This window comes from Bacillota bacterium (assembly GCA_023511485.1).
In the GTDB taxonomy this organism is placed as follows: Bacteria; Actinomycetota; Aquicultoria; order Aquicultorales; family Aquicultoraceae; genus CADDYS01.
Genome location: JAIMBH010000005.1, coordinates 1 through 88,739 on the forward strand (window position 1 = coordinate 1; position 88,739 = coordinate 88,739).

The following is an 88,739-nucleotide window of genomic DNA, read 5'->3' on the forward strand; positions in this document are numbered from 1 at the left end:
CCCATCCCTGTCCCTTTGGGATAGAAACTCTTGAAGTTCGTAGAGTTTTAAGACTTCCTCTCCACGAGGCAGAAGCCAGGGGATTTGCTCCTTGGGTGGGGGGATGTAGAGGACGCCGTCTCGTTCAACCTGGGGCAGGATGGAGAGTTTGCCTCCGTCTTTGACAAGGAAGCCGGGGCTGCCGTTGTGCTCTACCAGGTCAACCAGCCCCTCAAACAGGGCGGTATAAACAGGCTCGGTGTCTGTGCTGGCAGTGTGTATGTTTGGCGCTTCAGCTTCCCCTCGGCGGTATTTGTTGACCAGCTCCCGATAGCCGTCTATGTCTTCCTTCTTCAGCTTAAAGCGGGGCTTGATCTCATAGCTTAGATACGCCTCCGCCTTTGCCCTCTCCATTCGGGCAAGCTTCTTCAAAATAGGCTCAAGTCTTTGGGGAAGCTCGGTCTTGTCCATACTGGGAGGAATGAGGCTCAGTTCGTATTTGATGATGTCCTTGGCGGAGGCAATAAGGCTTTCAAAATCCTCTTTGCGGTGGTCCTTGAAATAATCGTTAAGGTCAAGCCCTGTGGGAAGCTGGATGACCCTTGCCCGCTCCCCGATAAGTCCTCCAATCCTGAGAGCCCCCTCCTCTCCGGCCTTGTCTCCGTCAAGGCAGAGATAGACCGCCTCGCATCGGGAGAACTTTGGTAGGTATTCGGGCTTGAAATTGGATGATCCGAGGATGGCAACGGCGGGATAGCCCGCTTGAACAGCGGAGAGGCAGTCGGGTATCCCCTCGGCGATATATACCGTTTTGCTGGATAGGGCGTCCTCGTTGTAGAGGTAGCGCATCTCTCCCGGAAGGTGCAGATATTTAGGCTCCTGACCGTCAAGGCTTCTGCCTGAGAGATGAACCACCCTGCCTCGCTTGAGGTTAGGGAAGATGACCCGGTGATAGAAATAATCCCTGACCGCTCCTTCTGCCGTTTTTTTAAGAATCCCTGCCTTGAGGCAAAGGTCTAACGGGAATTTCCGCTTATCTATTAGATGCTCCCGCAAGCCTCCATTGGCATAACCTATCTGAAAGCGGGAGATGATCTCCTCGGTAAAGCCCCGCTCCTTGATGAGGTAACTTTTGACCTCCGGGGTAAGGCTCTGGTGGTAAAACATAGCGGTCTCAGTGAGGATGTCATCAATCGTGCGAGTTTCCTTGATGCGTTCCCTGTCTTCTGAGGTTATAGAGGTGAGGGAAATTCCGACCTGACTGGCAAGTTCAGACAAAGCCTCCATAAAGGGCTTATTCTCGTAGAGCTCAAGAAACCGGAAAACATCCCCTCCTATGCCACACCCAAAGCAGTGAAAATACTGACCCTTCGGATTAACGGAAAAACTTGGGGTCTTCTCCTCATGAAAAGGACAAAGGGCTTTATGGTGGCGATCAAGGGCGATACGCTGACCGATAACCTGCATGATGTCGGTCTGTTCTCTCACCCTTTCAATCAAATCCTTAAAATCAAAATCTTTCATCGCTGGGCGGCTCCTTTCCATCATCCCTTGCCCGTTACCCTGTCCACGGTGAACTTATCCTCACCAAGTTGACGGATCATCAAGCCAGTGAAGACCTGGGCGATGTGTTCCCCAACCTCTGTAGAAACATCAATAGCAACTTGTGGCTTTTTCCTACCATCCGAGCTCCCGGGGGAGACACAGTAAGCGGCGCTGATCCTGACCTTAGGCTGACCAAAGGTGCACTCAGCGGCAATGATGGCAAGGGCAAGCTGGGTCTCTATGATTTCCCTGTCTAATCCTTCAGGAAATTTGAATCGGCAAACGGCTGGCATTTCTCGTCCTCCTTATTTGAGCCAAAATTTCTTTCATCACAGGGCATACATACGGAATGTTTTGGAAAAGTGTCGGAGGGTCATTTCAGATAGTCCTCAAGCCCTTCTTTCATAAAGATTGTTCTGATACGCTTTAACTCGTCGTATATGGTGCTTCGGGGGGTCTTGAGATACTCGCTTGCCTCTTTGACAGTAAGCCCCTTCTCGCCAAGCAAAAGGCAGAGCTCTTTTTGTTTGGGGGTAAGCTTCTGGAGAACCTTTGAGAGGTCTATTTTTAGCTGGATTTCCAAGAATCGATTGGGAATGGCATCGCTGATAGTCTGCTCATCAATCTTGTCAATTAGGGCTGGAGAGTCCTCATCGTCTCCTAAAGGCTCATCAAGGGAGACCGTGAGGTGGGCAATCTTTCTTTTGTCCGATTCCCTTTCTCGGACAAGGTCGGTGAGTTTGTTTCGGATGATCCGCCCCATAAAGGTTTTTTGAGACGCCTCCTGTCTGGGGTCGTAATCATCCTTGGCAAAGAACCAGTGAGTAAGGCATTCCTGTAACAGGTCGTCAAAGTCTTCCCGTTCCAGGCATCTCCACTTTCCTTGAAATTCGTTGACCAACTTCTTGGCAACCGCAATCTCCCAATCCTGAAAGAGTCCTCTGTAATTTTGACCCATTGAGACACCTCGCCATTGCGTTTTTGAGGCGTCTCAAATGAGCCTTAATGAAATGATACGAACCCGGAGACCTCGGATAAATCACGGAGGGCTCACGGAGGTTGGGGCAATAGTTGCCTCCGACAGATTGAAAGACTATTCCGTATGTATGCGGCAGGAGGAAAACCTGCCGTGTTCAAAAAGGTTGAAGTTTCATACACAGAGAGAGCAGATGACGGAGAAAGACTAAAGAGGATTACCGAAATCCTTGCGGAAGGGGTCTATGCCTATCTCAAAACGAGTGGGCTCTTGCGGGAAGATATAGAGCGGACAGAGAGGATAAAAAGGCTTCTGGAGAAGGCAAAAGAGGTGGGTAATCAGGCAGAGGAAGAAATTGAGGGAGAAGATTCTTGAAAAATACCTTGATTTCTGAAAAGAATATCTATATAATTATGGATGTATGATGAACCCGTTACTACGGAGGAGAATCCATGAGAAAGACAACGATTGAACTCACCGAGGAACAGTATTTTTACCTTCAGGAGAAGGTGCTGGAGCTCAAGAAGAAAAACGAAAGCGTGTCTATGGCATCTCTGATCAGAGATTTGATTGAAAAAGACAGGCAGGCTTCCACGAAAAAAGGGAAGGCTGGAAAATGAAGAAGTGCGGCTTTGTTATCCGGGTGAGCACGGACAGGCAGGCAAAGAATAAGGAAGGCTCCCTCAAAAACCAGCTTCAAAGACTACGGGCTCATGTGGAATATAAAAATGTGGCCTGCGGGGAGCAGTGGGTTGAGGTTGAGAGGTATATCCTCAAGGCAGTATCCGGCAAAGACTCCTTCCGAAGCAAAGAATTTGCAAGGCTCTTTGAAGATATCCGAATAGGAAAAATCAATACTGTTATCTGCACTGCCCTGGATAGGATCAGTCGGTCCGTCAAGGACTTTCTCAACTTCTTTGAAATCTTAAACAAATACAATGTGGAGTTTGTCTGTCTCAAGCAGAACTACGATACCACCTCCTCCCAGGGAAAGCTCTTTATAACCATCATGATGGCATTGGCGGAGTTTGAGAGGGAGCAGACATCGGAGAGAAACAAAGACGCAACTATGGCAAGGGCGGAAAGGGGGCTGTGGAACGGCGGGCAACTCCTGGGATATGATTTAGACCCCAATAGGAAGGGATACCTTATCCCCAACGAGAAAGAAAAGGCACTTGTCAACTTCGCCTATGATACCTACCTGCAATGCGGCTCAATCCTTGAGACCGCAAAGATAATGAACAAACACGGCTACAGGACGAAGGAATACACCTCACGGAGAGACAAATTTCACCCTGCCGAGGAGTTTTGCTACTCCTCTGTCCAGCACATATTGACAAACTATGCCTATATAGGAAAGAAGGAGATCAACAAGAAGAAAAGGACTGAGGATCAGGAAAAGCTCCCGGAGAGTGAGCGGTATCGGATTGTGGATGCCGTCTGGGAGCCGATTGTAGATGAGGAAAAGTTTTATAGCGTGCAGGCTCTCCTAAAGAAAAACTGCGTCTCGAAACACAACGAGGCAAAGCCTGTCAAACATAACTACATCCTAAACGGTGGGCTTCTCTGGTGCGGGAAGTGCGGGAAGGAGATGGAGGGGCGCTCTGGAACCGGGGCCAGGGGTGTGAGGTATTATTACTACATCTGCAAGAACAAAGAATGCAAGTTCAAGGTGCCTGCCGCTGAAATCGAGGGAGTTGTCCTAAAAAGGATTAGAGAGCTCTCCACCAAAAAAGACATCATGGAGAGCATCATTAAATCCACCAACGAAAAATTGCAGAAGGAACTCCCGGAGTTGAAAGAGCAAAAAACACTCCTCCAGAAGGAGCTTACGGAGATCAAGAATTTTGCCGATGGCATTATGAATAAGTGGGCATCCCTGGCAAGCGAGGACAGCAGTCTTTTCCTCAAAGACAAGCTGGATCAGTTAGGCAAAAGAAGAAAAGAGATTGAGACTGGCATCCAGGCATTAGAAGAGATGATCGAGGAAATAGAAAAGGAGTCCGTCACTCAAGAATTAGTGATGCTTGCCTTGAATAAATTTACGGATGTCTTTGATCACATCCGGCCTTATCAACAGAAGGAACTCTTGAGCCTCGTCCTCCATAAGGCCATCCTTGCCCCGGACAGCATAAAAATAGCCCTATACGGGCGTCCACCCGAAATAGGGCTACTTTCTTTATGTGAATCTGAGATACGCTCTCAGACACCAATCTGGCTCCCCGGGCAGGATTCGAACCTGCAACCCTCCGGTTACAATTGCCTCCGAATTTCTTCGGAGATTGGACTATATCATCTTCCGGCATTGATCTTGTATCAACCCACCAGCCGGAAGTCGGGCGCTTCCCCTAATGCATTCCAAGCATTAGAGTACTCCCTTGCGGGATAGTCTCTGCACCTTCCTCAATCCATAGATTGAGGCTTGGCTCAGGATTGCCTTACACCTTGCGGTAATCAGGTTCCCCTGAATTCACCCGATTTTTCAACCACAGTTACCTGTGGAAGCTGCAACTTTACTTTACAGCCGGATGCTCTACCGTTGAGCTACCGAGGAATAGTCAATTTTCATGTCAGTGCACCAAACGCGCACTTTTAGCATTATAGAGGATATTTTTGAAACTTTCAAGCACACCCTCGACACTTCTCACCAGCTAAATCTGGGTGCTTGGAAGCCTCCCAACCTATTTTTAAATCCTCAAAACAAGTTATTAAACTGGCTGAAAGCTTCGTGTATAATATGTGGAGCAGACTATTGGATTGACAAGAGTTAGCAGAGAAAAATCAATGCGCTTTAAGTTATCAAAATACCGCAGAATAATTCAAGCGTTCTTCTTGGTGCTCTTTCTAATATTATTGGTGATCGCGGCAAGGCCGATTACCTTACCGTTTCCGGCACAGCTCTTTCTCTCCTCTGACCCGCTGATCGCTCTGACTGCAGTTCTAGCCGGCCTGCCACTGGTAACAGCCCTATTGTATTCCTTAATCACGCTTATCGTAACCTTCCTTTTCGGCCGAATCTTCTGCGGATACGCATGCCCAATGGGCACGTTTATAGACCTTTTCTCCCCGCTTGCCAAGCTTCTTAATATAGACCAGAAAGCGTTCAGAAAGCTTAAGACCGTGCCTTTAGCCATGCTAGCAATAGTTCTTATAATGAGTGCTTTGAAAGTTAACATCCTGATGATTCTTGACCCGATATCGCTTCTTACCCGAACAATGACAGTTACGGTCTTCCCCGCACTTAATTTTATAATTACGAAAGCAAGCATCGGATTATATAAATCCGATGCACTGGCCAGTGGGGTTGATAGCACAATGAAAGCACTGAACGGAGTGCTTGTCTACAGCAACGGAAAGTCTTTGGATTCGTCACAATGGATAATACTTATTTTTATCTCTGTTGTTAGCTTAAATGTGTTGGGCAAAAGGTTTTGGTGCCGGTACTTGTGCCCGCTTGGAGGCCTGCTTGGCCTCATCGGAAGAATACCGCTATATAGACGGAAGGTCGAAGCCGATGCCTGCGCTGGGTGCTTGGATTGCGCTACGGTCTGCGAGATGGATGCTGTTGCAGGCGATGGAGATGCAACTGACACCGCAAGCTGTGTCCTGTGCTTAAAATGCAGAGACGAGTGTCCGCAGGATGCGATATCCTGGGGATTAAAGCCCGAACTTGTGATGGAGATGCCGTCACGAAGGTTGGCCCTTGCAGCAATAGGTACAAGCATTGCCACAGCTTACCTAGTCCCTCTTAAGGCCGCGGCAGCAGAAGCAAAACAGACTTTAATTAGGCCCCCCGGCGTATCAAACGAAGATGAGTTCTTAAATAAGTGTGTACGGTGCGGAGAATGCCTTAAGGCATGCCCAACTAACGTGCTTCAACCATCGCTGCTTCAATACGGACTCGAAGCGCTGTGGACCCCACACCTGGACTTTAGCCGGGGCTCCTGCGACTGGTCATGTAACGCATGTGGAAGAGTATGCCCAACCGGTGCGATACAAAACCTCACGCTTAAAGAAAAACAAAAATTCGTCATTGGAAGGGCCGAGATAGACCGCAGCAGGTGCTACCCATGGATAGCCGGGCACGGCTGTAAGGTTTGCTACGACCTGTGCCCGCTCCCGGAAAAGGCAGTTATCTTAAAAGATACAGGACGATACGATAATAGCGGTATACGGATCGTTCTTCCATATATGGTAAGGGACAAATGTATCGGCTGCGGAATATGTGAGAGCGAGTGCCCCGTGCCTAAGAAGAAGGCAGTCTATGTCTTTCACCCAAGTGTAAAAAATCCCTATCCAAATAATAAGATGATGGAATTACACGTTAATATGCAAAAATCCTAAGAATTATTGTGGGTAAGCAACGAGGGTAAACATGTTTGATACTATATAGATCCCTCTACCCTCAACCTACTCCAAATAATCCCTCAGCTTTGCGCTGCGGTTTGGATGGCGAAGCTTACTAAGCGTCTTGGATTCGATTTGTCTAATGCGCTCACGCGTCACGCCAAATACCCGGCCTACTTCCTCAAGCGTCCTTGGGTGGCCATCGATCAGACCAAAGCGAAGCTCGATAACCCTGCGTTCGCGCTCGGATAGCGTATCGAGAACTTCCTGCAGCTGCTCCTGGAGCAGTGAAAATGATGCTGCATCCGCTGGCACTTCGGCCTCTTGATCCTCGATGAAGTCGCCAAGCTGGCTGTCCTCTTCTTCGCCGATCGGCGTTTCAAGGGATACCGGCTCCTGCGAGATCTTCAGTATCTCACGGACCTTCTCGGGTGTGAGACCCATTTCCTCTGCTATTTCCTCAGGAGTGGGTTCGCGCCCAAGTTCCTGCAGGAGCTGCCTTTGAATCCTTATCAATTTATTGATAGTCTCGACCATATGGACAGGGATACGGATAGTTCTTGCCTGGTCGGCAATTGCACGGGTAATCGCCTGGCGAATCCACCAGGTTGCATATGTGCTGAATTTATATCCTTTCCGATAATCAAATTTCTCAACGGCGCGGATAAGGCCAAGATTGCCCTCCTGGATTAGGTCAAGAAAAAGCATTCCCCGACCGACGTATCTTTTCGCGATGCTGACAACCAGTCTTAAGTTTGCTTCAACAAGCTTTTTCTTAGCAGCCATTCCGTCGCGCTCAATTCTACGAAGCTTTCTTATCTCCTCTCGCGAGAGCTTTGCTTCTTCTTTTTCGAGCTTGGCCGCTGCTTTTTCACCAGCTTCTATCCTCTTAGCCAGTTCGACTTCTTCCTCGGCTGTAAGAAGCGGTACTTTACCGATCTCCTTCAGGTACATGCGCACCGGATCATTGGTTGGTGCCTTAACGGACAAGTCTATATTCCTGATCTCTTCCTCAGTAACTTCCTCTTCCTCTTCAGGCACAACCCCTACTTCTTCGCTATTAAGATCAACATCCAACCCATCCTCGACTGTGCCGTCATCGCTTGTATCAATGATCTCAACACCAATATTAAATAGGTAGGTATAGATGTTATCTATTTGTTCACTGGTAAGATCAAGCGATTCGAGAGCGCTGCCTATTTCATCGGATGTTAGGACGCCCTTTTCCTGCCCCATCGAGACCAGTTGCTTAACCTCTGAAATTTCAAGCTCGTTAATGCGGGTATTCAAACTCGACTTTCCTCCATTCAAACTACGGTTCCCTCTTGACGAAGATCCCGCCTTTTTGCTTCAAGAGTTATTAATTCCTCAAATAATGCATCGTAATGCGTTTTATTTTCTTGAGACGTAAATGATTGAAGTTCAGCCTTCAATCTATTAATTTGACGTCTATAGTGAAAATCCTTGAGCGTTATCAAAATATCCTTAAAATATTTTGGTAAATTCTCTTCTTCATACTCAGGCTCGGCCAGCAGCAATTCCGTTGCTTTTGAAGCCAGTCGCCTGTCAAGATTATCCAGCACGCCCGCATCAAATGTACCCGCCCCCAGGTCCTTTAAAACTGTAAAAAGCTGGGCGTGAGCTGGAAAAACAAAGTAGCTCTCATCCATGTCTGCCGGTATTATCTTTCTTATCTCGGGATATTTTATTGCTAAGTGAAGGAATGATTGTTCCGTCTTTTCCTGCGGATCTAGCGCTGCTGCCCGTGCTTCACCTCGAATTACGGAAGTTTTCTTGTATATAGCGTTATACTTAACTGTAAGAGCATCTTCGCTAAGGCCAAGCCGTTGCGCTACTCTGCTAAGGTACTCTTTCTGTGTTGCTGGATTATCCAGCGTTGCTATTAGTTTAAAACAAGCCAGCGCGGCCTGCTCTTTTTGCCGAACCTCAATGATATTATACTTATTGATCTCTCTAGTCAAGTAAAAATCAAAGAATGGCTCGGCAGATTTTACAAGCTCGTGGAACGGTTGGCCGCCTCTCAAAGCTATAAAATCTGCAGGATCAAGGCCCTGCGGCAGCACAATTACTCTTACATCCAACCCCGAAGAGCTTTTCCGTTCCAAATCCTTTAACGCCTCCATTTTGGGGAGCCTGAATTCCGAAAGGTAAGATCCAGCGCTCTCAGCAGCTTTTATTCCTGCACTATCGGCATCAAATACCAGGACTACTCGCTCAGCAAACCTCTTTAAAAGCTCGATATGCTCAGCTGTAAAAGCGGTTCCAAGTGTGGCTACCACGTTATTTATCCCCGCTTGCGCCAGCGCTATGACATCGGTATATCCCTCAACAACTATAACGGTGCCCTTTCGAACTATGTCATTTTTTGCTAGGTGAAGCCCGTAAAGTACCGCGCTTTTGTGGTAAACTGGGGTTTCTGGCGAGTTGAGATATTTAGGCTCTTCAGCGCCCAAAACCCGACCACCAAAAGCAATTATTCTTCCCCTTGTATCGGCAATGGGGAAGATAAGCCTACCACGAAAGCGATCATAATAGCCCTTCGAGCCTTTAATAATAAGGCCCGCCTCAAGAAGCTCTTCCTTTGAGAAACCCTTTTTTGTAAGGTATCTATCAAGAGAGCTCCAAGTTTGAGGAGCTAAACCAAGCCCATATCTAGATACAATATCGTCATTTAAGCCTCTATTCTTTAAATACGTTCGCCCGCGTTCTCCTTCATGTGTTTCATGTAAAATATATTGGTAAAAACGCTGTGCTAAGCGATTTGCCTCCATAATCCGGTTAATTTTAGAAGTTTCCTTTTTCTTTGTGGACTCGTAATTTATTTTGTAGCCAATGCGGTCCGCAAGGGTCTCAACAGCTTCAGTAAAATCGAGATGTTCAACCTTCATTATAAACGAGAAAACATTTCCCCCTTCGCCGCAGCCAAAGCAATGATAGAGCTGCATGGCTGGATCAACCTTAAATGAAGGGGTCTTTTCCTGGTGAAATGGACAAATCCCCCAGAAAAGCTTGCCCTTTTTCTTTAAAGCAACGTATTCAGATACGACATCAACAAGATCGCTGTGCTCTCGCACAATACTTATATCTTCTTCTTTTATCCGACCCTTATAATTAGAATTAGCCATTGTTCACCGATTCACCGATTCACCGATTCACAGCTTTTCATACCATCCAAACCTGAGGAACGAAATATTCCTCGAATGCTTTGATTGCGTAACGATCAGTCATACCGGCTACGTAGTCGCACACCTTAATTGGAAGCTCCTCCTCCCCTGATGGCTGAAAATCAGGCGGGAGGAGTTCGGGCTTTTCTAAGAACAGGAAAAAAAGGCTTCTTATTACGTTTTTAGCCTTGTCGTTCTCTGACTTTGCGGCCGAGCCTAAGTAAACATGCTCAAATAGAAACTCTCTTAGCTCTAGCATCGCATTCATAAACTCCGGACTCATCTCTATAGTAGCCTTCCCCCTGCTATATTCGACCAAGTTGCAGACCATGTTGTTGATGCGAAGTCCATGATGCTTTCCCAAAATGCTGGTGAGCCTGGCCGGAATATCCTCAACGCTTAAAATGCCCGCCCTTATCGCATCGTCTATGTCGTGATTTATATAAGCAATTCGATCCGCGATTTTTACCACTCTGCCTTCCAATGTTTCCGGATCGCATTCACCGGTGTGATTAAGTATGCCATCCCGTACTTCCCAGGTAAGATTGAGGCCCTTGCCGTCGTACTCGATGACATCAACAACCCGCAAACTCTGCTCGTTGTGATGGAAATGCCCCGGTGCTCCCCGGTATCCGCTATCTCTCAGCTCCCTGAAAATTTCATCTATCGCCTTCTCACCGACATGGCCAAACGGGGTATGGCCTAGGTCATGTCCCAGAGCGATAGCCTCAGTTAAATCCTCGTTCAAACGAAGTGCCCTTGCTATAGTTCTCGATATCTGGCTTACCTCAAGGGTATGTGTGAGACGTGTCCGATAATGGTCCCCTTCTGGAGCCAAAAATACCTGGGTCTTGTTGATAAGCCGCCTGAACGCTTTTGAGTGGATTATGCGGTCGCGATCGCGCTGGTAACAGGTACGCAAAGGACACGGTTCAATAGGTTTTTCCCGGCCTTTAGTATCAACACTTCGTTTTGCATTTTGTGCAAGCTGCTCCTTTTCCTGCTGCTCATATAATTGTCTTGGCGTCGCTTTATCCTGTTTCATATAGTTTTCTCGTTCCTCGAAAAAGTTTCCCAGTTATCAGCCTATTACTTACATTCCTCGACTAGCCGTATCCCGACAACGCGGGCACTTTTTATTGCCTCCACATCCTTGTCTGCGGGCTTTTGAGCGCAAACACCGTGGTGGCCAATAGTTTCTGACACCGAAGAATCGGATACCACCGTCATCCCATGAACCATCATAATATCGTGCAGAGCCCTTATTGTTGTTTCCTGGCCCCCGAAACGCGATGACCCGACTGTAACGGCTGCACCCACCTTACCGGCGAAGGCTTTCCTTTTCCTATAAGCCCTGCTCTTATCAAAAATTGCCTTTAATTGGGCCGACACAGTACCGAAGTATACGGGGCTCCCGAGCACTATCGCATCGGCCCGCGCTAACTTATCAAAAGCCTCCTCAAGCAAGGTATCTTCGTAGCAGCTCTCGTTACAGGGTGAGCTGCACGCATCGCAATAAGGCTTCTCCTGCCCCTCCAATATATTCATGGAGTGCAGCAGCTCTGTCTTAGCCCCGACTTTCTCAGCCGATTTTAAGACCTCCTTTAATAAGAAAGCCGTATTCCCATCCTCGTTAGGACTTCCGTTAATAGCAACCACAAATATTTCTTTCATAACATCACCTCAAAATCCCAGTGCTTAGGGTCAGAATCCAGAAGGAATATCGGAAATTCAAAGGCCCGTCAATATACCAAGATACCATTTTACACTTTATCGTATAATTGTATTCTGCAAATAACCATTTTTTTCCTGCTATTGGCAAAATTATTTCTAAGGAATATTTAAGGCACTTGCCGTTTTCTTTTCCAGTCCCTTGCTTCAGGTTTTTATCAAGAAGCCCTTCACTAAGCCTCTCACCTGTGCTATCGTAAAAAAGCATATTTTTCTGGATGCGGAGTAAGGTATGGCGACTTTTGATTTTCACGCACACGTTTATGCTGCGGATATCGCCGAGAAGCTTATCAGCAGGATGGAGGAAATTTATGGCGTTAAGCGCGCGCATAACGCTGTAGTCGAGGATGTTTTAGAATCGGCAGCAGCCGCAGGAATTGATAGAATAGTAGTACTATCTGTGGCCAACCGCCCGGAGCATATTCGCTTTAATGATTGGTATGCCGAGCTGGGGAAAAAATATGACAATATAATACCGTTCGGATCCATCCATATTGAAAACGATCCTTCTGAACTCGACCGCTTCCCAAAGCTAGGACTAAAAGGTATAAAAATACAGCCAAACGCCCAAAAATTCTATCCGGATGACGTACGCATGTTTCCGATATATGAGCGAGCAAGTAAACTCGGTCTGATCGTTTCTTTTCACTGCGGCGATGAACAGGGCGGCGTTAAAGGGGTTTTCAGCCACCCTAAAAACTTTGTGAAAATCGTGCGCTCCTTTCCTGATTTAAAGATTGTGCTCAATCACTTCGGCGGCTATATGCAGTGGGAACATATCGACCCGCTGATAGGTTTTGAAAATGTATATTTCGATACAGCCTTTTTACCGAGGATGATTGACGATGCCCTCTTTATATCTTTGGCTGAGAGGATCGGTTTTGACCATATTATTTTTGGAACGGATTTTCCTTTTAAGGACCATAAAGCTGAACGTGAATACATAGAACATCTCTTTGGCAACGATTTAGCCCGCAAATTTATGAGCGGCAACCCCTCTCGGCTCCTAGGTCTTTAAGCATTCTCTTGTTTTATAAGCTAAAAATATTTTACCAGTATATCCACTAATTAGCCTCTCGTAGACTATGCCAATGGTCTTTCTTTCTGGGTAAGAATAGGTCAGGTCTGTTGTTGATATCTTTAACCAAACCACACCTACCGGGAGGCTAACGTGAAGTATGACATAATTTTTATCCATGCACCCAGCATATTTGATTTCAGGGAAAAGCCTATCCTATCGGGGCCAATTAGCGATGTAGTTCCCTCGACAACTATGTTTGAGATGTATCCCGTAGGATTCGTAACTCTCTCGGATTATCTTGAAAAAAAGGGTTTTAGAACACGAATTGCCAACATAGCAATAAGAATGCTAACTCAACCTAAATTTAACGTAGAGAGATTCATTCAATCCCTTGATGCAAACATTTTTGGGTTTGACCTTCACTGGCTCATGCATGCTCAGGGCTCGGTAGAGCTGGCAAAGCTGGTTAAAAAGCATCATCCCAATACACCGATTATCTTTGGCGGCCTCTCATCAACCTACTTCCATGAGGAGCTTATCCGCTATCCGCAGGTGGATATGGTCATGAAGGGTGACTCAACAGAAGAGCCGATGAGGATTCTTCTTGATATCCTAAAGAAAGGCGGGGGCGGCGATCTGTCTCAGGTTCCAAACCTGACATGGAAGGACAGAGCCGGGGTGATTCATTCCCAGCCGATAACATATGTTCCGGAAAGACTCACCGACTCGCACATAAACTATGCAAGAGTTATTAAATCTGCCATTAGAAATAGGGATATAAGAAGTTATCTTCCTTTTAAAGATTTCTTAAGATACCCTATAGTTGCATTGCTTACGTGTAGGGGCTGCTCTAATAATTGCTCCATTTGCGGTGGCTCAAGGTTTGCATATACTAAGTTTTACAACCGGCCAAATATCGCCATGATGGACCCAGAGAGGCTGGCGTTTGATATTGCCGACGCGGCAAGTTATTTTGCTGGACCGGTGGTCCTTGTAGGCGACCTTCAGGCTGGGGGACTGGAGTACGTAGACAGGTTCCTGGACACACTATCCCGCTATAAATTTAAAAACATGGTTGTATTTGAGTTCTGGGACCTTCCGCCAAAGGAATTTTACGAAAAGGTTTCAAAATCTTTAAGCAACTGGAGCTTTGAGATATCGTGCGAATCTCAAGACCCGATAATTCGCAGGAAGTTTGGTAAGGCAAACTACACTAACGAAGAGCTTAAGCAAGCTATCAACGACGGATTGAATGCCGGAGCAAAGAGAGCGGATGTCTACTTGTTTATGGGTATTCCCTTTCAAACTAGAGAATCAATACTTGAGATACCCGAATTTGCCGAGTATCTCTACGATAGTTTGGATGTCGAAGCTAACCGGCTAGTATTTCTTGCAGCCCCTCTAGCCCCATATGTTGACCCGGGAAGCCTCGCCTTTGAGAGACCATCACACTATGGATACAGAATAGTAAGAAGGACGCTTGCTGAGCATATAGAAGGTATGGTTGCTCCGTCATGGAAGTACGGATTGAACTACGAAAGCGACTATATAGATAGAGACAGTTTCGTGAAGGCAACCTATGAGTGCGCACTTAGGTTAAACGAGATTAAAAGAGCAAAAGGCGCGATAAGCAAAAGTAATGCCGAGCACGTAGAAAGAAATATTATTGAGGCCGTTTATATCATGGATAAAATAGATGAGATATACAATTCAAGACTCTCTCCGCAAGAAAAAGAAGTTAAATACTTCGAGCTAAAAAACGAGATGGCCTCACATTCGATGTCTACTGTTTGCGAAAAGAGAGAGCTTGAATGGAGCGTGCCCGCACTAAGGAAGTTTAAGATTAGAGGCCTAATTAAAGCTATGCTATTAAAATAGTGTTCATGGTCTTAAAGTATCTAAAGTACCAATACTGCAAGGTGCCAAAGTTGAAGAAAAAAGGCATTGGTGCTTTGGCGCCTCCAAATTTTGGCGCCTTCTAAGCCTAAAACACACCAAAGATTTCTCTGCCTGCACCTATCGCATCGAGGCGTAATTGGTATGCCAGAGATATCTCTGCGTGGGCAGAGAAACCACATCTCTTGCATGGGTTTTTTTCAGGTGTGCGATTTTTAAGATAGCAGCCTTGGATATACGTTCCGTCGGGATCGATATCTGCAACCATCCATGGTTCGCAAGACCAATTGTTTGCCTTTAGGGCCTCCAGGCACGATACCGAATTCACTAAAGGATAACCCTGCCTTTTTAGGCTTATGAGCTCATCTAAAACTGCAGCCCGCTTCTCCCAAGGGAGCCAGAGGTCTTCGCTTTCCGGATATGGGTAGAAGAATTGAATCGTTATACCCCTTACTAGGGGTTCTAATAGCCTAACCAGATTGGTAACCTCAAAATAGTTTAAACGGTTGATAGTGATATGTGCAAATACTTTAGGGTGTCTTGACCTTTTTATATTTTCGATGGCACAGTCAAATGAGTTACTACGCAACTTATCGTGCGTCTTCTTTAACCCATCGATACTTACCCAGACTATGTCCGGCTTTATATCTATGGGAAGTGTACCGTTAGTCGTAACCCCAACGCTGAAGAAATACCGCCTCGCCCGGTCAATGACATCTGATATGTTACGGGCACCATCTCTCCATAGCAGAGGCTCGCCCCCTTCAAAAACTACTATCCGCACGCCCTGTTGGTACAGCTCAGGCAGAAACCGCCTTATCTGGGCCCATTTAAGATCCGGCATCGTCTTGCGCCAGTAAGGGCACTGTGCGCACCTTAAAGTACACCTGTGCGTCAGCTTTATGCCTGCAAGAAGCGGTCGCTTAGCACCAAAATACCGTGCTCCAGCGAAGTAATGGACAAGGTATGCCCCGCGTGATAGCCTCTCTGCAGCCCCAAGCTTCTCCACCTGCCCCACCTCTTTCAAGCACGGCAAAACAGATATAACTTATTATTTACCCAGATAAGTAAGACAATCACGCAGATAAACGATACATTCTGTAAGAACCGATATAAGTAAGATTGCTGTCAGAACAGTCTATTTCCGTAACGAATAAAGACTGCCGCCAATGAAATAAATTGAATTGCCCGATACCACCGGCGAGGAAATGCCCCCATCTTTTGCTTCTGCTACTTTAAATTCCCACTTCCGCCGCCCGGTTTGCGCATCCAGCGCATAGAACCTATCGGAGCCAAAGTAAACCGTCCCAGTAGTTACTGCCGGTGACGAGTCGTAACCTACAGGCGATTTACTCTCAAACGCCCATTTCAGAACACCGGTCTTTGCGTCGATAGCGCAAAGACGCCCGTTCCAGCTGCTGCAGTAAACAACGCCGTTGTTAACCGCTGGTGCGGATGTAACCTCGCTTCCCATATCGAATTTCCAGTGCCGTTTCCCCTTCTTTGCACCAACAGCATATAGGTAGTGATCCCAGCTTCCAAAATAGACTATCCCATCGGAGATAACGGGAGAATCAACAATTCCACCTGTTTTAATCGACCAAACTTTAAAACCAGATTTAAGGTCTAGCGCGTATAGACGTTTATCTGTCCCGCCAAAATAAACTTTGCCGTCGTAGACAGCTGGGGACGAGTAGATCGGTTTTGTGGTTTCAAAAGACCACTTTAACTGGCCTGTTTTAGCATCAACTGCATAAAAACGGTTGTCTGCACATCCAAAATAAATCGTCCCATCTGCCGCTGCAGGCTTCGAGCTTACTTCGTGTCCTATCTTGTAATACCAGAGCCCCTTGCTGGTCTTAGCGTCTATAGCATAGATGCCGTCAAAGCTTCCTATATAGATAACACCGTTATAAATGGTAGGTGTAGTAATGGCCAGCGACTCGTTCTTAATCTTCCATTTTTCCTTACCATCCCTGGCATCTATAGCATAAAGACCATCCGGACCCCGCAAGTAGATCACTCCGTCAGCAATACCAGGCGAGTAGTTGAGCCAGCCAAGTGACTTATAACTAGACACCGATATGCTAGCTTTCCACTTTACCCTACTTGGTTTTGCTTTGGGTTCTTTGGGTTTGCCGAATATGCCACAACCTGAAGCAAAAAGCATTAGGACAAGAAAGAGTGATATTATCCTGTGAGTAATTTTCATGTTTAAATAATATTGAATATCCAATAGGGGGTAAAGAGATATCTCTTTACCCCCTTAGCTTACTATTGCCTGCTATGTCTTACTTCGTTGAGACCTTAGCCTCACCGAGAACGGCCTGTGCTGCTGCAAGCCTTGCAAGCGGAACCCTATACGGCGAACAGCTTACATAGGTTAGGCCGATCTCATGGAACTTTTTAACCGAGTCGGGATCTCCGCCATGCTCGCCGCAAACACCTAGCTTAATATTCGGATTGGTCTTGCGTCCGTTCTCACAGCCCATGGCAACAAGTTTGGCGACACCGTCATCTATTGTCTCAAACGGGTTTTTCAGAAGGATCTTTCTGTCAAGATACCTCGGCAGGAACTTCGCCTCAATATCGTCGCGGCTAAACCCAAACGTCATTTGGGTAAGGTCATTCGTTCCGAACGAGAAGAAATCAGCAACGCTTGCAATCTCGTCGGCGGTTATGGCAGCACGCGGAATCTCGATCATAGTGCCAATCTTGTAGTCCACACTTACGCCACAGTTTGCAATGGTCTCAGATATTACATCCTCCGCTTCGCGTCGCAGTGTGCTCAGCTCGTTGACAACCGATACCAATGGAATCATAATTTCGACTTTTGGATCGCCACCCTCTTTCTTTAACTGGCAAGCTGCCTCCATAATTGCGCGAACTTGCATCTTATATATTTCAGGATGGGTAATGCCCAGGCGGCAGCCACGCAGACCTAGCATCGGGTTCATTTCAGCCATTTTCTCAACGCTCTCAAGCAGCTCTCTCTTTGGCGCTATATCCTGCTCAGAAGCACCAGTACATTCCATCTTAGCAACTTCTACCCTTAAATCGGACGCATTCGGCAGGAACTCGTGAAGCGGCGGGTCAAGAAGCCTTATGGTTACCGGTAGGCCATCCATGGCTTTAAATATGCCGTAGAAATCCGACTTCTGGACCTCGAGTAGTTTTGCGAGTGCCTCATCCTCTTCCTCTTTGCTTTTAGCTAGAATCATCTTCTGTACTATAGGCAGGCGCTCTCCAAGGAACATGTGCTCAGTACGGCATAGTCCAATACCTTCAGCGCCAAACTGGCGAGCCTTCTCGGCATCTTCCGGCGTATCGGCATTCGTGCGGACACCCAGCGTCCTTATCTCATCAGCCCATCCAAGGATCAACTCGAACTCTTTACTGGGCTTCGGAGGAACAAGGGCTACCTCACCAAGTACAACTCGACCAGTTGTTCCATCTATTGAGATAATATCTCCCTCTTTCACCTGAGTACCATTAACTGAGAATACCTTATTCTTGGCATCAATTTTAATCGCGTCGGCACCGCATACACAGGGTTTGCCCATACCGCGGGCAACCACTGCCGCGTGGCTGGTTTTACCGCCGTGGCTGGTCAGAATACCCTGCGCTGCAATCATTCCGTGTAGGTCATCCGGTGTCGTTTCCCAACGAGTCAGTATAACTTTTTCGCCCCTGCTGCCCATTTCCTCAGCAGTATCGGCATCAAAAACAACTTTGCCAACCGCCGCGCCTGGCGATGCGTTAAGTCCTTTGGTCAAGACATCGACTTTGGCCTTTGGATCAAATTGCGGGTGGAGAAGCTGGTCGAGCTGGTCGGGATCGATCCTTTGAACGGCTTCTTCTTTAGTTATCAGACCCTCTTCTACCATATCAGCCGCAATCTTTAGCGCTGCGGCTGCAGTCCTCTTTCCAATTCTCGTCTGGAGCATCCACAGTTTGCCCTGCTCGATGGTAAACTCGGTATCGTTCATGTCCCTGTAGTGCTCTTCAAGTTTGCGCAGGATACCAAAAAGCTCTTCAGCTAACTCCGGCATCTCGTTTTTTAAGTTCATGAGCGGCTGCGTTACGCGAATTCCTGCAACGACATCCTCGCCCTGGGCATTTACCAGGTAGTCGCCATAAGGCACATTTTCACCAGTTGCGGCATCGCGGCTAAAAGCAACACCGGTTGCAGAGGTATTTCCTTTGTTTCCAAACACCATGGTCTGAATATTTACCGCCGTGCCCAAATCATCGGGTATCTTGTAAAGCCTTCTATAATCAACGGCCCTCTTATTACCCCAGCTCTTAAAGACTGCCTCAATTGCAAGTAGGAGCTGCTCTTTCGGATCGGTCGGAAACTCACGGCCTGCATGCTCTTTGACTATTCCCTTGAATGTATTGACAAGCTCTTTTAAATTATCGGCCGTTAAATCGGTATCGAACCTGGCTCCTACTTTCTCTTTGAGCTCGTTGATGGCCTCTTCAAATAGCTCGCCTTCGACTCGTAAAACGACTTTTCCAAACATCTGGATAAAGCGGCGGTACGAGTCATAAGCAAATCTCTCATCGTTGGTTTGCTTGGCCAGCCCCTGTACGGAGTCATCGTTTAAGCCCAGATTCAAAACGGTATCCATCATGCCCGGCATAGAAAATGGTGCTCCGGAACGAACTGAGACCAGAAGTGGATCCTCTGGATCACCTAGCTTCTTGCCCATTTTTTCTTGCAGCTTAGCTAGATGTGCATCTACTTCATCAAGCAGACCATCCGGGAATCGGCCCGTCCGGTAGTACTCGTTGCAGGCTCCGGTGGTGATGGTAAAGCCTGGAGGTACCGGCAGTCCTAGGCGGGTCATCTCAGCGAGGTTTGCACCTTTGCCGCCGAGGACGTACTTCATATCCGCCGATCCCTCTTCGAAATCGTAGACATACTTGGTCTTCCCTGGCATTTCTTATTCCCTCCGTAAAATATTTGTCAAAAGGTATTTCTTATATTTGAAACAGCCTGCGGCTGATATCTCACACATTATCTCTAAGCTTTGCTCATAGTACAGGGCTTTAGCCCTGCTATATAGTAGCCCCTTCGACTTCGCTCAGGGTGGGCTCAAAAGGGCTGCACTACATGTTATAAACCCTGTTTTATAAACCCTGGTTCCTGAATCCCGATCCCTAGGTTCTAAACCGGTTGAGTTACCTGCGAAAAATCAGCAATCCTTAAGAATATTTCATAACAATAGTTCAGTAGCCTAATCCGGTTGTTTCTTAAGGCCTCATCTTCTACCATGACCAGGACTTCATCGAAGAACTTATCTACTGGACTTTTCAAGCGAGCTAGTATGTCGATAGCTAGGGTATAGTTGCCATCAGCTTTTTCCAGGCCTTTATCTACTCTAACCACAGCATCGTAAAGCTCTTTCTCCGCTTCTTCTTGGAGAAGACTTGGGCTTACCTCTACGCCTAACTCAGGCTTGGCAAGATTCTTACATCTCGTAAAGGCAACCAGCAAATCAGACATTTCTGGGCTTGCTAATTTTTCAGCTACCGCCTGAGCTCTTCTTCTGATATCAACTATATCATCTATTGGCAATGTACCTACAGCCTCTACCGCATCAACTGGAAGATTCTGTGCCAACAGATATGCACGTAGACGGCCTCTGACAAAGTCCTCAACCAGTCTGCGCGTAGCCGCAATATCAAATTCAACGCCCTGCTCTTTGTAAAGCATTAGCGCACGGTCTATGAGCGAATATACGGGTATATTCATATCATTTTCAAGAATAATTGACACGATACCGTATGCCTGCCTGCGAAGGGCATAGGGGTCTTCAGAGCCAGTCGGTATAAGACCTGCCGCTATGATTCCTGTAATGGAGTCGATTTTATCAGCAATGCTTACGATTTGACCTATAAGCGTCTGGGGTAGGATATCTCCCGCTGAACGCGGCAGATAATGTTCGAAGATAGCAACCGCAACTTGTTCAGGTTCGCCGGATACCCTGGCATACTCCATTCCCATGACGCCCTGCAACGTGGGAAACTCCCCAACCATCTCAGTTAAGAGGTCAGCCTTACAAAGAAAAGAAGCTCTTTTAGCAAGCTCTTTGTCTTCTTTAGTTAGCCCAAGTCTTTCGGCGATATACCCTGCAAGTTCAACAAGTCTCTCTGTCTTTTGGAAAACAGTACCGAGTTTTGCCTGGAAAGTTACCCCTTTTAACTTATCAACAAAAGATGCAAGAGGCCTGGAGCTATCGGTTTCGAAGAAGAACTTTGCATCCGAAAGCCTTGCTTGGATTACTCTCTCGTGGCCTTTGCGAATGAGGTTTGCATATTCAGGATTGCCGTTATGTATCACAATAAAGTTTGGCAGTAATTTTCCCTGCATATCTTCAACCGGAAAGTACCTCTGGTGTGCTTCCATTGCGGTTACAAGGACTTCTCGAGGAAGTGCAACAAACTCGTTCGAGAAACTTCCGCGGACCGCATGAGGAAATTCAACTAACTCGAGCACTTCATCGAACGTGTGCTTATGGATAACAGGCCGACCCCCGGTATCTTTTACAACACGCTCAATCTCTTCTTTCATAATATCTGCGCGCTTCTGCGGATCTACAATTACTTTATTGTTATAAAGAACTTCAAAATAATCGCATGGAGCATTTATGGTAAGCGGATTTTTAGCCAATTGGCGGTGCCCCATGCTCTCCCTTCCTGAGAAGATATTACCTATCTTAAACGAGACAACGTCGTGCCCGAAGAGTGCAACAACCCAGCGAATGGGACGCACAAAGCGAATGTCACCGCCTCCCCAGCGCATAGCCTTAGGAAACGAAAGCGAAAGTATAAGCTCAGGCAGGATAGTTGCCAATATATCGGAGGTCTGACGTCCTTCTTCTTCTTTTACAGCAAATACATATTCGCCACCGTCAACCACTCTTGTTTCCAGGCTCTCAACAGCAACTCCCTGGGATTTTGCAAACCCGATTGCGGCTTTGGTAGGTTCTCCTTCAGGAGTATAAGCCACTTTCTTGGCTGGTCCTTTTATCTCATGAACCGTTTTTGCCTGCCTCTCGTCAAGGTTTCCAACCATCAAGGCAAGCCTTCTTGGAGCCCCGTACGTGCTTATGACGTCATATTCAAGCCTGTATCTATCAAAAAGTAGCTGTGCCCTCTCGGCAAGCTGGTTTTGGCCGATCACAACCGATGCAGCCGGTATCTCTTCGGTCCCTATCTCTAAAAGCAAGTCTCTTTTACTCACTAAGTATCACCGACTTTTTCAAAAGCGGAAAGCCCAGCTCTTCCCTGTGCGTTAAATATGCATGGGCCACAAGACGGGCCATATCCCGTACTCTACCTATAAATCTTGTCCGCTCGGTTACGCTAAGCGCGCCCCGCGCGTCAAGAAGGTTAAACGTATGCGAGCACTTGAGTACATAATCGTAAGCTGGCAGCACAAGCCCTGCTTCCAAAGTACGCTTGGCTTCGGTCTCATACGTATCGAAAAGACTAAAAAGCATTGGGACGTCGGCTATCTCGAAGTTATACTTCGAGCCTTGAACTTCATTTTGGCGATGGACCTCGCCGTAAGTTACGCCCTCTGCCCACTCAAGGTCATAAACGCTCTCTTTTTCTTGTATATACATGGCCAGTCGCTCAAGGCCATAAGTAATCTCGGCACAGACCGGCTTAACATCTATCCCGCCGACCTGCTGAAAATATGTAAATTGGGTTACCTCCATGCCGTCGAGCCAGACCTCCCAGCCGAGCCCCCAGGCTCCAAGCGTTGGAGACTCCCAGTCATCCTCTACAAAACGGACATCATGTTTGGATAGGTCAAATCCTAATCGCTCGAGGCTTTTTAGATAGATATCCTGCACATCATCCGGCGATGGCTTAAGGATGACCTGGTACTGGTAATAGTGCTGAAGCCTGTTTGGATTCTCGCCATACCTGCCATCAGTCGGCCTCCTGGATGGCTGCACATAGGCAACATTCCACGGTTCTGGGCCAAGAGAGCGCAGAAAAGTAGCCGGGTGGAATGTTCCGGCTCCAACCTCAGTATCATACGGCTGCACGATAATGCAGCCGTATTCTGCCCAATATGACTGAAGGGTCAGGATTAGTTGCTGAAAATTCACTAAACTAACCTCTCTCCTTGAACACTAAATTTTTATTGGTTATCTGAAGACTATGGATGCGATTTCTACCAATGCGATGAGCACAATTCTATATTTTAACAGATAATAGCTAGCTATCGCTAGAGTACCGTTGCTAGAGTACCGTTCCGGCTAGGTCTGGGTATGCCAAACTCCAAGGCACAAGGGTCTTTTATTTTCCTACTTTGGCGCTTTAGCACTTCAAGACCTAATTATACAAGAGTTGGCTCAGGCATTCTCTGCTTTTTAGTCTAGTCTGGATATAGTATGTAACGTAATCCCTCATAAGAAGGTATAATTCATCCTCTACAAGGGCCATAACATCCATGTCTACAATATCTTTAAGCGGAAGTTTTATCAGCCTGGCAAGAGTCTCAACCGCTGCGGGTGTGACCATAATGCTGTTTTTATCCAGAAAGCCGCATTCCTCGCAAACAAAACCGCCCCACTCCAGGCTGAAACGCTGCTTTGCCCCCGGCTTTTTCCCGCAAACCACGCAGTGCTCAAGCTTCGGCATATACCCCGATATCGCCATGAGCTTAATATCAAAAGCAATAAGCAAAAGCCTGAAATTCTTTTTAGTTTCGGACAGGACGCCGAGGCTTTTCAGCAGGAGATTGTAGAGAGCAGTATCACTCTCTCCCTCAACTGATACCTTGTTTGCCAGATCCAGCATAGCCGAACCATAAGTTATGCGCTCGAAGCTATCCCTAATACCGAAAAATGAGTTTACTATCTCGGCCTGCGTTACTATATCTAAATTTCTTCCCTTGTAAAGAACCAGATCAACATGCGTAAACGGCTCAAGACGGCTGCCAAACTTACTTTTAGTCTTTCTTACACCCTTGGCAACGGCCCTTACTTGACCGTAATAATTTGTAAGAATGGTAACGATACGATCTGACTCTGCAAGCTTATGAGTTCTTAAAACAATACCTCTTGTTTTGTATAAGGACATACAACCACCACTGCTATAATTCCTGCGATAATTATCAAACTTTAAAATTTAGTGAGTAATTATGGCTCCTTCAGGGAAACTCAATTTAAGAACTATTAAAATACTTACAAAAACTAATAGCTACTGTGTATATTCTAACCTATTTATGTCAATAATGTAACTTATTAAAGCATTATCTAAGTAAACGATTGTTTACGGGTCTAGAGCGGTCATATCTGTTCGAATTTATCTCCATGGATTAGCTGGGGGTGGCACATAACCCTCGCCGAATTCCTGTTCAATTATCTGAACACCGGCACTCGTGCCAATGCGGTTGGCCCCCGCGTTAAGCAAAGCTATCGCCTGCTGTGCCGTTCGTATTCCGCCAGAAGCTTTTATCCCCATCTCAAAGGAAAGATTTGCCCTTAATAGCTCAACATCTTCTACGGTTGCCCCGCCACCGGTAAAGCCAGTATTTGTCTTCACAAAATCGGCACCTGCGCGCTCAACTATCTGAGCAGCACGAATTTTTTGTTCGTCGCCTTCTAGAAGGTTTGTCTCAATAATTACTTTGACAATGATATCCCTGCCGTGCTCAACCTCTCCCCTGCGAGCCTGCTCAACAACAGCTCTTATGTCATTGTAGACCTCATCAAAAAGCCCAGACCTGAACGCCCCAACATTCATAACCATATCTATCTCGTCCGCCCCAAGGTCAATTGCCTCACGGGTCTCATGAACCTTAGCACCTGTTGTGATAGCACCGATAGGAAAACCTACTACTGTTCCCACCTTAACCACAGAGCCGCGTAATAGACGATAGGCTATATTTACATAGAAAGGATTTACAACTACCGAAGCAAAATTATACTTTATTGCATCTGCACATAACTGTTCGATATCTCTGACAGTCGCACCAGGACTTAGATTAGTCGAGTCGATGCTCTTAGTTAACTCTTCTCGCCTCATTTAAACTTCTCCTCATTAATATCGCTTAGATTTAACCACTCTTAAGAGAAACTAAACAAATTAATATTAGGCAGTAATTAGGCGGTACAGTGCTTTATCCCTGCTTATCAGCCCTAAAGGGCCACCTACTGCCTACTATTATTTAGTACCCTAAAGGGCTGCACTGCGATCTGCGCTCTTCTCTTTAGTTATCTTAATTCTTAGTTCTGCACTATAATTTCCGGTAAACTAAAAGAAATTATTGCCAAATTCTGCGTTTGGGAAACTACTGCGAAAAGCAGTGCTACAGGTACTATACACCCACTGCCTGCGTGAATTAGGTTAAATACCTTAATAATAAAGTTGCAAGGCCTAAGAAAGTAAAGAAGCCAGAGACATCGGTAAACGTCGTGACTATAACTCCAGAACCTAATGCTGGGTCCTGCTTAAGAAGCCTGAGAATAATAGGTATACCCGCACCCGCCAGGCCTGCCACCCCCATGTTGATCATCATGGAAAGAAACAGGACCAGGCCAAGAAAAGGATTGCCGTTAGTAAAATACGCAACTAAAGCCGCAAGTAGCCCAGTAGCGGCACCAATTGCTACACCAACACCAATCTGTCGGAATACAACTCGCATGCCCTCCCGAAATTCGAGCTGTCCTAAAGCGATACCTCGCGTTGTAACAGTTAGGGTTTGTGTGCCCATATTGCCACCCATGCCTGCAACGATCGGCATAAACACAGCCAATATGGCAAGCCTATCGATCGAATTCTCAAATAAGGCAACTACACTCGCGGCTAAAAATGCGGTCACAAGGTTGAAAGTCATCCACGGTAGTCTATTCTTAATGGATTCTATGGCAGAACTATCGAGCCTTTCCTCGCGAACAACACCGCCTAAGCGGTAGATATCTTCACTCGCCTCTTCCTCGATAACATCGACAACGTCATCGATAGTTACAATACCCAGCAGATTGTGTTCGTGATCGACAACCGGTACGGCGAGGAGATCGTAGCGCGACATTACATTTGCTACTTCTTCCTGGTCGGTGTCGACGTCAACAAATATGACGTTCGGATTCATGATCTTTTCGATGCGTTGATTCGGCTTGGCAATAATAAGGTCACGAAGGGAAACAACACCGATCAGTTGCCCTTCTTTGTTCGTTACAAAAACATAGTATATGGTCTCAGCTGTAGGAGCTTTCTCTCTTAACAGATCAATTGACTGCTGAGCCGTCATACCCTTTTTAAGAGCGACAAACTCAGGGGTCATGATGCCGCCGGCGGTATCTTTTTTGTGCTGCATTAACTTGAGAGCCTCCGCCGCGTCATCCCGGTTCATCGATGCTAATATACGCTCGGCATCCTGTTTGTCCAAGCCGCCAAGAAGGTCGGCAACATCGTCGGCGGCCATTTCCTCAAGTATATCTGAAACCAGCGGGGTACTGAGCAGATCGACTATATCGATCTGCTCACTCTCATCCATTTCTTGCAGAGCGTCTGCGGCACTTGGGATATCCCAGGTCTCAAATATTCTCTTTTGATATTCATCGGGCAAAGACGAGACAATTTCTGCTGCATCGGCAGGGTGAAGCTTATCAAGAAGGCTAATCACCTTCTTGATATCGTCTCTCTTGAGTAGGTTTTCTGCTGCGACCAGTAGTATTTTGTTTCTTTCCTGCATCTAAACCTCTTGCCTTACTCTGAGTAGCCAAACTGTCTAACATATTTCTCTTCTTTGCGCCAGTCCTTCTTTACTCTTACTCTAAGGTCAAGATACACATGGCTTCCAAGTAATTGCTCAATCTCGGCTCTCGCCCTTGAACCGATCTCTTTAAGCATGCGTCCCTCTTTGCCTATCAAAATTCCCTTTTGAGATTCGCGTTCAACAAAAATCGTTGCAAATATGTCTACTATTTCGCCGTCCTTTCTCGGTTTCATCTCTTGAACTTCAACAGCAACGCTGTGTGGAACCTCTTCCCTAGTGAGCTCGAGAACTTTCTCCCGAATAAACTCTGCAGCAACCATACGCTCTGGTTGATCGGTTATTACATCATCAGGATAATATTTCGGACCTTCCGGTAGTAGCCCGATCAACTTCTCAGTCAGCTTGTCAACATTTTCACCGGTTATAGCCGATATTGGAATTATGTCGTCAAATCGACCTAGCTGCCTGGCGACTTCCAATTGGACCTCAAGGTCTTGTGGTTTTATCTTATCTATCTTGTTGAGCACCAATATCTTTGGCGTATTCAAGCCCGAAAGCTCCCCAGCGATAAAAAGGTCACCGGATCCAATAATCTTTGACGCATCGACCATAAAGATAACAGCATCGACATCTTTTAAGGTATTTCTTGCAACTTGATTAAGATGCGCCCCTAGTGCGTCTTTTGGTTTATGCAGACCAGGCGTATCAACCAGGACTATCTGAGCGTTTTCAAAATTTAATATTGCCCTTATGCGATGCCTCGTTGTCTGCGGTTTATCGGAGATAATCGCAACTTTTCGCCTGGCCAGAAAGTTTAAAAGCGAAGATTTTCCGGTATTAGGTCGGCCCACGATGGCCACAAATCCAGATTTAAAATGTTCGTTTTGTCCATTGTTATTAATTTTCATAACAATCAATCTTTCAATTCCAGTTCGTATAATAATCTGTCTACTGCAGGTCCATACTCGTCGGTAAGCTTCGCAATTTGCTTAAAACCTGCCTTACGATAAAGACGAATTGCCCGTTCGCTCTTCGGATCGACCGTAAGTTGTATTTTCCTTATACCATCACCTCGGAGTTCTTCTATTATCCCGGTTAGGAACCTGTACCCAAGACCCCTGCCACGCTCACCCTCTCTAATCGAAAAACCTACAATGAAAGCAAGCTCGGGGTCTATCCAGTCTTTGATTACATCTGCTACCCCACAAATTGTTTTGTTGCACCTTAACACATAGACCGCGCCGTGTCGAATAAGAACTGGAAATGTCCAGTAATTAAGTCCACCTTCGCCAAACGCTTCAGCCTCTATTTGCGTAAGTTCCGCAACAAGTTGTGGGTTAAAGTTAGTAATGCGCTCAACAGAAATTCGCTCATTTTCCATAGTTAATAAGTCTGGAAGTGCCAAGGTTAATAAATAAAAAATACTGGCACTTTGGCACATTAAGGCTTCGGCATTTTATTTATTAAATAACTGTTCACTAGTAAAGGCCATTGGTAAGAGATCTTTTACCTTGGCCCTCTTTATTTCCCCACTTGTGTTGGCCATGATAACCAGCGTTTCCGCGCCAAATTCGGCCAAAAATTGCCGGCAACTTCCGCATGGGGAGCACGGTGTGGGGCCATCGGCAATTAAAGCCATCGCCTCAAATCGACGGCAGCCCTCAGAAACTGCTTTTGCCACCGCAACACGCTCTGCACAAATCGATAGTCCATAGACGGCATTTTCAACATTTGCGCCACTAAAGACCCTTCCGTCATCGCATAAAAGAGCCGCACCAACTCTAAAGCCCGAATACGGAGCATACGCCTCTTGCCGCGCTGCAGCCGCTTTTTGTATAAGTTCGCTCTCATTCATAGTCATAGCTTTAACTCCTAGCTCTGAGCTGCTAGCTCTTAGAATTATGGACTCTAACTCTTACGGGCCTCCACTTAAGGATGGCATAAATGCCACTCCTTGCTGCCTGCAAACCTTTAGCAGCCCTAAAGGGTTGCACTACGTTTTTACAAACCCTGGACCATGGCCCTAGCCCCTACCTTTATCCGGCTTCTTCTTGCTTTTCCTCGTGAACTTCTTCTTTCGTAATTAGTATTTTCGATATCCTTCTGCCAATAACCTTCTCGACTTTGAAGGTAAGATTTTCAAATCGCACCTGCTCGCCGGGGTTTGGAATCCTTCCAAACAGGCTATAGACAAAACCGCCAATCGTATCGATATCGTTTCGAGACAGGTTTGCGTTCAATATTTCGTTGGCCTCAAATATATTGACCCGTGCGTCCATCCTTATAGTATGCTCATCTATATATTCGACCAAGGTTTCTTCAAGGTCGTATTCGTCAAATATCTCGCCGACAATCTCCTCCAGAAGATCCTCGATGGTGACCAAACCGGCGGTACCACCGTATTCGTCCACAACGATTGCCATATGAAGCCGTTTCTTCTGGAGTTCGCGCAATAGCTCATCGACCTTTTTTAGCTCGGGAACATAATAGGCAGGCCGCATCAGCCTTCTTATCGGGATATCGATATTTCCTTTTCTCATCTGAATGAGAAGATCTTTGGCGTAGATAATACCTACAACATTATCAACCGTCTCCTCATAGACGGGGATTCGTGAATGGCCTTCGCGGATAATTAAAGAGAGCACCTCTTCGAGCGGCGCATCAACATTGACCGCAACCATATCCATGCGGGGCACCATAACTTCGCGAACAATAGTGTCGCCGAACTCGAATATGCTGTGGATCATCTCTCGCTCTTCTTCCTCTATTACGCCCTCCTCTTCTTCAGCGCCGCCCATAGTTATAATCTCTTCTTCTGTAACGACCGGAAGCTCCGTTATGGGCCTGCCACCGAAGAGCCTAATAAATATATTCGACACAGAGATAAATAGAGCGGTCACCGGATTAAGAACCCTATTGAGTGCGCTTGAAAAAGACGCCGTCCGCAAGACTAGAGTCTCCGCATGCCTTGTACCGAAAGTCCTGGGTACGATCTCGCCGAAAATAAGAACGATGAAAAGCATTACTGTTACGGAAACTAGTACGACAAAGCTCGCCAAAAACCTTGATGCAAGGATAGTAGCAAGCGATATCGCCGTAATGTTGGCAACATTATCAACCAGGATGAGCGAGGACATCAGACGGCCTGGATGCTGTAGTATCTGTTCAACTGTTTTGGCTCCTGGAACGTCCTGCTCCGCAAGATAACCTATCCTGATTCGGCTGACCGACCTTATCGCACTTCTGATGGCTGTAAGAAGCGCCGAAATACCGATAGAAATAATTATTAAGGCAATGTATAACCAGTCTGGCAAAATATTCTCCTTTGCTAACCCGCTAAAGGTTATTATTTTTAGTAGTTATCTTAACTACAGATTATAAAACATTTGAAAAATCAGTATAGTTAAAAGAATACCAATCAGGGCTCCCGAGATGATCTCAAGTGCAGAGTGAATTCCAGCATCCATTCTACTGTGAAATACAAGTAGGGCAAGCCCCAATCCAAGTGTTGCGATAAGTGGGGATTGGCTTATGAATGCAATGGCAGTAAACAGTGCTCCGGCAAGAGCACTATGCCCGCTCGGCCATCCGCCCCGTAAAAAACTTCCGCCACCAATCCAGGCTTTAGCGGCAATAACAGTGATCATAACAAGCATTAAAGATATTACTGTCAGGTGGATTGGCGATTGACCAACTCTTTTTAAAAGCATAAGGCTGTACGGGTTGAGTTTCTGAAAGAAGACAAAATATCCAACCAGAACAGCATTTATGCTTGCCAAAAGCACGGCTCCCGCAGCGACATCTTTTGCGATCTGAGCAATCGGGTCATAAGCTGTTGTGACCAAATCTATGGTCGCCTCTATAGCTGTATTTATAAGCTCGGCAACCATGACTAGAATGATAGCAAAAATCAGTGCAACAAAGGCCCACGTGCTTAATTTAAGAAAAAGGGCAAGCCCAAGAGCAAATGCAGCAGCGGCAAAGTGAATCCGCATATTGCGCTGCGTTCGTAGCACATAAATTAATCCGTCAATTGCATAATTAAAGCTTTGAAGAAGCGATCTGCTTTTCATGACTTTCTTTCATTCCTAAAATGTTATTTAGTTATCGCCAGTTGCAAATATTCCTGCAAGAATCTCTCTTTCAAGTTTTTCCATCTGCTCAGCATCTTCCACGTTTTCGTGGTCATAACCGAGCAAATGCAAAATCCCATGAGTAAGAAGAAGTGCCATCTCCTGCTCGAAAGTCTGACCGTAATCGACAGCTTGCTTTGCAGCAACGCTGGGACAAATCACAACGTCGCCTAATAAATGAGGAATACCCGGAGTTTCTTTGGCAAAAATTCCCGATTCAAAAGACAGGACATCGGTTGGATAGTCTTTCCCCCTATAGGCTGCATTTAGTTTGCGAATCTCATCTTCACCAACAAGAGCGATACTTAACTCAACATCTTTAACGCCTTCCCAATCGAGAACAAACCTGGCAATTTTCTTAAGAAACACTTCATCGATGGGCAGATCTTGATTGTTATTTACCAGGATTTCCATGAACGGTCAAACTCCTAGTTTGCGATACAGGCATAGACGGATACTCAATTCTCGTATGGTACAGGCTGCTTAGCACCTGTGTAAAGCTTTTGATTATACTCTCGATATCGCATAGAGTAAGATTACTATCGCTAAGCTGACCGTCATCCAGCTTAGTTTGTACTATCCTCTTGATCAACTGCTCAATTCTGCCAGGTGACGGTTTTGTTATTGTCCTAGCGGCGGCCTCAACCGAGTCTGCAAGCATAACCAAAGCAGCCTCTTTAGTTCGCGGGCGCTGGCCTGAATACCTGAAGTTTTCTTCGTTAACTACTTCTTTTGCTATACTCTCTTTTGCTTTGTGGTAGAAGTAGGCAACCACACTTGTACCATGATGCTCGTTTATTATATCTATGATTTCCTTTGGCAAACGGTGTTTCTTTGCTATCTCCACTCCCTCTTTAACGTGAGATGTGATGATCAAGCAGCTTAAACTCGGGTTTGTGTGGTCGTGTGGATTCTCATTGCCAACCTGGTTCTCAACAAAGAAAAGCGGCCTTTTTATCTTGCCGATATCATGGTAATACGCACCAACTCTGGCAAGAAGCGGGTTCGCCCCTATTTCTTCGGCCGCACTTTCAGCTAGATTGCCGGTCATAATGCTGTGGTTATAAGTTCCCGGCGCCTTCATCATAAGTTCCCTGAGAAGGGGTTGATTTGCATAGGATAGCTCGACGTATTTTATATCTGTTGTAATACCAAATGCCCGCTCAAGGAAAGGTAGTGCCCCAACGGTAAGAACGGCTGTTGATATACCACCGACCAGACCCCACCCTAAATTTTTAAGCACTTCAAACCACCCTGCGCCACTAAGTAGAGTAGTTATAAGGGCAAGAACTGTAGTGGCAAGTGTAACCCAGGCGCCTGCAATAACAAGGTCAGTTCGGTGCCTGATGTTGTTGATCGAGTAGATTGCAAATAACCCTGTAAGTAACCCATAAAGTGTATATTGATAATTCTGTCCGGCGATAAGCCCTGAGTACAGACTTAATGTGAGGGTCATTAACACAGCCATTTCGGTGTTAAAAAGAAGTGCTGTAAGCATCGCAGCCGCACCAACTGGTATTACAAAAAACGAGTAAAACGGCCCTACAAACTTTGCGGTCACAATGGTAGTTATAAATATAATAGCCAGCACAGCTATTAAGCGATCGCTATCATATATCTTGCGCTGGAAGTTGTATAGATACAAGGCAAGCGCCACAAAAGATACTAGTTCAAATAGCAGCAGACCAACCAGTCTCGCAAGATCGACAGTTCTCTTCATTAAACCGAGTTCTTTTAGTATTTTAACCTGCCCGCTGGTAACAATCTCGCCTTCCCGGACAACTATTTCGCCCTTTTGTTTGTTCACGATGACAGGCGTAACCCCGGCCATGACTTCTTTCTTTAGCCTGTCGGTTTGCTTCTCATCATAGAAGAAGTTTGGTCTTAGATACAGCGAGCCTATTTCTGCGATTACTGCATTTTTGTCCTTATCCTGAGTCAGACTGCTTGCACCGCTTCGAAATTCGCTTTTCTTGTTAACTAGATTATCCAATGTTATGCGATCGCGGTAGGCCTGGTCCACCTGGTTTATAATCACTGATTCGAGATAATTCAAGTCGCTATCAGATATCGAGAGGGTGGTATTCAGCACATTTTTATCAACCGTTGTGCCGATCTCTTTGGAGAGCATATCAAGCTTGGCTTCCTGGGTAAGCGCCTGGTTTGACCTCACCTGTCTGGCTAAACCAAAAAAGTTATGAACCGAATCAATGACCTGAGACTCAACCGCCCAATCCCGGTTGTATACCTTTTGCACTTGTGCAGCGGCCTCTTTACGAAGAGTTTCGGTTTTTTCAAAATCAATAAATTCAAGGTCACGGTTAGCCTTAATTGTTTTTGGACTTGGCTTGCCGACCTGAATGCCGGCAAGCCTATCCGGTAAAAAATCAATTGTTAGAGTGGCGAGAACAAGCGTGAAGATAAGTGCGACGAGAAATGACCGACGAAGATTCGTGTTTCTCCAATCAACCTTTTTTAAAAGATATTTAATTTTATCGAGGCCAAAGCCCGCTATCATGGCTACTTCTTTGAACCTCTCTCTTCGTCATACTGCTTATATGCTTCAACAATTCTTTGAACAAGCTTATGACGAACTACATCGCGTGCTGTAAGGTGAACAAATGCTATGCCGTCAATTCCAGATAATATCTTCTCTACAACGAGTAACCCCGAACTCTGCCCTTGCGGCAAATCAATCTGGGTTGCGTCTCCAGTTACAACAACCTTTGAGCCAAAACCAAGCCTAGTCAGAAACATTTTCATCTGCTCGGGCGAGGTATTTTGAGCTTCATCCAAAATAATGAAGGAATCGTTTAAGGTGCGGCCCCTCATATACGCAAGAGGTGCAACCTCTATAATCCCTTTTTCCATTAAGCCTTGGAACTGCTCAGCATCCATCATATCATAAAGTGCATCGTAAAGTGGACGCAAATATGGATCTACTTTTTGGTAGAGGTCCCCAGGTAGAAAACCAAGCTTCTCACCAGCCTCAACGGCCGGTCTCGTAAGAATAATTCTGCCAACCTCTTTGTCCTTTAAAGCCTTCACCGCCATTGCCATCGCCAGGTATGTCTTTCCTGTTCCGGCAGGTCCTATAGCAAAGGTGGCAATGTGTTTGCGTATGGCATCGACATACTGCTTCTGCCCAGCTGTTCGTGGCCCGATTACTTTGCGCCGGTTGGTGATAATCACATCCGAGTAGATGCTTGATGGAGCAACTTTTTCATTTTTATCACGAATTAGCTCAATAGTGTGCTCGACTTTTTGGGGGGTTAGCTGATGCCCACTTGATAATACTGCCAGAAGTTCCTCGAAAACTGTTGCTACGGCTTCTACTTCACCGGCATCGCCTTTGATTTTTATTTCATTCCCTCTTACTAATATTCTCGTATTAAAGTTATCTTCTATTATCTTCAATAGTTGGTCCTGGTAGCCTAATAGTTCAACCATTGGCTGATTACCCGGAACCACAACTTTAGTTTCTATTTTCCCTGCCAATTAGGCTATTTCACTCCTCTTTAACTGTTAGCAACCAGCTGCTAGCGGCCAGTTAGACGCGATATATATCGCATCCGTGCCCGGGAACTTGCTGATGTCTAGACAGTGAGAAAATTATATCACCTTTGGGTCTCCAGGAGCTAGAAATCAGGCATTTGAACAGAAAACTGCGTTCATCCTAACCTTTTAATAGCTCCGAAACAATCTCATTGACCCTTTTACCATCAGCTCTGCCTCTAACCTCGGGCATTAGCTTGCTCATAACTCTGCCCATCTCTTTTATAGACGTAGCCCCCGTATCTTTAATGGCCCTCTTTGCAAGCTCCCGGATTTCATCGTCGGTGAGCTGTTTCGGCAGATAGCTGGCAAGGATTTTGGCTTCGCTCTCCTCTTTCTCCGCCAAATCCTCACGATTTCCCTTCCTATACTGCTCAACAGCTTCTCTTCTGCGCTTGATCTGCTTTTGGATTATCTCAACGATTTCCTCGTCTGTAAGCTGGCTCTTTTTTGTTATTTCGGCATTTTTGATCTCGGCATTGAGGAAACGGATCGTTGAAACCCTAATCTTCTGACTAACATCAGAAGGCGCAGCACGCATTGCTGATTTTAAATCCTCGCTTAAACGGTCTTTAAGTGACAAAATTTGCCTCCTTTTGTAGGTCAGGGGATCGGGTCGGGACCCAGGATCCTGGTCTCTGCACCCTGCTTTTTATCCTGGTGGCCAGCCCAGCTTCCTCCCACCTAAGAGGTGGATGTGGATATGATAGACTTCCTGCCCGGAATCAGGTCCGTTATTTATAACAACCCTATAGCCGCTTTCTGCGATTCCCTCCTGTTTAGCGATTTTACTGGCCGCAAACAGCAACTTGCCGAGCAACTCTTCATCCTTTTCGGTGGCATCTGCAAGCATTGCGATATGCTTTTTAGGGATAATTAAGATATGGGTAGGAGCCTGCGGTCTGATATCGCGAAAAGCAAGTATATCTTCGTCCTCGTAAACCTTATCGACTGGAATTTCCCCAGCAACCATTTTACAAAAAAGGTCTTCTGCCATTTACTCCCTCCTTGTTGTAGATCAAAAATCAACGATATCTGATAGCCTATACAATTCTACCATAGAGGATTGCGTTTTCCTGCTCATCTATATTAACATTAACTAACCTTCCGATAGCATCTTGCGTACCGCCTTCTATATGAACCCTGATATAGTTATCGCTTATACCTGAAAGATACTTGCCATGCGCGCGCTCCACCAATACACTCAAGTTTTTCCCAACGTAGTTTGAGGCAAACTTTGACGACAGTTTTCTGCTTATATCAATCAGCTGAGCTGATCGGCTGTCTTTAACAGAGCTTGCAACCTGGTTGTTATAGGTTGCAGCAGGCGTTCCTGCTCTCGGAGAAAACTTAAACACATGAAGTTTGCTAAACCCGACTCGCTCAACTAGCTCTGCGGTATCGTTAAAATCATTATCGGTCTCTCCAGGGAAACCGACAATGACGTCAGTTGTAATTGCAAGACCATCGATTTTCTGCTTAAGTTCATCAGTGCGCTCAACAAACTCAGACTGCGTGTAACGTCTATTCATTTTAGCAAGTATGCTATCGCTTCCGCTCTGAAGCGGGATATGAAGATGGTTGCATACTTTGCCTGATGTGGATATCAGCTCGACAATATCAGGTGTTATTTCGTTTAGCTCGATAGAGCTCAGACGAATTCTGCCCAGGCCACGTATATCGATAAGCCTTCTTAAAAGGCTGCCCAAGCTGTTACCTGTTCCGTTACCATACAGCCCAAGATGAATGCCGGTCAAAACTATCTCTTGCGTGCCGGTAGCTACAAGACGCGATACCTCATCGACTATCTCGCTTTGCGGGCGACTCCAAAGGTTGCCACGGACATAGGGAACTATGCAATAGCTGCAAAACTGGTTGCAGCCATCCTGTATCTTAACCAGCGCACGAGTATGTAAAGGCATAACAATCTTATCCCCGCTTACCTTGCTGGATGCTTCCATGCCGAGCTTTTCAGCAAGTACCCTCGGGAGCTCACGCTTCTGGTCATTTCCCACGATCAAGTCGATCCCCTCAATTTGAGCTATCTCATCGCGATCAGAATCAGCATAACAGCCGGTAACCACAACAAGGGATTCTGGATTGTTTTTTAAGGCGCGCCTTATAAGCTGCCTGGACTTGTGATTTGCAACCGCCGTGACCGTGCAGCTATTGATGATATACACGTCTGCTGAGGATGAAAAATCAACCTGATCCCAGCCCATTCTCTTAAGATCGGCAACTATTCGCTCTCCTTCATATTGATTGACTTTGCAGCCAAGTGTATGTATGGAAAAGCTTACTCTGCTATGCACAACATAAAACCCCAATTTTTTATTTTAATAACCGCGGTTTAAGCCGACTTAACAGCAACGCGAAGAAGCCAGAAGTCGGGAGCTAGAATTCCAAAGATTTTAATTCTTAGCTTTTGACCTTTGGCTTCCTACTATATTTTGACTTGTTTTTAGCCTTTCGACAATAACAACGGAATTATAAGTTAACCATCAAACAACCGGTAGATGAAATTAGATGAAACCAGATGAAATAAGTGTGCTAGCATTTTAAACCGCTTATCTTATAAGTAACCTTCGGAAAGCAATTGCTACAGCCTGCGCCCTATCCCTTGCTTTGAGTTTCTTGAGAATTTGCTTAACATGAGTATTGATGGTCTCGATGCTTAGTCCAAGCTGGGATGCAATCTCTTTGTTTGAAAACCCTTCGGCCATGAACTCAAGTATCTGCTGCTGCCTGGGAGGCAGGCTAACCAAATTGCCATCCGTCGTCACTCTCATTTTGAATATCTCCTTAGCCAGCTTAGGTTGCACGTAAACTTCATTTGCAATGGCGCTCTTAACTGCCGCAACCAGTTCGTCCTTGTTCACACTGTTTAGAATAAAGCCGCAGGCTCCTTTGGATATTGCCTCTTCAAAATACTTGCCGTTGTCAAGGTTTGAGATAAACAAAAATCTAATAGACGGATTTATATCAATATAGGATTTAATCCTATCAAAGCCACAAAAATCGGAAAGCTGAAGATCGATGATAATAATATCGGGGGAAACCTTCTCTATCTTTGCGTCCACTTCGGCACATGTAGTCGCAGTATCAATAACCGTTACGTCACCGACATCGCTTAACATTGCCTTAATACCTTCCTGCATAAGAGGATAAGGGCTCGCTATGATTAAACTAGTGCTCATATTGTCCTCCATCTTGGCATCCCTTCCCCCGCCACCGTCTGTCTTCACCGTTCCAGGTAAGACCGCTTTGCGGACTCTATTGATATGGATAGATTGTGGCTCGAGCCTGAGCCTAACAGATTATGGTTATGAGCTCCAAATAGTAGTGGTTCTGCAAGAACATAAAATAGGTCGATACTTATAGGTAAATTTTTAGTATTACTCCACTACTTACAGTTTATTCTATTTACCTATATATCGGTTATACCTATATATAGGTATAATTATAACCCAAATTAGGGAATTCCTATAGGTTTTCTGGGAATTTGTGGCTTACCGTGATTCTTTTGCTATCGTCATGCCGCCTTGCGCTTCTTGCTCTCTATTAATCCCTTTAGATCTATAAAAGCATCGCCTAATCCTTCGGACATAGTAAGCACGCAATGAATCGTTTGCGCGAGGTCAGCTAACTTCAACCTGGACTGCATTGCGACCACCCCTTCTTCGAGTATTTCATCTGCATGATGACCAATTATATGGATGCCGAGCACCTCTTCACTGTCTACATCTGCAATAATTTTTGCGAAACCCAAGCGGTCTCCAGATGTAAGGGCCCGGCCAAGACCTGCAAACGGCATTTTATGCGCTACGTAGTTGAAGCCATTTTGCCTTGCCTCTTCCTCGGTTATGCCCACGCTTGCGATTGGAGGGTTACTCCAAGTAACCCGTGGTATGACGCGAAAGCTGACCTCTTCGCTGTTTCCGGCAAGGGCGTTTTTAACTGCAAGGTCGCCTTCATATGCTGCGGCCTGAGCTAATTGAAAGCCAGGGATAACATCGCCTGCCGCATATATATTATCAACGCTTGTCTGCAAGTACTTGTTGACTTCGATCCCTTTCTTGCCGGTTTTTACACCAATTCCTTCCAGGTTAAGATTATCTATCAAGGGGCGCCGGCCTGTTGCAATAAATATCTCGTTTGCCTTTAATGTAGCCTTGCCATCCGGTGTTTGGATCACCAGAGCCTTGGCGTGATTATCCTTAAAAGCCTTCTTTACTTGAGAGCTCGCATAGATGTTAACACCCCTGCTTGTCATGTAATTATGGATAGCTTCTGATATCTCCGGATCTTCCTTAGGGGCTATTCTACCTGCAGCTTCCACGATTGTTACCTGAGAATCAAAAGATTCGTAGACCGTGCTAAACTCTAGACCCACGGCTGAGCCCCCAACCATAATAAACGATTCGGGCAGGTCTCGCATATCGATTGCTTGCTCGCTTGTTATGTATCCCACCTCATCTAAGCCCTCTATAGGTGGCACGAAAGGTGTGGATCCGGTTGCGATAATGGCTTTATTAAACGAGATGGTCCTTCCATTAACATCAACTTCGTGTGTTGACTTAAAACTAGCCGTACCATAGATAATATCGATTCCTTGTATCTCGAAGAATCTTCGCATCTCTGGCCCAGTTATCTGAGAGACAACCCAGTTCTTTCGGTCGATAACCTTTCCAAAATCAAAGCCAATGCCGTCAGCTGATAAGCCGAACTCAGCAGCCCTTTTTAGTGAACGGAAAGCTGCTGCTGAGGCCAGCAAAGCCTTGCTGGGAGCACAACCCGTATTAGGTCAGGTTCCGCCAAGCTTTGCTTTCTCGACCATCGCAACTCTTGCACCCAGCTCTATTCCACCCACAGCTGCAGCTGCTCCTGCGCTACCTGAGCCGATAACAAGCAGGTCGTAATGCATAACAGGCCTCCTTTAAATGTTTTAAATGTATAACCTATCAGGAGCTAATTCAGGCCCTATACTTGATATGAAAGCTTCTAATTTTTAACTTGAATTTCCTAAGCGGCCCAACCTATCTCTTTTGCTATCTTTAGGTAGCGCTCAGGATCCTGATCAAACATATTCTTATGCTCTAGGCTGTCAAAATAATAAGTTCTGCCTTGGTACTCACTAGTCAAATTTTCCTGTTTAGCTCTTGCCTCATCTACTGTGGTGTCCATGCCCATTGAGGCACATACAATACATTTAGCCATCTATCCTCACCTACACCTATTTTTTAATACAACATTAAGCTGCTTTTTGCATCGACTGCTTGATATAGGCTGCTATCTGATTAGCTTCATTTTTGAATTGCTCCATATCCGGGTTATTACCCTCAAGAAACGCCGACCAGCCGGCAACATATTTTGCAATCCGGTAAGCCTCATCTACCTGGGTATCCGTGGCACCTGACGCCATCGCCATCTGAGCGTGCCAATATGCCATATGCGGACAGCTTGCAGCTGAAGCGACAGATACACCCATCAAATGCTTCTCCATCGGAGATAAGTTGCTTGGCTGAAGCTCCATCACTTTGAAGATCTCCCAATCATGCTCAAGAGTTGAATCGGGAATTGTTAGCATCCAGCTGGGTATGCGGCCAAGCATAGATTCCATCTCATCAAATATTTCTTTCCTGCTTCTCATAGCGACCTCCAATAATCAAATACCTTACAAATGCGTTTCTACCCGTAAACGTACTCAAAAACTTTTTCGTGGCAAACTGGTCTGCCGATGTTTGCACAAATATTTCATTGAGCCCGATTTCAATAACCGGCAGAGAGCCTTTGCAGTTTAAAGCCAGATACGGCGTGGAAAGATTTAAAGCAATTCCTGCTTCTGGGAGAACAAGAATGAAAGTCACCATCAATGAAGGCACTTTGTTTATTATTTCAAACGAACTGGGCGACATCTTGCCCGGTAAAGAAGATGGTCTATACAACCAGGATACCCGTTTCCTAAACCGGTACGAAATATTTATAAACGGCGTTAAGCCAACCGTGTTAACTGGGCGACAGGTTGATTATTACTCAGCAGTTCATTACCTGACAAATCCAGAACTTGATGGCATGCGCCCGAATTCAATAACGATAGCAAGGAAACGCATAATCGGAGATGCCCTTCACGAAGACCTTGAGATAGCAAACCATAGCTTAGAACCAATCGATATCAAGCTTCATTTTGAGTTTGATGCCGATTTCGCAGATATCTTCGATGTTAAAGCTAGCCGCCACCCTGCTGAGATATCGCCTGAATTTATTACAAATAGGAAGGCTAGAAGCCTCTCTTTCAGGCATGAATCCAAAGCCCTCTATAGAGAAACTAAGATAGTTTTTAGCCAAACACCTGAGCTTGGCGAGAAGGCAGCCGGCTTTGATATAAAACTTGAGCCGGACCAGCGATGGCGAATCTGTATTGACTTCTCTATGCTTGCAAGCCGGAAAGCAGTAGTATCAAGCTACAGATGTGAGCCGTTTAGCATGGTGCGCAAACGGCCTGAGAGCGAGGTTGAATGGGTTAGAAAAGCCCCTAAGCTATTTACGGATTATGACACTTTAGAGCACGCTTATGCACAAAGTCTAACAGACATGGTAGCGCTCCGACTAAAGAAGCCAAAGTTTGAAGATCTAGGAATAATTCCAGCAGCGGGAATCCCATGGTTTGTAACGTGCTTTGGAAGAGATAGCTTAATAACAGCGTACCAGACACTGCCTTATCTGCCGGATATGGCATACGGCGTTCTAAGAAACTCAGCCAGATATCAAGGCCGCAAAGTAGACATACGCACCGAGGAGGAGCCCGGCAAGATATTTCATGAGATCCGATGGGGCGGATTTCCATCAACCTTTCCAGCAATTGGCGAGGCCCCTTACAAAATTTACTACGGAACGGTCGATGCAACCCCGCTTTTCATCATCCTCCTCTACGAGTTATACAGCTGGACTGGAGATAAAGCATTAATAGGCAGCCTCAAAGGTAATCTTGTAAAAGCCCTCGAATAGATCGATAAATATGGAGATAAAGACAATGATGGATATGTCGAGTACAGAAAAATGAGTGAGCATGGCCTTGAAAATCAGGGGTGGAAGGACTCGTGGGATTCGGTAAGATTTGCCGACGGCCGTTTTGCTAAAGCCCCTATTGCTCTGTGTGAGGTTCAAGGTTATGTATACATGGCAAAACTGGGTGCTGCAGAGCTCTTAGATGTTCTAGGAGATAGTGGAAGAGCTGGCCAGCTAAGAAAAGAGGTCACCGAGCTAAAAGAAAGGTTTAACCGAGACTTCTGGATGGAAGATAAAGGCTTCTTTGCTGAGGTACTCGATAAAGATAAGAAGCAAGTTGACTCAATAACATCCAACGCGGGACAACTCCTTTGGTCCGGCATTGTTGATAAAGAAAAGGCCGGTATTTTGAGGGAGAAATTACTCTCTCCCGACATGTTTTCTGGTTGGGGCATACGCACGATGAGCTCACAGATGGCTGCCTATAATCCGCTGAGTTACCACAACGGAACCATCTGGCCTCACGATAACTTAATTATCGCAAACGGGCTGATGCGCTATGGTTTTTACGAGGAATCTTTGCTGATTATCGATTCTATCTTAGATGCCGGTCAATACTTTGCATATCAAAGACTTCCTGAGCTTTTTGCAGGCTATGATCGCAGGTCATCTGTCGTACCAATTGATTACCCGGCAAGCAACAGCCCGCAGTCCTGGGCGTCCGGAGTATCGTTTCTGATGCTATCCACAATTCTCGGCATGCGGGTGCAGGCGGACAAGAAACTTCTTATCCTTAAACCGAGATTCCCTGCAGACATATATCGAATACATCTCGCCGGCTTAAGGGTTGGCGATAGTTATATCAGCTTTGAGGTTCTCAAAGAGGGGGGGTAGAAACGAGCTATATATAACCGAGAATCCGGGCTCTTTTAAGATCAAACTTGAGAGGTGGCCAGATGAGTATGAGAGCGACTGCCGTAAAACCAGGACAGAAGGATAGCGCGAGCTTGTCAGATGTGCCAACTCCCGAGCCAGGCCCAGGTGAGATCCGGGTTAAAGTCATCGAAGTTGGAGTTGACGGAACGGATATCGATATAAACGAGGGACTCTATGGCCAGGCACCTCCGGGCGAGGAACGGCTAATCATCAGTCATGAGGCTGTCGGGGTTATCGATAAAATTGGTTTGCATGTAAGCGGTTTTTTTAAGGAGGAGCTTGTTGTGCCAACCGTCCGCCGGGGCTGCCCTGAGCAATGCCCAAGCTGTAGCCAGTTAGAGCCCGATATGTGCCTCACCAATAACTACGAAGAGAGGGGCATTTTAAAATTACAGGGATTCATGGCTGATTACTTTGTCGAGAAACCTGATAACCTGCTTAAAGTTCCCCCTCACTTGCGCGCTATAGGGATATTGGTTGAACCCTTAAGCATCTGCGAAAAAGGAATTCGTGAGATATTTAAGCTGCAGCAGCGCTTAAGATGGTCTCCTGAGATGGCCCTCGTTCTTGGCGCAGGAAGCATCGGCCTTCTCTTTACCTTTCTTCTTCTACAACGGTGACAGGCACCGGGCAATCTCTCTACCAGGTACTTTACCTTGCTATTGGCTTAAAAGTGTGCGATTGTAAAATATTTAATAGCCTGGAAATTCACAATCGCACACTTTATTATTAAGCATTCTCTGTTTATACTGGTCAGCAATTTGAAAGGTGACAGGCACCGCTAAAAAATATTTTGGATAGCTGCAATTGCGCTTTCTTTGTCAGGCGTACCTGTGAAAACAACCTTTCCGTCAATAATAGTCACGGGAACGCCGGTTATTCCGTACTCTTTAGCTAATTGCTGACCTTTTTCTGATGCTATATCATAAACCTCATAATTAAAGTCATATTCCTTCTTTAAACTATCCCATAGCTCCTTTGCGCCAGGACATACGGGACACCAATCGGCTATGAGAAGCACCACAGACTTCATTTACATGGCCTCCTTGAATGCTTCTAAAACCATTTTCTTGTTAGGCCAGCCTAAAAGCCCTTCACTTGTTTGGTACACACGACACTTTAGAGCGTAATCAGTCGCCGTACGCGCATTCCTATCAACATCAAGGCCGTTTATCCTAATTGTAGGCGATCCTAAAAACTTTCTCTCAACCGCCTCTTCTTGACTTTGAACATCGATCTTTTCAATCGGCTCATCTATACCAAGCTCTTTCATGACCTCGGCTAAAACTTCTTCAGCATTCTTAAATGTAGGACAACCTGAAAAGTAAAGTAATTCGATTTTCATTTTATCCTCCTCTGTTAACCGATATGTCTGCTACTTAGATTGGCTTACATCCTGGTGCACGAGCTAATATGGCTGGCATTATCTGTAACCACCGAGCGGCTAAGTTCCATAATCGTGCGGATTCGCTCATCAGTTATTTTGTAATAGACGTATTTTCCTTCCTGCTGCGAGCTAACGTAGCCACACCACTTAAGGCAGGCAAGTTGATTGGAGACGAGGCTTTGCGATACACCAAGTGTTTCCACCAACTCACTTACGTTTTTTGAGCCGCCAAGCAGCACCTCAACGATTCTATATCGCGTTGGATTAGCTAGCCCCTGAAAGAATTTCGCATAGAGCGTTGATTGAAGCTCTTGCGCACTCTTTTCTACCATTTTAGTCATTGTGCCACCTTGTATTAACGTATTTTAATATGTTGATTCTTATTATATAAGAATCTGCCCTGTTTTCAAGAACATGTTTTAAGAGTCCATAGGCTTACCCGCAGCACGCTTCAAAATGCCCCTTATCATGTGAGACAGCAGCACCAGCGACCGCTTCAGAAAACGTGGGGTGGATGTAGATGGTGTCAGCGATATCATCTATCGTAAGATTACCTTTCATGGCAATAGCAACCTCTAAAATAAGCTCTGCCGCACTGTGGCCGATTATGTGTCCTCCGATTATTTGACCGTTGCTGTTGTCCACGATGAGCTTTGCAAAGCCTTCGGTTTCACCGTTTACAATGGCTGCCCCAATAGTAGCAAAATCAAGCTAGGTGCAAAGTGGTGCAAAGTGTGCAAATTGAGACATCGTTCACGTTCGCAAAATTCTCATTGGTGATATAAACTTAATCCATAACCGTAGCCCACTCAATCCCCAGACAGGATTCAAACTTAAGGCCTTAAAGGTTAGTAATAGCTTATTTTCCCCGAATCTGGGGCCTTCGAACTTTGTCTTTTTAACCTTCTCAAATCGTATACGATAAGTGCAATTGCAACCGGACCGGCAGTCTCAACTCGAAGGATAGACTCGCCAAGTGTTACGATTTTTGCGCCGATCTCTTTAAGGCTTAAAACCTCAGAGTCGGCAAGCCCACCCTCAGGGCCGATAACAAGAGCAACTCTTTTTGCACTCACATCCAGTACTTCGTAGGGAAATTGGGCTCGCTCCTCTTCCCAGAAAACGATAACCTCGTCAAAGCCCTCAAGTTGAACTAACGCATCGCTAAAAGAAAGTACCGGGCTTACTTTTGGAATAAGAGTGCGGTGGGACTGCTTTGCGGCCTCAGTAGCTATCTTTTGCCACCGCTCGACTTTTCTTGCGGCTTTCTCGGGCTCTACCTTAACGACCACGCGCTCAGTTAACATAGGAAATATTCCGGTAACACCAATCTCAACCGATTTGCGAACGATATCGTCCATCTTTGTGCCTTTGGGTAGAGCTTGAAATAGGAATACCTCGGGAAGGCCCTCTTCTGGACGGTAACTCTTGATGACTTTGCCCGTTACCTTCTCGTCTGAGATGTTTACAATCTCAACATCCGAAACGACTCCTTCTGGATCCACAACTTCGATGACTTCCCCAGCGCGCAGCCGCAAGACATCTCGGATGTGTCTTGCATCAGAGCCGGTTATATCAACCGCGTATTTAACTGCCCTATCCACAAAAAAGCGGGGCTTAGCCAAGCTCACTCACCACGTTAGTCCACTCACCTATATCAAGAATTTTTTTAACTATAAAGCCATTATCTTTAAGAGCTTCAAGAATTCCGCCTTTTTGCTCAACCGTTATACCGGAGGCAATAAAAATCTTAAGCCCTTTGAGCCTGCGCACTATATCAGGCAAGAAATTAATTATCATTGAAGCAGTTAGATTAGCAACAAGAAGGTCAACCTGTGTGAGTTCAAGGTCTGAAAAGTCCTTGACTATGAAATCAATTTTATCAGCTACTCCGTTTTCGGCTGCATTTTCTTTTGCGACTTCTATGGCCTGCGGGTCATTATCGATTGCAACAACTTTTTTTGCCCCAAGTTTTGCGGCCGCTATCGCAAGTATCCCTGAGCCAGTACCTAGATCAAGCACCGTGTCGGTTCCACGCACAAATTCCTGCAAAAATATAAGGCACCCTTCAGTCGTCGGGTGCGAGCCAGTCCCGAAGGCAAGCCCCGGGTCAAGCTGGATTACTATCTCGTTTGGGAAAGACTCGACTTCCTGCCAGGATGGCCTTATCAAGAACCTGCCGATTCGCACCGGCTTGAAGGATTTTTTGTAATTCTCGGCCCAATCTTCATCAGAAATTGTACTAATGCTAATCGTAGCCGGATCGGTCTTTAGCCCTTCGAGGTCGATCTTTTCCAATGCAGCTTTTAAAGTTATCTGGATATCCTCAACAGGATAAGATTCTGGCACGTAGGCGGTAAGGGTCACAGCATCATCTTTGTTATCGATCTGGATACCGGATGGACTTAAGTTTAGCATCGCCGAAGATAGAGCCTCAGCCGCTTCTAAAGATACGGTAACTTCCACCTTCAGCCAATCCATGCAATCCTCCGGGTTAGTTCATGGCTTATGAATTTGAGGGCAAGAGGCACGAATTCTGCTATTCCCCAATCCCTCTCATCAAGGATGGGGAACCTCCGATTCACTGATTTATCCATTTATCCACTCACCAGTTTTACTTTTGGCCAAAAGCATCCTTTATGCGGCTGAAAATACCGCCGTGTGATGTTTCGTGGATTTCCTCACCCGACTCCCGGGCAAATTCAATTAAAAGTTCCTTTTGTCTTTCGGTTAACTTGCGCGGGGTCTCTATTACAACCTGAACTATAATATCACCACGGGAACTACCGCGAAGCGAAGGAACGCCCTTTCCTTTTAGCCTAAAAGTTGTTCCCGTCTGTGTTCCCGGTGCAACTGTTATTGTTTCAAAACCCTCAAGCGTTGGTACCTGCAATTCCGAACCGATTGCGGCCTGGGTAAATGTTATCGGTAGCTGACAGAAAAGATCGACTCCCCGGCGCTCGAAGACAGAATGCGGCTTAACATGAAGCGTGACGTACAGGTCTCCGGGTCTTCCACCGCGCAGGCCGGCCTCACCCTTGCCTGTTAGCTTAAGCGTAACGCCGTTATCCACCCCGGCTGGAATATCGACTTTTATCTTCTCGTGCACAGGTTTTCGGCCCTGGCCGTTACAATCTTTGCATGGTGTTGTAATCACCCGACCAGTGCCCTGACATTTAGGGCAGGTCGACGTCCTGATAAATGTACCGAAAACAGTGCGCTGCTCACTTCTGACCTCTCCCGCGCCCCTGCAAGTAGGACAGGTCGCCGGACTCGTGCCGGGCTCCAGGCCTGTACCACCGCAAGTACTGCAGCCTACCAAGCGGGCGATCTCAACTTCTTTCTCTGCGCCAAAGACAGCTTCTTCAAAGTCTACCGTTAGCTCAAGGCTTAAATCGGAGCCACGCTGGGCGGTACTTTTCGCTCGCCCACCCTGCTGCTGCCAATTGCCAAAAAACATGTCAAATATATCGCCAAAAGCGCTCTCGAAGCCGCCACCGAAGCCAGAAAAATCCTCAAAGCCGCCACCAAACGCCGGACCCTTAGCCGAACCAAACGTATCATAGTTGCGGCGTTTATCCGGGTCGCTTAAGACCTCGTAAGCCTCGTTGATTTCCTTAAATTTTGCCTCAGCTTTGGGATCGTCCTTATTAACATCAGGGTGATACTTCCGGGCAAGCCTTCGAAACGCTTTCTTGATCTCGTCTTGCGTTGCGCCTTTTGAAACACCCAATATCTCGTAATAGTCTTTGGCCATCTTTACCTCAACATAAACCTATGTTAATTAATATTTCTTGCTCAATATTTTTTATCGCCCAAGCGAGAATTATAGCTTAAGCGATTGCGATAGTACAATATGAATTTATTCACAGTTCATGGCCCAGCGCTCAGCAAGTAAGGGCAAGGGAAGAGGGCAAACGCTTTTGATATTGTTATTTAGACTCTTCGACTCTGCCCCTTGCTGCCTGTTAGCAGCCCTAAAGGGCTGCACTACATTTTTTATAAACCCCGGACCCTAGTCCCTGGACCCTGGACTATGACCTCAAATCGTTCAAAGCCTTGGTCAGATTCCCAGCAATGAACTCGACAGCCGAGATGGCCCGCGCATAATTCATGCGGGTTGGGCCGATTATGCCCAGTGTTCCAAAAGCCTCATCATCTACATGATAAGTGCTTGCAATTACACTGCAATCTTTAATCTGCTGATCAGCATTCTCAGACCCGATCCGAACAAACACCTTATCACTCCTATATGAATCCTCCAACCACTGAAGGAGACGGTAACCGTGCTCGAGCGAGCTTAAAAGGGATTGTACTTTACGGAAATCTTCAAACTCTGGCTGGCCGAGAATGCTTGTTGTACCGCCTAGAAAAACACGCTCTTTGTCCTCGCTCTGCATCACGTCTACTATCTCGTCTATTAGCTGGTGGATAAAGCCTGCAGATTTATAGTCGGACAAGTCAATAGCGTCTTTAACGGTTGATATCTCGGAAGGTTGAAGCCCCTGAAGCCTCTCGTTTAGCAGGTGCTCAACACCTGAAACATCAACACCGTGGGTCTCAACGCTGATCGTACGCTTTAAAACCTGTCCTTTATCGGTTATTAGAACCATTAGCATATGTTTTGGCGATAGTGAAACTAGATCGATGTGCTTAAGGCGACTGCTCTTAAATGTGGGAGCCATGACAACCGCTATGTAGTTTGTAAGCTTTGAGAGGATACTGGTCGTCTCCCGTAGAAGCTCTTCCATCTCCTTGTTTAAGGCAGAGTAGAGTTTAACTATCGCCTTTTCCTCTTTAAGAGTAAGCCCAGGCTTATCAGCCGTGCTGTCAACATAAAAACGGTAAGCAATATCGGTTGGGATGCGCCCTGCGGAAGTATGGGGCTGATGCAAATACCCTAAATCCTCTAATACGGCAAGCTCGTTTCTAACCGTAGCTGAGCTTACACCAAGCTGATATTTTTCAACAAGCCTGTGAGAGCTCACCGGTTCGGCGGTCAGAATATATTCCTGTACTGCTACAAATAATATTGCTTTCTTTCTAGCATCAAGCATTTTACCGCTCCTTTTAGCACTCTCGCAGGGAGAGTGCTAAATTAAATTTATCACCTGTTATGCTTGAATGTCAAGGACACGTGGATGGGTGTCTACCCAGTCTAGCTGCGATTTTATCTTTTTAATACTGTATTTTAACCAACACCAGGCCTTTGGCAGGGGCGGTTTTGCCTGCCCTAGTTCTATCTCTTGCCTCAATTATCGATGGGATATCAGACGGAGATATTGCTCCTAGACCTACATCGATAGCAGTACCAGCAATTATGCGAACCATGTTATGGAGAAAAGCGTGGGCGCGCACCTTAATAGTGATGAGCCCTTCCAGCGGCTCTCCCGCCCATACTATATCAGACGACCTTTTGCAGGATACCTCTAGCACGGTTCTAACAGGATTTTTAATCGTCGCCGCACTTTCGGTAGCACAAAACGAAGTAAAGTCGTGCCTTCCCTTTAGGTAACTTACCGCCTCATCCATGGCCTCAACATCCAGCGGCCGAGCCTCGTGGTGGACAAACCTGTTTGCAAAAACCGAGCGGTAAAAGCGGTTCAGGATATAGTAATGATACTCACGCCACTTAGGGTCCCGGCGCGCATCGAAATCCGGCGAGACCTCCTCGGCATCCTTTGCGGCGATATCTTCCGGCAGTAGCGCGTTAAGCGAGTAAGGAATCCTGTGGATCGGCATACCGGAAGACGTGAAGAAATTTATCACCTGCCCAAAAGCATGAACTCCTGCATCAGTTCTACCTGCAGCGTTAACCTCAATTACCTCACCCAGCAGAGTACTAAGTGCGGCCTCGACCTCTGCCTGCAATGTGCGCACGTCTTGCTTCTCTTGCTTCTGCCAACCACTATAGTTGGTGCCGTCGTATTCGAGCACAAGCTTGATATTTCGTGTAGGTTTATCTTTCATCTGTCCTCTTAAACATTATTAATTATTAGGTCTTGATGTGCCAATGTTCTAAGACGCCAAAGTTAAGAAATAAAAAGGTGTCGCCGCTTTGCCACGTCTGGAAGTCCAGGTTTTATACGATCGGTAGTCTGCCAATATATATCAAAACAGCAAACAACACATTCACTACTATAAACCCAATCCAGTCACCGTTTTTCATCTTAAGCTCACGCATGCGAGTCCTTCCCTCACCTCCACGGTAGGCGCGGGCCTCCATAGCCTCGGCTAGCTCATCCGCCCGCCTAAATACGCTTACGAAAAGCGGAATAAGGATAGGGATGAAGCTTCTAAACTTTGCTATCGGGTTTTTTGAGTTAAATCTTGCTCCCCTTGATGCTTGAGCCTTGATTATCTTATCGGCCTCAACGGAGAGTATCGGTATAAAGCGCAGGGCAATCGTCATCATCATGGCAAGCTCGTGTGACGGCGCCCCTAATCGTTTTAAAGGTGTGAGCAGATACTCTATAGCATCAGTTAGCTCAACTGGTGTTGAAGTAAGCGTCAGAAACGATGCGCCAACGATTAGAAGAACCAGTCGTATATCGATAAATATCCCATCTCTTAAACCCGGAATACTAATATTTACCGGCCCGACAGCCACCCACGGACCACCACCGACCCACAGCTGGATGAGTAGGGTAAGCACGAGAATGTAAAATAGAGGCTTGACCCCTTTTAGGGCGAGGCCAACAGGAAGCCTGCTTATATAGACAAACACGCCGATAAGAATGGTCATAACCACAAGACCAGTGAAATTTTTAATGAAGAAAATTGCGACTGCGTAAAAGAGGATAAGCAGCAGCTTAACCCTCGGATCAGTTCGGTGAACGGGTGAATCTATAGGATAATACTGCCCGGTGATAAACCCAGCACCTACAGACATTGTCTCTCCTTAACCGCAGCAAGTATTGTACTGACAACACCTTTCAGGCTTAAAGAATCAACCGATATATTAAAGCCGCACTCCTTTAGCTTTAAAAGCACCTCTACTGGCTTCGGCAAATCTAGCCCTATACCCTTTATTGTATCCAGCTCGGAGAATACCACCTTTGGACAGCCATCTAGTACTACTCTACCGCCGTTTACAACGACAATGCGCCCGACATGCTCTGCGATCTCATCCATATCGTGGGCAGCGATTATTATCGTCATTCCTGCTTTGTTTAGCTCATCAAGAATGCGCATAATCTTTGCCTTCCCACGGACATCCAATCCGCTTACCGGTTCATCTAAAACAAGTACGCGGGGTCTCATGGCAAGTACACCGGCAATAGCTACAAGCCGCTTTTCGCCACCGCTTAAGCTAAACGGAGGCCTGTCGGCAAATTTGTTAAAGTCTAGTCCTACGCTCTCGATGGCCTCTTTTGCCCGTACGCGCGCTTCTTTGTCCGAAAGGCCCAGGTTGCGAGGCCCAAAAGACACATCATCTACAACCGTGTCGGCAAAAAGCTGGCTTTCGGGAAACTGAAATACCAACCCGACCTCTTCCCGCACAAGGCGTGGATGTACGTCTTTGCCTATCTCTTTCCCCTCAAACAACACCCGCCCCTGTGTAGGAGTTAGAAGCCCATTCAAGTGCTGTATAAGGGTGGATTTTCCCGAGCCGGTCGGCCCAATAAGACCGATAAAATCACCTTCGCCAATTTTTAAGTCGACATCTTTAAGTGCGACTTGCTCAAGGGATGTACCGGGCAAGTACGTGAAGCTGACATTGACCAACTCAATCAGCATAATGCACTCACCAGCTCACCTACCGTCAAGATGCCGGTTGGCAAACTCAGACCCGCCGAGACAAGCTCATCTGCAATAAGTTTTGCTTTTGGGACGCCAATGCCGAGTGCGGCAAGCTCCGATGAGTCGACAAAGACCTCCTTCGGCACACCGGTTTTTATTATGGCCCCGTCTGAAAGTACAACAATTCTATCTGCTTGAACTGCTTCATCAGGAGAGTGTGTGATGTTTATTACCGTAGTGCCGTGCTCCTTGTTAAGCGCTTTAAGAGTTACCAAAGTATCAGCTCTTCCCTTTGGATCAAGCATGGAAGTGGCTTCATCAATTACCAGGTATTTTGGATACATGGCTAAGGCTCCTGCTATAGCAATTTTTTGTTTCTGGCCGCCAGAGAGCAAATGGGGCTCATGCTTTGCGTAAGCCCGCATACCTACGATTTCAAGCGCTTCATCAATGCGTTTACGTATCTCTTTTGGGCCTAGCCCTAAGTTCTCAGGACCAAATGCGACATCTTCCTCAACGCTAGTTGCAATGATCTGGTTGTCCAGATTTTGAAAGACCATACCTACTCTCTGGCGTATCTGCCAGAGAGAGGATGTGTCGCGCGTTGATAATCCGTCTACTAACACTTCCCCTTTTTTTGGAATCAAGAGACCGTTTATATGTTTTGCAAGCGTGGATTTCCCGGAGCCGTTTGGCCCAAGGATAGCGATGAACTCACCCTCTTTAATTGTAAGATCGATATTGTTAAGGGCAGTTATTTTGTCTTCTGTTTTGCTGTAACTGTAAGAAACGCCTTTAAATTCAATCATTGTTTCAATTATAAAGCCATCAGCTACCGGCTATCAGCTGCCAGCCTCAAGACAAAAGAAATAAAAAGCTGATTGTCAATAGCTGATGGCTGACAGCTCCTAGATTACTAATCGCTTAAATTAACGTAACGCTAATCTTTTTGCCAGTAATGTGAAAAGGCAAGAACCATGTTAGCTCTTGCCTTTTACAATAGCATATTTGAATTACAACCCATGAACTACCTGCTGCTAAACCAGCTCGATCATAGCCATAGGTGCGGCATCACCCTGACGGGGTCCGAGTTTTAGTATTCTCGTATAGCCGCCATCGCGGTCGGCAAAACGAGGGGCAACTTCGGCAAAAAGTTTGTGGACTACCTCTCTGTCGCGAAGAACTGCTAAAGCTTGCCTTCTTGCATGGAGGTCGCCTCTTTTGCCAAGGGTGATGATTTTCTCGACCACCGGCCTTAGCTCTTTCGCTTTTGCCTCTGTCGTCCGGACTTTCTCGTGCAAAATAACCTGACGAGCCAATCCCCCTAAAATTGCCTTCCTATGGCTGGCACTTGTACCTAATTTTCTGCCTCTCTTTTGGTGCCTCATTACTGTCTCCTACTATACTTAAGATTTAAGCGAAAGCCCAAGTTGATGCAACTTGTCTTTAACTTCCTCAATTGACTTGGCGCCAAAGTTTCTTATCTTCATTAAATCGCTCTCGGTTTGCTCAACCAGTTGCTGCACGGTATTAATACCCTCTCGCTTTAAGCAGTTATAAGAACGAACTGAGAGCTCAAGGTCTTCTATCGGTGAGTCAAGGGCCTTATCGCGCTCGCTAGCATCGGACACAAAAACCGGAGTCGAAGCAAACTCGCTTGCCTGCTCCATGAATAGCCCCATATGATCGTTGATTATTTTTGCACCAATGCTTACAGCTTCAAAAGGCGTAATAGCACCGTTTGTCGTAACTTCAAGAATCAGCCTGTCAAAATCGGTTCTCTGCCCAACGCGTGTGTTCTCAACCGAATAAGTCACATTTTTTATAGGGCTAAATATGGAATCGATAGGAATGACTCCGATTGTATCCGAGGATCGTTTATTGCGCTCCGCAGAGACATACCCACGGCCTGCCTCAACTGTCATCTCTATCTCAAGCTTACCATCCTCGTTTACGGTAGCGATATGCTGGTCTGGATTTATAATTTCCACATCAGCCGGATATTCTATATCTGCAGCCGTAACGGTCTTTGGGCCCTTAACGTTAAGCCTTAGGGTCGCCGGCTCTTCACCGTGAAGCCTTAAGACAACCTCTTTAAGATTAAGGATAATATCGGTCACGTCTTCCTTAACGCCTTTAATGGTGCTAAATTCATGAGCCACACGTGCAATCTTTACCGACGTTATGGCCGCACCCGGCAAAGATGAGAGTAAAACCCTCCTCATAGAGTTACCCAAAGTGTAACCGAAGCCTCTCTCCAGGGGTTCGACTTTAAACAAAGCTGTATTGTTTCGTCGTTCCTCTATGGAGATGGCAGGCTTACGGATATCTAACATTAATATATTCCTCCCCTTATTAGCTATCAGCTATTAGCAGTCAGCTTTCAGCTTTTAATAAATCATTGCCTCACTTTGACTGCTTAATTTACTGCCAGCTTTCGAGACCACAGGACCTTCTTCGTATATTCTTTAGGCTGATGGTTGAAAGCTGACAGCCAATTAATATTATTTCGAATAGAGCTCAACGATCATTTTTTCTTGAACCGGTATGTCGATATCTTCTCGCGATGGAATACCGACAACCTTTGCGGTCAAGTTAGCCGCATCAACATCGAGCCACGGCGGGATTGCGGCTTTATTTGCCGACTCGGCCGCTTCCTTAATTCGCGCGATATCTCCAGCCACGGTAATAATATCGCCTGGTTTTACCCGGAAGGACGGGATATCCACTCTTCTGCCGTTAACCTTAATGTGCCCATGGCGGACTTCCTGCCTTGATTGTGCCCTTGACGGGGCAAAACCAATTCTATATATAACATTGTCTAGCCGGCTTTCTAGTATTTGCAAAAGATTCTCTCCGGTGACTCCTTTTTTCTTTGCCGCCAACTGGTAATAATTTCTGAATTGCTTCTCGAGCACACCATATATACGCTTTGCTTTCTGCTTTTCACGCAACTGCATGTAGTATTCTGATTCCTTGTGACGGCTTCGGCCGTGCTCCCCAGGCGGATATGGTCGCCTTTCAACCGGACACTTATCAGTTAAGCACTTATCTCCTTTTAAGAAAAGCTTCTGTGCTTCTCTTCTGCATAGCTTGCAAACAGGTCCTGTATATCTTGCCATAGCTTACACCCTTCTCCTTTTCCTTGGGCGACAGCCATTATGCGGCACCGGAGTAACATCGGTGATACCTGCTACCTCAAGACCGTTTGCCTGCAATGTCCTTATAGCGGTCTCACGTCCTGCTCCCGGACCTTTAACATAGACATCTACTCTTTTCATCCCGTGCTCCTGGGCTTTTTTTGCGCAAGCCTCTGCCGCAACCTGTGCCGCAAACGGCGTACTTTTGCGGGAGCCTTTAAAGCCCGAGGTACCGGCACTTTCCCAAGCTATCGTGTTGCCTTGCTGATCGGTAATTGTAATAATCGTATTGTTAAAAGTACTCTGTATATGGGCAGCTCCGTGAACAACATTCTTGCGTTCCCTGCGCTTCACTCTGCCTGTGACTTTCTTCTTAGCCAAACAGCTGTTACCTCCTTCGATACTAAATCGTTAGATTTATTTTAAATAAAGTTTACTTTTTGCGCTTCGCACCTACAGTCCTGCGCGGCCCCTTTCTCGTGCGTGCATTAGTGTGAGTTCGCTGGCCACGGACTGGAAGACCCCTGCGGTGTCTCAAGCCGCGGTAACATCCTATCTCCATGAGACGCTTGATGTTCTGAGACACTTCTCTTCGCAGATCGCCCTCTACCTTAAGATTCTTATCGATATAATCCCTAAGCTTTACGATTTCCTCTTCGGTTAAGTTGCGAACTCGCGTGTCAGGATTTACTCCTGTTGCCTGCAATATCTCTCGCGCTTTTGAAAGACCAATGCCGTAGATATAAGTAAGGCCGATCTCTACCCTTTTATCTCTCGGTAGGTCTACACCGGATATACGTGCCAAAACTTTACCCTCCTCTGACTAACAAAACATTCTGTAAAACACCGAAAATCGAGAATCGAGAATCGACCGAATCGAAAATGCCTAGAGCCAACAAAGATTTTCACTTTCTAACTTTTCCCTCGATAATTCAATCGATTTTCGATTTTCTATTTTCGATTCTCGAATTTATGCCACCAAGGTGGCATAAATTATCCCTGGCGCTGCTTATGGCGAGGATTCTCGCAAATTACGAGCACCCTTCCATGTCTTCTTATGATTTTACACTTTTCACATATACGCTTTACTGATGGTTTTACCTTCATTGTCCCTCACCAATAATCTTTTTTACCGCCCGATAATCGGGCCAGCTACCCGGCAGGGCTAGAGCCCTGCGCTATAACATTTATCGATAATCCATCTTTCGAAATTTGTGTTCAAAATTTACTTGAATCTATAAACAATACGGCCTCTGGTTAAATCATAAGGCGATAGTTCTACAACAACCCTATCTCCTGGTAATATCCGAATGTAATGCATGCGCATCTTACCAGAAATATGGGCCAAAACCTTATGTCCGTTATCTAATTCAACCCTGAACATGGCGTTAGGCAAAGGTTCTATTACTGTACCTTCAACCTCTATGGCTTCCTCTTTTTTGGGCACTACCATTCCTCCGTATGGGTCCTGCTCATAACGCCTAAACGGCCTCAACTCTTAGAACCACAAAACCAGATTATAACAAAATTTAATCCAGACGTCTATACAACCGTTAATATCTCAGGCCCTTTCTCGGTAACTGCAACGGTATGCTCGAAATGGGCTGATAAGCTACGGTCCGCAGTAACCACTGTCCAGTGATCTGGTAAAATATTGACCTTGAAACCACCAATATTTACCATCGGCTCTATCGCAAAAACCATCCCAGATTTTATCTTCGGGCCACGGCCCGGAAGCCCGAAATTTGGGATTTGTGGGTCTTCGTGCATCTGCCTACCGATACCATGACCCACAAACTCTCTTACAACAGAGTAACCAGCCGCCTCTGCAGTGCTCTGTATCGCGTATGATATATCATACAGGTAGTTTCCTTCGACACATTTCTCGATACCCTTATTGAGAGCCAGTTTGGTAACCTCGATCAGGCGTTTTGCCTCCTCAGACACTTCACCCACCGGATAGGTAGCTGCTGCATCACCATAATACCCATTGTACTCAACACCGATATCGATACTGATAATATCGCCTTCCTTTAGCTTCCTGTGGCTGGGTATCCCATGAACCACAACCTCATTCGGTGACGCGCATATAGAGGCTGGGAAACCTTTGTACCCCTTAAAAGCCGGCCTTGCTTTGGATTTACGTATGAAATCCTCAGCTATTTGATCCAGGGCAATCGTTTCAATTCCCGGTCTTATCTTGCTTTCAATGAGCTCCAAGGCCTGGGCTACTATGCGACCGGCATGCCGCATAGTAGCTATCTCGTCCTTGCTTTTACGGATTATCATGCTCTCGCCTCGTCATCGGCAGAGAATAACTATACCTTTGCTTTAAGAGCGTTTTCGATATCTGCAAATACCTCTTCAACCTTCTTGGTGCCATCAATATCAATAATAATGCCCTTGTCTTTGTAATAATCGATAAGCGGCGCAGTCTGGCTGTGATATACATCCAGACGGTTCTTTACTGTCTCGACGGTATCGTCGGCTCTTTGGTAGAGCTCACCACCACAGTCATCACAGATACCGTCGGTTTTTGGCGGTTTAAACATCACATGATACGGCTTCTGGCAGGACTTACATATACGTCTTCCGGTCAGCCTATTGAGCAATTCCTCGTCAGGAACAACGATATTAATAACTGCATCAATACTCCTGCCCATGGAGGCTAACACTTTATCTAGCTCTTCGGCCTGTACAACGGTGCGTGGAAATCCATCCAGTAAAAAGCCCTTTTCGGTAACATCTGGCTCGGCAATGCGGTCGCGCACAATTCCAATAACAACTTCATCCGGCACAAGCGCGCCTGCGCTCATGTACTCCTGAGCCTTAAGACCCATTTCGGTACCGGCTTTGACCGCTGCACGAAGCATGTCACCGGTTGAGATATGGACTAGTCCAAACTTTTTAACAATACCCTCTGCCTGTGTTCCTTTCCCAGCTCCGGGAGGACCTAACAGAATAACGTTCACCTTTTGCTCCTTTCTCTTAAAACCTCTCATTTGAGAGCTGCCAGCTATTAGCAGTCAGCTCTCAGCTTTACATTCTCAAATTATAATCTTTAACCAGCAATCCCAGCCCGCATGATAACAGCTGATTACTGATAACTGATTGCTATTTCAAAAATCCCTCATAATGCCTCATGAGAAGCTGTGACTCAATCTGCCTCATGGTTTCAAGCGCTACACCGACCATAATAAGTAGCGATGTACCGCCAAAGTTTCCGCCCCGGAAGAACGGAATATTGAACACTTTCCCTAGAATCTGCGGGAGAACTGCAATAAGCGCCAAAAAGATCGAACCCGGTAGGGTAATCCTGGTAAGTACCCTATCTAAGTAACCTGCTGTTGGTTTACCCGGTCGAACACCCGGAATAAAGCCGCCGTATTTCTTCATGTTATCCGATATATCGATCGGGTTAAAAATAATAGCTGTGTAAAAGTACGTGAAGAAGATTACCAAAAGCGCATAAAGACTTAAATAAAGAGCTCCGCTTGGATCAAGCCAATTGCTAATCGTCCTGGAAAATGCTCCAGGGAAAAATTGCAAAAGCGTTGCTGGAAATAGCAGCACCGAAGACGCAAAGATAATCGGGATAACGCCTGCCGAGTTAACTTTCAATGGGATATAAGTGCTCTGACCACTATATACCTTGCGCCCAACTACACGCTTTGCATACTGCACCGGAATCCTTCTTTGTGCTTTTTCAACAACAATGATTGAAACAACAATCGCAAGCAGAATAACTATCAGCGCAATAACTGTTACAACACCGCCCGTCTGCTCAGTCTGAAACGTAGCCTGCGGGAAGCGAGCGATAATACTTGCAAAAATTAGAAGCGACATACCGTTGCCGATACCGCGCTGAGTTATAAGCTCACCCAACCACATTATCAAGGCAGTACCCGCGACGAGCGTAAGGACTATCAACCCGCTCTGCACGAAGGTAAACTGTGCGCCTATCTGCCTACCGAAGAACAATGTCAAGCCTATCGACTCAACAAGTCCCAGGACGAGAGTCAAGTAACGCGTCCACTGAGTGATTTTACGCTGGCCAGTCTCTCCCTCTTTTGCCCATTGCCCAAGCGTAGGAATAACAATTGTTAAAAGCTGCAGGATAATAGAGGCTGTAATATACGGCATTATTCCCAGTGCAAATATTGCAAACTGCGATAAGGCACCGCCTGCAAACAGGTCTATAAATCCTAAAAGTGGTGTTTGTTCGAAGAGGTCCTTTAACGCTTTTATATCAACAAATGGGACTGGAACGTGAGCACCTAACCGGTAAATGGTGATCATTGCAAGTGTAAAAATAATGCGACGTTTTAGATCCGGTACCTTAAACGCGTTTCCAATTGCTTCGATCATTTAAGACTCTCTACCTTTCCGCCAGCTGCTTCGATTTTTTTTACTGCAGAACCGCTAAAATGATGTGCTTTTACGGTTAGATCCCTATCCAACTCACCACGGCCTAATACCTTAACCGGCATAGTTGCCTTTCTAATCAACCCGGCCTGCTGCAGTGCTTGAGGGTCAACAACACTGCCCTTGTCGAATATGTTTAGCTGATCGACATTAACCAGCTCATAGACCTTTTTAAACGGATTTTTAAAACCCGGAAGCTTTGGTAGTCTTCTGTATATAGGGGTCTGACCACCTTCAAACCCAGGACCCTTGCCACCGCCAGAACGGGATTTTTGACCCTTCATCCCACGCGTAGCAGTCTTGCCGTGCCCAGAGCCTGGCCCTCTGCCAACCCTTTTTCTTTTTTTAACAGCACCCGGTGCGGGTGACAGCTCGCTTAATCGCATTAAATCTATCCTCCTTGAAAAGCCGACCTAAAATAAAACCCAATCTATTATAAATGCACTAAAAGTTTAATACCAGCTTTCAGTTCCAAAGTATGACTACTTAACTTCCTCAACCTCAACAAGATGACTGACCTTTGATATCATACCACGAATTTCAGGTCTATCTTCTTGTTCAACAACATCTCTAATTCTCTTCAGGCCGAGCGCTCTTAAGGTTTTCTTTTGCTTCTCACTACGACCAATACCGCTTCTGACCTGCTTTATCCTGAGTTTAGCCAACTCGCTACCTCCTAACCAGCTCTACTTGCCCAATATTTGCTCAACGGTTTTTCCGCGGAGACGGGCAACATCTTCTGGGGTCTTGAGTAATTTCAATCCCTCAACTGTCGCCCTCAGCATATTAATTGGGTTCTGGCTGCCTAAAGATTTTGTCAATATATCTCTTACACCGGCAAGCTCGAGGATTGCTCGCACAGGGCCTCCTGCGATAACCCCGGTACCTTCTGAGGCTGGCTTTAAAAGCACGCGACCAGCACCATATTCACCGATAACCTCATGTGGAATGGTTGATCCGGAAAGGGGAACATAAAACAGGTTCTTCTTTGCATCCTGGACGCCCTTGGAAATCGCAATCGGCACTTCCGCGCCTTTGCCAAAACCGATACCGACATGCCCATTGCGGTCGCCGACGACAACCAGAGCGCTTAAGCTAAACCTACGCCCACCTTTCACTACCTTTGCAACCCTATTTATGCTTACTACTTTTTCCTCGAGTTCGAGCTCTTCCGGATTAATTCTCTTGCTCACGCGTTTCCCCCTAATCTTTTAAAATTTTAAGCCTGCCTCACGAGCCGCATCAGCTAAGGCCTTCACGCGCCCATGATACAGGAATCCACCTCTGTCGAAAACAACCTGGTCAATATTTTTCTCTAGAGCTCTTTTAGCTATGAGCTCTCCAACTTTTTTCGCAGCCTCGATGTTGCCGCCACTTGAAATCTGTGACTTAATCTCGGGATCAAGAGTCGATGCGCTTGCTAAAGTCACTCCCTTAGTATCATCGATTAATTGAGCATATATATGGTTGGTGCTGCGAAAAACAGCCAGACGTGGCCTCGCAGCCGTGCCGAATACATGCTTGCGCACCCTGCGATGTCTTCTTAACCTGGCAATCTTTTCTTCCGCTGTCTTCCCCATTGTCTTCCTCCAAATTTTTATCTCAACCCTGGTCCCTGGGACCCCAGTCCCTGGACCCTAATTATCCTAATTATTTAGCTGTCTTTCCAACCTTCCTTCTGATGTACTCACCCTCGTATTTAATGCCCTTGCCCTTATAGGGCTCTGGCGGGCGCACGCCGCGGATATTTGCCGCAACCTCGCCTACAAGCTGCTTGTTAGCACCTTTGACTATTATCTTCGTCGGAGCAGGAACCTCAAACTCGATTCCTTCTACCTGTTTTATAACAACTGGATGCGAGTATCCCATAGCAAGCTCCAGATCGTTGCCTTTCTTAGTAGCCCTATAGCCGACACCAACGATTTCCAGGGACTTTGTGAAACCCTGACTTACTCCTATAACCATATTTGAAATAAGAGTCCTGGTCAGCCCATGAAGCGATCGGTGAAGTTTACTGTCAGACTGCCTTTGGACCAATATCTGGTTGTCCTCTTTCACTACCTTGATACCATACGGCACTTTTTCTGACAGTTGACCCTTCGGACCTTTAACTTTAACTTCAGTTGGCTCTATAGTTACCTCAACGCCCGGTGGTACGTTGATCGGCATTTTACCAATTCTTGACACTTTTTACCTCCAATTTAGCACTTAGCTAACGGTTTATACTTCCGATAAAACTAGGTGTTCCTGCCGTGCACGCCCTAGCCTTACCCTGGCCCTAGACCCTGAGCCTTAAACTATTACCACACGTAACAGATAACCTCTCCACCCAGGCCGGCTTTTTTGGCCTCACGGCCGGTCATAACACCCTTAGATGTCGATATAATTGCAATACCAAGTCCTCCAAGCACCCTTGGAATCTCATCTTTTTTTGCATAGATTCTAAGCCCCGGTTTGCTTATTCTTTTAATACCGGTTATTGAGCGCTCCTTATTTGAACCGTAGCTCATCTTAACCCTAATTACAGGAAAGCCATTCTCCTGGATAATTTGATAATCCCTTATATAGCCCTCTTCTTTTAATATCTTCGCTAGCTCCTCTTTAAGCTTTGAAGCGGGTATATCAACTACCTCATGAAAGGCCCTGTTTGCATTTCGGATGCGCGTCAGCATATCCGCAATAGGGTCAGTCATCGTCATAACGCTTCCTCCTTATCAAGTCATTAGCCGCTAGCATCTAACACCTGTTGCCTCAATCCTCTGCCTTAAGATAACAGTTAGCATGCCGGCATTGACTTAAAACTATCTAATAATTCTACCAACTGGCCTTTGTAACACCCGGGATCTCACCCCGATGTGCAAGTTCTCTTAAGCAGATACGGCAGAGCCCGAACTTGCGGAAATAACCGCGCGGTCTTCCGCACCTTGAACAGCGATGATAAGCACGGGTCTTATACTTCGGCTTCCGCCCCTGTTTTGCGATCATCGATTTCTTCGCCATTTAACCTCCAACCTATCTCTATGATTAATGCTCACTTGTAATCAATCATATAGTCCCTGGCTCCTGGACCCCAGTCCCTGAACCCTTGACCTATCTTTCTCTAAACGGGAAGCCAAAATGCCTTAGAAGTGCACGGCCTTCCTCGTTGGTATTTGCCGTAGTTACAATCGTGATATCCATACCGCGAATCTTGTCGATTTTGTCGTAATCTATCTCCGGGAAAATAAGCTGCTCGGTTACGCCAAACGAGTAATTCCCACGTCCGTCAAAAGACTTCGGGCTAAGTCCACGAAAGTCTCTGATCCTTGGAAGCGCAGTCGAAAGCAACCTATCCAAAAACTCATACATCCTGTCTCCCCTGAGCGTTACTTTTGTGCCAACCGGCATATTGGCACGAAGCTTAAATCCGGCAATGGACTTCTTAGCTCTGCGGACAATAGGCTTCTGACCGCTTATAATAGCAAGGTCATCCATTGCACCATCAAGTGCTTTCGCATTCTGTGTAGCCTCTCCTACGCCCATGTTAAGAACAATCTTCTCAATCTTTGGCACCTGCATGGGGTTCTTATAGCCAAACTCCTTCATCAAAGCAGGCAAGATCTCTTTTCTATAAGCCTCTTTAAGCCTGGGAGTGATTTTAGCTCCACCAGAAGGTTTGACGGCTGTTTCAACCCTGGCGGCTTTGGGAGCCTTTTCCTCTTTTCCCTTTTTTGTTTTTGTGTCTGCCATTTATACCTCCCGTCTAGATACTAGAAACTAGACCGGATCCACCAGTCCTAACTAGAGGCTAGATAAAACCATCTTCTTAAATCTCTTATCTTATAACCCTCACTCTAGACCTTCACATCTAGTCTCTAGTCTCTAGTCTATGCTTTATCAATGTCACCTTCGCATTTCCGGCACACCCTAACCTTTACGCCGGACTCTGTTATCCTGTGTCCAATCCTTGTTGGCTGTCCACAGCCAGGACAAATCACCTGCACGTTGGATACGTGAATTGGTGCTTCCCTCTCCTGAATGCCCCCCTGAGGGACTTTCTGAGTCGGGCGCATATGGCGCTTAACCATATTTATGCCTTCGACTACAACTCTGCCCTTTTTAGGTTGGACAACAAGAACCTTGCCTTTCTTGCCTTTATCTTTACCGGCAATAACCTCAACTCTATCGCCTTTTTTAATCGATAGTTTTGGCACTTCTCTCGTTATAGATGACTTGGGCATCTTAAATTTTCCTCCTACAATACTTCCGGAGCCAATGAAACAATTTTCATAAAGTTTTTATCCCTAAGCTCCCTGGCTACGGGACCAAATATACGGGTTCCTCTCGGATTGCCATCATCCCTGATGATAACGGCCGCATTGTCATCAAACCTCACATAAGAGCCATCATTTCTACCAATAGGCTGCTTTGTCCTGATAACTACCGCTTTTACAACATCGCCTTTTTTGACAGTACCTCCCGGGATTGCCTCTTTAACAGCACCGACAATGGTATCGCCGACTGAAGCGTAACGACGCCTCGAGCCACCCAGAACCCTGATACAAAGGATTTCCCTCGCTCCTGTATTATCAGCAACTTTTAATCTTGACTGCTGTTGGATCATCCTTGATTTCCTTTCTTCTTCCAGTAGTCAGTAATCAGAAAGTCGGTAATCAGAAAATAGATTATCGGATTATTAAATCCCCTGCTTTTGAACCTTAGATTCCGACTTCTGACCGTTATTTTGCCCGCTCTAAGATTTCAACCACACGCCATCTCTTAGTCTTGCTAAGCGGTCTAGTCTCGGCAATTTGTACGGTATCACCAACTCTAGCCTCATTTGCCTCATCATGCGCTTTAAACTTCTTTGTTCTTTTTACCGCTTTTTTATAGAGCGGATGCCTTACAAGCGACTCAACAGCTACTGTTACTGTCTTGTCCATTGCATCGCTTACAACCTTACCAACTCTAATTTTGCGGCGTCCTCTCTCCTCCATCTAAACCCCCCGTCTAGATACTAGAAACTAGACCGGACCTACCGGTCCTAACTAGAAACTAGATAAAACCATCTTCTTGAATCTTTATCTTTTAAATCTACACTCTAGACCCTCACTTCTAGTTTCTAGTTTCTAGCTACTAGCTACTAGAAGCTATCTTGGCCTCAATTTCTCTTTCCCTGCGCACAGTCTGTATGCGCGCTATATCTTTCTTGATTTCTTTAATCCTCTTTGGATTGTCAAGCTGTCCGGTAGCCAGCTGAAAGCGAAGATTAAACAGTTCGGCCTTTGCTTCTCTCATTTTGGATTCCAATTCATCATCAGTTAGGTCTCTAAGCTTTTCAGCCTTCATGCTATTCACCACCCAGCTCTTCTCTAGTTACAAACCTGCACTTTACAGGTAGCTTGTGGCTTGCCAGCCTGATTGCTTCTCGTGCAACCGGCTCTGCAACACCGGCTATCTCAAACATAACCCTGCCCGGCTTAATAACCGCAACCCAGTGTTCTGGGGAGCCTTTACCGCTACCCATACGAGTCTCGGCAGGTTTCTCAGTTACCGGTTTATCTGGAAAAATAGTAATCCAGACTTTACCGCCCCTTTTAATATGGCGAGTCATAGCAACACGAGCTGCCTCAATTTGGCGATTGGTTATCCATCCCGGCTCAAGCGCCTGTAATCCATAATCGCCGAAGTTTATCTTGTTGCCGCCTTTAGCACGGCCTTTCATCCTGCCTCTTTGTTGCTTTCTATGTTTAACCCTTTTTGGTAAAAGCATTTGCCTATGCTCCCTCCTTAGCCGAAGCTGCTTTCTTAGGTTTTTTCGGTCTTTCAGACCTCGGCTTCGGCGCGGCTGCCTGCTCGGTGACATACTGCCCGGGTAGAACGTCGCCTTTGTAAATCCAGACCTTCACTCCAATACGCCCGAACGTAGTTAAAGCCTCAGCAAAACCGTAATCGATATTAGCACGAAGCGTGTGTAAGGGCACACGTCCTTCGCGATACCATTCAGTACGGGCCATCTCAGCGCCACCCAAGCGACCTGCACACTGAACCTTGATTCCCTGAGCGCCACTCTTCATGGCTTGAGTGACAGCCTTTTTCATAGCGCGCCTGAAACCAACACGTGCTTCAAGCTGTTCAGCAATACTTTGCGCAACCAGTGTTGCATCAAGTTCTGGTCTTTTTACTTCTTCGATATTAATCTGCACCTGTTTGCCGGTCATTTTCTCCAGCTCTCCGCGCAGAATCTCTACTTCGGCCCCACGTTTTCCAATTACGATACCGGGTCTGGCTGTGAAGATATCAACTTTCACACGATCTCCTGCGCGCTCGATCTCAATCTTTGATATTGCAGCTCGCGCAAGCTTACGCTCAAGAATATTTCTTATCTTAATATCCTCGCCGAGAACTTTATCGAAGCCTTTGCTTACAAACCAGCGGGACCGCCAGTTCTCTATAATGCCGACTCTAAGTCCCCGAGGATGGACTTTTTGCCCCATTTAACCCTCCTTCTCCGTAACAACTACGGTAATGTGACTAGTTCTCTTCCTAATACGGTATGCACGACCCATAGCCCTCGGCCTAATCCTTTTTAACGTTGGACCCTGATCTACATACGCTTCTGACACATAAAGCCTATTGCGGCTGATATGCAGGTTCTTCTCAGCATTCGCAATAGCCGAGTTTAGAACCTTGGTTATTATCCTTGCGGCGGCCTTTGGCGTAAACCTTAATAGTGCAACAGCTTCTTCAGCATCTTTGCCCCGAATAAGATTTATAACCTGCTGGGCCTTCAGCGGCGATATCCTGACATATTTTGCAACGGCCCTTGCAGAAGCACCCGCATTTTTTGCCGTCTTAGCCATCTTTAACCTCCTGTCTAGATACTAGAAACTAGACCATTGCTTTGCACCTGACCAGAAACTAGAGACTAGATCTCTTATCCTTTAACCCACACTCTAGACCTTCATCTAGTTTCTAGTTTCTAGTCTCAAGTTTCTAGATTATCTTACTCTTGATGATTTCTCCTGGCCTGCATGGCCTCTAAAAGTCCTTGTTGGCGCAAACTCGCCAAGCTTATGTCCAACCATACTTTCCGTAATATAGACCGGTACATGCCGGCGCCCGTCATGAACGGCAATAGTATGCCCGACCATCTCCGGAAAGATAGTTGAAGCCCTGGACCAGGTCTTAATAACTCTTTTCTCATTTCTTTTGTTCATTTCCTGGATTTTCCCAAGAAGTTTTGGCTCTACAAAGGGTCCCTTTTTAAGCGACCTTCCCACTTTTCAGCCTCCAATCTCTTAGCTATCAGCTATCAGCCTTCAGCTATCAGTATTGATTTACCTATGCTGACCGCTGATTGCTGACGGCTGATGGTCTGCACCGTAATTTCTCTCAAAGCTTAACGTTTCTTCAAACGTTTATTATCTCTTACGAGGTTTAACTATATATTTATCAGATGGCTTTTTGCCTCTCGTACGATAACCCAATGTCGGTTTTCCCCAAGGAGTAACCGGATGGCGACCCGGTGTTGCTTTACCTTCTCCGCCACCATGAGGATGATCGACCGGGTTCATGGCTGTACCTCGTACAGCAGGTCTTTTACCAAGCCAACGGCTACGGCCTGCTTTTCCGATTGAAATAAGTTCATGCTCCGCATTTCCAACCTGCCCTACCGTAGCATAACAATCAAGGTGAACCATCCGTACCTCACCAGACGGCAACCTCAAATGGGCGTAGTTACCCTCTTTTGCCATAACTTGAGCTGATGTACCTGCCGACCTTGCCATCTGGCCACCCTTACCTGGAGTAAGCTCGATATTGTGAACAACCGTGCCCAAAGGAATCCTCCTTAAAGGCAACGCGTTGCCAACCCTGATATCAGCATCTGGCCCAGACATGATCGTATTTCCTACCTTGAGATCGATTGGAGCCAGAATATATCTTTTCTCGCCGTCAGCGTACTGGATTAACGCAATTCTGGCAGACCGATTCGGGTCGTACTCGATCGAATCAACCCTTCCTGGAATGCCATATTTGTTGCGCTTGAAGTCTATCAAGCGATAACGGCGTTTATGACCGCCTCCCTGGTGGCGGGTTGTGATACGGCCATTGTTATTGCGACCAGACTTCTTGTTTAGCGCAACAGTCAGACTCTTTTCAGGCTCCTTTTTTGTTATCTCTTGGAAATCGGATACCGTCTGAAACCTTCTTCCGGCTGATGTCGGCTTAAATTTTTTGATTCCCATCCGTTTCTCTCCTCTTTATAACTGACGCTTATCGCCTGTCAGTTGGCATATTCTTTTGCACTAATGTCTCGATGTTTGCACAAAGTACGAATGTTAAAAATCTTTTAAACTTTGGCACTTTGCATTTCAAGACCTTGGCAGATACTCAAAGCTATCTAGCTTCGAACATCTCAATACGTTCTCCCTCGCGAAGAGTCACGATCGCCTTTTTCCAACCGCGAGTTCTACCAGAAGTATATCCCTGGCGCTTGCGCTTGCCACGAACTTTAAGCGTATTGACCGCTGTCACATGAACCTTGAATATCTTCTCAACTGCATTCTTGATTTCTTCTTTTCTAGCTTCTGGCGCAACCTCGAAGGTGTACTTGCCGTAATCCATTTGAGCGTAGCTCTTCTCAGAGATTACTGGGCGAATTATTACATCTCTTGGATCCTTCATTTGGACAGACCCTCCTCTACTGCATTAAGAGCCGCACGAGTCATAACCAAGTATTCGTTATCTAACAGATCGTACGCATTTATCTCGGAGCTGTAGATAACCCTTGCACTATCAAGGTTGCGTACTGACTTTACCGCGGTATCTTGATCCTCGCCAACTACAACAGTGACTTTCTTATCTACATTAAGATTCTTAAATATCTTAACAACTTCTTTTGTCTTTGGCTCAGTCAAGCCAAAATCATCAATGACAACTAAGCGACCATCTTTAGCCTTCGATGACAGTATCGACTTCAAGGCCAAACGGCGCATTTTCTTCGGAACATTAAATGAGTAATCCCGTGGAATAGGGCCAAAAACGGTACCACCACCGGTCCAGTGAGGTGCTCGGATGCTTCCAATTCGAGCCCTGCCGGTACCTTTCTGGCGCCAGGGCTTCTTGCCGCCGCCCCTGACTTCAGCCCTGGTCTTAGTCTTTGCGGTTCCCCTTCTAGCCGCAGCTAGCTGTGCCCTGATGACCTGATGAACAACAGCCTCATTAGGTTCTACCTCAAAGACTTCGGGACTAACGTCGATCTCCTCTACGGTTTTGCCCTCTCTATTTCGAACTGGTATCTTCACCGTTACCCCTTCTTCTTTGCCTTGCTAGATTCTTTAACCATAATCAAGCTACCCTTTGCACCGGGTACAGCCCCCTTGAGCAACATAATATTTTGCTCAGGATCGACTTTTACAATTTCTAGATTCATGCTGGTAACCCTATCGCTTCCCATGTGCCCTGCCATGCGTCTTCCTTTTGGAACACGAGCCGGAAACGCGGCGGCACCAATTGAACCAGGAGCCCTGTGAAAGTGGGAACCGTGCCCACCAGGCCCTCCGCCAAAGCCATGCCTTTTCATTACACCCTGAAAGCCTTTACCCTTCGAGATGCCAACGACGTCAACTTTCTCGCCGGCTGTAAATATCTCTGCGGTAAGCGTATCACTCGGCTTGTATTCAGACGGGTCATCAACTCTGACCTCGGCCAGATAACGCTTTGGCGATACCTTTGACTTTGCAAAGTGGCCCTTTAGTGGCTTAGTTACCTTCCTATCCTCAATATCTTCGAATCCGATCTGGATTGCCGAGTAGCCATCGTTTTCTCTTGTTTTTACCTGAGTCACAACGCAAGGACCAACCTCAACAACGGTTACTGGTATCAAGCGATCGTCATCGCTAAATACCTGCGTCATGCCAAGTTTCTTTCCTAATAATGCCTTCATCTTTTACCTCGCACCAATAATTATCCATTCGTGCTACTACTTCTCACCCAATTAATTGGGCAATTACCTAAACATTGGCCTTAGAATCCAGGTGCCAAGGTAAAATCTTCTGGCCCCTGGCTTCTAGCCCCTTTAAAGTTTTATCTCTATATCAACGCCAGCCGGAAGATCCAGCCTCATTAGCGAGTCAACCGTTTTAGGCGTTGGATCTAGTATATCGATCAGCCTCTTGTGAGTCCTCATCTGGAAGTGCTCACGCGAGTCCTTGTTGACATGCGGAGACCTAATTACCGTATAAAGGCTTCTCTCTGTTGGTAGAGGAATCGGTCCCGCGACCCGAGCCCCGGTTCTCTGCGCCGTATCAACAATTTTCTTCGCCGATTGATCGACAACCTCATGATCGTAGGCTTTTAGCCTGATACGAATTTTCTGTGTTGCCATGCTTCCTCCACACAATTACTTAATAATGCTTGTAATCCTTCCCGCACCAACAGTTCTGCCGCCTTCCCTGATAGCAAAGCGCAGTCCTTCCTCCATTGCAATAGAGGTGATAAGCTCAACGGTTAGCTCTACATTGTCTCCCGGCATAACCATCTCAGTGCCCTCAGGCAGGTTTGCTACCCCGGTTACGTCAGTTGTTCTGAAGTAAAACTGCGGGCGGTAGCCGTTAAAGAAGGGGGTGTGGCGGCCGCCTTCCTCTTTTGTTAGAACATAGACCTGGGCTTTGAAGTTGGTGTGAGGGGTGATAGACTTTGGCTGGGCAAGAACCTGGCCACGCTCTACCTCGTCCCTGCCGATACCCCTTAAAAGAACTCCAACGTTGTCTCCAGCCTGGGCCTCATCTAAGAGTTTCCTAAACATCTCAAGGCCTGTTACAACGGTCTTTTTAATCTCAGGTGCGATTCCAACTATCTCTACCTCTTCGCCAACCTTGATCTTGCCACGCTCGACCCTTCCGGTAACAACAGTTCCGCGACCGGTAATGGTAAATACGTCCTCAATCGGCATCAAAAATGGTTTGTCTATATCCCGCTCAGGGGTTGGGATATAGGAGTCTACCGCATCCATAAGCTCAATGATAGACTTTGCTGCCTCTGGGTCTCCCTCTAGAGCTTTTAGAGCAGAGCCCTTAACAATTGGGATTTCATCCCCTGGGAACTCGTATTCGTTAAGTAGATCTCTTACCTCCATCTCGACAAGTTCCAAGAGTTCAGGGTCATCTACCATATCTACTTTGTTTAAGAAGACTACGATGTAGGGAACACCGACCTGTCTTGCCAGAAGGATATGCTCCCTGGTCTGTGGCATCGGCCCGTCTGCTGCAGAGACAACCAGGATTGCGCCATCCATCTGGGCAGCACCGGTTATCATGTTCTTTACGTAGTCAGCGTGCCCTGGGCAGTCTACGTGTGCATAGTGGCGGCTCTCTGTTTCATACTCGACGTGAGCAATTGCAATTGTGATGCCCCTCTCCCTCTCTTCTGGGGCGTTATCGATTGAATCAAAGGATCTGAATTCGGCCTGTCCCTTCTCTGCTAATACCTTGGTGATAGCTGCAGTCAAGGTTGTTTTGCCATGGTCTACGTGACCGATGGTTCCGATATTCATGTGGGGTTTTGTGCGCTCAAACTTAGCTTTGGCCATATGTTTTTCCTCCCTAAAAGATTTAACTTTCTTATTTTTTAATAATTTGCACCTAAAATCTATAGTCAAAAGCTTTCTAGATACTAGACCGGCCCTATCGGCCTAACTAGAAACTAGGGTAACCATCTTCTTGAGTCTCTTATCTTGTAACCCACACTCTAGACCTTCACATCTAGTCTCTAGTCTCAAGTCTCTAGTTTCTAGCTAGCTTCCTGCAGCTATCGACCACTCGCCCTGGGCTTTACTTACAATCTCACTGGCAAGGCTTGGTGGTAGCTCACTATACTGCTTAAACTGCATCGTATAAGTTGCTCGACCTTGCGTCCTCGATCTTAAGTCAGTTGCGTAGCCGAACATTTCCGCAAGCGGAACATCAGCCCTGATAACCTGGGCTCCAGCCCTTGGCTCCATACCAATTATATGTCCGCGACGTGAGCTCAAATCGCCCATCACATCGCCCATATACTCCTCAGGAACAACTACTTCTACAGCCATGATGGGCTCAAGCAGTACAGGGCTTGCTTTCTTCATGCCATCTTTAAACGCCATAGAGCCCGCGATTTTAAACGCCAGCTCAGACGAGTCTACCGGATGGTATGAACCCTCATGAAGCGTCACTTTTATATCAACAACCGGATATCCAGCCATTACTCCGGCTGTCATCGCCTCTTGAATCCCCTTATCAATAGCAGGGATATACTCTTTCGGTATTTTTCCACCGACAATTGCATCAACAAATTCGTAGCCGCCTGCTGGATTCGGCTCGATATCAATAACAACATGACCGTACTGACCCCGGCCACCAGTCTGCCTTACGTAGCGTCCCTGGACATCCTTGACTGACTTCTTTATAGTCTCCCGGTAAGATACTTGCGGACGCCCCACATTTGCCTGAACCTTAAACTCACGCATAAGCCTATCAGTAATGATCTCAAGATGAAGCTCACCCATGCCCGATATAATCGTCTGGCCCGTTTCTTCATCAATCTTGACCTTAAACGTCGGATCCTCTTCCGCCAACTTTGCAAGCGCGCCAGAGAGTTTCTCTTGATCGGCCTTCGTTTTTGGCTCGATGGCGACTGAGATAACCGGTTCTGGGAATATCATCGATTCGAGCTGGATCGGATGGTTTGGATCGCTTAGCGTATCTCCGGTTGTAACCTGCTTCAAACCAACCGCAGCAACGATATCACCTGTGCGAACCTCGTCTCTTTCTTCACGGTGGTTAGCGTGCATTTGCAGAATTCTGCCGATCCTCTCTTTTCTGCCGGTAGATACATTAAGTACTGCTTCACCAGCCTTAAGAACCCCCGAGTAAACCCTAAAGAAAGTGAGTTTGCCTACATATGGATCAACCATAATCTTAAAGGCAAGTGCGGTAAATGGCTCTTCGTCAGATGCCTCACGCGTGATAACCTCATCTTCCTTCCCTGGAACTCTTCCCTCAACCGGAGGTACGTCCAGCGGAGATGGCAGAAATTCGTTTATTGCATCAAGTAACGGCTGAACACCCTTATTCTTAAAGGATGCGCCGCAAAGCACCGGAGTGATTGCCACATCAAGGGTAGCTTTACGCAGCGCCCTTACGATCTCATCTCTTGTTAGCTCCTCGCCTTCAAGGTATTTAATGAGGAGCTCTTCATCGTATTCGGCCGCAGTCTCAATCATGCGCTGGCGGTATTCTTCAGCCTGCTCCTGGTACTCCGCCGGAATCCCACGCTCCTCAATGGTTGTGCCCAGCTCATCTGTATAAATTAAAGCCTCCATGTCAATTAGATCGATAATACCTGTGAAGCTATCTTCGCTTCCTATAGGAATCTGCAATGCAACCGGCTTGGCACCCAGGCGATCCACCATCATCTGCATCGCGTTAAAGAAATCTGCACCGGTTCTGTCCATCTTGTTAATATAAGCGATTCTTGGAACGCGATATGTATCTGCTTGACGCCAAACGGTTTCCGACTGAGGCTCAACGCCTCCAACTGCGCAAAAGACTGCCACAGCGCCATCAAGCACGCGAAGAGAGCGTTCTACCTCTACAGTAAAGTCCACGTGCCCTGGCGTATCTATAATATTTATCCTGTAGCCGTTCCAATAACAGGTAGTAGCGGCAGATGTAATTGTAATACCCCGCTCCTGCTCCTGAATCATCCAGTCCATGACGGCCGTGCCCTCATGAACCTCGCCGATCTTATGCGTCCGGCCGGCATAGTAAAGTATACGCTCAGTAGTAGTAGTTTTACCGGCATCGATATGCGCCATTATTCCAATATTTCTTATTTTCTCCAATGGAAATCTGTCAGCCATATTATTTTTGAATCCTTCCAATCTAAACACTACAAACTATATCAGGCCCTCGGCCCTACTAGAAAATCAACACTTAAACCTTAAACTTATATCTCCAACAATCACTTAAATACCCTAGAAACTCACTCTCTAGACCCGTACACCTAATCTCAAGTTTCTAGACACTACCAGCGGTAATGAGCAAAAGCACGGTTGGCTTCGGCCATCTTCTGAAGATCTTCTCTCTTCTTTATAGAAGCTCCTACACCATTTGCTGCGTCCATAATCTCCGCAGCCAACCTCTCGGACATCCTCTTCTCCTTACGCTCGCGGGAAAACCCAGTCAACCAGCGAAGCGCCAGGGTTGTGGCCCTGTGGCTAGGTACCTCAACTGGAACCTGATACGTCGCACCGCCAACCCTGCGAGGCCGCACCTCAAGCACTGGCCTTATATTATCCATTGCTTTGCGATAAACCGCCAACGGATCAGATCCGGTTTTTTCTCTTATGATATCAAAGGCCTCATAAACCGCCTTTTCAGCAATGCCCTTCTTGCCCTTTCTCAAAACTGCGTTGATCAACTGGGCAACAAGCTTATTATTGTAGACCGGATCGGGCGTTATTTCCCGCTTTGGAACTGGTCCTTTTCTTGGCATTTTTTCCTCCAACTAATAATCAAATAATACTGAGAGTGCCACGTTCCATTCGACTTCGCTCAGAGCTGCGGCCTTACGGCCTTCGGCTATATCACATGCTCCTTGCATTGATAACTCTATTTATCCCCTTGACTTTGGCACCTTGGCACTTCTCGACCCAATATTCTACAGCACAGCAGGACACTGCAAAAACGCAGCACCTACTTACTTGCTTTTGCGCCATATTTAGAGCGAGCCTGCTTGCGATCGGCTACGCCCGCCGCATCCAGAGCAGCCCTGATAATTTTATAGCGCACACCTGGCAGGTCCTTAACACGGCCTCCACGAACGAGCACTATCGAGTGCTCCTGAAGGTTGTGGCCGATTCCCGGAATATAGGCGGTAACCTCCATTCCGTTAGTTAAACGCACCCTGGCTACTTTCCGTAAGGCCGAGTTAGGCTTCTTCGGCGTAGTAGTATAAACTCGGGTACAAACCCCTCTTCTTTGCGGTGCACCCTGCAATGCAGGCGTCGCCGTTTTACTGGGCTTCTCTTTTCTGCCTTTTTTGACCAACTGGCTGATTGTCGGCAAAGATTACACTCCTTCTTGTTTGTATCAAGCTATTAATTGTCAGCTATCAGCTTTTTAAAGCTGATAGCTGAATACTGACTACTAAAGACTACTAAATGCTTCCTATCAGCATGCTGCACGGCTTTGACGGCCGTGCAGCTATTTAATCAATTAAATTAGCACGAGGTTATAGGTTACAGCAGATAAATATATCAGTCTTCCTCGTCGCTGTCAATATCTTCTGCAAGATAGGATTCTTCTAAGCCGGAAGAGGTTACTTCACTTCCGAGCTCAAGTGTCCCTACAAGAGATGGCCCTTCTTCCATAAGCGTCTGGGAATTCTCGCCTAACGGAAGCCCTTCCGGGAAAGTTGTTTCCGTTACTTCCATAAGCGGTTCCTCTTCCCCGCCTACTGCTTTTACCTTAATCGTGCGATACCGGCTCATACCAGTCGCCGCCGGAATGAGCTTGCCGATGATAACGTTCTCTTTAAGTCCGAGCAGCGGATCGCTCTTACCTGATATTGCCGCGTCGGTAAGAACCCTGGTCGTCTCCTGGAATGATGCCGCCGACAGGAAGCTATCTGTTGCAAGAGATGCCTTTGTAATGCCGAGCAAGGTCTGCTTAGCGGTTGCAGGCTCTCCTCCTTCGGCTATTACGCGGGCGTTTTCCTCCTCAAAGGTGTGCCTGTCAACTAGCTGCCCCGGAAGAAGATCGGTATCACCAGGCTCGTTAACCGTAACTTTCCTCATCATTTGGCGAACGATAAGCTCAATGTGCTTGTCGTTAATATCCACACCCTGGCTCTTATATACTTCCTGGACCTCGCGCACCAGGTACAGCTCAACCGCACGTGGACCAGAGATTCTCAGGATATCGTGTGGGTTCAGGCTACCTTCTGTTAGCTGGTCGCCAGCCTGAACCTTGTCGCCATTTGCGACCCTCAAGCGGGCACGCCGCGACACCTGGTATACTCTCTCTTTATTCTCGCCCGCGCGAATAATGATCTTTCTTAGCTTATCGGTCTCTTTGATCTCAACGGTGCCGCTTATCTCAGCAATCTGCGCTTCACCTTTCGGCCTCCTTGCCTCAAATAGCTCAACTACACGCGGCAGACCGTGGGTGATATCCTCACCCGCAACACCTCCAGTGTGGAAGGTACGCATGGTAAGCTGGGTTCCAGGCTCGCCAATGGACTGAGCTGCGATGATGCCGACAGCCTCGCCAATATCAACTATGCGACCATTGGCCAAGCTCCAGCCATAACACTGGCGGCAGACACCGTATTTAGCGTTACAAGTTAGCACGGAGCGTACCATAACCTGTTTTACGCCAGCATCCTTAAGACGAGCAAGGTCAGGATTCTTAATCTCCGAGCCCCGGGCAAGGATGACTTCTTTGCTCTCCGAATGCACAACCGTCTCAAGAACGACCCTGCCTAAAAGACCATTCTTGTTTACCTCGCCTTCATCGTCCAGAACCCGCACCGGAATACCTTCCTCAGTGCCGCAATCTACCTCACGGATAATAACATCCTGCGAAACGTCGACCAGCCTTCTTGTCAGATAGCCTGAGTCTGCGGTTCTAAGTGCGGTATCCGCCAGACCTTTACGTGCACCGTGCGTGGAGATGAAGTATTCAAGAACCGTAAGACCCTCACGGAAGTTGGCCTTGATCGGGCGGTCGATAATATCTCCTTTCGGATTAGCAACAAGGCCTCGCATACCGGCTAACTGCCTGAGCTGCTTTAAATTACCGCGAGCACCAGAGTTTGCCATCATATAGATGGGGTTAAACTTATCGAAGTTATTCTCCATGGCCTCCGATACGTCCTCAGTAGCCTTGGTCCAAATATCGACAACCCTCTGGTGGCGCTCTTCGTTGGTGATAAGCCCACGCCTGTATTGCTTCTCTATTCTCTCAACGGCCTCTTCCGGCTCGTCAAGTATCTCCCACTTGTTGCTCGGGACTTTTACATCCTCAATAGCGATTGTGATGCCAGCTCGAGTCGCATAATGGAATCCGAGCGACTTGATCCGATCGAGAATCGCAACTGTCTCGCTCATTGATAGTTCTGCGGTTGCCTTCTCCACTATCCTAGCAAGCTCTTTCTTGCTGACTTCATAGTTTATGTACTCGAAGTTGCTGGGAAGTGCCCTGTTGAAGATGATCCTTCCAACAGTAGTCTCAAGTCGCGACCGCTCACCGTTTGAGCCTGTCTTCAAACGAAGCTCGATCTTCGCCTGAAGATCAACATCTCCGGACTCAAATGCAAGGATTGCTTCTTCCTCGCTTCCGAAGACCCTGCCTTCGCCCTTGCTGCCGTCACGCTGTGCCGTCAGGTAGTAAATACCCAAAACCATATCCTGGGTAGGCGTTACCAGTGGACGGCCATGAGCCGGCGAGAGTATGTTGTTTGCCGATAGCATAAGCACTCTTGCTTCAGCCTGTGCTTCGACAGAGAGCGGCAGGTGAACAGCCATCTGGTCTCCGTCAAAGTCGGCGTTAAACGCTGTACAAACAAGCGGATGTATCTGAATGGCTTTGCCCTCTACGAGAATTGGCTCAAATGCCTGGATACCCAGGCGGTGAAGTGTCGGTGCTCTGTTTAAGAGCACCGGGTGTTCCCTAATAACTTCTTCAAGAACATCCCAAACGATCGGCTTGGCCCTTTCTACCATCCTCTTAGCACTCTTTATATTCTGAACGTGGCCTAGGTCAACCAGCCTTTTCATTACAAAAGGCTTAAACAGCTCAAGAGCCATGACCTTAGGCAGACCGCACTGGTGCAGCTTAAGTTCAGGACCAACAACAATGACAGAACGGCCTGAGTAGTCAACCCTCTTGCCGAGGAGATTCTGACGGAAGCGGCCTTGCTTGCCCTTTAGCATATCGCTTAAGGACTTTAGCGGCCTGTTCCCGGGACCCGTTACCGGCCTTCCGCGACGGCCGTTATCAAACAGCGCATCTACCGCTTCCTGGAGCATCCTTTTCTCGTTGTTTACGATAATCTCCGGAGCACCAAGGTCAAGCAGTCTCTTTAGCCTGTTATTTCTATTGATAACCCTGCGGTACAGATCGTTTAGATCCGATGTCGCAAAACGGCCACCGTCAAGCTGCACCATCGGCCTCAAATCTGGCGGAATAACCGGAATAGCCTCAAGAATCATCCACTCAGGCCTGTTGCCGGACCTCTTAAACGAAGATACTACCTTGAGTCTTTTAACTGCCCGGCTCCTCTTTTGCCCGGTAGAAGTCTTAATTATATGCCTAAGTTCTGCTCCCTCTGAGTTAAGATCGATACTTGCAAGAAGCTCTTTTATTGATTCCGCACCCATACCGCCATGGAAATAGTCGCCATAGCGGATTTTTAATTCGCGGTATAGCTGTTCATCTGTGATAAGCTGCTTTGGCTGCAGAGCCTCAAAGGTTGCAAAGACTTTATTTAGCCACTCAATTTTGCGATTAGTATCAGCATTTATCTCTTTGACGTGTTTCTTATATTCGGACTCAATTTTCTTAATTTGTTGCTCTGGTGAGGCGCCGTCGGCAACCTCTATGCTCTCCCCTTCTTCTGGCTCTATCTCGCCGCGTGCAATAGCAATCTTACGCCGTCTTTCGTTCTCAAGATCAGCGATTTTATCGTCGGCCTGTTTCCTGAGCTCGACGATTTCTTCATCTAGTTCAACTTTAAGCTCAGGAATATCTCTTTCTCTTTGCTCTTCCTTAACATCCGTTATTATATACGCCGCAAAGTAGATGACTTTTTCAAGATCCTTCGGCGTAATGTCAAGTAGATATCCCATCCTGGAGGGTACGCCTTTGAAATACCAGATATGAGAGACAGGCGCAGCCAGCTCTATATGGCCCATGCGCTCACGGCGAACCTTAGAGCGAGTTACCTCAACGCCGCATCTTTCGCAAATAATGCCCTTAAACCTGACTCTCTTGTACTTGCCGCAGTAACACTCCCAATCCTTTGTTGGCCCAAATATCTTTTCACAGAAGAGGCCGTCCTTCTCTGGTTTCAGTGTACGGTAGTTTATAGTCTCAGGTTTTTTAACCTCGCCGTTAGACCATGCACGCACCTGTTCTGGCGATGTAAGACCAATTTTTAAGGCATCAAAGTTGTTAATATCTAACAAAGATTAACCTCCTGTTCGGTAATCTGTAATCGGAGGGTAGAAGGCAGATTTTCATATCTCCTTTTTAACTGAATTTCTTACCCTCGTTCTATACTCTTAATTATTTGTTCTTTTGAATCCAAATTTACTCTTCAGGTAAAGGTGACTCCGTAGCCTCCGATACGGAGGCTGCCTCACCGCGAAGATCGATGCCTAGCTCCTCCGCGGTCTTGAAGACATCTTCCTCGGATTCTTTCAGCTCAATTTCTTCGCCTTCCTCAGAGAGAACTTCAACATTAAGGCAAAGGCTTTGCATCTCTTTAACGAGAACTTTGAACGATTCTGGGATGCCCGGTTCCGGGATGTTCTCGCCTTTCACAATTGCCTCATACGCCTTAACTCTTCCGACCACATCGTCAGATTTTACCGTCAAAAGCTCTTGCAGTGTGTAGGCCGCACCGTAAGCTTCAAGCGCCCATACTTCCATCTCACCGAAACGCTGGCCACCGAACTGGGCTTTACCACCGAGTGGCTGCTGAGTAACCAGTGAATATGGTCCGGTGGACCTTGCGTGGATCTTATCATCAACAAGATGCAAGAGTTTTAGCATGTAGATATATCCTACCGTGATCGGCTCTCTAAATGGCTCACCAGTTCTTCCATCGAAGAGTTTGGTCTTGCCACTTTCTGGAAGGCTTGCTTTGGCCAGGTATTTTCTTATTTCTTGCTCGGTAGCTCCATCAAAGACCGGAGAGGCAATAAATACCGGACCATTGCTCTTCCTGCCGTCCTCACTCCAGCCCTGCATGCCGGCCCAACCTAAATGCGTTTCAAGAACCTGGCCTATATTCATTCGAGACGGCACACCTAGCGGGTTGAGAATAATGTCAATCGGTGTTCCATCTTCCAAAAACGGCATGTCCTCTTCGGGAAGAATCTTAGAAATAACACCCTTGTTCCCATGGCGCCCGGCCAGCTTGTCGCCCTCAGCTATCTTTCTTTTCTGCGCGACATAAACCCTGACTAGCTGATTTACCCCTGGCGCAAGTTCGTCGCCAGCGTCGCGCTGGAAGACCTTAACGTCGATGACAGTTCCGCTCTCTCCGTGCGGAACCTTAAGAGATGTATCTCTTACTTCTCTTGCCTTCTCACCAAAAATAGCCCTTAAGAGCCTTTCTTCTGCCGTTAGTTCAGTTTCACCTTTCGGTGTAACTTTTCCAACAAGGATATCGCCTGGATTAACCTCTGCACCAATGCGGATGATACCGCGCTCATCAAGGTCCTTTAGTACCTCTTCGCCGACGTTTGGTATATCTCGGGTAATCTCTTCGGGCCCTAGTTTGGTATCACGCGCATCTACCTCATGCTCCTCTATGTGTATTGAGGTTAGGATATCTTCTTTGACAAGCCGCTCGCTTAAGATAATAGCATCCTCATAGTTATAGCCTTCCCATGGCATAAACGCAACAAGCAAGTTTCTACCTAAAGCGAGCTCTCCGTGATCTGTCGACGGGCCATCAGCTAGCACTTGCCCCTTCTTGACCTTTTGACCTTCACTGACTACAGGTTTCTGGTTAATGCAAGTTCCTTGATTAGAGCGGCGGAATTTAGAAAGTTTATAAACATCAACATGGCCGTCCTTTTTCTCTACAATAATTTCATCAGCCGAAACATAGGTCACAGTCCCAGCATTTTCTGCAACGATAATCTCACCAGTATCCCGCACCGCTCTATGCTCGACTCCTGTTCCAACAATCGGAGCCTCAGTTCTCAAAAGCGGCACAGCCTGTCGCTGCATATTGGAACCCATTAGCGCACGATTTGCATCGTCGTGCTCTAGGAATGGAATCAAAGCGGTGGCTACGGAAACCGTCTGCTTCGGAGAAACATCCATGTAGTGAACCTTCTTAGGCTCGACAGTATCGATTTCCTCGCGGATCCTGACTAAAACCCTTTCATTTAGAAACCTTCCAGTTTTTTCGCTAAATGGCTCATTAGCTTGCGCGATTATGTACTTATCCTCATCATCAGCTGTCAGATAGTGGATTTCGTCAGTAACCCTTCCATTTTCAACCTTACGGTAAGGTGTCTCAATAAAACCAAATGGGTTTATCCTTGCGTAAGTTGCCATTGAACCAATAAGTCCAATGTTTGGGCCCTCAGGCGTCTCGATAGGGCACATACGGCCGTAGTGAGACGGGTGAACATCTCGCACTTCAAAACCAGCCCTCTCCCTCGAAAGGCCACCCGGCCCAAGAGCGCTCAAACGGCGTTTATGGGTTAGACCTGCAAGTGGGTTGGTCTGATCCATAAACTGAGAAAGCTGGCTGCTTCCAAAGAACTCTTTAATGGACGCAACAATCGGACGGATGTTTATAAGAGTCCTTGGAGTCATTGTTTCAATATCAAGCGTAGTCATGCGCTCACGAACAACCCTTTCCATTCGCGCAAGACCGATACGGAATTGATTCTGTATAAGCTCGCCAACAGAGCGAACGCGCCTGTTGCCAAAATGATCAATATCATCAACATTGATAAAATCAAAGCGATCGGTAAACAAAGTTGGGTCTAATAAAGCGCACATGTATTGAATTGTTGCAAGGATATCATCGCGCGTTAAAACTGTCGTATCAGCAGAAACTTTCAAGTTAAGCTTTTTGTTTACCTTATAGCGACCTACCTTGGCAAGGTCGTACCTCTGCGGATTGAAGAAGAGATTTTCAATCAGGGAACGAGCGCTCTCAATTGCCGGCGGCTCACCCGGGCGCAGACGCTTATAGAGCTCAACCATTGCTTCTTCACGCGTCTCGGTGAAGTCTCTATCCAGTGTCTGCTTGATGGGCTCAGCATTATTAAAAAGCTTGAGTATCTCATCATTAGATCCAAAGCCGAGCGCTTTTAGCAGGATCGTAGCAGGCTGTTTACGCTTGCGGTCAACGCGGACGCTAATTACATCTCTCTTGTCGGTTTCAAGTTCAAGCCACGCGCCGCGGCTTGGGATAATTTTTCCAAAGTAAAGTATCTTGTCGGAGTGCTTATCGACCTCACGGTCAAAGTAAACTCCTGGCGAGCGCACGAGCTGGCTCACTACTACACGCTCAGTTCCGTTGATGATAAACGTTCCCTTGTCGGTCATCATCGGGAAGTCTCCCATGTAGACTTCCTCTTCCTTAATCTCTCCCGTCGCTTTGTTAATAAGGCTTACAGTCACATCCAACCGCGCCGAGTAGGTCATGTCTCTTTCTTTACACTCACTCACGCTGTGTTCAGGATTGCCAAACCTGTACTTTCCAAACTCAATTGCAAGGTTTCCGGTAAAATCCTCGATCGGGGATATATCCCGGAAAGCTTCAGCTAGGCCCTCCTCCACAAACCATTTAAACGAGTCCACTTGAACAGAAATCAGGTTTGGAAGTTCTAAAATGTCGGGAGTTTTGGCAAAACTCAGTCTAGTTCTTAAACCTAAATCATTTCGCAAGAGACGGTTTCACTCCTTAATCGTAATGTGGGAACATATAAACGCAAAATAACAGCATAGCAGAATCTCTATGCTGTGTCAACATAAATAGAGGCCAAACATGTAATTCAGTGGGTGAGAACTTGTTCTCACCCACTCAAATATACTATTTGAACCCAAAAAGCTCAAGGATAATATTACCAGATTTTGAATTTTATTTAAGCTCAACAGTTGCTCCAGCTGCTTCAAGCTGGGCTTTAATTTTCTCAGCCTCGTCCTTTGTGACGCCTTCTTTGACCGGCTTAGGAGCGCTATCCACCAAGTCCTTCGCCTCTTTTAGGCCCAGACCGGTAATAGCCCTAACCTCTTTAATAACCTGGATCTTCTTGTCGCCTGCGCTCGCAAGAATAACGTCAAAGGAGGTCTTCTCTTCCTCTGCGGCAGCCGGAGCGGCGGCGGCACCTGGAGCGGCGGCAACAGCTACCGGAGCGGCAGCAGTTACGCCAAATGTCTCCTCAATAGCCTTAACTAGATCGTTGAGCTCAAGAACCGTCATGTTCTTGATAGCTTCCAATATCTGTTCATTAGTAAGTTTGGTCTCTGCCATTTTATATTCCTCCTAAACTATCTTCTTTATTCTTTAGGACTTTAAGATTTTCCTTGATTTAAGGTATAGCCCTATTCTTTGATTTTGGCCGATAGCCAACTAGTTACTAGCTAACATTTTTCGAGGTAGCTTTTCTTCAAAGCAGCCTTTATTTCTCAGTCTCCTGGCCCTTGTCTACTTGCCTGCACTTACGCGCTTTTCTGTTGCGCCACCTGACTAAGCACCCTTGCTAAGCCAGCGGTAATCTGATTCAGGCTAGCGGCCAGCCCATACAATGGGCTCTTCAAGCCGCCTATAAACATAGCAAGCAAAACATCTCTCGGTGGTATGGTAGCCATACTCTCGACCTGTTTGCCATCAACAACCTTGCCTTCAACAACTCCGCCTTTAAGCTGCAATATTTTGCTGACCTTGGCAAAATCGACAAGAGTCTTTGCTGGTGCAACCGGATCCTCATAACTTAAGGCCATGGCTGTTGGGCCAACCAGATAAGAATCAAGGTCGGATAGATTTAGTTCCTTTGCGGCAATCTTTGCCAGCGTGTTCTTGAATACCTTGTATTCGACACCCTGAGCCCGAAGCTTTGTGCGCAACTCACTTATCTGCTCGAAACTAAGACCCCGGTAATCGGTCAGAATAACACTTTTCGCCTTTTCGATTTTCTCCTTGATCTCTCGTACAGTAGCCTCTTTCTCCGGACGAGCCATTTTCAACCTCCTCCCATGCCAAGCAAAAGATTAAAATAAAAGCCTCCTGCCAAAGACAGGAGGCTAGATTATCAACTCAAAATATGATGATATGATTATTTCTAATACTCACCTCGGTAGGCATCTTATTAAGCCATGCAGGCACCTACTGTCTCCGGCATCGATATTCAATTAACTTTTATTTTATATCAAACGCGATGGCTTTTCGTCAACATCTATTTAGCAGATATCCCCTGGCCTACAACCCCAGACTCTTTAATTAACTTGCTGCTTCTTCCTCCATAAGGTCGCGGGTCTTGGTTGTATCAACCCTGATACCCGGGCTCATAGTTGCGCTGATGCTAATACTCTTGATGTACTTACCTTTGGCTGCAGCTGGCTTTGCCCTTATAATCTCCTCAATCAAAGCCTGATAGTTGCCAATCAGTTTCTCAACAGGAAAAGATAGCTTGCCGATAACCGAGTGAACAATTCCAAATTTATCAACCCTGTACTCGATCTTTCCGGCCTTAACATCCTTTACGGTCTTGCCTACATCAAACGTTACGGTTCCGGCCTTCGGGTTTGGCATCAGGCCACGCGGTCCAAGGAGCTTACCAAGTTTACCAACCGTTGCCATCATATCCGGAGTTGCTATGGCAACATCGAAGTCAAAGAACCCGCCCTGAACTTTTTCTGCGAGATCGGCTGCTCCAACAATGTCGGCTCCTGCGGCCTCGGCTTCTTTAGCCTTTTCGCCTTGAGCAAATACGGCAACCCGAACGGTTTTACCGGTTCCATACGGCAAAGAGACTGTTCCTCTTACCTGTTGGTCCGCCTTTCTCGGATCTACGCCAAGTCTGATATGGACCTCTACGGTTTGATCAAACTTTGCTTTGGCAATCTCTTTTAAGAGTCTGATCGCCTCTAACGGTGAGTATAGCTTTTGTTTGTCGATTTTTTCCTGTTGCTCGCGGTATTTCTTTGATAGCCTCATTATTCATTCCTCCTTGTGGTGATAACGACTTTTTATGGTCTCCCACTCAAGCAAGCTACTGCTTGCCTGAATTTTCTTACTTCCAAAAAACTGTTCAATCTTTTGGCTGTTAGCTATTAGCCAGCGGCTGAAAGTTAAAAATTACCCGGCGACTTCAATTCCCATGCTTCGCGCCGTGCCCTCAATGATCTTCATCGCCGCCTCGATATCGTTGGCGCTTAGGTCTTGCATCTTTGTCTCTGCAATCTGGCGTATCTGGTCTTTGGTGATTTTTGCAACTTTGTTTTTATGAGGCTCACCCGAGCCCTTCTCAATTCCAGCCGCCTGCTTTAGTAAGAAGGCCGCTGGTGGTGTCTTTGTGATAAAGCTAAATGAGCGATCTTCATAAACAGTGATTTCTACCGGGATGACCGTTCCAGCTCTATCAGATGTCTGGGCGTTAAACGCCTTGCAGAACTCCATGATATTTACGCCATGCTGACCTAGAGCCGGACCTACCGGTGGTGCCGGATTTGCCTGGCCGGCAGGTATCTGCAGCTTGATCTTAGCCATCATCTTCTTCGCCACTTCGATTCTTCCTTTCCTTTAAACCAATAATCTAAGCTATTAGCTTTCAGCCATCAGCACTCAGCTCAAATACAAGGATTTATGCTGATAGCTGACGGCTGAAAGCTGGTCCTCATGTAACTAAAGCTTCGCCACCTGATCAAAGTTAAGCTCAGCTGGAGTCTCTCGCCCAAAGATGGATACCATCACTCTGACCTTGCTCTGGTCAACATTCACCTCAGCAATAGTGCCCGTAAAATCGGCCAGTGGGCCGGAGATAACCTTGACCGTCTCTCCCTCTTCAAACTCGACCTTTGGTTTCGGTTTCTCAAACGCCGGCCTTTGAAGAATCTTATCGACCTCTTGGGCAGAAAGAGGTGTGGGTTTTGCATTGGAGCCGACAAATCCGGTAACCCCCGGTGTGTTCCTTACCACATACCACGAATCGTCATCTAATTCCATTTGAACCAGGATATAGCCCGGGAACACCTTTCGCTCGGTTATCGTTTTCTTGCCACCCTTGATCTCCATGACTTCCTCGGTGGGAATGACCACTTCAAAGATCTTATCCTCCATTTCCATCGAGGATATACGGTGCTCTAGATTTGTTTTTACTTTATTCTCGTAACCCGAATATGTGTGTATTACGTACCATTGCTTTGCCATATTGATAATTAAGAGCCTTTACGGCCCCTCCTCCTATACTGAGATTAGCCTAATAATGGTTGCAAAAATCAAATCAACTATCCCTATAAACACTGCAAAGAAAGCTACCGCTACAAGAACAACTACTGTCGATGAGACAACTTCAGCCCGGCCAGGCCAGTTGACTTTGCCAAGCTCGATTCTTACATCCTTTATAAACCTTCTAACCGAATCAAAACCCCTGCTTTTTGCAGGAGAACCTTTTGTCATAGCTTTCTTATCAGCCATATTTATTCCTTCCCCACTCTAGATACCAGAAACTAGATAAAACCATCTGCTTAAATCTCTTATACTTTAAACCCACACTCTAGACCTTCGTCTCTAGCCTCTAGTCTCTAGTTTCTAGTCTCAAGTCTCTAGCCTGGCAGGGCTGGAGGGATTCGAACCCCCAACACCCGGTTTTGGAGACCGGTGCTCTAACCAATTGGAGCTACAGCCCTTAATTCGCGACAATCGTAGTTTAAACAACGACTGCCGTGCTTCAATCCTGTTTAGAAAAGTATAAATTAGCGTGTTTCCCTGTGTAAAGTATGGGTTCCGCACCACTTACAGAACTTCTTCATTTCCATGCGATCAGGCATTTTTCTCTTATTCTTATCCGTTGTATAGTTCCTGCGCTTGCATTCGGTACACGCTAGAGTAACTAGATCGCGCATTTTTCCTCCTAATTATTTAAAATAAATAACCCTATTATTTAGACAAAAAACATATGGTAGTGTACACTGTACTACTGTCAATGTCAATAGCCATGCACTCCAAAGTATTGCCTATTAATACCCTAGTGAGCCAGTTAAAATACCGCCCAATAGTACTCAATAGTAAACAGTACTTTTTAGAAATAAAGACGGGCAGCCTACCGCCCGTCTTTATTAAAGTTAAATCGGATTTAAGAAAATCAATTACTTAATAATGCTTGTAATCCTTCCCGCACCAACAGTTCTGCCGCCTTCCCTGATAGCAAAGCGCAGTCCTTCCTCCATTGCAATAGAGGTGATAAGCTCAACGGTTAGCTCTACATTGTCTCCCGGCATAACCATCTCAGTGCCCTCAGGCAGGTTTGCTACCCCGGTTACGTCAGTTGTTCTGAAGTAAAACTGCGGGCGGTAGCCGTTAAAGAAGGGGGTGTGGCGGCCGCCTTCCTCTTTTGTTAGAACATAGACCTGGGCTTTGAAGTTGGTGTGAGGGGTGATAGACTTTGGCTGGGCAAGAACCTGGCCACGCTCTACCTCGTCCCTGCCGATACCCCTTAAAAGAACTCCAACGTTGTCTCCAGCCTGGGCCTCATCTAAGAGTTTCCTAAACATCTCAAGGCCTGTTACAACGGTCTTTTTAATCTCAGGTGCGATTCCAACTATCTCTACCTCTTCGCCAACCTTGATCTTGCCACGCTCGACCCTTCCGGTAACAACAGTTCCGCGACCGGTAATGGTAAATACGTCCTCAATCGGCATCAAAAATGGTTTGTCTATATCCCGCTCAGGGGTTGGGATATAGGAGTCTACCGCATCCATAAGCTCAATGATAGACTTTGCTGCCTCTGGGTCTCCCTCTAGAGCTTTTAGAGCAGAGCCCTTAACAATTGGGATTTCATCCCCTGGGAACTCGTATTCGTTAAGTAGATCTCTTACCTCCATCTCGACAAGTTCCAAGAGTTCAGGGTCATCTACCATATCTACTTTGTTTAAGAAGACTACGATGTAGGGAACACCGACCTGTCTTGCCAGAAGGATATGCTCCCTGGTCTGTGGCATCGGCCCGTCTGCTGCAGAGACAACCAGGATTGCGCCATCCATCTGGGCAGCACCGGTTATCATGTTCTTTACGTAGTCAGCGTGCCCTGGGCAGTCTACGTGTGCATAGTGGCGGCTCTCTGTTTCATACTCGACGTGAGCAATTGCAATTGTGATGCCCCTCTCCCTCTCTTCTGGGGCGTTATCGATTGAATCAAAGGATCTGAATTCGGCCTGTCCCTTCTCTGCTAATACCTTGGTGATAGCTGCAGTCAAGGTTGTTTTGCCATGGTCTACGTGACCGATGGTTCCGATATTCATGTGGGGTTTTGTGCGCTCAAACTTAGCTTTGGCCATATGTTTTTCCTCCCTAAAAGATTTAACTTTCTTATTTTAAGGGCTTAGTTTATATACGAAAACCAAGAGTTGATAAATCTAAACACTTTTCCCTGGATTAAATCCTTACACTACAGGCCGCGAATTATATCTAGAGATATAGAGCGATGAGCTGTAATTAAAACGAAAATCGATCATTGACAATCGACCGAATCTTAAAATAGCTCGGGTCAATAAGCCCTCACTTTCTAACTTTCCCTCAATAATTCAATCGGTTTTCTGCTTTGATTTTCGATTCTTGAGAAAAACCGCCCAAAGGGCGGTTTTTTTGTAGCGGTGGGAGGATTTGAACCTCCGACGCCACGGGTATGAACCGTGTGCTCTAACCAACTGAGCTACACCGCCTCACCGAGCCCGCGAGCGGACTTGAACCGCTGACCCCTTCCTTACCATGGAAGTGCTCTGCCGACTGAGCTAAGGGGGCGAGGCCCGGTAAGGATAGCCGCCGCGACCGCCCCGACGGACCCGGAGACGCCCGTGCTGCGAACCCGCCTGGTCGAGCCCCGCGACGCCGAGGCGATCCGGGGGATCTACAACGTCGAGGTGCTCGAGTCGACCGTCACCTTCGACCTCGTGCCGCGCTCGCCGGCCGAGCAGCTCGCCTGGGTGGAGGCGCACTCGGGCGGCCACCCGGCGATCGTCGCGGTGGACGCGGCCGACCGGGTGCTCGGCTTCATCCTCCTCCAGGCGAGTAGCAGCCTCCAGACGCCGCTGTCGTTCGCAGCGATCGCCATTCTCACCATCATCGGGGTCGTGCTGTACTACCTGCTCGAGCTGCTTGAGCACCTGCTGATCCCGTGGCACGTCTCGAAACGTCAACCCGGCGCTGGACCAACCCTGTAGTTGGCCTGGCAGGGATGTCCAGGTCAAAGAAAGGAGGAACGATGAAGGTGCTCTCGCGGTGGTCCCTCGCGGCAGCGTGCGCAGTGCTGCTGGTTGCCTGCGCGCCAGCGGCGCAGCCGGCTGCCCCCTCGGTGGCGGGAGGAGCCAGTGGCACCGCCCCCAGCCCCCCGGTTGACCTCGCCTTCCGGCTCAACTGGACCAAGTACGGTGAGCACGCCTTCTTCTTCGTCGCGCTGGAGAAGGGCTTCTACCGGGAGCAGGGGCTGAACGTCACGATCAACGACGGCAGCGGCTCGGCAACGGTCGCCAAGCTGATCGGCGCTGGCACCGATCCGATCGGGTACGTGGATACCCCCACGATGATGCAAGCAGTGGCAGCGGGGGTGCCGATCAAGAGCGTGCTCGTCATCCAACAGAAGAACCCCTCAAGCGTCATCTACCGCCTCGATAACCCGATCCGCACCGCCAAGGACCTGGAAGGCAAGAAGATCGCGCACACCGCGGGCGATAGCTTCGGCGCGCTCTTCCCGGCACTGGTTGCGGCCAACAACCTCGATATGTCCAAGATCCAGCTCGTCTCCCTGCCGACTGCTGCCGCCAAGGAGACGGCGCTCCTGCAGGGGCAGGTCGATGGCATGATGGGGTTCTACAACGATCAGCCGCTGCGGATGATGAAGAACACCGGCGTCAAGCTGAGCTGGCTGAAGTTCTTCGACTGGGGAGTGAACGTTCTCTCGACTGGGGTGGTAGTCAACGAGGAGTTCCTCAAGACGAAGCCAGAGATCGTGCGCAAGTTCGTGGCGGGCACCGTCAAGGGGATCGAGTAGAGC

101 protein-coding genes, 3 tRNA genes and 1 other annotated feature are annotated in these 88,739 nt (G+C 46.7%); of the genes, 11 read left to right on the forward strand and 93 right to left on the reverse strand.

Going from position 1 to position 88,739, the window contains the following annotated elements; genetic code table 11:
- The 3 genes from K6T91_02445 to K6T91_02455 all read right to left on the reverse strand — a co-directional run.
- A partial coding sequence (locus tag K6T91_02445; GenBank protein MCL6471653.1) for a toprim domain-containing protein occupies positions 1-1,527 on the reverse strand: 1,527 nt, incomplete at its 3' end.
- Complete coding sequence (locus tag K6T91_02450; GenBank protein ID MCL6471654.1) at positions 1,524-1,817, reverse strand: hypothetical protein; 294 nt, start codon at positions 1,815-1,817, stop codon at positions 1,524-1,526. The genes K6T91_02445 and K6T91_02450, both read right to left, overlap by 4 nt.
- 80 nt (positions 1,818-1,897) lie before the next feature.
- Positions 1,898-2,482 carry a sigma-70 family RNA polymerase sigma factor gene (locus K6T91_02455; protein ID MCL6471655.1) on the reverse strand — a complete coding sequence of 195 codons (585 nt, stop codon included), beginning with the start codon at positions 2,480-2,482 and terminating at the stop codon, positions 1,898-1,900.
- Between the two features lie 171 nt (positions 2,483-2,653).
- On the opposite strand from K6T91_02455, the gene K6T91_02460 reads away from it, so the two are divergent.
- From K6T91_02460 to K6T91_02475, 4 genes are all read left to right on the forward strand, one after another.
- Positions 2,654-2,875, forward strand: a complete 222-nt coding sequence (locus K6T91_02460; protein ID MCL6471656.1) for a hypothetical protein — start codon at positions 2,654-2,656, stop codon at positions 2,873-2,875.
- Between the two features lie 77 nt (positions 2,876-2,952).
- Complete coding sequence (locus K6T91_02465; protein MCL6471657.1) at positions 2,953-3,120, forward strand: hypothetical protein; 168 nt, start codon at positions 2,953-2,955, stop codon at positions 3,118-3,120.
- Positions 3,117-4,889, forward strand: coding sequence for a recombinase family protein (locus K6T91_02470; protein MCL6471658.1), 1,773 nt, complete (start codon positions 3,117-3,119; stop codon positions 4,887-4,889). Before K6T91_02465 ends, K6T91_02470 begins: the two co-directional genes overlap by 4 nt.
- Positions 4,890-5,257: 368 nt before the next feature.
- Positions 5,258-6,844, forward strand: a complete 1,587-nt coding sequence (locus K6T91_02475) for a 4Fe-4S binding protein (protein MCL6471659.1) — start codon at positions 5,258-5,260, stop codon at positions 6,842-6,844.
- Positions 6,845-6,910: 66 nt separating this feature from the next.
- On the opposite strand, the gene rpoD is transcribed toward K6T91_02475, so the two are convergent.
- The 5 genes from rpoD to K6T91_02500 are packed head-to-tail and all read right to left on the reverse strand — an operon-like array spanning position 6,911 to position 11,971.
- Entirely contained in the window at positions 6,911-8,110 is a 1,200-nt protein-coding gene (gene rpoD, locus K6T91_02480) for an RNA polymerase sigma factor RpoD (protein ID MCL6471660.1), read from the reverse strand.
- A 44-nt stretch (positions 8,111-8,154) separates the two neighbouring features.
- Positions 8,155-9,993, reverse strand: coding sequence for a DNA primase (gene dnaG, locus K6T91_02485; protein ID MCL6471661.1), 1,839 nt, complete (start codon positions 9,991-9,993; stop codon positions 8,155-8,157).
- 37 nt (positions 9,994-10,030) lie between these two features.
- Positions 10,031-11,077, reverse strand: a complete 1,047-nt coding sequence (locus K6T91_02490; GenBank protein MCL6471662.1) for a deoxyguanosinetriphosphate triphosphohydrolase — start codon at positions 11,075-11,077, stop codon at positions 10,031-10,033.
- Positions 11,078-11,121: 44 nt separating this feature from the next.
- Entirely contained in the window at positions 11,122-11,697 is a 576-nt protein-coding gene (locus K6T91_02495) for a flavodoxin family protein (protein MCL6471663.1), read from the reverse strand.
- A gap of 13 nt (positions 11,698-11,710) precedes the next feature.
- Positions 11,711-11,971, reverse strand: a complete 261-nt coding sequence (locus K6T91_02500; GenBank protein MCL6471664.1) for a hypothetical protein — start codon at positions 11,969-11,971, stop codon at positions 11,711-11,713.
- Between the two features lie 24 nt (positions 11,972-11,995).
- Between K6T91_02500 and K6T91_02505 the strand changes: the two genes are divergently transcribed.
- On the forward strand, positions 11,996-12,781 hold the full coding sequence (locus tag K6T91_02505; GenBank protein ID MCL6471665.1) for an amidohydrolase: 786 nt from the start codon (positions 11,996-11,998) through the stop codon (positions 12,779-12,781).
- A 153-nt stretch (positions 12,782-12,934) separates the two neighbouring features.
- Positions 12,935-14,662 (forward strand): TIGR04190 family B12-binding domain/radical SAM domain protein, encoded by a 1,728-nt coding sequence (locus tag K6T91_02510; GenBank protein ID MCL6471666.1) that lies wholly within the window; start codon positions 12,935-12,937, stop codon positions 14,660-14,662.
- Between the two features lie 106 nt (positions 14,663-14,768).
- Here the strand turns inward: K6T91_02510 and K6T91_02515 are convergent, their stop codons facing one another.
- From K6T91_02515 to K6T91_02635, 25 genes are all read right to left on the reverse strand, one after another.
- Positions 14,769-15,689: a DUF3463 domain-containing protein gene (locus K6T91_02515; protein MCL6471667.1), complete on the reverse strand. Its 921-nt coding sequence runs from the start codon at positions 15,687-15,689 to the stop codon at positions 14,769-14,771.
- 129 nt (positions 15,690-15,818) lie between these two features.
- A complete protein-coding gene (locus K6T91_02520; protein MCL6471668.1) occupies positions 15,819-16,760 on the reverse strand; it encodes a PQQ-like beta-propeller repeat protein in 942 nt (313 codons plus the stop codon).
- A gap of 211 nt (positions 16,761-16,971) precedes the next feature.
- Positions 16,972-19,626 carry a pyruvate, phosphate dikinase gene (ppdK, locus tag K6T91_02525; protein MCL6471669.1) on the reverse strand — a complete coding sequence of 885 codons (2,655 nt, stop codon included), beginning with the start codon at positions 19,624-19,626 and terminating at the stop codon, positions 16,972-16,974.
- A 227-nt stretch (positions 19,627-19,853) separates the two neighbouring features.
- On the reverse strand, positions 19,854-21,932 hold the full coding sequence (gene glyS, locus K6T91_02530; GenBank protein ID MCL6471670.1) for a glycine--tRNA ligase subunit beta: 2,079 nt from the start codon (positions 21,930-21,932) through the stop codon (positions 19,854-19,856).
- Positions 21,925-22,812: a glycine--tRNA ligase subunit alpha gene (gene glyQ / locus K6T91_02535; protein ID MCL6471671.1), complete on the reverse strand. Its 888-nt coding sequence runs from the start codon at positions 22,810-22,812 to the stop codon at positions 21,925-21,927. The genes glyS and glyQ overlap by 8 nt, the downstream gene beginning before the upstream one ends.
- 226 nt (positions 22,813-23,038) lie before the next feature.
- Entirely contained in the window at positions 23,039-23,788 is a 750-nt protein-coding gene (gene recO / locus K6T91_02540; GenBank protein ID MCL6471672.1) for a DNA repair protein RecO, read from the reverse strand.
- Positions 23,789-24,013: 225 nt separating this feature from the next.
- Entirely contained in the window at positions 24,014-24,736 is a 723-nt protein-coding gene (deoC, locus tag K6T91_02545) for a deoxyribose-phosphate aldolase (GenBank protein ID MCL6471673.1), read from the reverse strand.
- Between the two features lie 316 nt (positions 24,737-25,052).
- Positions 25,053-26,405 carry a magnesium transporter gene (mgtE, locus tag K6T91_02550; GenBank protein ID MCL6471674.1) on the reverse strand — a complete coding sequence of 451 codons (1,353 nt, stop codon included), beginning with the start codon at positions 26,403-26,405 and terminating at the stop codon, positions 25,053-25,055.
- A gap of 14 nt (positions 26,406-26,419) precedes the next feature.
- On the reverse strand, positions 26,420-27,337 hold the full coding sequence (era, locus tag K6T91_02555) for a GTPase Era (GenBank protein MCL6471675.1): 918 nt from the start codon (positions 27,335-27,337) through the stop codon (positions 26,420-26,422).
- A gap of 5 nt (positions 27,338-27,342) precedes the next feature.
- Complete coding sequence (locus K6T91_02560; GenBank protein ID MCL6471676.1) at positions 27,343-27,810, reverse strand: GNAT family N-acetyltransferase; 468 nt, start codon at positions 27,808-27,810, stop codon at positions 27,343-27,345.
- Positions 27,811-27,885: 75 nt separating this feature from the next.
- On the reverse strand, positions 27,886-28,290 hold the full coding sequence (locus tag K6T91_02565) for a cytidine deaminase (GenBank protein MCL6471677.1): 405 nt from the start codon (positions 28,288-28,290) through the stop codon (positions 27,886-27,888).
- 175 nt (positions 28,291-28,465) lie between these two features.
- A complete protein-coding gene (locus K6T91_02570) occupies positions 28,466-29,743 on the reverse strand; it encodes a hemolysin family protein (protein ID MCL6471678.1) in 1,278 nt (425 codons plus the stop codon).
- A gap of 54 nt (positions 29,744-29,797) precedes the next feature.
- Positions 29,798-30,502, reverse strand: a complete 705-nt coding sequence (locus tag K6T91_02575; protein MCL6471679.1) for a diacylglycerol kinase — start codon at positions 30,500-30,502, stop codon at positions 29,798-29,800.
- Positions 30,503-30,529: 27 nt separating this feature from the next.
- The gene (gene ybeY / locus K6T91_02580) at positions 30,530-30,976 is read right to left on the reverse strand and encodes an rRNA maturation RNase YbeY (protein MCL6471680.1); all 447 of its coding nucleotides are present in this window, start codon (positions 30,974-30,976) and stop codon (positions 30,530-30,532) included.
- Positions 30,957-33,080 carry an HDIG domain-containing protein gene (locus tag K6T91_02585; protein MCL6471681.1) on the reverse strand — a complete coding sequence of 708 codons (2,124 nt, stop codon included), beginning with the start codon at positions 33,078-33,080 and terminating at the stop codon, positions 30,957-30,959. Before K6T91_02585 ends, ybeY begins: the two co-directional genes overlap by 20 nt.
- A gap of 2 nt (positions 33,081-33,082) precedes the next feature.
- A complete protein-coding gene (locus K6T91_02590) occupies positions 33,083-34,012 on the reverse strand; it encodes a PhoH family protein (GenBank protein MCL6471682.1) in 930 nt (309 codons plus the stop codon).
- A 226-nt stretch (positions 34,013-34,238) separates the two neighbouring features.
- A complete protein-coding gene (locus K6T91_02595; GenBank protein ID MCL6471683.1) occupies positions 34,239-34,700 on the reverse strand; it encodes a GatB/YqeY domain-containing protein in 462 nt (153 codons plus the stop codon).
- A gap of 69 nt (positions 34,701-34,769) precedes the next feature.
- On the reverse strand, positions 34,770-35,114 hold the full coding sequence (locus K6T91_02600) for a histidine triad nucleotide-binding protein (protein MCL6471684.1): 345 nt from the start codon (positions 35,112-35,114) through the stop codon (positions 34,770-34,772).
- A gap of 46 nt (positions 35,115-35,160) precedes the next feature.
- A complete protein-coding gene (mtaB, locus tag K6T91_02605) occupies positions 35,161-36,429 on the reverse strand; it encodes a tRNA (N(6)-L-threonylcarbamoyladenosine(37)-C(2))-methylthiotransferase MtaB (protein MCL6471685.1) in 1,269 nt (422 codons plus the stop codon).
- Positions 36,430-36,684: 255 nt separating this feature from the next.
- Entirely contained in the window at positions 36,685-37,362 is a 678-nt protein-coding gene (locus tag K6T91_02610; GenBank protein ID MCL6471686.1) for a response regulator transcription factor, read from the reverse strand.
- Between the two features lie 287 nt (positions 37,363-37,649).
- The gene (locus tag K6T91_02615; protein MCL6471687.1) at positions 37,650-38,891 is read right to left on the reverse strand and encodes an NAD(P)/FAD-dependent oxidoreductase; all 1,242 of its coding nucleotides are present in this window, start codon (positions 38,889-38,891) and stop codon (positions 37,650-37,652) included.
- Between the two features lie 30 nt (positions 38,892-38,921).
- Positions 38,922-39,041 (reverse strand): FAD-binding protein, encoded by a 120-nt coding sequence (locus K6T91_02620; GenBank protein MCL6471688.1) that lies wholly within the window; start codon positions 39,039-39,041, stop codon positions 38,922-38,924.
- A gap of 98 nt (positions 39,042-39,139) precedes the next feature.
- Positions 39,140-39,334, reverse strand: coding sequence for a YHS domain-containing protein (locus K6T91_02625; protein ID MCL6471689.1), 195 nt, complete (start codon positions 39,332-39,334; stop codon positions 39,140-39,142).
- Positions 39,335-39,368: 34 nt separating this feature from the next.
- Positions 39,369-39,767: a carboxymuconolactone decarboxylase family protein gene (locus K6T91_02630; GenBank protein MCL6471690.1), complete on the reverse strand. Its 399-nt coding sequence runs from the start codon at positions 39,765-39,767 to the stop codon at positions 39,369-39,371.
- Complete coding sequence (locus K6T91_02635; GenBank protein MCL6471691.1) at positions 39,742-39,987, reverse strand: hypothetical protein; 246 nt, start codon at positions 39,985-39,987, stop codon at positions 39,742-39,744. Before K6T91_02635 ends, K6T91_02630 begins: the two co-directional genes overlap by 26 nt.
- On the opposite strand from K6T91_02635, the gene K6T91_02640 reads away from it, so the two are divergent.
- The 3 genes from K6T91_02640 to K6T91_02650 all read left to right on the forward strand — a co-directional run bounded on the left by K6T91_02640 (position 39,974) and on the right by K6T91_02650 (position 42,678).
- Positions 39,974-41,122 (forward strand): hypothetical protein, encoded by a 1,149-nt coding sequence (locus K6T91_02640; protein ID MCL6471692.1) that lies wholly within the window; start codon positions 39,974-39,976, stop codon positions 41,120-41,122. The two genes, K6T91_02635 and K6T91_02640, sit on opposite strands and share 14 nt — an antisense overlap.
- 51 nt (positions 41,123-41,173) lie before the next feature.
- The gene (locus tag K6T91_02645) at positions 41,174-42,016 is read left to right on the forward strand and encodes a hypothetical protein (protein MCL6471693.1); all 843 of its coding nucleotides are present in this window, start codon (positions 41,174-41,176) and stop codon (positions 42,014-42,016) included.
- Between the two features lie 62 nt (positions 42,017-42,078).
- Positions 42,079-42,678 carry an alcohol dehydrogenase catalytic domain-containing protein gene (locus tag K6T91_02650; protein ID MCL6471694.1) on the forward strand — a complete coding sequence of 200 codons (600 nt, stop codon included), beginning with the start codon at positions 42,079-42,081 and terminating at the stop codon, positions 42,676-42,678.
- Between the two features lie 161 nt (positions 42,679-42,839).
- On the opposite strand, the gene K6T91_02655 is transcribed toward K6T91_02650, so the two are convergent.
- The 60 genes from K6T91_02655 to K6T91_02950 form a co-directional block, all read right to left on the reverse strand.
- Positions 42,840-43,091, reverse strand: coding sequence for a thioredoxin family protein (locus tag K6T91_02655; protein MCL6471695.1), 252 nt, complete (start codon positions 43,089-43,091; stop codon positions 42,840-42,842).
- Positions 43,092-43,403, reverse strand: a complete 312-nt coding sequence (locus tag K6T91_02660) for a DUF2703 domain-containing protein (GenBank protein MCL6471696.1) — start codon at positions 43,401-43,403, stop codon at positions 43,092-43,094.
- A gap of 44 nt (positions 43,404-43,447) precedes the next feature.
- A complete protein-coding gene (locus tag K6T91_02665) occupies positions 43,448-43,786 on the reverse strand; it encodes a metalloregulator ArsR/SmtB family transcription factor (GenBank protein MCL6471697.1) in 339 nt (112 codons plus the stop codon).
- A gap of 94 nt (positions 43,787-43,880) precedes the next feature.
- Complete coding sequence (locus tag K6T91_02670) at positions 43,881-44,141, reverse strand: hypothetical protein (protein ID MCL6471698.1); 261 nt, start codon at positions 44,139-44,141, stop codon at positions 43,881-43,883.
- A gap of 152 nt (positions 44,142-44,293) precedes the next feature.
- Complete coding sequence (locus K6T91_02675; protein MCL6471699.1) at positions 44,294-45,070, reverse strand: 16S rRNA (uracil(1498)-N(3))-methyltransferase; 777 nt, start codon at positions 45,068-45,070, stop codon at positions 44,294-44,296.
- On the reverse strand, positions 45,063-45,926 hold the full coding sequence (gene prmA / locus K6T91_02680) for a 50S ribosomal protein L11 methyltransferase (protein MCL6471700.1): 864 nt from the start codon (positions 45,924-45,926) through the stop codon (positions 45,063-45,065). The genes K6T91_02675 and prmA overlap by 8 nt, the downstream gene beginning before the upstream one ends.
- Positions 45,927-46,059: 133 nt before the next feature.
- Complete coding sequence (gene dnaJ, locus K6T91_02685) at positions 46,060-47,202, reverse strand: molecular chaperone DnaJ (protein MCL6471701.1); 1,143 nt, start codon at positions 47,200-47,202, stop codon at positions 46,060-46,062.
- A 277-nt stretch (positions 47,203-47,479) separates the two neighbouring features.
- Entirely contained in the window at positions 47,480-48,502 is a 1,023-nt protein-coding gene (gene hrcA, locus K6T91_02690) for a heat-inducible transcriptional repressor HrcA (GenBank protein MCL6471702.1), read from the reverse strand.
- Between the two features lie 121 nt (positions 48,503-48,623).
- The gene (gene truA, locus K6T91_02695; GenBank protein MCL6471703.1) at positions 48,624-49,415 is read right to left on the reverse strand and encodes a tRNA pseudouridine(38-40) synthase TruA; all 792 of its coding nucleotides are present in this window, start codon (positions 49,413-49,415) and stop codon (positions 48,624-48,626) included.
- A gap of 112 nt (positions 49,416-49,527) precedes the next feature.
- A complete protein-coding gene (locus K6T91_02700) occupies positions 49,528-50,337 on the reverse strand; it encodes an energy-coupling factor transporter transmembrane protein EcfT (GenBank protein ID MCL6471704.1) in 810 nt (269 codons plus the stop codon).
- Positions 50,328-51,185, reverse strand: a complete 858-nt coding sequence (locus K6T91_02705) for an energy-coupling factor transporter ATPase (protein ID MCL6471705.1) — start codon at positions 51,183-51,185, stop codon at positions 50,328-50,330. The genes K6T91_02700 and K6T91_02705 overlap by 10 nt, the downstream gene beginning before the upstream one ends.
- The gene (locus K6T91_02710) at positions 51,179-52,009 is read right to left on the reverse strand and encodes an energy-coupling factor transporter ATPase (GenBank protein MCL6471706.1); all 831 of its coding nucleotides are present in this window, start codon (positions 52,007-52,009) and stop codon (positions 51,179-51,181) included. The genes K6T91_02705 and K6T91_02710 overlap by 7 nt, the downstream gene beginning before the upstream one ends.
- Positions 52,010-52,225: 216 nt before the next feature.
- The gene (gene rplQ / locus K6T91_02715) at positions 52,226-52,576 is read right to left on the reverse strand and encodes a 50S ribosomal protein L17 (protein ID MCL6471707.1); all 351 of its coding nucleotides are present in this window, start codon (positions 52,574-52,576) and stop codon (positions 52,226-52,228) included.
- Between the two features lie 18 nt (positions 52,577-52,594).
- Complete coding sequence (locus K6T91_02720; protein ID MCL6471708.1) at positions 52,595-53,524, reverse strand: DNA-directed RNA polymerase subunit alpha; 930 nt, start codon at positions 53,522-53,524, stop codon at positions 52,595-52,597.
- A gap of 168 nt (positions 53,525-53,692) precedes the next feature.
- Positions 53,693-54,310 carry a 30S ribosomal protein S4 gene (rpsD, locus tag K6T91_02725; GenBank protein MCL6471709.1) on the reverse strand — a complete coding sequence of 206 codons (618 nt, stop codon included), beginning with the start codon at positions 54,308-54,310 and terminating at the stop codon, positions 53,693-53,695.
- A gap of 3 nt (positions 54,311-54,313) precedes the next feature.
- Positions 54,314-54,709, reverse strand: a complete 396-nt coding sequence (gene rpsK, locus K6T91_02730) for a 30S ribosomal protein S11 (GenBank protein MCL6471710.1) — start codon at positions 54,707-54,709, stop codon at positions 54,314-54,316.
- 52 nt (positions 54,710-54,761) lie between these two features.
- A complete protein-coding gene (gene rpsM / locus K6T91_02735) occupies positions 54,762-55,133 on the reverse strand; it encodes a 30S ribosomal protein S13 (protein ID MCL6471711.1) in 372 nt (123 codons plus the stop codon).
- 188 nt (positions 55,134-55,321) lie between these two features.
- Entirely contained in the window at positions 55,322-55,435 is a 114-nt protein-coding gene (rpmJ, locus tag K6T91_02740) for a 50S ribosomal protein L36 (protein MCL6471712.1), read from the reverse strand.
- A 118-nt stretch (positions 55,436-55,553) separates the two neighbouring features.
- The gene (infA, locus tag K6T91_02745; protein MCL6471713.1) at positions 55,554-55,775 is read right to left on the reverse strand and encodes a translation initiation factor IF-1; all 222 of its coding nucleotides are present in this window, start codon (positions 55,773-55,775) and stop codon (positions 55,554-55,556) included.
- Positions 55,776-55,870: 95 nt separating this feature from the next.
- A complete protein-coding gene (gene map / locus K6T91_02750) occupies positions 55,871-56,617 on the reverse strand; it encodes a type I methionyl aminopeptidase (GenBank protein MCL6471714.1) in 747 nt (248 codons plus the stop codon).
- A 29-nt stretch (positions 56,618-56,646) separates the two neighbouring features.
- On the reverse strand, positions 56,647-57,300 hold the full coding sequence (locus K6T91_02755) for an adenylate kinase (GenBank protein MCL6471715.1): 654 nt from the start codon (positions 57,298-57,300) through the stop codon (positions 56,647-56,649).
- A 142-nt stretch (positions 57,301-57,442) separates the two neighbouring features.
- Positions 57,443-58,696, reverse strand: coding sequence for a preprotein translocase subunit SecY (gene secY / locus K6T91_02760; protein MCL6471716.1), 1,254 nt, complete (start codon positions 58,694-58,696; stop codon positions 57,443-57,445).
- Positions 58,693-59,139 (reverse strand): 50S ribosomal protein L15, encoded by a 447-nt coding sequence (rplO, locus tag K6T91_02765; GenBank protein MCL6471717.1) that lies wholly within the window; start codon positions 59,137-59,139, stop codon positions 58,693-58,695. Before rplO ends, secY begins: the two co-directional genes overlap by 4 nt.
- Positions 59,140-59,235: 96 nt before the next feature.
- Positions 59,236-59,418: a 50S ribosomal protein L30 gene (gene rpmD / locus K6T91_02770; GenBank protein MCL6471718.1), complete on the reverse strand. Its 183-nt coding sequence runs from the start codon at positions 59,416-59,418 to the stop codon at positions 59,236-59,238.
- A 21-nt stretch (positions 59,419-59,439) separates the two neighbouring features.
- Positions 59,440-59,946, reverse strand: coding sequence for a 30S ribosomal protein S5 (gene rpsE, locus K6T91_02775; GenBank protein ID MCL6471719.1), 507 nt, complete (start codon positions 59,944-59,946; stop codon positions 59,440-59,442).
- Between the two features lie 18 nt (positions 59,947-59,964).
- On the reverse strand, positions 59,965-60,333 hold the full coding sequence (gene rplR, locus K6T91_02780; GenBank protein MCL6471720.1) for a 50S ribosomal protein L18: 369 nt from the start codon (positions 60,331-60,333) through the stop codon (positions 59,965-59,967).
- A gap of 70 nt (positions 60,334-60,403) precedes the next feature.
- Complete coding sequence (gene rplF / locus K6T91_02785) at positions 60,404-60,940, reverse strand: 50S ribosomal protein L6 (protein MCL6471721.1); 537 nt, start codon at positions 60,938-60,940, stop codon at positions 60,404-60,406.
- Positions 60,941-61,053: 113 nt separating this feature from the next.
- Positions 61,054-61,452 (reverse strand): 30S ribosomal protein S8, encoded by a 399-nt coding sequence (gene rpsH / locus K6T91_02790; GenBank protein ID MCL6471722.1) that lies wholly within the window; start codon positions 61,450-61,452, stop codon positions 61,054-61,056.
- A 115-nt stretch (positions 61,453-61,567) separates the two neighbouring features.
- Positions 61,568-61,753, reverse strand: coding sequence for a type Z 30S ribosomal protein S14 (locus K6T91_02795; protein ID MCL6471723.1), 186 nt, complete (start codon positions 61,751-61,753; stop codon positions 61,568-61,570).
- 90 nt (positions 61,754-61,843) lie between these two features.
- The gene (gene rplE, locus K6T91_02800) at positions 61,844-62,482 is read right to left on the reverse strand and encodes a 50S ribosomal protein L5 (GenBank protein ID MCL6471724.1); all 639 of its coding nucleotides are present in this window, start codon (positions 62,480-62,482) and stop codon (positions 61,844-61,846) included.
- A gap of 137 nt (positions 62,483-62,619) precedes the next feature.
- Positions 62,620-62,973: a 50S ribosomal protein L24 gene (rplX, locus tag K6T91_02805; protein ID MCL6471725.1), complete on the reverse strand. Its 354-nt coding sequence runs from the start codon at positions 62,971-62,973 to the stop codon at positions 62,620-62,622.
- 14 nt (positions 62,974-62,987) lie between these two features.
- Positions 62,988-63,356 (reverse strand): 50S ribosomal protein L14, encoded by a 369-nt coding sequence (gene rplN, locus K6T91_02810; GenBank protein MCL6471726.1) that lies wholly within the window; start codon positions 63,354-63,356, stop codon positions 62,988-62,990.
- A gap of 115 nt (positions 63,357-63,471) precedes the next feature.
- Entirely contained in the window at positions 63,472-63,729 is a 258-nt protein-coding gene (gene rpsQ / locus K6T91_02815) for a 30S ribosomal protein S17 (protein MCL6471727.1), read from the reverse strand.
- Between the two features lie 139 nt (positions 63,730-63,868).
- Positions 63,869-64,081 carry a 50S ribosomal protein L29 gene (rpmC, locus tag K6T91_02820; GenBank protein ID MCL6471728.1) on the reverse strand — a complete coding sequence of 71 codons (213 nt, stop codon included), beginning with the start codon at positions 64,079-64,081 and terminating at the stop codon, positions 63,869-63,871.
- 1 nt (position 64,082) lies between these two features.
- Positions 64,083-64,505: a 50S ribosomal protein L16 gene (gene rplP, locus K6T91_02825; protein ID MCL6471729.1), complete on the reverse strand. Its 423-nt coding sequence runs from the start codon at positions 64,503-64,505 to the stop codon at positions 64,083-64,085.
- A 4-nt stretch (positions 64,506-64,509) separates the two neighbouring features.
- On the reverse strand, positions 64,510-65,229 hold the full coding sequence (gene rpsC, locus K6T91_02830; protein ID MCL6471730.1) for a 30S ribosomal protein S3: 720 nt from the start codon (positions 65,227-65,229) through the stop codon (positions 64,510-64,512).
- Complete coding sequence (gene rplV, locus K6T91_02835; protein ID MCL6471731.1) at positions 65,230-65,595, reverse strand: 50S ribosomal protein L22; 366 nt, start codon at positions 65,593-65,595, stop codon at positions 65,230-65,232.
- Between the two features lie 138 nt (positions 65,596-65,733).
- Positions 65,734-66,015: a 30S ribosomal protein S19 gene (rpsS, locus tag K6T91_02840; protein MCL6471732.1), complete on the reverse strand. Its 282-nt coding sequence runs from the start codon at positions 66,013-66,015 to the stop codon at positions 65,734-65,736.
- Positions 66,016-66,156: 141 nt separating this feature from the next.
- Positions 66,157-66,981: a 50S ribosomal protein L2 gene (gene rplB / locus K6T91_02845; protein MCL6471733.1), complete on the reverse strand. Its 825-nt coding sequence runs from the start codon at positions 66,979-66,981 to the stop codon at positions 66,157-66,159.
- Between the two features lie 151 nt (positions 66,982-67,132).
- The gene (rplW, locus tag K6T91_02850) at positions 67,133-67,420 is read right to left on the reverse strand and encodes a 50S ribosomal protein L23 (protein MCL6471734.1); all 288 of its coding nucleotides are present in this window, start codon (positions 67,418-67,420) and stop codon (positions 67,133-67,135) included.
- Positions 67,417-68,040, reverse strand: a complete 624-nt coding sequence (rplD, locus tag K6T91_02855) for a 50S ribosomal protein L4 (protein MCL6471735.1) — start codon at positions 68,038-68,040, stop codon at positions 67,417-67,419. Before rplD ends, rplW begins: the two co-directional genes overlap by 4 nt.
- 2 nt (positions 68,041-68,042) lie before the next feature.
- Positions 68,043-68,681: a 50S ribosomal protein L3 gene (gene rplC, locus K6T91_02860; protein ID MCL6471736.1), complete on the reverse strand. Its 639-nt coding sequence runs from the start codon at positions 68,679-68,681 to the stop codon at positions 68,043-68,045.
- Between the two features lie 132 nt (positions 68,682-68,813).
- Positions 68,814-69,122, reverse strand: a complete 309-nt coding sequence (gene rpsJ, locus K6T91_02865; protein ID MCL6471737.1) for a 30S ribosomal protein S10 — start codon at positions 69,120-69,122, stop codon at positions 68,814-68,816.
- 15 nt (positions 69,123-69,137) lie between these two features.
- Positions 69,138-70,325 (reverse strand): elongation factor Tu, encoded by a 1,188-nt coding sequence (tuf, locus tag K6T91_02870; protein ID MCL6471738.1) that lies wholly within the window; start codon positions 70,323-70,325, stop codon positions 69,138-69,140.
- Positions 70,326-70,529: 204 nt separating this feature from the next.
- The gene (gene fusA, locus K6T91_02875; protein MCL6471739.1) at positions 70,530-72,632 is read right to left on the reverse strand and encodes an elongation factor G; all 2,103 of its coding nucleotides are present in this window, start codon (positions 72,630-72,632) and stop codon (positions 70,530-70,532) included.
- A 164-nt stretch (positions 72,633-72,796) separates the two neighbouring features.
- The gene (gene rpsG / locus K6T91_02880) at positions 72,797-73,267 is read right to left on the reverse strand and encodes a 30S ribosomal protein S7 (protein ID MCL6471740.1); all 471 of its coding nucleotides are present in this window, start codon (positions 73,265-73,267) and stop codon (positions 72,797-72,799) included.
- A 200-nt stretch (positions 73,268-73,467) separates the two neighbouring features.
- The gene (gene rpsL, locus K6T91_02885; GenBank protein MCL6471741.1) at positions 73,468-73,839 is read right to left on the reverse strand and encodes a 30S ribosomal protein S12; all 372 of its coding nucleotides are present in this window, start codon (positions 73,837-73,839) and stop codon (positions 73,468-73,470) included.
- Positions 73,840-74,030: 191 nt separating this feature from the next.
- Positions 74,031-77,963 (reverse strand): DNA-directed RNA polymerase subunit beta', encoded by a 3,933-nt coding sequence (locus K6T91_02890; GenBank protein ID MCL6471742.1) that lies wholly within the window; start codon positions 77,961-77,963, stop codon positions 74,031-74,033.
- A 124-nt stretch (positions 77,964-78,087) separates the two neighbouring features.
- Positions 78,088-81,420 carry a DNA-directed RNA polymerase subunit beta gene (rpoB, locus tag K6T91_02895; GenBank protein MCL6471743.1) on the reverse strand — a complete coding sequence of 1,111 codons (3,333 nt, stop codon included), beginning with the start codon at positions 81,418-81,420 and terminating at the stop codon, positions 78,088-78,090.
- A gap of 193 nt (positions 81,421-81,613) precedes the next feature.
- The gene (gene rplL / locus K6T91_02900) at positions 81,614-82,006 is read right to left on the reverse strand and encodes a 50S ribosomal protein L7/L12 (GenBank protein MCL6471744.1); all 393 of its coding nucleotides are present in this window, start codon (positions 82,004-82,006) and stop codon (positions 81,614-81,616) included.
- A 188-nt stretch (positions 82,007-82,194) separates the two neighbouring features.
- Positions 82,195-82,713, reverse strand: coding sequence for a 50S ribosomal protein L10 (gene rplJ, locus K6T91_02905; GenBank protein MCL6471745.1), 519 nt, complete (start codon positions 82,711-82,713; stop codon positions 82,195-82,197).
- A 26-nt stretch (positions 82,714-82,739) separates the two neighbouring features.
- Positions 82,740-82,889: a sequence feature (ribosomal protein L10 leader region), on the reverse strand.
- Positions 82,890-82,972: 83 nt separating this feature from the next.
- On the reverse strand, positions 82,973-83,692 hold the full coding sequence (gene rplA, locus K6T91_02910) for a 50S ribosomal protein L1 (protein MCL6471746.1): 720 nt from the start codon (positions 83,690-83,692) through the stop codon (positions 82,973-82,975).
- Between the two features lie 138 nt (positions 83,693-83,830).
- Positions 83,831-84,256 carry a 50S ribosomal protein L11 gene (rplK, locus tag K6T91_02915; GenBank protein ID MCL6471747.1) on the reverse strand — a complete coding sequence of 142 codons (426 nt, stop codon included), beginning with the start codon at positions 84,254-84,256 and terminating at the stop codon, positions 83,831-83,833.
- Positions 84,257-84,376: 120 nt separating this feature from the next.
- Entirely contained in the window at positions 84,377-84,901 is a 525-nt protein-coding gene (gene nusG, locus K6T91_02920) for a transcription termination/antitermination protein NusG (protein ID MCL6471748.1), read from the reverse strand.
- 33 nt (positions 84,902-84,934) lie between these two features.
- The gene (gene secE, locus K6T91_02925; GenBank protein ID MCL6471749.1) at positions 84,935-85,150 is read right to left on the reverse strand and encodes a preprotein translocase subunit SecE; all 216 of its coding nucleotides are present in this window, start codon (positions 85,148-85,150) and stop codon (positions 84,935-84,937) included.
- 152 nt (positions 85,151-85,302) lie between these two features.
- Positions 85,303-85,380: transfer RNA gene (locus K6T91_02930), tRNA-Trp, on the reverse strand.
- 66 nt (positions 85,381-85,446) lie between these two features.
- Positions 85,447-85,596 carry a 50S ribosomal protein L33 gene (gene rpmG, locus K6T91_02935; GenBank protein ID MCL6471750.1) on the reverse strand — a complete coding sequence of 50 codons (150 nt, stop codon included), beginning with the start codon at positions 85,594-85,596 and terminating at the stop codon, positions 85,447-85,449.
- 243 nt (positions 85,597-85,839) lie between these two features.
- Positions 85,840-87,027, reverse strand: coding sequence for an elongation factor Tu (tuf, locus tag K6T91_02940; GenBank protein ID MCL6471751.1), 1,188 nt, complete (start codon positions 87,025-87,027; stop codon positions 85,840-85,842).
- Between the two features lie 310 nt (positions 87,028-87,337).
- Positions 87,338-87,411: transfer RNA gene (locus tag K6T91_02945), tRNA-Met, on the reverse strand.
- Positions 87,412-87,415: 4 nt separating this feature from the next.
- Positions 87,416-87,497 (reverse strand) — tRNA-Thr (locus tag K6T91_02950).
- Positions 87,498-87,543: 46 nt separating this feature from the next.
- Between K6T91_02950 and K6T91_02955 the strand changes: the two genes are divergently transcribed.
- On the forward strand, positions 87,544-87,909 hold the full coding sequence (locus K6T91_02955; GenBank protein ID MCL6471752.1) for a hypothetical protein: 366 nt from the start codon (positions 87,544-87,546) through the stop codon (positions 87,907-87,909).
- A 41-nt stretch (positions 87,910-87,950) separates the two neighbouring features.
- Complete coding sequence (locus K6T91_02960) at positions 87,951-88,736, forward strand: ABC transporter substrate-binding protein (protein ID MCL6471753.1); 786 nt, start codon at positions 87,951-87,953, stop codon at positions 88,734-88,736.
- Positions 88,737-88,739 lie beyond the last annotated feature (3 nt).

What these genes read in the sequence shown, in the direction of transcription:
- K6T91_02450 (MCL6471654.1), bottom strand. Translation starts at nt 1,817, where the DNA reads ATGCCAGCCGTTTGCCGATTCAAATTTCCTGAAGGATTAGACAGGGAA.
- K6T91_02455 (MCL6471655.1), bottom strand. Translation starts at nt 2,482, where the DNA reads ATGGGTCAAAATTACAGAGGACTCTTTCAGGATTGGGAGATTGCGGTT.
- K6T91_02465 (MCL6471657.1), top strand. Translation starts at nt 2,953, where the DNA reads ATGAGAAAGACAACGATTGAACTCACCGAGGAACAGTATTTTTACCTT.
- K6T91_02470 (MCL6471658.1), top strand. Translation starts at nt 3,117, where the DNA reads ATGAAGAAGTGCGGCTTTGTTATCCGGGTGAGCACGGACAGGCAGGCA.
- dnaG (MCL6471661.1), bottom strand. Translation starts at nt 9,993, where the DNA reads ATGGCTAATTCTAATTATAAGGGTCGGATAAAAGAAGAAGATATAAGT.
- K6T91_02490 (MCL6471662.1), bottom strand. Translation starts at nt 11,077, where the DNA reads ATGAAACAGGATAAAGCGACGCCAAGACAATTATATGAGCAGCAGGAA.
- K6T91_02500 (MCL6471664.1), bottom strand. Translation starts at nt 11,971, where the DNA reads ATGCTTTTTTACGATAGCACAGGTGAGAGGCTTAGTGAAGGGCTTCTT.
- K6T91_02505 (MCL6471665.1), top strand. Translation starts at nt 11,996, where the DNA reads ATGGCGACTTTTGATTTTCACGCACACGTTTATGCTGCGGATATCGCC.
- ppdK (MCL6471669.1), bottom strand. Translation starts at nt 19,626, where the DNA reads ATGCCAGGGAAGACCAAGTATGTCTACGATTTCGAAGAGGGATCGGCG.
- recO (MCL6471672.1), bottom strand. Translation starts at nt 23,788, where the DNA reads ATGTCCTTATACAAAACAAGAGGTATTGTTTTAAGAACTCATAAGCTT.
- deoC (MCL6471673.1), bottom strand. Translation starts at nt 24,736, where the DNA reads ATGAGGCGAGAAGAGTTAACTAAGAGCATCGACTCGACTAATCTAAGT.
- mgtE (MCL6471674.1), bottom strand. Translation starts at nt 26,405, where the DNA reads ATGCAGGAAAGAAACAAAATACTACTGGTCGCAGCAGAAAACCTACTC.
- era (MCL6471675.1), bottom strand. Translation starts at nt 27,337, where the DNA reads ATGAAAATTAATAACAATGGACAAAACGAACATTTTAAATCTGGATTT.
- K6T91_02560 (MCL6471676.1), bottom strand. Translation starts at nt 27,810, where the DNA reads ATGGAAAATGAGCGAATTTCTGTTGAGCGCATTACTAACTTTAACCCA.
- K6T91_02565 (MCL6471677.1), bottom strand. Translation starts at nt 28,290, where the DNA reads ATGACTATGAATGAGAGCGAACTTATACAAAAAGCGGCTGCAGCGCGG.
- K6T91_02575 (MCL6471679.1), bottom strand. Translation starts at nt 30,502, where the DNA reads ATGAAAAGCAGATCGCTTCTTCAAAGCTTTAATTATGCAATTGACGGA.
- ybeY (MCL6471680.1), bottom strand. Translation starts at nt 30,976, where the DNA reads ATGGAAATCCTGGTAAATAACAATCAAGATCTGCCCATCGATGAAGTG.
- K6T91_02585 (MCL6471681.1), bottom strand. Translation starts at nt 33,080, where the DNA reads ATGATAGCGGGCTTTGGCCTCGATAAAATTAAATATCTTTTAAAAAAG.
- K6T91_02590 (MCL6471682.1), bottom strand. Translation starts at nt 34,012, where the DNA reads ATGGTTGAACTATTAGGCTACCAGGACCAACTATTGAAGATAATAGAA.
- K6T91_02600 (MCL6471684.1), bottom strand. Translation starts at nt 35,114, where the DNA reads ATGGCAGAAGACCTTTTTTGTAAAATGGTTGCTGGGGAAATTCCAGTC.
- K6T91_02620 (MCL6471688.1), bottom strand. Translation starts at nt 39,041, where the DNA reads ATGCATTACGACCTGCTTGTTATCGGCTCAGGTAGCGCAGGAGCAGCT.
- K6T91_02625 (MCL6471689.1), bottom strand. Translation starts at nt 39,334, where the DNA reads ATGGCTAAATGTATTGTATGTGCCTCAATGGGCATGGACACCACAGTA.
- K6T91_02630 (MCL6471690.1), bottom strand. Translation starts at nt 39,767, where the DNA reads ATGAGAAGCAGGAAAGAAATATTTGATGAGATGGAATCTATGCTTGGC.
- K6T91_02640 (MCL6471692.1), top strand. Translation starts at nt 39,974, where the DNA reads ATGAAAGTCACCATCAATGAAGGCACTTTGTTTATTATTTCAAACGAA.
- K6T91_02635 (MCL6471691.1), bottom strand. Translation starts at nt 39,987, where the DNA reads ATGGTGACTTTCATTCTTGTTCTCCCAGAAGCAGGAATTGCTTTAAAT.
- K6T91_02645 (MCL6471693.1), top strand. Translation starts at nt 41,174, where the DNA reads ATGAGTGAGCATGGCCTTGAAAATCAGGGGTGGAAGGACTCGTGGGAT.
- K6T91_02650 (MCL6471694.1), top strand. Translation starts at nt 42,079, where the DNA reads ATGAGTATGAGAGCGACTGCCGTAAAACCAGGACAGAAGGATAGCGCG.
- K6T91_02655 (MCL6471695.1), bottom strand. Translation starts at nt 43,091, where the DNA reads ATGAAGTCTGTGGTGCTTCTCATAGCCGATTGGTGTCCCGTATGTCCT.
- K6T91_02660 (MCL6471696.1), bottom strand. Translation starts at nt 43,403, where the DNA reads ATGAAAATCGAATTACTTTACTTTTCAGGTTGTCCTACATTTAAGAAT.
- K6T91_02665 (MCL6471697.1), bottom strand. Translation starts at nt 43,786, where the DNA reads ATGACTAAAATGGTAGAAAAGAGTGCGCAAGAGCTTCAATCAACGCTC.
- prmA (MCL6471700.1), bottom strand. Translation starts at nt 45,926, where the DNA reads ATGGATTGGCTGAAGGTGGAAGTTACCGTATCTTTAGAAGCGGCTGAG.
- dnaJ (MCL6471701.1), bottom strand. Translation starts at nt 47,202, where the DNA reads ATGGCCAAAGACTATTACGAGATATTGGGTGTTTCAAAAGGCGCAACG.
- hrcA (MCL6471702.1), bottom strand. Translation starts at nt 48,502, where the DNA reads ATGCTTGATGCTAGAAAGAAAGCAATATTATTTGTAGCAGTACAGGAA.
- truA (MCL6471703.1), bottom strand. Translation starts at nt 49,415, where the DNA reads ATGAAAGATAAACCTACACGAAATATCAAGCTTGTGCTCGAATACGAC.
- K6T91_02700 (MCL6471704.1), bottom strand. Translation starts at nt 50,337, where the DNA reads ATGTCTGTAGGTGCTGGGTTTATCACCGGGCAGTATTATCCTATAGAT.
- K6T91_02705 (MCL6471705.1), bottom strand. Translation starts at nt 51,185, where the DNA reads ATGCTGATTGAGTTGGTCAATGTCAGCTTCACGTACTTGCCCGGTACA.
- rplQ (MCL6471707.1), bottom strand. Translation starts at nt 52,576, where the DNA reads ATGAGGCACCAAAAGAGAGGCAGAAAATTAGGTACAAGTGCCAGCCAT.
- K6T91_02720 (MCL6471708.1), bottom strand. Translation starts at nt 53,524, where the DNA reads ATGTTAGATATCCGTAAGCCTGCCATCTCCATAGAGGAACGACGAAAC.
- rpsD (MCL6471709.1), bottom strand. Translation starts at nt 54,310, where the DNA reads ATGGCAAGATATACAGGACCTGTTTGCAAGCTATGCAGAAGAGAAGCA.
- rpmJ (MCL6471712.1), bottom strand. Translation starts at nt 55,435, where the DNA reads ATGAAGGTAAAACCATCAGTAAAGCGTATATGTGAAAAGTGTAAAATC.
- map (MCL6471714.1), bottom strand. Translation starts at nt 56,617, where the DNA reads ATGATAATCCGTAAAAGCAAGGACGAGATAGCTACTATGCGGCATGCC.
- secY (MCL6471716.1), bottom strand. Translation starts at nt 58,696, where the DNA reads ATGATCGAAGCAATTGGAAACGCGTTTAAGGTACCGGATCTAAAACGT.
- rplO (MCL6471717.1), bottom strand. Translation starts at nt 59,139, where the DNA reads ATGCGATTAAGCGAGCTGTCACCCGCACCGGGTGCTGTTAAAAAAAGA.
- rplR (MCL6471720.1), bottom strand. Translation starts at nt 60,333, where the DNA reads ATGGGGAAGACAGCGGAAGAAAAGATTGCCAGGTTAAGAAGACATCGC.
- rpsH (MCL6471722.1), bottom strand. Translation starts at nt 61,452, where the DNA reads ATGACGATGACTGACCCTATTGCGGATATGCTGACGCGCATCCGAAAT.
- K6T91_02795 (MCL6471723.1), bottom strand. Translation starts at nt 61,753, where the DNA reads ATGGCGAAGAAATCGATGATCGCAAAACAGGGGCGGAAGCCGAAGTAT.
- rplE (MCL6471724.1), bottom strand. Translation starts at nt 62,482, where the DNA reads ATGGCAGACACAAAAACAAAAAAGGGAAAAGAGGAAAAGGCTCCCAAA.
- rplX (MCL6471725.1), bottom strand. Translation starts at nt 62,973, where the DNA reads ATGCCCAAGTCATCTATAACGAGAGAAGTGCCAAAACTATCGATTAAA.
- rplN (MCL6471726.1), bottom strand. Translation starts at nt 63,356, where the DNA reads ATGATCCAACAGCAGTCAAGATTAAAAGTTGCTGATAATACAGGAGCG.
- rpsQ (MCL6471727.1), bottom strand. Translation starts at nt 63,729, where the DNA reads ATGGAGGAGAGAGGACGCCGCAAAATTAGAGTTGGTAAGGTTGTAAGC.
- rpmC (MCL6471728.1), bottom strand. Translation starts at nt 64,081, where the DNA reads ATGAAGGCTGAAAAGCTTAGAGACCTAACTGATGATGAATTGGAATCC.
- rplP (MCL6471729.1), bottom strand. Translation starts at nt 64,505, where the DNA reads ATGCTTTTACCAAAAAGGGTTAAACATAGAAAGCAACAAAGAGGCAGG.
- rpsC (MCL6471730.1), bottom strand. Translation starts at nt 65,229, where the DNA reads ATGGGGCAAAAAGTCCATCCTCGGGGACTTAGAGTCGGCATTATAGAG.
- rplV (MCL6471731.1), bottom strand. Translation starts at nt 65,595, where the DNA reads ATGGCTAAGACGGCAAAAAATGCGGGTGCTTCTGCAAGGGCCGTTGCA.
- rplB (MCL6471733.1), bottom strand. Translation starts at nt 66,981, where the DNA reads ATGGGAATCAAAAAATTTAAGCCGACATCAGCCGGAAGAAGGTTTCAG.
- rplW (MCL6471734.1), bottom strand. Translation starts at nt 67,420, where the DNA reads ATGAAGGATCCAAGAGATGTAATAATTCGCCCAGTAATCTCTGAGAAG.
- rplC (MCL6471736.1), bottom strand. Translation starts at nt 68,681, where the DNA reads ATGAAGGCATTATTAGGAAAGAAACTTGGCATGACGCAGGTATTTAGC.
- rpsJ (MCL6471737.1), bottom strand. Translation starts at nt 69,122, where the DNA reads ATGGCAACACAGAAAATTCGTATCAGGCTAAAAGCCTACGATCATGAG.
- tuf (MCL6471738.1), bottom strand. Translation starts at nt 70,325, where the DNA reads ATGGCCAAAGCTAAGTTTGAGCGCACAAAACCCCACATGAATATCGGA.
- fusA (MCL6471739.1), bottom strand. Translation starts at nt 72,632, where the DNA reads ATGGCTGACAGATTTCCATTGGAGAAAATAAGAAATATTGGAATAATG.
- rpsG (MCL6471740.1), bottom strand. Translation starts at nt 73,267, where the DNA reads ATGCCAAGAAAAGGACCAGTTCCAAAGCGGGAAATAACGCCCGATCCG.
- rplL (MCL6471744.1), bottom strand. Translation starts at nt 82,006, where the DNA reads ATGGCAGAGACCAAACTTACTAATGAACAGATATTGGAAGCTATCAAG.
- rplJ (MCL6471745.1), bottom strand. Translation starts at nt 82,713, where the DNA reads ATGGCTCGTCCGGAGAAAGAGGCTACTGTACGAGAGATCAAGGAGAAA.
- nusG (MCL6471748.1), bottom strand. Translation starts at nt 84,901, where the DNA reads ATGGCAAAGCAATGGTACGTAATACACACATATTCGGGTTACGAGAAT.
- secE (MCL6471749.1), bottom strand. Translation starts at nt 85,150, where the DNA reads ATGACAAAAGGTTCTCCTGCAAAAAGCAGGGGTTTTGATTCGGTTAGA.
- rpmG (MCL6471750.1), bottom strand. Translation starts at nt 85,596, where the DNA reads ATGCGCGATCTAGTTACTCTAGCGTGTACCGAATGCAAGCGCAGGAAC.
- tuf (MCL6471751.1), bottom strand. Translation starts at nt 87,027, where the DNA reads ATGGCCAAAGCTAAGTTTGAGCGCACAAAACCCCACATGAATATCGGA.
- K6T91_02960 (MCL6471753.1), top strand. Translation starts at nt 87,951, where the DNA reads ATGAAGGTGCTCTCGCGGTGGTCCCTCGCGGCAGCGTGCGCAGTGCTG.